Annotated in this window: 124 protein-coding genes, 1 tRNA gene and 1 pseudogene; 7 read left to right on the top strand and 119 right to left on the bottom strand. The window is 33.4% G+C overall.

Annotation, left to right across the window (positions count from 1 at the left end; translation table 11 throughout):
- Positions 1–163 precede the first annotated feature (163 nt).
- From tnpA to dprA, 45 genes and pseudogenes are all read right to left on the bottom strand, one after another.
- A pseudogene (gene tnpA / locus BUB48_RS11230) lies at positions 164–517 on the bottom strand (IS200/IS605 family transposase); the annotation flags it as partial.
- Between the two features lie 125 nt (positions 518–642).
- Entirely contained in the window at positions 643–1137 is a 495-nt protein-coding gene (locus BUB48_RS11225) for a hypothetical protein (RefSeq protein WP_073026333.1), read from the bottom strand.
- Positions 1124–1621, bottom strand: coding sequence for a DUF6115 domain-containing protein (locus tag BUB48_RS11220; protein ID WP_073026332.1), 498 nt, complete (start codon positions 1619–1621; stop codon positions 1124–1126). The genes BUB48_RS11225 and BUB48_RS11220 overlap by 14 nt, the downstream gene beginning before the upstream one ends.
- A gap of 11 nt (positions 1622–1632) precedes the next feature.
- The gene (locus tag BUB48_RS11215) at positions 1633–1935 is read right to left on the bottom strand and encodes a hypothetical protein (protein WP_073026331.1); all 303 of its coding nucleotides are present in this window, start codon (positions 1933–1935) and stop codon (positions 1633–1635) included.
- Between the two features lie 12 nt (positions 1936–1947).
- Complete coding sequence (locus BUB48_RS11210; RefSeq protein WP_084524530.1) at positions 1948–3612, bottom strand: FapA family protein; 1665 nt, start codon at positions 3610–3612, stop codon at positions 1948–1950.
- A 42-nt stretch (positions 3613–3654) separates the two neighbouring features.
- Positions 3655–4392 carry a FliA/WhiG family RNA polymerase sigma factor gene (locus tag BUB48_RS11205; RefSeq protein WP_073026330.1) on the bottom strand — a complete coding sequence of 246 codons (738 nt, stop codon included), beginning with the start codon at positions 4390–4392 and terminating at the stop codon, positions 3655–3657.
- 37 nt (positions 4393–4429) lie between these two features.
- Positions 4430–4762 carry a hypothetical protein gene (locus tag BUB48_RS11200; protein ID WP_073026329.1) on the bottom strand — a complete coding sequence of 111 codons (333 nt, stop codon included), beginning with the start codon at positions 4760–4762 and terminating at the stop codon, positions 4430–4432.
- A gap of 14 nt (positions 4763–4776) precedes the next feature.
- Positions 4777–5262: a chemotaxis protein CheD gene (locus BUB48_RS11195; protein WP_073026328.1), complete on the bottom strand. Its 486-nt coding sequence runs from the start codon at positions 5260–5262 to the stop codon at positions 4777–4779.
- A gap of 1 nt (position 5263) precedes the next feature.
- The gene (locus tag BUB48_RS11190) at positions 5264–5878 is read right to left on the bottom strand and encodes a chemotaxis protein CheC (RefSeq protein ID WP_073026327.1); all 615 of its coding nucleotides are present in this window, start codon (positions 5876–5878) and stop codon (positions 5264–5266) included.
- Between the two features lie 23 nt (positions 5879–5901).
- Positions 5902–6336: a chemotaxis protein CheW gene (locus BUB48_RS11185; RefSeq protein WP_073026326.1), complete on the bottom strand. Its 435-nt coding sequence runs from the start codon at positions 6334–6336 to the stop codon at positions 5902–5904.
- Between the two features lie 11 nt (positions 6337–6347).
- Entirely contained in the window at positions 6348–8339 is a 1992-nt protein-coding gene (locus tag BUB48_RS11180; protein WP_073026325.1) for a chemotaxis protein CheA, read from the bottom strand.
- A gap of 45 nt (positions 8340–8384) precedes the next feature.
- Positions 8385–9056, bottom strand: a complete 672-nt coding sequence (locus tag BUB48_RS11175) for a flagellar brake protein (RefSeq protein ID WP_073026324.1) — start codon at positions 9054–9056, stop codon at positions 8385–8387.
- Between the two features lie 4 nt (positions 9057–9060).
- The gene (locus tag BUB48_RS11170) at positions 9061–9996 is read right to left on the bottom strand and encodes a MinD/ParA family protein (RefSeq protein WP_073026323.1); all 936 of its coding nucleotides are present in this window, start codon (positions 9994–9996) and stop codon (positions 9061–9063) included.
- Positions 9977–11182 carry a flagellar biosynthesis protein FlhF gene (gene flhF, locus BUB48_RS11165; RefSeq protein WP_073026322.1) on the bottom strand — a complete coding sequence of 402 codons (1206 nt, stop codon included), beginning with the start codon at positions 11180–11182 and terminating at the stop codon, positions 9977–9979. Before flhF ends, BUB48_RS11170 begins: the two co-directional genes overlap by 20 nt.
- Positions 11182–13212, bottom strand: coding sequence for a flagellar biosynthesis protein FlhA (gene flhA / locus BUB48_RS11160; RefSeq protein ID WP_073026321.1), 2031 nt, complete (start codon positions 13210–13212; stop codon positions 11182–11184). Before flhA ends, flhF begins: the two co-directional genes overlap by 1 nt.
- 12 nt (positions 13213–13224) lie before the next feature.
- Positions 13225–14310 carry a flagellar biosynthesis protein FlhB gene (gene flhB, locus BUB48_RS11155; RefSeq protein WP_084524535.1) on the bottom strand — a complete coding sequence of 362 codons (1086 nt, stop codon included), beginning with the start codon at positions 14308–14310 and terminating at the stop codon, positions 13225–13227.
- 5 nt (positions 14311–14315) lie between these two features.
- The gene (gene fliR, locus BUB48_RS11150) at positions 14316–15098 is read right to left on the bottom strand and encodes a flagellar biosynthetic protein FliR (protein ID WP_073026319.1); all 783 of its coding nucleotides are present in this window, start codon (positions 15096–15098) and stop codon (positions 14316–14318) included.
- A gap of 6 nt (positions 15099–15104) precedes the next feature.
- Entirely contained in the window at positions 15105–15374 is a 270-nt protein-coding gene (gene fliQ / locus BUB48_RS11145) for a flagellar biosynthesis protein FliQ (RefSeq protein ID WP_073026318.1), read from the bottom strand.
- A gap of 21 nt (positions 15375–15395) precedes the next feature.
- Positions 15396–16154, bottom strand: coding sequence for a flagellar type III secretion system pore protein FliP (gene fliP, locus BUB48_RS11140; RefSeq protein ID WP_073026317.1), 759 nt, complete (start codon positions 16152–16154; stop codon positions 15396–15398).
- Positions 16147–16578 (bottom strand): flagellar biosynthetic protein FliO, encoded by a 432-nt coding sequence (locus tag BUB48_RS11135; protein WP_073026316.1) that lies wholly within the window; start codon positions 16576–16578, stop codon positions 16147–16149. Before BUB48_RS11135 ends, fliP begins: the two co-directional genes overlap by 8 nt.
- Positions 16579–16581: 3 nt before the next feature.
- The gene (locus tag BUB48_RS11130; RefSeq protein ID WP_073026315.1) at positions 16582–16944 is read right to left on the bottom strand and encodes a response regulator; all 363 of its coding nucleotides are present in this window, start codon (positions 16942–16944) and stop codon (positions 16582–16584) included.
- A 37-nt stretch (positions 16945–16981) separates the two neighbouring features.
- Positions 16982–18061, bottom strand: coding sequence for a flagellar motor switch phosphatase FliY (fliY, locus tag BUB48_RS11125; protein WP_073026314.1), 1080 nt, complete (start codon positions 18059–18061; stop codon positions 16982–16984).
- Positions 18054–19049 carry a flagellar motor switch protein FliM gene (fliM, locus tag BUB48_RS11120; RefSeq protein ID WP_073026313.1) on the bottom strand — a complete coding sequence of 332 codons (996 nt, stop codon included), beginning with the start codon at positions 19047–19049 and terminating at the stop codon, positions 18054–18056. Before fliM ends, fliY begins: the two co-directional genes overlap by 8 nt.
- 16 nt (positions 19050–19065) lie before the next feature.
- Positions 19066–19491: a flagellar basal body-associated FliL family protein gene (locus BUB48_RS11115; protein ID WP_175548413.1), complete on the bottom strand. Its 426-nt coding sequence runs from the start codon at positions 19489–19491 to the stop codon at positions 19066–19068.
- Positions 19492–19519: 28 nt separating this feature from the next.
- Positions 19520–20239, bottom strand: coding sequence for an OmpA family protein (locus BUB48_RS11110; protein ID WP_073026311.1), 720 nt, complete (start codon positions 20237–20239; stop codon positions 19520–19522).
- Positions 20236–20916 carry a motility protein A gene (locus BUB48_RS11105; protein ID WP_333782596.1) on the bottom strand — a complete coding sequence of 227 codons (681 nt, stop codon included), beginning with the start codon at positions 20914–20916 and terminating at the stop codon, positions 20236–20238. The genes BUB48_RS11110 and BUB48_RS11105 overlap by 4 nt, the downstream gene beginning before the upstream one ends.
- 154 nt (positions 20917–21070) lie before the next feature.
- The gene (locus BUB48_RS11100) at positions 21071–21277 is read right to left on the bottom strand and encodes a flagellar FlbD family protein (RefSeq protein WP_073026309.1); all 207 of its coding nucleotides are present in this window, start codon (positions 21275–21277) and stop codon (positions 21071–21073) included.
- A 55-nt stretch (positions 21278–21332) separates the two neighbouring features.
- The gene (locus BUB48_RS11095; protein ID WP_073026308.1) at positions 21333–22787 is read right to left on the bottom strand and encodes a flagellar hook protein FlgE; all 1455 of its coding nucleotides are present in this window, start codon (positions 22785–22787) and stop codon (positions 21333–21335) included.
- Between the two features lie 79 nt (positions 22788–22866).
- Positions 22867–23262, bottom strand: coding sequence for a TIGR02530 family flagellar biosynthesis protein (locus tag BUB48_RS11090; protein WP_073026307.1), 396 nt, complete (start codon positions 23260–23262; stop codon positions 22867–22869).
- 16 nt (positions 23263–23278) lie between these two features.
- Positions 23279–23887, bottom strand: coding sequence for a flagellar hook assembly protein FlgD (locus BUB48_RS11085; RefSeq protein ID WP_073026306.1), 609 nt, complete (start codon positions 23885–23887; stop codon positions 23279–23281).
- An 11-nt stretch (positions 23888–23898) separates the two neighbouring features.
- Positions 23899–25350, bottom strand: coding sequence for a flagellar hook-length control protein FliK (locus BUB48_RS11080; RefSeq protein WP_073026305.1), 1452 nt, complete (start codon positions 25348–25350; stop codon positions 23899–23901).
- Between the two features lie 29 nt (positions 25351–25379).
- Positions 25380–25997: a MotE family protein gene (locus tag BUB48_RS11075; RefSeq protein ID WP_073026304.1), complete on the bottom strand. Its 618-nt coding sequence runs from the start codon at positions 25995–25997 to the stop codon at positions 25380–25382.
- A 13-nt stretch (positions 25998–26010) separates the two neighbouring features.
- Positions 26011–26451 (bottom strand): flagellar export protein FliJ, encoded by a 441-nt coding sequence (gene fliJ / locus BUB48_RS11070; RefSeq protein ID WP_073026303.1) that lies wholly within the window; start codon positions 26449–26451, stop codon positions 26011–26013.
- 9 nt (positions 26452–26460) lie between these two features.
- Complete coding sequence (gene fliI / locus BUB48_RS11065) at positions 26461–27774, bottom strand: flagellar protein export ATPase FliI (RefSeq protein WP_073026339.1); 1314 nt, start codon at positions 27772–27774, stop codon at positions 26461–26463.
- A 5-nt stretch (positions 27775–27779) separates the two neighbouring features.
- Positions 27780–28538 carry a FliH/SctL family protein gene (locus BUB48_RS11060; protein WP_073026302.1) on the bottom strand — a complete coding sequence of 253 codons (759 nt, stop codon included), beginning with the start codon at positions 28536–28538 and terminating at the stop codon, positions 27780–27782.
- Complete coding sequence (gene fliG / locus BUB48_RS11055; protein ID WP_073026301.1) at positions 28531–29547, bottom strand: flagellar motor switch protein FliG; 1017 nt, start codon at positions 29545–29547, stop codon at positions 28531–28533. The genes BUB48_RS11060 and fliG overlap by 8 nt, the downstream gene beginning before the upstream one ends.
- A gap of 11 nt (positions 29548–29558) precedes the next feature.
- On the bottom strand, positions 29559–31214 hold the full coding sequence (gene fliF, locus BUB48_RS11050) for a flagellar basal-body MS-ring/collar protein FliF (protein ID WP_073026300.1): 1656 nt from the start codon (positions 31212–31214) through the stop codon (positions 29559–29561).
- A 19-nt stretch (positions 31215–31233) separates the two neighbouring features.
- On the bottom strand, positions 31234–31527 hold the full coding sequence (gene fliE, locus BUB48_RS11045) for a flagellar hook-basal body complex protein FliE (protein ID WP_073026299.1): 294 nt from the start codon (positions 31525–31527) through the stop codon (positions 31234–31236).
- A gap of 15 nt (positions 31528–31542) precedes the next feature.
- On the bottom strand, positions 31543–31986 hold the full coding sequence (gene flgC, locus BUB48_RS11040; protein ID WP_073026298.1) for a flagellar basal body rod protein FlgC: 444 nt from the start codon (positions 31984–31986) through the stop codon (positions 31543–31545).
- 5 nt (positions 31987–31991) lie between these two features.
- A complete protein-coding gene (gene flgB / locus BUB48_RS11035; protein WP_073026297.1) occupies positions 31992–32387 on the bottom strand; it encodes a flagellar basal body rod protein FlgB in 396 nt (131 codons plus the stop codon).
- A 290-nt stretch (positions 32388–32677) separates the two neighbouring features.
- Positions 32678–33454, bottom strand: a complete 777-nt coding sequence (codY, locus tag BUB48_RS11030) for a GTP-sensing pleiotropic transcriptional regulator CodY (RefSeq protein WP_073026296.1) — start codon at positions 33452–33454, stop codon at positions 32678–32680.
- A gap of 18 nt (positions 33455–33472) precedes the next feature.
- Positions 33473–34867 (bottom strand): ATP-dependent protease ATPase subunit HslU, encoded by a 1395-nt coding sequence (hslU, locus tag BUB48_RS11025; protein ID WP_073026295.1) that lies wholly within the window; start codon positions 34865–34867, stop codon positions 33473–33475.
- 10 nt (positions 34868–34877) lie between these two features.
- Complete coding sequence (gene hslV, locus BUB48_RS11020; RefSeq protein WP_073026294.1) at positions 34878–35408, bottom strand: ATP-dependent protease subunit HslV; 531 nt, start codon at positions 35406–35408, stop codon at positions 34878–34880.
- A 185-nt stretch (positions 35409–35593) separates the two neighbouring features.
- Positions 35594–37684, bottom strand: a complete 2091-nt coding sequence (gene topA, locus BUB48_RS11015; protein ID WP_073026293.1) for a type I DNA topoisomerase — start codon at positions 37682–37684, stop codon at positions 35594–35596.
- A 79-nt stretch (positions 37685–37763) separates the two neighbouring features.
- Positions 37764–38834 (bottom strand): DNA-processing protein DprA, encoded by a 1071-nt coding sequence (gene dprA, locus BUB48_RS11010; protein WP_073026292.1) that lies wholly within the window; start codon positions 38832–38834, stop codon positions 37764–37766.
- Between the two features lie 182 nt (positions 38835–39016).
- Between dprA and BUB48_RS11005 the strand changes: the two genes are divergently transcribed.
- Positions 39017–40546: a YifB family Mg chelatase-like AAA ATPase gene (locus tag BUB48_RS11005; protein ID WP_073026291.1), complete on the top strand. Its 1530-nt coding sequence runs from the start codon at positions 39017–39019 to the stop codon at positions 40544–40546.
- A gap of 4 nt (positions 40547–40550) precedes the next feature.
- Here the strand turns inward: BUB48_RS11005 and BUB48_RS11000 are convergent, their stop codons facing one another.
- From BUB48_RS11000 to BUB48_RS10860, 29 genes are all read right to left on the bottom strand, one after another.
- Complete coding sequence (locus tag BUB48_RS11000) at positions 40551–41117, bottom strand: tRNA (mnm(5)s(2)U34)-methyltransferase (RefSeq protein ID WP_073026290.1); 567 nt, start codon at positions 41115–41117, stop codon at positions 40551–40553.
- 23 nt (positions 41118–41140) lie between these two features.
- On the bottom strand, positions 41141–41518 hold the full coding sequence (locus tag BUB48_RS10995; RefSeq protein ID WP_073026289.1) for a YraN family protein: 378 nt from the start codon (positions 41516–41518) through the stop codon (positions 41141–41143).
- Positions 41511–41798: an EscU/YscU/HrcU family type III secretion system export apparatus switch protein gene (locus BUB48_RS10990; protein ID WP_073026288.1), complete on the bottom strand. Its 288-nt coding sequence runs from the start codon at positions 41796–41798 to the stop codon at positions 41511–41513. Before BUB48_RS10990 ends, BUB48_RS10995 begins: the two co-directional genes overlap by 8 nt.
- Before the next feature lies 1 nt (position 41799).
- Positions 41800–43278 (bottom strand): flagellar hook-length control protein FliK, encoded by a 1479-nt coding sequence (locus tag BUB48_RS10985; RefSeq protein ID WP_073026287.1) that lies wholly within the window; start codon positions 43276–43278, stop codon positions 41800–41802.
- A gap of 11 nt (positions 43279–43289) precedes the next feature.
- Positions 43290–43928, bottom strand: a complete 639-nt coding sequence (locus BUB48_RS10980) for a ribonuclease HII (protein WP_278308958.1) — start codon at positions 43926–43928, stop codon at positions 43290–43292.
- Between the two features lie 7 nt (positions 43929–43935).
- On the bottom strand, positions 43936–44793 hold the full coding sequence (ylqF, locus tag BUB48_RS10975; protein ID WP_073026285.1) for a ribosome biogenesis GTPase YlqF: 858 nt from the start codon (positions 44791–44793) through the stop codon (positions 43936–43938).
- Positions 44794–44912: 119 nt separating this feature from the next.
- Positions 44913–45254, bottom strand: coding sequence for a 50S ribosomal protein L19 (gene rplS / locus BUB48_RS10970; RefSeq protein WP_073026284.1), 342 nt, complete (start codon positions 45252–45254; stop codon positions 44913–44915).
- Positions 45255–45363: 109 nt separating this feature from the next.
- Complete coding sequence (gene trmD, locus BUB48_RS10965; protein ID WP_073026283.1) at positions 45364–46101, bottom strand: tRNA (guanosine(37)-N1)-methyltransferase TrmD; 738 nt, start codon at positions 46099–46101, stop codon at positions 45364–45366.
- Entirely contained in the window at positions 46102–46605 is a 504-nt protein-coding gene (gene rimM / locus BUB48_RS10960; protein ID WP_073026282.1) for a ribosome maturation factor RimM, read from the bottom strand.
- Positions 46606–46655: 50 nt separating this feature from the next.
- Positions 46656–46883 carry a KH domain-containing protein gene (locus tag BUB48_RS10955; protein ID WP_073026281.1) on the bottom strand — a complete coding sequence of 76 codons (228 nt, stop codon included), beginning with the start codon at positions 46881–46883 and terminating at the stop codon, positions 46656–46658.
- Positions 46884–46903: 20 nt separating this feature from the next.
- On the bottom strand, positions 46904–47149 hold the full coding sequence (gene rpsP, locus BUB48_RS10950; RefSeq protein ID WP_073026280.1) for a 30S ribosomal protein S16: 246 nt from the start codon (positions 47147–47149) through the stop codon (positions 46904–46906).
- A 36-nt stretch (positions 47150–47185) separates the two neighbouring features.
- Positions 47186–48526: a signal recognition particle protein gene (gene ffh, locus BUB48_RS10945; protein ID WP_073026279.1), complete on the bottom strand. Its 1341-nt coding sequence runs from the start codon at positions 48524–48526 to the stop codon at positions 47186–47188.
- A gap of 19 nt (positions 48527–48545) precedes the next feature.
- Complete coding sequence (gene ylxM / locus BUB48_RS10940) at positions 48546–48902, bottom strand: YlxM family DNA-binding protein (protein WP_073026278.1); 357 nt, start codon at positions 48900–48902, stop codon at positions 48546–48548.
- Between the two features lie 83 nt (positions 48903–48985).
- A complete protein-coding gene (gene ftsY, locus BUB48_RS10935; protein ID WP_073026277.1) occupies positions 48986–50191 on the bottom strand; it encodes a signal recognition particle-docking protein FtsY in 1206 nt (401 codons plus the stop codon).
- A 20-nt stretch (positions 50192–50211) separates the two neighbouring features.
- On the bottom strand, positions 50212–53775 hold the full coding sequence (smc, locus tag BUB48_RS10930; protein WP_073026276.1) for a chromosome segregation protein SMC: 3564 nt from the start codon (positions 53773–53775) through the stop codon (positions 50212–50214).
- Positions 53776–54074: 299 nt separating this feature from the next.
- The gene (locus BUB48_RS10925) at positions 54075–54335 is read right to left on the bottom strand and encodes a stage V sporulation protein S (protein WP_073026275.1); all 261 of its coding nucleotides are present in this window, start codon (positions 54333–54335) and stop codon (positions 54075–54077) included.
- Between the two features lie 75 nt (positions 54336–54410).
- Positions 54411–55487 (bottom strand): elongator complex protein 3, encoded by a 1077-nt coding sequence (locus BUB48_RS10920; RefSeq protein ID WP_073026274.1) that lies wholly within the window; start codon positions 55485–55487, stop codon positions 54411–54413.
- Complete coding sequence (gene rnc, locus BUB48_RS10915) at positions 55480–56190, bottom strand: ribonuclease III (protein ID WP_073026273.1); 711 nt, start codon at positions 56188–56190, stop codon at positions 55480–55482. Before rnc ends, BUB48_RS10920 begins: the two co-directional genes overlap by 8 nt.
- A 55-nt stretch (positions 56191–56245) precedes the next feature.
- Positions 56246–57487 carry a beta-ketoacyl-ACP synthase II gene (fabF, locus tag BUB48_RS10910; protein WP_073026272.1) on the bottom strand — a complete coding sequence of 414 codons (1242 nt, stop codon included), beginning with the start codon at positions 57485–57487 and terminating at the stop codon, positions 56246–56248.
- A gap of 82 nt (positions 57488–57569) precedes the next feature.
- Positions 57570–57797 carry an acyl carrier protein gene (acpP, locus tag BUB48_RS10905; RefSeq protein WP_073026271.1) on the bottom strand — a complete coding sequence of 76 codons (228 nt, stop codon included), beginning with the start codon at positions 57795–57797 and terminating at the stop codon, positions 57570–57572.
- A gap of 38 nt (positions 57798–57835) precedes the next feature.
- Positions 57836–58579 (bottom strand): 3-oxoacyl-[acyl-carrier-protein] reductase, encoded by a 744-nt coding sequence (gene fabG / locus BUB48_RS10900; protein ID WP_073026270.1) that lies wholly within the window; start codon positions 58577–58579, stop codon positions 57836–57838.
- The gene (fabD, locus tag BUB48_RS10895) at positions 58570–59520 is read right to left on the bottom strand and encodes an ACP S-malonyltransferase (protein WP_073026338.1); all 951 of its coding nucleotides are present in this window, start codon (positions 59518–59520) and stop codon (positions 58570–58572) included. The genes fabG and fabD overlap by 10 nt, the downstream gene beginning before the upstream one ends.
- Positions 59521–59525: 5 nt before the next feature.
- The gene (fabK, locus tag BUB48_RS10890) at positions 59526–60485 is read right to left on the bottom strand and encodes an enoyl-[acyl-carrier-protein] reductase FabK (RefSeq protein ID WP_073026269.1); all 960 of its coding nucleotides are present in this window, start codon (positions 60483–60485) and stop codon (positions 59526–59528) included.
- Positions 60486–60501: 16 nt separating this feature from the next.
- Positions 60502–61503 (bottom strand): beta-ketoacyl-ACP synthase III, encoded by a 1002-nt coding sequence (locus BUB48_RS10885; protein ID WP_207648337.1) that lies wholly within the window; start codon positions 61501–61503, stop codon positions 60502–60504.
- Positions 61487–62497 carry a phosphate acyltransferase PlsX gene (plsX, locus tag BUB48_RS10880; protein ID WP_073026267.1) on the bottom strand — a complete coding sequence of 337 codons (1011 nt, stop codon included), beginning with the start codon at positions 62495–62497 and terminating at the stop codon, positions 61487–61489. The genes BUB48_RS10885 and plsX overlap by 17 nt, the downstream gene beginning before the upstream one ends.
- A 3-nt stretch (positions 62498–62500) precedes the next feature.
- A complete protein-coding gene (gene fapR, locus BUB48_RS10875) occupies positions 62501–63070 on the bottom strand; it encodes a transcription factor FapR (RefSeq protein ID WP_073026266.1) in 570 nt (189 codons plus the stop codon).
- Positions 63071–63201: 131 nt separating this feature from the next.
- The gene (gene rpmF / locus BUB48_RS10870) at positions 63202–63381 is read right to left on the bottom strand and encodes a 50S ribosomal protein L32 (RefSeq protein ID WP_073026265.1); all 180 of its coding nucleotides are present in this window, start codon (positions 63379–63381) and stop codon (positions 63202–63204) included.
- Between the two features lie 16 nt (positions 63382–63397).
- Positions 63398–63901, bottom strand: a complete 504-nt coding sequence (locus BUB48_RS10865; protein ID WP_073026264.1) for a YceD family protein — start codon at positions 63899–63901, stop codon at positions 63398–63400.
- 122 nt (positions 63902–64023) lie between these two features.
- Positions 64024–65223 (bottom strand): acetate/propionate family kinase, encoded by a 1200-nt coding sequence (locus BUB48_RS10860; protein WP_073026263.1) that lies wholly within the window; start codon positions 65221–65223, stop codon positions 64024–64026.
- A gap of 161 nt (positions 65224–65384) precedes the next feature.
- Between BUB48_RS10860 and BUB48_RS10855 the strand changes: the two genes are divergently transcribed.
- Positions 65385–66611 (top strand): nucleotidyltransferase, encoded by a 1227-nt coding sequence (locus BUB48_RS10855; protein ID WP_073026262.1) that lies wholly within the window; start codon positions 65385–65387, stop codon positions 66609–66611.
- Here BUB48_RS10855 and BUB48_RS10850 read toward each other — a convergent pair.
- Complete coding sequence (locus BUB48_RS10850) at positions 66593–67384, bottom strand: patatin-like phospholipase family protein (RefSeq protein ID WP_073026261.1); 792 nt, start codon at positions 67382–67384, stop codon at positions 66593–66595. The two genes, BUB48_RS10855 and BUB48_RS10850, sit on opposite strands and share 19 nt — an antisense overlap.
- A gap of 100 nt (positions 67385–67484) precedes the next feature.
- Here BUB48_RS10850 and ylbJ point away from each other — a divergent pair, with 100 nt between their 5' ends.
- Positions 67485–68669: a sporulation integral membrane protein YlbJ gene (gene ylbJ / locus BUB48_RS10845; RefSeq protein WP_073026260.1), complete on the top strand. Its 1185-nt coding sequence runs from the start codon at positions 67485–67487 to the stop codon at positions 68667–68669.
- Between the two features lie 34 nt (positions 68670–68703).
- Here the strand turns inward: ylbJ and BUB48_RS10840 are convergent, their stop codons facing one another.
- The 6 genes from BUB48_RS10840 to BUB48_RS10815 all read right to left on the bottom strand — a co-directional run bounded on the left by BUB48_RS10840 (position 68704) and on the right by BUB48_RS10815 (position 74650).
- Positions 68704–69240 carry an SPFH domain-containing protein gene (locus BUB48_RS10840; RefSeq protein ID WP_073026259.1) on the bottom strand — a complete coding sequence of 179 codons (537 nt, stop codon included), beginning with the start codon at positions 69238–69240 and terminating at the stop codon, positions 68704–68706.
- 15 nt (positions 69241–69255) lie between these two features.
- Positions 69256–69729 (bottom strand): pantetheine-phosphate adenylyltransferase, encoded by a 474-nt coding sequence (coaD, locus tag BUB48_RS10835; protein ID WP_073026258.1) that lies wholly within the window; start codon positions 69727–69729, stop codon positions 69256–69258.
- 16 nt (positions 69730–69745) lie between these two features.
- Positions 69746–70300, bottom strand: a complete 555-nt coding sequence (gene rsmD, locus BUB48_RS10830) for a 16S rRNA (guanine(966)-N(2))-methyltransferase RsmD (RefSeq protein WP_073026257.1) — start codon at positions 70298–70300, stop codon at positions 69746–69748.
- A gap of 202 nt (positions 70301–70502) precedes the next feature.
- Positions 70503–72569, bottom strand: a complete 2067-nt coding sequence (gene recG, locus BUB48_RS10825) for an ATP-dependent DNA helicase RecG (RefSeq protein WP_073026256.1) — start codon at positions 72567–72569, stop codon at positions 70503–70505.
- Between the two features lie 76 nt (positions 72570–72645).
- A complete protein-coding gene (locus BUB48_RS10820; RefSeq protein ID WP_073026337.1) occupies positions 72646–74244 on the bottom strand; it encodes a DAK2 domain-containing protein in 1599 nt (532 codons plus the stop codon).
- Positions 74245–74299: 55 nt separating this feature from the next.
- Positions 74300–74650, bottom strand: a complete 351-nt coding sequence (locus BUB48_RS10815; RefSeq protein ID WP_073026255.1) for an Asp23/Gls24 family envelope stress response protein — start codon at positions 74648–74650, stop codon at positions 74300–74302.
- A gap of 313 nt (positions 74651–74963) precedes the next feature.
- Between BUB48_RS10815 and rpmB the strand changes: the two genes are divergently transcribed.
- On the top strand, positions 74964–75155 hold the full coding sequence (rpmB, locus tag BUB48_RS10810; protein WP_073026254.1) for a 50S ribosomal protein L28: 192 nt from the start codon (positions 74964–74966) through the stop codon (positions 75153–75155).
- A 107-nt stretch (positions 75156–75262) separates the two neighbouring features.
- Here rpmB and BUB48_RS18115 read toward each other — a convergent pair whose 3' ends face one another.
- The 18 genes from BUB48_RS18115 to dapF all read right to left on the bottom strand — a co-directional run bounded on the left by BUB48_RS18115 (position 75263) and on the right by dapF (position 91845).
- Positions 75263–75412: a hypothetical protein gene (locus BUB48_RS18115; protein ID WP_175548411.1), complete on the bottom strand. Its 150-nt coding sequence runs from the start codon at positions 75410–75412 to the stop codon at positions 75263–75265.
- Between the two features lie 238 nt (positions 75413–75650).
- A complete protein-coding gene (locus BUB48_RS10805; protein ID WP_073026253.1) occupies positions 75651–76283 on the bottom strand; it encodes a thiamine diphosphokinase in 633 nt (210 codons plus the stop codon).
- The gene (rpe, locus tag BUB48_RS10800) at positions 76280–76939 is read right to left on the bottom strand and encodes a ribulose-phosphate 3-epimerase (RefSeq protein ID WP_073026252.1); all 660 of its coding nucleotides are present in this window, start codon (positions 76937–76939) and stop codon (positions 76280–76282) included. Before rpe ends, BUB48_RS10805 begins: the two co-directional genes overlap by 4 nt.
- Before the next feature lies 1 nt (position 76940).
- Positions 76941–77813 (bottom strand): ribosome small subunit-dependent GTPase A, encoded by an 873-nt coding sequence (gene rsgA, locus BUB48_RS10795; protein ID WP_073026251.1) that lies wholly within the window; start codon positions 77811–77813, stop codon positions 76941–76943.
- Positions 77814–77826: 13 nt separating this feature from the next.
- Positions 77827–79719, bottom strand: a complete 1893-nt coding sequence (gene pknB / locus BUB48_RS10790; RefSeq protein WP_073026250.1) for a Stk1 family PASTA domain-containing Ser/Thr kinase — start codon at positions 79717–79719, stop codon at positions 77827–77829.
- Positions 79709–80479 (bottom strand): Stp1/IreP family PP2C-type Ser/Thr phosphatase, encoded by a 771-nt coding sequence (locus BUB48_RS10785; protein ID WP_073026249.1) that lies wholly within the window; start codon positions 80477–80479, stop codon positions 79709–79711. Before BUB48_RS10785 ends, pknB begins: the two co-directional genes overlap by 11 nt.
- Before the next feature lie 106 nt (positions 80480–80585).
- Positions 80586–81632: a 23S rRNA (adenine(2503)-C(2))-methyltransferase RlmN gene (rlmN, locus tag BUB48_RS10780; RefSeq protein ID WP_073026248.1), complete on the bottom strand. Its 1047-nt coding sequence runs from the start codon at positions 81630–81632 to the stop codon at positions 80586–80588.
- A gap of 9 nt (positions 81633–81641) precedes the next feature.
- Positions 81642–82988 carry a 16S rRNA (cytosine(967)-C(5))-methyltransferase RsmB gene (gene rsmB / locus BUB48_RS10775; protein WP_073026247.1) on the bottom strand — a complete coding sequence of 449 codons (1347 nt, stop codon included), beginning with the start codon at positions 82986–82988 and terminating at the stop codon, positions 81642–81644.
- Between the two features lie 38 nt (positions 82989–83026).
- Positions 83027–83719 (bottom strand): zinc metallopeptidase, encoded by a 693-nt coding sequence (locus BUB48_RS10770; RefSeq protein ID WP_073026246.1) that lies wholly within the window; start codon positions 83717–83719, stop codon positions 83027–83029.
- Positions 83720–83731: 12 nt separating this feature from the next.
- Complete coding sequence (fmt, locus tag BUB48_RS10765; RefSeq protein WP_073026245.1) at positions 83732–84664, bottom strand: methionyl-tRNA formyltransferase; 933 nt, start codon at positions 84662–84664, stop codon at positions 83732–83734.
- Between the two features lies 1 nt (position 84665).
- Positions 84666–85127, bottom strand: a complete 462-nt coding sequence (gene def, locus BUB48_RS10760; protein ID WP_073026244.1) for a peptide deformylase — start codon at positions 85125–85127, stop codon at positions 84666–84668.
- A 31-nt stretch (positions 85128–85158) separates the two neighbouring features.
- On the bottom strand, positions 85159–87600 hold the full coding sequence (priA, locus tag BUB48_RS10755) for a primosomal protein N' (protein WP_175548410.1): 2442 nt from the start codon (positions 87598–87600) through the stop codon (positions 85159–85161).
- A 62-nt stretch (positions 87601–87662) separates the two neighbouring features.
- The gene (gene coaBC, locus BUB48_RS10750; RefSeq protein WP_073026243.1) at positions 87663–88859 is read right to left on the bottom strand and encodes a bifunctional phosphopantothenoylcysteine decarboxylase/phosphopantothenate--cysteine ligase CoaBC; all 1197 of its coding nucleotides are present in this window, start codon (positions 88857–88859) and stop codon (positions 87663–87665) included.
- A complete protein-coding gene (gene rpoZ / locus BUB48_RS10745) occupies positions 88846–89076 on the bottom strand; it encodes a DNA-directed RNA polymerase subunit omega (protein ID WP_073026335.1) in 231 nt (76 codons plus the stop codon). The genes coaBC and rpoZ overlap by 14 nt, the downstream gene beginning before the upstream one ends.
- A complete protein-coding gene (gene gmk / locus BUB48_RS10740; protein ID WP_073026242.1) occupies positions 89076–89696 on the bottom strand; it encodes a guanylate kinase in 621 nt (206 codons plus the stop codon). The genes rpoZ and gmk overlap by 1 nt, the downstream gene beginning before the upstream one ends.
- Before the next feature lie 22 nt (positions 89697–89718).
- Positions 89719–89994, bottom strand: a complete 276-nt coding sequence (gene remA, locus BUB48_RS10735) for an extracellular matrix/biofilm regulator RemA (RefSeq protein WP_073026241.1) — start codon at positions 89992–89994, stop codon at positions 89719–89721.
- A gap of 18 nt (positions 89995–90012) precedes the next feature.
- Positions 90013–90888: a YicC/YloC family endoribonuclease gene (locus BUB48_RS10730; protein WP_073026240.1), complete on the bottom strand. Its 876-nt coding sequence runs from the start codon at positions 90886–90888 to the stop codon at positions 90013–90015.
- A 129-nt stretch (positions 90889–91017) separates the two neighbouring features.
- Positions 91018–91845, bottom strand: a complete 828-nt coding sequence (gene dapF / locus BUB48_RS10725) for a diaminopimelate epimerase (RefSeq protein ID WP_073026239.1) — start codon at positions 91843–91845, stop codon at positions 91018–91020.
- 238 nt (positions 91846–92083) lie between these two features.
- Between dapF and BUB48_RS10720 the strand changes: the two genes are divergently transcribed.
- Complete coding sequence (locus BUB48_RS10720) at positions 92084–93859, top strand: Rqc2 family fibronectin-binding protein (protein WP_073026238.1); 1776 nt, start codon at positions 92084–92086, stop codon at positions 93857–93859.
- Between the two features lie 21 nt (positions 93860–93880).
- On the opposite strand, the gene BUB48_RS10715 is transcribed toward BUB48_RS10720, so the two are convergent.
- The 12 genes from BUB48_RS10715 to BUB48_RS10660 form a co-directional block, all read right to left on the bottom strand.
- On the bottom strand, positions 93881–95218 hold the full coding sequence (locus tag BUB48_RS10715; protein ID WP_073026237.1) for a sodium-dependent transporter: 1338 nt from the start codon (positions 95216–95218) through the stop codon (positions 93881–93883).
- 632 nt (positions 95219–95850) lie between these two features.
- Positions 95851–96384 carry a bifunctional pyr operon transcriptional regulator/uracil phosphoribosyltransferase PyrR gene (pyrR, locus tag BUB48_RS10710; RefSeq protein ID WP_073026236.1) on the bottom strand — a complete coding sequence of 178 codons (534 nt, stop codon included), beginning with the start codon at positions 96382–96384 and terminating at the stop codon, positions 95851–95853.
- 137 nt (positions 96385–96521) lie between these two features.
- Positions 96522–97439 carry an RluA family pseudouridine synthase gene (locus BUB48_RS10705; protein ID WP_073026235.1) on the bottom strand — a complete coding sequence of 306 codons (918 nt, stop codon included), beginning with the start codon at positions 97437–97439 and terminating at the stop codon, positions 96522–96524.
- A 10-nt stretch (positions 97440–97449) separates the two neighbouring features.
- Positions 97450–97902 carry a signal peptidase II gene (gene lspA / locus BUB48_RS10700; protein ID WP_278308957.1) on the bottom strand — a complete coding sequence of 151 codons (453 nt, stop codon included), beginning with the start codon at positions 97900–97902 and terminating at the stop codon, positions 97450–97452.
- Positions 97903–97956: 54 nt separating this feature from the next.
- A complete protein-coding gene (locus BUB48_RS10695) occupies positions 97957–98565 on the bottom strand; it encodes a TraR/DksA C4-type zinc finger protein (RefSeq protein WP_073026233.1) in 609 nt (202 codons plus the stop codon).
- Positions 98566–98576: 11 nt separating this feature from the next.
- Positions 98577–98840 carry a DUF5665 domain-containing protein gene (locus tag BUB48_RS10690; protein ID WP_073026232.1) on the bottom strand — a complete coding sequence of 88 codons (264 nt, stop codon included), beginning with the start codon at positions 98838–98840 and terminating at the stop codon, positions 98577–98579.
- A gap of 191 nt (positions 98841–99031) precedes the next feature.
- Positions 99032–99481, bottom strand: coding sequence for a DivIVA domain-containing protein (locus tag BUB48_RS10685; RefSeq protein ID WP_073026231.1), 450 nt, complete (start codon positions 99479–99481; stop codon positions 99032–99034).
- 19 nt (positions 99482–99500) lie between these two features.
- On the bottom strand, positions 99501–100262 hold the full coding sequence (locus BUB48_RS10680; RefSeq protein ID WP_073026230.1) for a YlmH family RNA-binding protein: 762 nt from the start codon (positions 100260–100262) through the stop codon (positions 99501–99503).
- Between the two features lie 3 nt (positions 100263–100265).
- Positions 100266–100547 (bottom strand): YggT family protein, encoded by a 282-nt coding sequence (locus BUB48_RS19140; RefSeq protein WP_073026229.1) that lies wholly within the window; start codon positions 100545–100547, stop codon positions 100266–100268.
- A gap of 13 nt (positions 100548–100560) precedes the next feature.
- Positions 100561–101010, bottom strand: a complete 450-nt coding sequence (locus BUB48_RS10670) for a cell division protein SepF (RefSeq protein ID WP_073026228.1) — start codon at positions 101008–101010, stop codon at positions 100561–100563.
- Positions 101011–101025: 15 nt separating this feature from the next.
- The gene (locus BUB48_RS10665) at positions 101026–101727 is read right to left on the bottom strand and encodes a YggS family pyridoxal phosphate-dependent enzyme (RefSeq protein ID WP_084524515.1); all 702 of its coding nucleotides are present in this window, start codon (positions 101725–101727) and stop codon (positions 101026–101028) included.
- A gap of 19 nt (positions 101728–101746) precedes the next feature.
- Positions 101747–102994 carry an HlyD family efflux transporter periplasmic adaptor subunit gene (locus BUB48_RS10660; RefSeq protein ID WP_073026226.1) on the bottom strand — a complete coding sequence of 416 codons (1248 nt, stop codon included), beginning with the start codon at positions 102992–102994 and terminating at the stop codon, positions 101747–101749.
- 210 nt (positions 102995–103204) lie between these two features.
- On the opposite strand from BUB48_RS10660, the gene BUB48_RS10655 reads away from it, so the two are divergent.
- Positions 103205–103281: transfer RNA gene (locus tag BUB48_RS10655), tRNA-Pro, on the top strand.
- 116 nt (positions 103282–103397) lie between these two features.
- Here BUB48_RS10655 and BUB48_RS10650 read toward each other — a convergent pair.
- The 8 genes from BUB48_RS10650 to BUB48_RS18560 form a co-directional block, all read right to left on the bottom strand.
- Positions 103398–105635, bottom strand: coding sequence for a hypothetical protein (locus tag BUB48_RS10650; protein WP_073026225.1), 2238 nt, complete (start codon positions 105633–105635; stop codon positions 103398–103400).
- Positions 105632–105862 carry a hypothetical protein gene (locus BUB48_RS10645; protein WP_073026224.1) on the bottom strand — a complete coding sequence of 77 codons (231 nt, stop codon included), beginning with the start codon at positions 105860–105862 and terminating at the stop codon, positions 105632–105634. The genes BUB48_RS10650 and BUB48_RS10645 overlap by 4 nt, the downstream gene beginning before the upstream one ends.
- Positions 105863–106162: 300 nt before the next feature.
- A complete protein-coding gene (locus tag BUB48_RS10640; protein ID WP_073026223.1) occupies positions 106163–106357 on the bottom strand; it encodes a hypothetical protein in 195 nt (64 codons plus the stop codon).
- Complete coding sequence (locus tag BUB48_RS10635) at positions 106342–107238, bottom strand: ParM/StbA family protein (protein WP_073026222.1); 897 nt, start codon at positions 107236–107238, stop codon at positions 106342–106344. The genes BUB48_RS10640 and BUB48_RS10635 overlap by 16 nt, the downstream gene beginning before the upstream one ends.
- A 151-nt stretch (positions 107239–107389) precedes the next feature.
- The gene (locus BUB48_RS10630; RefSeq protein ID WP_073026221.1) at positions 107390–107590 is read right to left on the bottom strand and encodes a helix-turn-helix transcriptional regulator; all 201 of its coding nucleotides are present in this window, start codon (positions 107588–107590) and stop codon (positions 107390–107392) included.
- A gap of 298 nt (positions 107591–107888) precedes the next feature.
- Entirely contained in the window at positions 107889–109301 is a 1413-nt protein-coding gene (gene ltrA, locus BUB48_RS10625; RefSeq protein WP_073026220.1) for a group II intron reverse transcriptase/maturase, read from the bottom strand.
- A gap of 425 nt (positions 109302–109726) precedes the next feature.
- A complete protein-coding gene (locus BUB48_RS10620) occupies positions 109727–110032 on the bottom strand; it encodes a hypothetical protein (RefSeq protein WP_073026219.1) in 306 nt (101 codons plus the stop codon).
- Positions 110029–110604, bottom strand: a complete 576-nt coding sequence (locus BUB48_RS18560; protein ID WP_242944201.1) for a hypothetical protein — start codon at positions 110602–110604, stop codon at positions 110029–110031. Before BUB48_RS18560 ends, BUB48_RS10620 begins: the two co-directional genes overlap by 4 nt.
- Positions 110605–111232: 628 nt before the next feature.
- Here BUB48_RS18560 and BUB48_RS10610 point away from each other — a divergent pair.
- Entirely contained in the window at positions 111233–111505 is a 273-nt protein-coding gene (locus BUB48_RS10610) for a transposase (protein ID WP_073026218.1), read from the top strand.
- The last annotated feature ends 41 nt before the right edge of the window (positions 111506–111546 follow it).

Raw genomic sequence — 111546 nt, 5'->3', positions numbered from 1 at the left:
CCATATGGCAACTTAAATCATAACTACCCGTAAAACGGGTAGTTTGCTCTGAGGCTATAACCTCTGTTACCGGCCAGCGCCTAAAGACGCTGGCTTTCATTTCGTTCAATCCACTACGCCCTTGTCGCTTTTGCCGCCCCTTAAGGGACGACCGTATTACTTTCTACCCCTTAAAGGGGTCTTCATATTCTTTTACACTTAATTTGTCTACCATTATGTCATGCTTTTCTTGTTCTTGTATGTATTTCTTTATGGTTGCTTCATTTAACCCTACAGTACTTACATAGTAACCCTCTGCTTAAAAGTACCTATTTCCAAACTTATATTTTAAGTTTGCATGTTTATCAAATATCATTAGTGCACTCTTTCCTTTAAGATACTCCATAAAACTCGATACACTTATTTTTGGAGGTATACTTACTAACATGTGTACATGATTTGGCATAAGATGTCCTTCTATAATTTCTACTCCTTTATAACTACATAGCTGCTTTAAGATATCTCGTATACTTTCTCTGTTCTGTCGCGCACCCGCATAGCGGGTAGTTTATTGTTTCGCATGGCTCATTTCTCTCTCGAGAAACTCGCTTCATGCTCAACAGGCTAAAGCCCATAAACAAAAAAAGTTGCTTTGCAACTTTTTTATCTTTTATTCCTCGGCGTAGTTATTATATTTATAATATCATCAATACTTGTACCCTTTTTTATTATAAAAACTCCCGTCTGGATATTTCTTTGCTTATCTCTTTTTCTAATTCTGTTTATGAACACGTCCTTATCTGAAATCAGACCACTGTTTAATAATACTTCTGCTGTGTCATATGAGTTATAGCCCTTTAATATTTCAAAACTAATTTCTTCATCACTAATTTCTTCATCTTCTTTTTTACTGTTTTCATCTTCTTCATTGCTTTTCATATTTCCTTCTATTTCTTCTTTTGTCTTTATATCTTCATTTATTCTATCTTTATCAATCAGATCTTCAGGTTTCAATATAATAAATCCTCTCTTAGATGCCTCTGCTCTAATAAAATCATCATCTATGGCTTTTTGGTTCATGTTTATGTTGACTATGGAGGAAAAAACAAGCCCTATACCTATACCTAATATTATTCCCTTTATATCATATACCTTCATTGCTTTTTATCCCTCTATTTAAAGACAATATTAGGGCAACTTCGCCTTTGCCCATTTGAAGCTTTTTCGCAATTTCTTCTATAGACATTTTACTATTGTACATACTTAATATACTTTCTACTTTTGCATCTCTATTTTCGTCATTTATTTCTACGCTTTCCTGTTCAATCTCTTCTTCAACCATAATATTTTTTCCTTCTTTTCTCTTCATATCCACATAATTGTCAATATCATTTGCTAGTTTTACATTTACTCCATTTCTAATGTGATTTTCTATTTCATTCACTACTGTTTCAGATGTAAATATCAATTCGCTAATCATTTCATTTGCTTCATCTATGGCTTTTCTTATATCTTGTTCTTTAGAACACAAATCATAATAAATATTTTCTCCTTTTATTTTATCTGCAATAATTAAAAACAAGGATACAATTATCATCCCAATACCAACAATTGTAAATAAATAATTAATATAAATCATCATCTTTAACACCACTATATTTTAATATCAATTTTTCCACCTTTGTAATATTCCTTTTCTTTATTATCTTTATCTTTTTTCTTCTGAGATTTTTCTTGATTTTTTCCTCTGTTGTTTTTCCCGTCTTTGTTTATATTAACTTTATATGCCTTATCATTTTTATTGATACGTTTTAAGTCTTCTTTCCTCTTTATAGAATCCTGAATAATATTTATCTGCTGATTATTTTTGTAAACTTCATTTTCAGCATTTTTGATTTTTTGAACCTCGGGAACTTTAGGAAAAAGAACCTGTAAATCCACTGATCTTATTGGCATAACAATACCACCTTATGGCTCATAGGAGCCTATTTTTATTTCAGCTGCGCTTCTATAAAAGGTAACATATTGCACTTGGTCTCTTATATACATTGAATTGCTGCCAATCGTTATCTTAGTACCTGGATACACAATGTTTTCAACCTTAATTTTTCCATTAGAAATTTCTTCTATATAAGATTCAATATCTTTTATTTCTTTTTCTAAACTATCAAGAGTTTTTTGAGATTGTAACTTCAGAATAATGGATTTATTGAGTGCTTCTTTCTTTTCGTCACTTAATTCTCCTCTTTGATTAAGTTTTGATAATAAATCAACTACTTGAGTAACCTTTATCAGATTTTTGTAGCTTCTATCTTTTTCTTCTTTTAATTCTTCATATTTTTTTCGAACACCTGGATTTATTCCTACCTCTAACTCTGTTACGGTTGCCATAGGTGATCCTATAATCTTTGCTTTGATCTCATCAGAAGCTTTTACTTGGCCTCCAACTATTAAACCTTTTTTCCCTTGAACTTCAAGTTTTTTACCACAATACACTGTACTATGCATTATAGCATCGGTTTTAATACTACCTTTAGCATGTACTTTACTATTCTCGATAAACTTGGCAATAAGATCCCCTTCACATACTAATTCCCCTCTATTCATTCCCTGTATGCCTCTATGGAGAATTATATTTCCTTTTGTCTTTATTACAGCGCCTTCAACCACTCCATACACTTCAACATCATCGTCAGCATCTATGGAAAAACCAGTCAGCACATTACCTTTTACAACGACTTTCCCTACAAATTTTATATTACCTGTGGAATTATCTACATTTCCTTCCACAGTGTAAACTGGCAAAACACTAATCTTATTATCTATTAACTTTACTTCACCATTAATCATGGAAACAAGCTGCAATCCATCTTCACTAACAGCTACGTTCTTACCTCTTGGTATACTGATTTGCTTTCCGTCCCTTGCTTTAATCTCATTACCAAATACATCTTCACCGTTTATCCCTTTCGTTGCAGGAACTATAGTTGCTAAAATGTCACCTTCAGATACATTCCTTATTAGAGATAATTCCTTATAATCAACCTTTCCATCCTCTGATATATGAATCTTTTTATCTTTTGAAATATCAAAATTATAAATAATTTTAGCATCTTCACCGTCTATAGCTGGCTTCCCTTTAGCAACCAATATGCGGTTGTTGTATCTTTTTTCAACAACGAGTTTATCAATTTCTTCATTAATTATGCCATTCTTAACATTCTTCACTTCTAAAGCTTTATAAATATCATCCTTATCTATCTCTTTACCTCCAACAGGTGGATACACTAATAAATATGCTTCCATTCCATTGTTTGAAATTGAAACTTCATACTCACAATCAATCTTCTTTTGCATTATATCTTTATTACTGTCTGCAATATCAAAATTGGATTGGCTTAATTGAGCAGCTTCTAAGTCTTTCTCTATACTACCAATAATTCTCTCTATGTCTTCTATGGCAGGGCTGTATTTATAAGTGGCTTTTATCTTATATTGCTTACCAAATATGTTTTTTTTCTCTTCCAATATCTCAACATCAATGTTATCTCTGCTTGTTTTAAAATGTGCTTCTGCTTCTAATATAAGCTTTTCCAATTCTCTGCCTTGTAAAATCAATGTATTGGCAGCCACAGTATCAACTCCTTAATACTTATTATTAAAAGGCATCAATCATCAAAATAACAATGCCAACTTTGCTTTAAGCTTCAATATTGCTTTTGTATGCAGCTGCGACACTCGGGATTCTGATATTGCAAGTATTGATCCTATTTCTTTATATGTAAGCTCTTCAAAGTAATATAATGTTATTATTTTCTTCTCTTTTTCAGGTAAAGCTTTTATAGCTTCAGCTAATCCCTTTCTAAACTCTTCTATCTCAATTCTACTTGTTGGATTCACATTGCTTTCATTAATAAAATCGACAGTTATTTCTCTATGTTGATCTAAATATTCATCCAGTGACACAACACTGTAAGTAGATAGGCTTTGGATTCTTTTTTGAAGTTCTGATTCGGTTATACCCAATTTTTCTGCTACATCCTTGTCTTTAGCATTACTTCCCTTTTCCATCTCCACTTCAATGTAAGCTTTTTCTAATTCTTTCGCTTTTTGTCTTACAGACCGAGGTATCCAATCAATTTCCCTTAAATAATCGATTATTGCTCCCCTTATTCTCAAGTGCGCATATGTCTCAAACTTTACACCTCGGTTAAACTCATATTTATCAATAGCATCTATAAGTCCGAATATACCATAGCTAACTAGGTCATCATATTCAACTGTATTGTTATAGCTTACATAGAGACGACCAGCAATATATTTCACAAGATGTACATAATAGAGTATCAGTTCTTCTCTTAGTTTAGGGTCTTTATTTCTCGTATACTTTTCCCAAAGGTCATTTATGTTCATTTTATACCTCCATAAGGAAGCTTGTTAACTGTTATTATTAAGTTTGCTTTTTCTTATATAAGTCCGCTGGGTTTATTTCATGAAACTCTTCTTCTTCTGTTAAACTTTGTAATTCTTCATCTGTAATAGGCGGAATATATGCCTCAAATGTAGAAGATTGCTTTTCTTCTTCTTTACTTTTTTTTCTGTTTATATAGCTTGCTCTTAATATGTCGCTAATTAAAACACCGCAGACTGTAAGCCCAATTATTAAGAAAATACTCTTTATCATAAGAACCTTAATACTGGTCCCAAAACACAAACCGAAAGTTATATTTATTGTTAAACCTAATATTATTAATACATATGGTAGAATAACAATCAAACTCATAATTTTAACCCCTACTATATACACTTTGTACCATATCCTATTGTTTTGACTAATAACATACCAGTTTCGGAAGAAAATTCAATGGTTCTTCCGTAATTACCACCAGTATCTTCTGACAATAAAGGAATATTAAAAAGCTTCAAGGTTTCTTTTACTGCTTGTACATTTCTTGCTCCAATTCTCATAATATCACTTGAGTCGTTGAAATTAAACATTTGAGCACCACCTGCAACTTTGCTGATTATTTTTGACTTTTTTGCTCCCATCTTTATCATATCATCTAGGAGCTTAGAAATTCCTGTATCGGCAAACTTTGCTGCATTACCATTATTTTTTATTTGGTGGCTATAGGGCAACATTATATGAACCATACCTGAAATCTTGCTCTCTTTATCATACAAACACACACCTACACAAGATCCTAATCCAAGTGTAACAAGAATATTGGGTGGATACACACAATTCATATCTGCCATTCCAACTTTTATAATATCTGCCATGTTACATAACTCCTAAACACTTGAGTAAAATTTCAAATGACTTATCATCTGGTATAAGAAAGAAATTTCCTTTTACATGATTCATACCTTCAATAAAGTCTGTTTCAATTAATAATACATGATCTCCAACTTGTCCGTAAAGAATTACAGGTACACTCATAATAGCTCCTGCCATATCTATAGCTAGTGAAGGTACTGATACTGTCAATTTGAGACCAGTTAAAGTCGATATGGATGATAGATAAGAACCTGCAAGTATATTACCAACTTCTTTCAAAGCAGACAGTTCTATTTCATCGAGCTCCATTCTAGTCTCATTCTTTCCCATAAGCCAGTTAATAAGCGTTCGAGAGGATTTGGTATCTATCAAAAACATAATACTGCCACTGATATCGCCATTAACATTAAAATATATGCCTGCTACTAATGTTTCAGGTCCTCCTGCAAGGTCCGCTACATCCTTAAACTCAACTATATTTACCTTTGGAACATCCATGTTTATACGTTTTGAAACCATTTTAGACAGTGCTGTAATAGCATTACCTGCGCCAATATTTCCAATTTCTTTTAGTACATCAATCTGATTGCTGTTAAGATCATTAACGTTAATTGCCATTTACTCACCTCCAAAATAATATCCTAGGCAGTGAGCATTTTTTCAATATCTAACAATGTAATTACTTTATCATCCAATTTCCCTATTCCATAAATGTTACTTTGCTCACTATTTCCAAGTGATTCTGGGGGTGCTTCAATCATATCGCTTTTTATATCCATAACTTTCGAAGCTGAGTCAACAATAAGACCCACCTCTATATCGTCTACGTATACAATAATAATTCTAGTATTGTCATCATTCTCTTTTTTTTCTAAATTAAACTTTTCTCGCAAATCAATTATTGGTACTATCTCACCTCTAAGGTTTATGACTCCTTTTATATAAGGAGCTGTTTTAGGAACCCTTGTAATATTGGTCATTTTCTCAATAGTTTTTACTCTGAGAATATCAATACCATACTCTTCGCCATTTAGCTCAAAAACAACAAATTGATTATTATTATCTGCAAATTTCATAAGGTGACCTCCTAAATCATGGAATTTGTATCTACAATAAGGGCTACTTGTCCATCTCCTAATATGGTGGCACCTGCAATATTCTTAATGCCGGCTAGATATTTTCCTAATGACTTTATTACTATTTCCTGTTGCCCTATTAGACTTTCTACTATAAATCCTGAGAACTTATCACCTTTTTTTACCACAACTACAGTCAGTTCATTTTCATCTTCATTATAATCTTTAACATCCAATTTTTCTGCCAACCTCAATATGGGAAGTACTGAATTTCTATATAGAATTACTTCCTGTCCCTGGATATCCCTTATTTTATCTTTTTCAATAGAAATAATCTCTTTAATTGAATTTAGAGGTATTGCATATTTTTCACTTCCCACTGTTACCAATAGAGCCTGAATTATAGCTAAAGTTAATGGTAATCTTATTATAAACTTACTCCCTTTTCCTTTATAAGATTCAACTTCTACAGTTCCACCTAAAGATTCAATTTTTGTCTTAACTACGTCTAATCCAACACCTCTTCCAGATATATCAGATATTACATCCGCAGTGCTGAATCCTGGATGGAATATAAGTTCAGTAGCATCCTTATCACTCAAACCATCTGCTTCTGATTGAGTAATAAGTTTGTTATCAAGAGCTTTCTTCTTTATTTTGTCTATATTTATACCCTTGCCATCATCTTCAACCTCAATAACAACGCTATTTCCATCTTGATAAGCTCTTAAATATATATTACCAGCTGTATCCTTATTGCTATTTTCTCTTTCCGATTTGCTTTCAATACCATGATCAATGGCATTCCTTATTAAATGTATAAGAGGATCTCCAATTTCATCAATTACAGTTCTGTCTAATTCTGTTTCTTCTCCACTTATGATTAGATTTACTTCTTTATTTAATTCTCTCGACAAATCTCTTACCATTCGTGGGAATCTATTAAACACTCTTTCTATAGGTACCATTCTAACTTTCATCACTGCATCGTGTAGGTTAGTCGTTATTCTTTCAAGATACTCAACTGCCTCAGACATATTTTGATCTCTTGAATCCGAATCAATACCTTCCAATCTAGTCTTAATTATGATTAGCTCACTTACTAAATTCATAAGATTATCTAGTCTGTTAATATCAACTCTTACTGTTTTTCCTACTTTATTCTTCTTTGCATGAGATTCTTCTGATTCATCATGATCTTCACTAACTTCTACAGTAGCAGCAACTTCCGTTTTTGAAGTGTTCTGTACTGTTGCTATCTCTTTATACTGTTCAATCTTTATATCTTGGATTTCTGATATATTCTTCAAATCCTTTTCAATCTTCTCTTTATCTTCATTAGTTATAAGAGCAATTTTAAAACTTCTATCGAATTTTTCATCTTCAATATCTTCTATAGCAGGTAAAGATTTAAATATCTCTGCATACTTTTCAAGAGTCTTAAAGACAACAAAAGCTCTTGCTGATTTTAACATACAACCTTCAGACAATATCACTTCAATTTTGTATACTTTCATACCTTGAGCCAATGCTTGTGTTATAACATTTTCATCATACTGATTAAACTTGAAATCATCCATATTTTTATCGTTGCTTTGTGGCTGATCTGATTCATTAATACTATTACTCATTAAATTTAATAGCTTCTTTTTTAAAGGCTCGATGCTTTTTTCATTCTCTTTTCCTGTTTCTGATATATAATTAACAGAATCTTCCAAAAAATCCAAACATTCAAATAATACATCCAGTATACCTGAGCTAATGCTTAATGTTCCTTTTCTTACAGCATCAAGTATATTTTCCATGTTATGAGTCAAGTTCATCATAGAATCAAAACCCATTGTACCTGCCATACCTTTTAAAGTATGGGCAGACCGAAAGATTTCATTCAAAATATCATTATCATCTGGGTTGCTTTCAAGTTCTAAAAGGTTTTGGTTCAAATGTTGCAGGTGATCTTGCGCCTCTTCAATAAAAATCTCTAAATATTGATTGATATCCATTATTACACCTCCAAATATAGTAAGGCTTACCCTTAAGCATTCTAACTACAGCATCTCTTTTTTTAACAATTTTCTTTGCTCATTATATATAAACTTAGCCAGTTGATTTCTATCTTTTTTACTTACATCAAAAAACTCTATTCCATATTCATATAGTCCTGATTTTTCAGGGTTATACATCCTTCGAACTATTTTCCCTTTGATTCTTATAACTTTCCCATCTTCTAAATCCATGATTATTTCTAAGAAGTCTCCATCTTCAAATTTTTCTTTTGTGCAAACCATCATTCCACCTTCGCTTATATCAAGCAAAAAACCATTTTTATACTCTATGAATTTATCCTCAGAATCATTTGTAATATTAATCACTCTTATTTTAATAGGTTTAGTAATTTTTAGTCTGTAATAATCTCTTCTTTGTATTCTTACTGGTTCGGATATTACTTTTAGTCTCATAATAGGAATGTTTTCATACTTTTTCTCTATGACCATAGCCTGAAACTCATAAATGGCTTCCTTTTTACCTATTATCAGGATTAACTTTTCTCCATTTATAAAATAAATAGTTTTACTTTTATGCATTGGAAAAGATATCTCTATCAATCCATTCTCCAAAACTTCCGTTACTTGACTCGCATATGTGTCAGAGTCTGACTTGTCCATTACTTTTACATTTACTTTATCTCCCACTTTGAAGAGCTTGCTTAATGACTCCATACTATTAATCACTCTCCTTATACCTAAAAAGCCATTTTAATCTATTAACAAATAACCTTATTCCATAGTCAGACTCTGTTTTATTGTTTTCGATTCGTGCTATGGATTTAGCAATCGAAGAAATATCTTGTGCAGCAGCGGATTTATCAAAAGCAATTACAAATGGTTGCTGCATCATCACAGCTTTTGATATATTTGCATCATTGCATACATACCCTAGCCTATTTATTGAAATTCCTAAAAACTTCAAGCAAACTTGATAAAGCTTATCAAGAGCATTGTTTGCTTCTACAAGGTTATTAGCTTTATTCAGTATAAGGTTAATTTTTTTTGAGCTATCTTTCTGAGCAATGACTTTAATCAAAGCATAAGCATCTGTAATTGCAGTAGGTTCCGGTGTCGTAACAACAATTACTTCTTTTGCAGCATAAACAAAACTCAACACCTGATCATTTATTCCTGCGCCAGTATCTATAAATATTATATCAGCTTCTTCATCCAATTTCCCTAATTCAATAAGTAAATGCCCCAACTGCTCTCTATTTATCTTAATTAGTTCCTGAAGACCAGAGCCTCCAGATATAAACTTAACACCGTTTGGTCCATTCTCTAATATTTCATTAATACTTTTTTTATGATTAATTACATCAGAAAGGTTGTATTTTGGTATCATTCCAAAAACTATATCAACATTTGATAAACCTAAATCTGCATCAATGATAACAACTCTTAATCCTAATTGAGCCATTTTAATTGCTAAATTTATTGTAATGTTTGTCTTACCAACTCCACCCTTGCCGCTGGTAACAGTTATTACTCTAGCATTTTTTCTATTGGGTTTATTTTCTTCTGACAAAACAAACTCTTCATTTCTATTATTATCATCATTGCTATTAAGTCTATTAACAATAGCTCTTAATTTAACTGCTTGATCCTTCATAAATCTTATCACCCAACAGCGAATTAATAATTTGTCTTTTGTTTGCTATTTCAATATCATCAGGTACACTTTGCCCATATGTTATATATGATAACGGTTTTTTTGCAATATAGGATGTGTTCAATAATATTCCGTGGGTTGATGTTTCATCCAGTTTTGTAAACAATAATCTATAATCTTCTACAAAATCATAACTTTTTAATATCTCACGACAGTCATTCATTTTAGTTCCAGCACTCATTACAAGGTATACCTCAATTTCCATATCTACATCCAAAAGGTGTTTTAACTCTGCTAGCTGATATTTATCCTTATGGCTCCTGCCAGCGGTATCAACCATGATTATATCTTTTTCTTTAAAATTATCTACAGCTTCCTTAAATTCTTGAGGTGAATATATAACTGATAAAGGTATACCCATTATATCGCTGTAGGTTTTCAGCTGCTCAACTGCAGCAATCCTATATGTGTCTGATGTAATAAACGCAACTTTTTTATGCATATCTAATGAATACAGTGCTGCCAACTTTGCCATAGTAGTTGTCTTTCCTACACCAGTAGGCCCAATAAAAACTAATATTTTTTTATGCATATCATCTTCATTTTGAATATCTACAGAAATGTAATCTGAAAGTAAGTTATATAAAAAGTCTCTAATATAATCTTCGTTATTTTGCACATCTAAAGTTAATTTTTCAAATTTATCGATAATGCTTTCTATTATCTCCTCATCCACTTCCTTGCTTCTCAACCTATTTATATACTCTTGGCAAATTTCAGATAAGTTTTTTTCATTAGCTTTAATCACTTTATAAACCTTATTCAACATTGTTTTTATTTCATTAAACTCATTTTCAATAGGTTTTTGCTCTGACTTATTCTTAACTTCATTTAACTTATTAATAAACACTTCATTACTTGGTTCTTTTTTACTTACTTCCTTTTCATTTTTTATTAACATCTGAAAATTGCTTTTATTATCTAGAATGCTTTTGCTACTTGGAATGTTTCCATTATTATCATCCACTGCAGCCACTACCTCAATTAATGGTTTTGAAAAAAGCCCCTTTAATCCTTTTTTTCTAATTTTTCGTGTATTGATAATAACTGCGTCTCTTCCTAATTCTTCCCTTACTTTTTGATAAGCATCCTGCACATTATCTCCTATATATCGTTTTACTTTCATTATATGTTCACCATCCCAATAGACTGAACTTCAACTGAAGGATCAATCTCATTATAGGATAATACAACTATCCCGGGCGACACTCCCTCTGCAATTCTCCTAAAATACATTCTTACAGACGGAGAAGTAAGAATCAATGGTTGCTCTCCCATGGACATAAACTTCTGTATTTCCTTCATTAAGTTTCTAGCAATAACTTGTGTTATATTAGGATCAATTGATATATATGAACCATAATCCGTTTGCTGGACTGAATCCATTATGGTTTGCTCCAGCTCCTGCCCAAGAGTTATTACCTTAGCTTTTTTGCCATTAATAAATCTTTTTGTAATTGATCTGCTTAAAGCTTGTCTTACATATTCAGTCAAAATATCTGGATCTTTAGTTAACACTCCATAATCAGCAAGAGTTTCCATTATAGTTACCATATCTCTTATAGATACATTCTCCTTCAGCAGATTAGTCAAAACTTTATGTATCTCACCTAGGCTTAAAATCTTAGGTAATACTTCATCTACCAATGCAGGATATGTTTCTTTCAAGTTATCAATAAGTTTCTGCACTTCCTGTCTTCCAAGAAGTTCTGCCGCATGAGCTTTGATTACTTCTGTTAAATGAGTAGCTATTATGGATGGTGGATCTACAACTGTATAACCCATCATCTCTGCCTTTTCTCTTTGACTTTCATTAATCCATACGGCAGGTAATCCGAAAGCAGGTTCCACTGTTTTTATGCCTTCTAGATCTCCTTCTGCAGTACCTGGGTTCATAGCTAAATAATTATCGAATACAATTTCTCCACTAGCTACATCTGTGCCTTTTATTTTAATAACATATTCATTAGGCTTTAATTGAATATTATCTCTAAGTCGAATAATTGGTACTACTATACCTAAATCTAAAGCACATTGCCTTCTTATCATAACCAACCTGTCAAGTAAGTCTCCACCTTGATTTACATCTACTAATGGTAAGATACCATATCCAAACTCCAGTTCAATAGGGTCAACTTGAAGTAAAGACATAACATTCTCTGGTTTTCTCATTTCCTCTGCTTCGTTATCCTGATATATTGCTTCCTCTTCCTTCTCTGTTTCCTTAATAGTTCTATCCAGATTGTATCCCATAAAAGCTAATAGTAAGGATAGCATAATATTTGGCAAAGCAGGTAAACCTGTAAAAGCCAATAAGAATAATACCCCGCTTGCAATATAAAGAGCTCTAGGCTGTGAAAACAATTGCCTAGTCATATCATTTCCTAGATTTGATTCAGAGGCTGCTCTTGTCACAATTATACCTGTAGCTGTAGATATTAATAATGCTGGTATCTGGCTGACTAAACCATCTCCAACAGTCAGGTTTGTATAAACTTTGGCCGCTTCTGATAAATCCATTCCTTTTTGCAAAATTCCTATTATAAAACCAGCAGTTATATTTATAATTGTTATTATAATACCTGCGATGGCATCTCCCTTAACAAATTTACTTGCTCCATCCATAGCACCATAAAAATCTGCTTCTCTTTGAATCTTTTTTCTTCTTTCTTTGGCTTCTGCTTCGCTTATAAGTCCTGAGTTCAAATCTGCATCAATAGCCATCTGCTTTCCAGGCATAGCATCCAAAGTAAATCTAGCAGATACTTCAGCAACCCTTTCTGCACCTTTTGTTATTACCATAAATTGAATTACCATAATGATAAGATATATCAAGATACCAACAATGGTATTGCTTCCAATAACAAAGTTACCAAATGCTTCTATAACACTTCCTGCATTCGCATTGCCAAGAATTAATCTTGTTGAAGAAATATTCAAAGATAATCTAAATAAAGTAGTAATTAATAATAATGAAGGAAATATGGAAAATTGCAAAGGTTCTTTAATATACATTGCTATAATCAAAATAATAAGAGATAAAGATATATTTATAGTAAGCAATATATCCATTAAAAAAGTAGGTATTGGAACAATAATCAACAACACAATTGCAATAACCGCTATGGCTACTATTATATCACCAAACTTAAACAAAGCTGTTTCCTCCTACTTATTCTTTAAACTGTATACAAAAGCTAATATTTCAGCTACTGCCTGATACATTTCAACAGGTATTTGCTGACCAATATCTGTAGTTTTAAACAATGCTTGGGCTAATGGCTTGTTTTCTATAACAGGCACATTAGATTCCTTGGCTTTTTCTTTTATCCTATAAGCTATTAAGTCCTTGCCTTTTGCTGTTACAACAGGCGCATCAGAAATATTTGAATCGTACTTGATTGCCACTGCATAATGAGTTGGGTTTGTAATTATTACATCTGCTTTAGGTACTTCAGCCATCATCCTTCTTAATGATAATTGTCTTTGCTTTTCTTTTATTTTTGATTTTACTTGAGGATTTCCCTCTGTTTGCTTATACTCTTCTTTTATTTCCTGTTTTGTCATTTTAAGGTTTTTTTCAAACTCCCATAATTGATAACCATAATCAAAAACAGATAGAACTAACAACATAATAGATGACCTTAAACCAATAGTTATAATAGCATTACCTATAAAAGCCATCGAAGTATTTAGCTCCATATTCATAAAATTTGCTATCATCATATAATTATCTCTTAAAAAATCGTATATAAAGTAGCCAATCAGCAACATCTTAATTGAAGCTTTTAGTAGTTCAATCAATGAATTTTTTGAAAATAATCTTTTTAAACCTTGTATAGGATTCAGTTTATTAAAATTAGGCATCAAAGGTTTTGTCGAAAATAAGAAGCCCACCTGTAAATAATTAGCTACTACTGATGCCAATAATGCAACCGCCATAATAGGCAAAACTATTAAGAAAAAAGACCATATACATTGCATAAACATATTTCTCAAGTTACTTGACTGATAAAGACTGTCTACATCAGTAAATACAGTTAAAAATCTGCTAATTATATTAGTAAGACGGTCATATATATACCCTGACAAAATCTTTATGCACCAAAACATAAGGAGTAATAATACAGCAGATACAACTTCCCTGCTCTTTGCTACCTGACCCTTTTCTCTTGCTTCTTTCCTTCTCTTCGGGGTAGCCTTTTCTGTTTTTTCTTCTGAAAAAAGGGTAAGGCAAATAACTAAATCATCCAAATCAATCATCCTTCGACCATGCTCTGTAAAATAATGCTTATATATGCAAACAAATTATCAAATAAATAATCTAGTGTGTTTGAAAGACCTGGCATTATAATCATTAAAACTAATAAACCCAAAGCTATTCTCAGTGGCATTCCTACCATAAACACATTCATTTGAGGAACCATTCTTGCTAATATACCTAAAGCTACCTCAGAAATCAAAACAGCAGCTGTTATTGGAAAAGCTATTTTAACAGCCATATAAAAAGTTTCAGAAAAAATACCAATAAGGTTATTAATCAGTTCTTTTGTAAAAAACAGACTATTTATGGGTACAATATTATAGCTTTTCGTAAGGGCCAAAAACAATATATGATGTCCATCCATCATCAAAAATAATAAAATTGACAATATATACAAGAAGTTTCCTAAAAGTGGTACTTGAATATTGCTTTGTGGATCTAAAACATTTATCATACTAAATCCAATCTGGGTATCTATTAATTGCCCTGCTATAAACAGTGCTGAAAATACCATATTGCTTACATATCCTATGATAATACCCACAAATAGTTCTTTAAAAATTATTAAAGTGAAATCTACTAAATTTGAATACTCTATAACAACATCACCCAGTAAAGGAGCTAAAATGAAAGTTGTGAACAACGCCAGTCCAATTTTTAAATATGAAGGTGTGTTTTGCCTTCCAAATACTGGGCTTAAAACAAACAGCGAAGTCATTCTTATAAATACCAAAAGATATAAAATAAATCTATTTATTAATACATCTGTTATGCTCATATTCTCTTACCTTATATATGTGTATAAATTTTCAAATAGATTTATTGTAAACTCAGCTATCATATTCCCCATCCATGGTCCAAAAATTATTAAAGTAAGAAAAATAGTTATTAGTTTTGGTATGAATGAAAGGGTGGCTTCTTGTATTTGTGTGGTAGCTTGTATAATGCTTACAATTAAACCGACTAATAACCCTAGACCCAAAATAGGCGCAGAAATCATTACTGTTATACTAATGGCTCTTTGGGCTACATCCATTACTACACTTTGATCCATAAAAACACCTCATTATTGCAATTAAAAGCCTAATATCAAAGATCTAACTATCAAATTCCATCCATCTACCATAACAAACAATAATATCTTGAAAGGCATAGAAATCATAACTGGTGGTAACATCATCATGCCCATCGACATTAGTGTACTAGCGACAACCATGTCTATTATTAGAAAAGGTATATAGAGAAAGAATCCTATTTGAAAGGCTGTCTTCAGTTCGCTAATTATAAAAGCTGGAATCAGTGCCTTAGTTGGTATGTCGTCTAAATTTACAGAGCTATCAAGTTGTCCAAGTTTTAAAAACAATGCTATATCTTTCTCTCTTGTATGTTTAAACATGAAGTTTCTTATAGGTTTCATTGCATTCTCTATAGCCTCTTCTTGACTTATTTGCTCTTCCATATATGGTTTGATTGCTGTATCATTAATTTCTGTAAATACTGGCGACATAATATAAAATGTTAGAAATAAAGCAAGTCCAATCAAAACTTGATTTGAAGGCATTTGCTGAGTTCCTAATGCATTTCTTGTAAAGGATAACACAATAACTATTCTTGTAAAAGAGGTAAGCATGATAAGCAAGGAAGGTGCTAAAGATAAAATCGTAAGTAAAAATAATATTTGCAAACTTAACGCAACTTCCTGTGGCGACTCTGCAGCCTTTACATTTAAATCTATATTAGGTATAGGTAAAGTCGGTTCAGCATATACTCTGCTTCCAATCAAGAATGCCACAATTACAAAAAACAGTATGTTTTTAAAAATTCTTTTACTCATTTTTTTTGATCCCTTTGATAATTTTTTTGAGCTTTTCAATGTTATGTTTTATACCATTTGTGCTATGATGCAAATCCATATTGCTATAGGTATTAATTAAATAACTATCAAAGTCATTAAATCCATCGCTATTCATTAGTTGATCTTTCATTTTTTCATCTGTAAGTTTATCTATCAGATATATGCCTTTTAGACTGTCTGATATTAAATAAAACTCATCACATACTTTAATAATATGCAAACGTCTATCATTTCCAAATGAAAGGGTTTCAATGAGTTTCATATGCTTATTCTTTCCAGTTACTCTTCTACCAATAAACTTTGAAAAATAATAACTGAAAGCCAACACAATGAGAAATATGATTATGATGTAAATTAGTTTTAATAAACTCATGAAACCGTTTGATTCATATAATCCATTCATTTCCTAACTCAATACTTTCTTTACAGCCTCTATTATTCTCTCTGCCTGGAATGGTTTTACGATAAAATCCTTTGCACCAGCTTGTATTGCTTCTATTACCATTGCTTGTTGCCCCATAGCAGAGCACATAATAATTTTAGCTGAAGGATTAATCTTTTTTATTTCCTTAACGGCTTGTATACCATCTACCTCTGGCATGGTTATATCCATAATAACAAGATCAGGATTCAACTCCATATATTTATCAATAGCCTTTGCTCCATTTTCAGCTTCGCCAGCAATTGTAAAGCCGTTTTTCACCAAAACATCTTTTATCATCATTCTCATAAATGCAGCATCATCTACAATTAAAATTCCGTTTGCCATTTTCAATCCTCCTAGTTAATGCTTTTTATTATTTGATTTATACTTTTTTCAATCTTTTACTTGGACTAACAATATCAGTTATTCTAACTCCAAAACTCTCATCAATAACAACTACTTCACCTTTAGCAATAAATTTACCATTTACTATTACATCAACTGGTTCACCGGCTAATCTATCCAATTCAACGACAGTACCCGGTCCAAACTCCAGTATATCTTTTATAAGTCTTTTTGTTCTCCCTAATTCTACTGTTATCTCAAGAGGAACATCCATTATCAAATCAATATTTTCTTTGTTTCCACTGCTACCATCTAAATCAAATTCTTCAAACTGAACGGGTTGAACTTGAACATAATTGGTATCTACTTTTCTAGTATCGGTATGGCTACTTTGCTGTTCAACACTTTTATCTACTATTCGACTTTTATCCGGATTTTCCTTCCTTGCGGTATCTATTTCTTCACTATTTGAAGCAGAATTAAATAGCTCTCTAACCATTTTTTTAGCAAACTCAATAGGTATAAGTTGCATTATTTCGCTGTCAAGAATACCTTCAACCTCCATCTTAAAGGCAACTCGAACAATTGAATCATTGAAATTATATTTGATCGGACTAGACTCTCTAAACTTCATTAAAAACGCTTTTGGAGGTGATATATTTATACTTTTGTTAAAAATACTAGACAAAGATGTTGACGATGATCCTATCATTTGATTCATAGCCTCTCCAATAGCACTTAAATCCAGATCATTAATCTCCCCATGAATATTATGTCCGTCGCCACCCATCATAAGATCCGTAATTGCTTTTACATCTTCCTCTTTTAATATTAATAAATTTGAACCTTCAAATCCTTCTGTATACTTAACCTCTACTGCAACATAAGGTAGAGGGTATTGTCTTACTAAATCATCCCAAGTCATTACGCTTACCCTAGGAGTTGTTATTGTTACTTTATTATTCAATAATGCAAATAAAGTAGTGGCTGAAGTGCCCATGCTTATATTTCCTATTTCTCCTATGGCATCAATTTCTTCCGGTGTTAGAGTAACATCGTTTTCATTGCTTCCTTTCAATAGAGCATCTATTTCTTCCTGTGTAAGCATATCACTCATCTGCCTCATCTCCTCTCTTTTCAATCCTTGTAATTTTAACGGCAACCTTGTTCTTTTTTATTCCTGGATAACAGTAAAATTTCAGTTTACTTCCTACGAATACTTCCAACTCCTCATTTGCTGACTTATCCAATGTAATTACATCACCTTTTTGAAGATTAAGTATGTCTTTTACATTCAAAACAGATTTGCCAAGAACTACGCTTAATGGCAAGTAAGTCTTCTCTATTCTCTTCTCTAGGTTACGGATCTCATTTGATGAAACATCCTTAGTGAGACCTGAGAACCAAAACTTTGTGCTCAATTTTGGTATGATGGGTTCAATTACTATATGAGGTATACATATATGCATGGATCCCTCAACATTTCCTATCTTTACATTTAATGTCACAAGAGCAATAGTCTCATTTGGTGACATTATCTGTGCAAACTGAGTATTCGTTTCAATCTTTGAAAGTTTGGGTTTTAAATCAGCTACATTTTTCCATGGATCCTTATATAAGTTCAATATTTGGTTTAATATCTTTTCAATAATGGTTAATTCTATCTCTGTAAAAATTCTATTTTCTTCATATGCTTGCCCTGCCCCACCCAATATCTTCTCTATCATAGTAAAGCTGATACTAGGAGTAATTTCCATCAATATGGATCCACTTAGGGGAGAAAAATCGATTACTCCAAGGGTAGAAGGATTCGGCATTGAGTTACTAAATTCATAATAAGTAAGTTGGTCTACAGAAACAACTTCTATTTGAACAAAAGATAACAAGTAACCAGATAAATATGTTTGCAATACTCTAGAGAAATTTTCATGTATCATCTGTAGAGTCCTTAATTGATCTTTCGCAAACTTATTTGGTATTTTAAAATCATATGCTCTTACTTTTTTTTCTTCTTTTTCTTCCCGAATTTCTTTTACATCTAACTCTCCAGCATTTAATGCATTTAACAATGCATCTATCTCAACTTGCGACAATACTTCGGTCAATAGCTTACACCTCCTGCTACTGCATTATAAATTCGTCAAAATACACATTAAGTATTTTATCGCTATTCAACAATTTTCTAACAACACTTAAAATTTCTTTTTGGAGATTCGATTGACCTTCTGCTCCTTTTAAGTCTTCTTCGGTTTTACTTCTAAGTAGCAAATTTATCTCATGTCGTAATTCAGGATTTCTTGCACTGATAATTTCTTGTACTTTTGAATTTGCAAGCTCTAGCTGTACAGTTACTTTAAGTATCTTATTGCTGTCTTTTACATTACTTACAAAAGATTGATCGAAAGAATACATGGTAATATTTTTATTCACTTTTATAGATTCATCATTTTCACTATTGCTCTGTGCAGTTATCAAAGCAACTCCTAATGCAATAACAACAATTAATAATACAACAACAATAATAAGTAAAATATTATTCTTCTTCAACTTCAACCCTCCATCTATATTGGTTAGGTTACTTACCATTTGATTCACTATTGATAATCAAAATATCTACCCTTCTATTATTTTGCCTTCCTTCTGGTGTGCTGTTTGTATCTATTGGATGATACTCCCCATAGCCAACGGCAGATAATCTCCAAGGTTCAACATTCTTTACTTCAACTAAATATCTTAAAACATTAACAGCTCTTGCAGTGGAAAGCTCCCAATTTGAAGGATATCTGTAGGTATGAATAGGTACATTATCTGTATGTCCCTCAATTCTAATGTTTTTACCACTTTCCTTTATTACATCTGAAATCTTTTCTATTATATACTTTGCCTCATCCTTTATTTCTGCCTTACCGGAATCGAATAATGTTGCATCAAGCATCCTTATTAATAAACCTCTTTCGTTAAGTACTAACGTAACATTATTTTCTAAATCATTTTCTTTAATAAAATTGTCGACTTGTTGATATATTCTACTAAACTCTTCAGTTTCTTGATTGTTTAAACTGCCTGGAAAAGTTGCTTCAATGGGCGTCATATCTACAACTATACCTGAATCTAAAACACCTAAAGAACCTTGTAATGATTGTATTATTGATTCAAATTTCTGTGCATCTATAGTTGCAAATGAAAACAACAATACGAAAAAACAGAGCAATAATGTCATCATATCTGCATATGTATTCATCCAAGGTGCTGTTCCACCACCACCCGAATCCACTTTCCTTTTTCTTCTGCTCATAGACTGCTTTCCACCCCTCTATCTCCCTCAGCATACGCATTCTTTTCTCTTGATACTCTCTCCCTTAATTGAGGTGATAAGAAAGCTTTAAGTTTTTCTTCTATTATTCTAGGATTTTCACCTGCTTGTATAGATAATATACCTTCAAGCATTACTTCTTTCATCAAAATTTCTTCTGAACTGCGAATTTTCAACTTGTTTACTACTGGAATACAAAAAACATTTGCTAAAAATGATCCATAAAATGTGGTGATTATAGCAACAGCCATGTTCGGTCCAACAGTTGATGGGTCATCTAAACCTGCCAACATATTAATCAAACCTATTAAAGTTCCTATCATACCGAATGCCGGACTCATTGCACTCATATATTCATATACACTACGATTACTTGCATGTCTTTCCTCAATAAACGATAATTCTGTTTCCATAATATTTCTAACCAATTCAGGATCTGTACCATCAACAATTAGATTTATACCTCTTTGAAGAAAATCATCTTTCAAACTGTTTGCTGCTTCTTCTAATGCTAATAAACCCTCTTTGCGTGCAATATTAGCTAAATCTATTATTGATTTAATTAAGCTCTCCGGAACTAATGGCTTATATACAAACACATATTTTAAAGCTTTGATACCTTCAAGTAAACCTTTAAAGGGAAAAGCCATTATAGTCATTGCTATTGTCCCACCAAAAGTACACACAATCGAAGGAAAATGTATATAACCTCCTAAATCACCACTTAATATAATTGACCAGACCATAACAATGAGGCCGCTTAAAAGTCCTACAATAGATGCTATGTCCAATTACCTGCACCTCTTTTCACGCTTAATCTTTTTTTAAATACTCTTCAATACAGAAAACTTTTCTCTTGTGTTCCACAATTCTATTCACAATCTCTTCAACAGTTTCTGAAACAACATACTTCTTACCGTCTCTTAAAGTTATGACTGTATCAGGTGTTTCCTCTATGGTTTCTATTAGATCAGAATTAATATAATATTCTTTTCCATTAAACCTTGTAACCTTAATCATCTAATCACATCCTTTTTTGTTAGTCCCTGGGCTCTGCCCAGGGACTATTACTTCATTATCTCTTCATATTAACTAATTCCTGAAGCATTTCATCGGATGCTGTAATAATTCTTGAGTTAGCTTGGAAACCTCTTTGTGTAGTTATCATTTCTGTAAACTCGGTTCCTAGATCAACATTAGACATCTCCAAATTACCTGGATTTAAAGCTCCTGCTCCACCACTGCCAGGAACACCAATTACAGGCTCTCCTGAGTTTGGAGTAACCTGATACATGTTTTCTGATGTCTTCTCCAATCCTGCAGGATTCTTAAATGTTGCCAACGCTATTTGGCCTATAACTCTGCTTTGACCATTGGTAAATATTGCACTAATCTCGCCTGATGATCCAATGCTAAATGTATCTAGATAACCCTGTGGATAACCATTTTTTGTTATTGTAGTACTTGAATCGTTTGCAAACTGAGTTAAACCTTCGAAGTTTACTTCGACATTCATATCATCAAACAACTGATTGCCAGTATTGATTGGATCTTTTCCTGAAATCACCAATGTAAGTTTGCTTATCTTATCTGCATCATTAGTAACTAAATTACCATTTGAGTCAAACTTTATTGGTATAATGACATCAGCAATTGAAGCTGGATTTGCTACAGCTGTTCCTGAAGCGTTAAAATAGCTCTTATCATCTAGATTCTGTATTATTACACCCCATTCATTGTCTGCTCCAACCTCATCACCATCCTTAATTCCCCTAACAAAAGTAAACTTCAATGTATGCTTACCGCCAAGGCTATCATAAAATACTGTTGTTGTTTCTCTAAATTGAACACCACCTGAAAACTGCAGATTCTTATCAGCATCAAAACTTATGAAATCTGCAGGTATTGCTGCAACTGTTTTTGTAGGGTCTGTAGGATCAGGTTTGGTAGCAGGTACTCTTGTCATATCTTTATTCAAATTTCCTGATACTGAAGCAGTATCTGTAGCCATAGCAGGGAAGGATTTTGTTTTTGATATTACTATGCCTTCCAAAACACCTTTAAGTACTGTAGATCCATCAGGAGCAGGATTCCTTTCTTCATCTTCCATATAACCAAGGACTCTGTAGCCATTTGGAGCAACCAAATTACCATTCTCGTCCAATGTAAAGTTTCCTGCTCTGGTATAGGTTCTACTCAGAAAATCACTGCTATTGGAAAGTATAAAGAATCCATCACCATTAATAGCCAAATCAGTATTATTGTCAGTTCTTTGAGTAGCACCTTTAACATGGAAAGTATCTATTGATGCTAGTGAGATACCTAGACCTACTTGCTGAGGATTTGTACCTCCTCTGCCTAATTGAGGAGAACTTGCACCTTTTATGGTTTGGTTAAACACCTCCTGAAAAGTCGCTCTTTGACTTTTGAATCCTACAGTATTAACATTTGAAATATTGTTTCCTATTATATCCATTTTTAACTGATGGGCTTTAAGCCCTGATACACCTGTAAACATAGATCTCATCATTTTTCAATCGACCTCCTCTTGCTTTAATGTCCCTTCATCTGTCGTTCAGAAGGGTTAAGCCTCCTACAAAAGGTCCGGCTTATATAATTATTGCTCCATCAATATTGGTAAAAATATTATCCTTCAAAGACTCTTCTGTAGCTGCAGTTATAATTGTTTTGCTCTTGACATTAGCAATCAATGCGGTTCCACCTAAAATTATCAATGTATCCTTTACACCTTTTTTAGCAGCTTTCTCTACAGCTTTATCAATGCTTTCAATATCTTTTTGAGTTAGTTTCACATTTCTTGAAATCAACCTTTCCTGAGCATGCTTCGAAAACTTAATACTCCCTTGCTGTTGAATCTTATCATTTAAAATGTTCTCAAAATTAACGTTTTGCCTGACTAAAGGCTTGTCCTGAGCAATTACCTTATTGCCGCTGCCAACAGGTATTATATTTCTGTTTATATTAATCTTAAAGTCATCCATCATATCACCTCAACGGCTTTCATTTAACTTCATAAATTTCATCAAGGGAAAGCTGATAATCACCAACGACCAATTTTATACTACCATTTACGCTCTTAATCGATTCAACTGTTCCAGCTATTTCTACACCATTTTTCTTACCTTTTACTTCTTTTCCAAGCATGCTGTAGGCCATACTGAATCTGATGTTTTGTAACAACATCGAACTCTGATCTGCAGAGCTTATCAATTCTGTAACCTCTTTTACAGACTCATATGGTACTTCCTTTGAATCTACTACCACATAAACTTCATCACCTTTTACTCTGGCACTTTCAACAATTCCTACAACTTCGTTCAATTGACCTGTTTCAGTGGTTATTATAGCACTTATCATTTTCCCTACCAATCCGTAGGCTGAATTGATCTTTGCGATTTTGTTCGTGTTCTGAGCCTGCTCCAAACTTGAGAATTGAGCCATTTGAGATATAAACTCCTTGTCATCCATTGGCTCCAAAGGGTTTTGATATCTCAACTGAGTTACCAATAAATTTAGAAAAGCATCCTTTCCCAACGTATCACTATATTCTTTAGTTTTATTACTGCTCGTTGTATATGTTGTATTTGATACGCTGTTCACATTACTCATAATTTCACCTCCTATACTCTTATATCAAGTAAACCTTCATTAATGTAATAAGGATTTTCATAATTAGAAATATTCTCGTCTAATTCTGTAACTATGTCTTCAACATATGAAGTCCTCTTGCTATTGCTCTTCCAAGCACTGAAATTATCATTTTCTTTTTGCCATTTTTCTTGGTTTCCAACAGAAACACTTATATTTTGAATATTAATCCCTTTTTGAGTTAAAGATTCTTTAAGATCTACAAAGCTTGATTCAATTGCTTCTTTAACTCTTTGATTCTCTGCTATAAACTTTGCAGTCATTTCTCCGTTTTCCATAATTAATTTTACGGTAACTTTTCCTAATGACTCAGGTTTTAATCTGATTCTTAATTCTGTAAACTCATCAGTATCAAGCAATTGACTGCTTTCAACAATCTGTTTAAAAATCTCCTCATTATTAATAAATTGTGGTCTATCTATTAGAGGATTTCTGTCGACAGCTTTGAGATTATCTTGGATGTCAAAAGCCTTTTCACCTATTGCTGCATAATTGATAGCAATGTCATCAACATCATTGCTTATCTTATGCTGTATCTCTGGATATTCAGAATCATGATTTTTCATTTGAATCTCATTGTCGATTTTAGCTACTATTTCTGCCTCTTCAACAGATTCTGCACCAATATCAGTAGATTTGCCCTCTACTTCTTCATGATTCTCCTGAATTTGAGCTGTTTGCATTTCTGATACCGGCTTAATAACCCTATTAAACGAAGAATGCTCCAAAAGGTTTAAACCATTAAGTACAGTGTCTTTTATTTGATTTAATTGAGTAGAATTGCTATCTATATTTACATGCTCTTCAGCTTCATTGGAAATAGCAACCTCATTAATAATCAAAGACTTTATATCATTTATTATTTCATTAAAATCATCCATGTCTTCAATCTTAATATCCTTCGTAATAGCATTGATGTTTTCAATCAAAACAGACTTATCTAAAGTGCTATAATCGATTTGATTAAGCTCACTTTGCAATATATCTTTTACTTTTTCCATATCATTGATTTCCAGATTTAGCATTCCAGATAGCATTAAAAGTATGTTTCCTACTATGTCTATTTCTTTAACCATATCATCATCTTTTGAAGATTCCTGCTCAAACTCATCTTCTTTAATGTCTTTTGCTTCCTTTCTCGCACTAACTTCTTTTGTTTCTTTTACATCCTTTTCTTCTTTAACTGTATTTATAGATTTTTGATCAGCTTCTTTGTTTATATATTTATCTTTTTTATTACTATCATCTACTCTGGAAGCTTCTGCCTTTTTTGAAGTTTGCTCATTTCCTTTTTGCTGAATTGCCTTCTGCATAATTTGCTTATAATCAACGCCAGTGTTATCGCTATTAAAGCTTAATTTTGCATTGGCTTTAACATCCATAGTCTTGCCGTTTAACATACTGTTAAAATCTATCATAATCATAATTATCACCTCCTTTCTAAGTTATTACATCAATTACTGCCTTCTACAGCAGCAATATCTTCTAGAATTTGAGCTGCTTGCACTGGATCCATAAGCACTAGGATTGAACTGCTTTTATCTTTACTCATGTTTCTTAGAATTTGAACAACTGTATCTTTGCTTTCCATATTAGATAAAATTCGCATTGCCTTTGCTGCATCCATCTTCTCTAAGTATTCTACTTGTTCCATGACACTATCAAGTTTTGTATTTAATCTATCTAATCTCTCATCCAATTGAGCCTCTTTTTCCTTCAAGGACTCTTCTTTAGCAGCTAGAGTTTTCTCTTTTTCTTCAATTTCCTTTTCCTTTTCATTTAACTGCTCTTCTTTTATTTTTAGAGCATTTTTTTCCTGCTCTATCTTTTCCAATTCTATTTGCTGGGGTGTTTTCTCTTCTTCAACTGGCCCTATTATATTGCCTACAACAGGCCAAGTTGACATATACTTGAGTAGTGCTGGTTTAGCACCTCCTATATTGAATACCAAAATACATCCTGCCGCAATTATTGCCGTTAAAGCTAGTATCATCAATATAAGGAAGAAGTTTTGCAGCTTTACATGTATCTTTCCTGTTTTAACATTCTTTTTCTTTTCAACTTGCTGCATGTTCTTACCCCCATCACATTCTGCTTTCCTTGAAGGAAACTATTTCTTCGATATTCTTTTCGTTTTTGCGCTGCTCATCAACTTGAAATTCATTATAGTAGATCTCTTTTAACCTTTCCATTGTCTTTCTGTTTTGCATTGCTTTAACAAGTTCTTGCCTGTTCTTCTTTACTTCTTCTTCTGCCTTGATAACGGCATTAGTTTTGTGCTTAATTCCTTCTCTATAAAATATCTGTTCTTCATAAATATCTCTCAATTCTCCAATAGTTGTTCCATTGCTTGCCAACTTATATAACTCATTATTGCAATTTTTCAATGAATTATATAAATCATTTAACTCATCCTTCTCTCTCAAGTATTTCTTCATGCTTAAACTAAATAGGTTCTTTTTTTGATCCTCCAAGCTTTGTCTATACTCAAGGACTTTTTGAAATTTAAATTTATATGTAGCCAAAATAATCACCTAACTTAATATATTTTCCATGATGCGTATAGTATCGTCAAAACTTACTTTTTCTTTTGTAGATTGAGTTAGGAATTGATTTATGCTATCTATTTTTTCTATGGCAAAATCAATTTTTTTATTGCTTCCTTTCTGATATGCCCCTATATTTATTAAGTCTTCCGAATCTTTATATATAGATAGTAATTTCTTAATTTCATTTGCTAACTCTTTGTGATGATCTGATACAATATTAGGCATAAGTCTGCTAATGCTTGCAAGAACATCAATGGAAGGATAATGGTTTCTGTTAGCAAGAAGTCTTGATAAAACTATATGTCCATCTAAAATTCCACGAACAGCATCTGTAATAGGCTCATTCATATCATCACCATCAACAAGTACTGTATAAAATGCTGTAATAGAGCCTTTATCAGATGTACCTGTTCTTTCAAGAAGCTTAGGCAACACAGAAAATACAGATGGTGTAAACCCTCTTGATACAGGAGGTTCACCGATAGATAATCCTATTTCTCTTTGAGCCATAGCAAAACGAGTAAGGGAATCCATCATAAGCAAAACATCTTTTCCCTGGTCTCTAAAATACTCTGCTATAGTTGTTGCCACATAGGCTGATTTTAATCTAATTAGAGGAGGTTGATCTGAAGTAGCTACAACAAGAACTGATCTGCTTAGTCCTTCATCCTGTAAATCATTTTTTATAAACTCATTTACTTCTCTTCCTCTTTCACCAATCAAACATATTACATTAATATCAGCCGTTGTATTTCTTGCTATCATTCCAAGCAAAGTGCTTTTACCTACACCACTTCCGGCGAATATTCCAACTCTCTGCCCTTTTCCTATAGTCAACATGCCATCAATAGCTTTAACACCTAATGATAATGGAGTATCAATTATCTTTCTAAGCAGCGGATCCGGTGGTTCGTTATATATTGAGTATAAACTATTACTTTCTATTGGTCCTTTACCATCTATAGGTTGTCCTAATCCATCAAGTACCCTACCCAATAGGTCATTGCTCACATTTATATGCATGCTTTTTCCTGTTGCTACTACTTGACTTCCTGGCCCTATTCCATCCAGCGATCCCAATGGCATCAAACTTACGGTATTTCCTTTAAAACCTACAACTTCCGCTAAGATAGGGTTTTTATTCTTGATGTTTACTATGCTGCACAATTCATTTAAGTTAACAGCAGGTCCAACGGATTCAATGGTTAAGCCTACAACTTGCGATACCCTACCACTATATCTAACAAAATCTTTCGTTTCAACAATCTTCTTATACTTGGATAAATTAAGTTTTGTCAAAGCTATCACTCATTTCTCAATGCAAAGTAAAAGGCTTTTTGCAGTTGCTCTATTTGCAGTTCAATGCTTGAGTTGACTTCACCTGATGGTGTATCTACAATACAATCACCTTTTTTTAGAAACTTATCTTCTATTATTTCCAATTCGGATATTCCTTCAACTAATGATTCTATAATATCCTTATTTACTAGTACATTGGGATAATCTTCACTGCTAACCCTTATAGTAACCTTATTTCTATAGGTACACTTTTCTAATGCAATTTTTATCTGAGATATTATGGTATTCTTATTTTGTTGTATCTCATCTCCAATAATCTTCTTAACCAAATTTAATACTAGCTCTACTATTTCTTCTTCAGCTTCTTTGAATATAGCTTCTTTTCTTTTATTGAGATAGATTACAATATCAGCTGCTTCCTTAATAATGTCACTGGTCTTCCTTCTTGCATCTTCCAAACCCTGTTTAAAACCTTGTTCATACGCTTTTTGCATTTCATTTTGCTTAAGATTCTCTATCTCAACTAACTTTTCATCAGCTATTCTTTTCGCTTCATCATTTGCTTCTTCAATTATTTTCGAATACATTTCATGTGCTTCTTTTATAATCCTGTCATACTCTTTATTAGCATCAACATTTTCCATATCTTCTACATTTTTATCATCACTAACATTTACTACATCTAAATTAATACTCTCTATTTTATTGACCAGAGGTTTAGGAGTTCCAACATTTACTTTATGAGATTTATATACTCTATACAATTATCTCATCGCCTCCACCTCTAGCTATTACAATTTCTCCTGCATCTTCAAGTTTTCTAATTACATTGACAATCTTCTGCTGTGCTTCTTCTACATCTCTTAGTCTTACAGGGCCCATATATTCCATATCTTCTTTAATCATTTCAGCTAGTCGCTTAGACATATTGGAGAATACAGCCTTTGCAACCTCTTCACTGGAACTCTTAAGAGCAAGAGCCCAATCTCCATTCTCAACCTCTCTGATAACTCTCTGTATGGAACGATTGTCAAGGGTAATAATATCTTCAAAGACAAACATCCTCTTTTTGATCTGTTCTGCTAACTCAATATCCTGTAATTCAAGAGTTTCCATAATGTTCTTTTCAGTACCTCTATCTACGGAGTTCAATATATCTACAACCGCTTGAATACCTCCTGCAGATGTGTAATCCTGACTGATCATAGAAGAAAGCTTTCTCTCTAAAACTCTTTCTATCTCTTTAATTACTTCCGGCGATGTTCTATCCATCATCGCAATCCTTCTTGTCACATCAGCCTGTTTATCCGGAGATAATGCAGACAATATTGCCGAAGCTTGCTGAGGCTTTAGATATGAAAGAATGAGCGCTATGGTTTGGGGATGCTCGCCTTGAATGAAATTCAATAATTGAGAAGGATCTGCTTTTCTAACAAAATCAAACGGTCTCACCTGTAAAGATGCAGTCAACTTATTTATTACATCCAAAGCTTTCTGATTTCCTAAAGCTCTCTCCAGAACCTCTTTTGCATATGATATTCCACCCTCTGATATATACTCTTGTGCTAAGCAAATCTGGTAAAATTCTTCAAGAACTTGTTCTTTTTCTTCTGGAGCGACAGTCCTCATATTTGCAATCTCAAGAGTTAGCTGCTCAATATCTTCTTCTTTTAAATGCTTAAATATTAGAGCAGATTTCTCAGGACCAATTGCTATGAGCAAAATAGCCGCTTTCTGCAAACCGGTAAATTGACCCTTGCTTGTCCTGCCCATATCATCACTCTTTATTCCTCATTTAGCCATGTCTTCAATAGCTGCGCTGCTTGCTCTGGTTTCTGGGACACAAATTTCTCTACTTTTTTCTTAACTTCATTATCAATATCAGTTAGTTCTGAAACTTCATCTATCTTACTTAACGCCATTTCAACATCATCTTCATCTTTTTCTTCATATTTCTTGTTTCTTCTATAAATATAAATCATTGCTCCTGCAAGTACTAATGCAGCTAATGCGTAAGGTATAAAATCTTTAGGTTCTAATGTGTTATCTTTATTTGTTTCACTTTCAACCAAATCTCTTATTGAAGTATCAAAATCCATAGCCATGACATGAATGCTATCTGGATCTTCTACTCCAAAACCTTTTACTGCTTTTAAAGCTAATTCTGTTATATTTTTAATCTCTTCATCATCAATATCTAACGAAGGATCATTTTTATCCTTTAATTCTTTTTCGATTTGTGTCAAAGACATTTTTTTGTAGTATTCTTTATTACCATTCTGTTCATTAGATAACTTTAATCTTAGGGCCTCTCTTTTAATTTTGGCATTATTATCAATTAATATAGATAATGACAAATTTTCAATATATCCTTTTTCCTTAACAATTTGGTTTTGAAATTCATTTATCTCGTAATTTACTATTCTGCTGGATTCATTATAACTTGATTCTGATTCGTCAGTTTGCACATAAGTAGGTATTTCAGTATTGCTATCAGTTCCTGGCACACCGCCTGAACCATCACCAGTCCATTGCTTACTTGATTCTTCTTTACTCCTTATAAGTCCAGCATTATCATCACTATTATCTGGCGATTTAAATTCTTTTGATGTTTCTACTTTTTCATCAAAGTTCAGCTTCACTGTAGCCATAACATTGACATTACCAACACCATAGACTGATTCTAAAAACTTTCTAACACTGTTTTGTATATTAATCCTTGTAGCTTCTTGCATCTCCATCTGCGTACTAACCTGAGTGCTGAAAGTCGTTCCTTCAGTCTTCAAAGATCTGCCATTTTCATCTATAATTGTTATATTTTCTTCTTTTAAGCCTTTCACGCTCTTAGATATGTACTGAGCAATTCCATTAACTTGGGCTTCATCCAGACCAGGATATCCGGCTTTAGTTTTTATAATTACACTGGCACTGGCTTCCTGTCTATTACTTTCCAAAACAAACACATTATCATCAGGAATAAACAGGTTTACTTGTGCCCATTCAACACCATCTAAAGACTTTATCCCATTGGCTATTGTGTTTTGCATGTATAATATTTGCTTCAGCTTTTTATCTTGAGAAGTATCGTTGAAAGATGATTTAAGCATTTCAGGAAAAACAAAATCATTTTTGGGTAGACCTTCCATCGCAAGATTTATCCTTGCTTCATCCACTTTATCTTTAGGTACTAATATAGTAGTACCATCAACTTTAACAGGGATTTTCATTTCCTGTAACTTATTTTTTATTTCACCTGCATCCTTGGCATCAAGATTTGGATACAAAACCTGATACCTTGGCATAGCTGAAATTATGCCTATGCTTACTATAAGCAACACAGATATTGTAGATATTATTGCAATTCTTATTTTTTGTCCTTTTTCAAGTCCCTGCCAAAACTCATTCAGGTTATCCTTCACTTTCTTGATTGCCTCACCCATTTAATCAGTCACCTCACAATTAAATGGACATGCGCATAATCTCGTTATATGCATCTAGAATCTTGTTTCTTATCTGTAGTGTAAACTGAAATGCTAATTCCGCTTTTTGTGATGCTATGACAACCTGATGAACATTATCTATATTTCCAGTTACCAATTTATTATTTAAACTTTGGGACTCTAATTGTAATTGATTAACTTTTTCAATGCTATTCTTCAGCATATCACTAAAAGATAATCTATTTTTGCTATCAGTACTTCCAAAATTCTCAAGAAGCTTTAGACTACTTGTATTAGTAAAATCTATTCTCAAAGTTCTTTCCTCCCGCTATATTCTTCCTATTTCTAGAGCCTTCATGATCATGCTTTTAGTAGAATTGATCGAAGTAACATTTGCTTCATATGCTCTAGTGGCAGATATCATATTAACCATTTCTACCATAATATCCACATTAGGCATTTTTACATATCCGTTTTCATCCGCATCAGGATGACCTGGATTATATACTAATTTAAACTCAGATTTATCTTCCACAATTTGGCTGACTTTAACACCAGATTTTTTTATACTGTTTTGAGCATTCGATAAATAATAGCTAAAAGGCTGATTCACACTGGCTTCTTTAAACACAACCATTTTCCTTCTATAGGGCATCCCATCAGATGTTCTTGTAGTATTTGCATTAGCAATGTTTTGAGATATAATATCCATTCTAAGTCTCTCAGCTGTTAATCCTGAAGCACTAATATTTATGGAATCAAATAAAGCCACAAAAACTACCTCCCTTCATTAATCGCTTTTTTAATAATACTAAGTTGTCCTATTAATTGATTTGCCAATATATTATACTGAATTGAATTTTTAGCTAACTCAGCATTCTCTTCATCAACATCCACATTATTACCGTCTGCTCTCATGGATGTACTATAATCTCTTGTAACTTTGATATCTTTTGACATAGTACGATCTTTTCCTATAGGAAGAAAGTTAGGGCTTTTATGTATAGATCCTGTATTAAACTTGTTAACTGATGCTTCAAAGTATACTCTAAACTTTTTATAACCCGGAGTTTCTGCATTAGCTATATTGTTTGATATAGCTTCGTTTTTAACCCAACAGGCATCAAGAGCTCTTTCCAGTAAGCCCGTTTGATCACTGATCCTGTTTATCATAAGACACCATTCCCTTCTATTTGCTAAAATAGTTAATTCGACAAAGAACATGGTTTTCCTTTTTAAAACAACTTATAATTACACAAAAATATTAATTTCTTTGTATTAAAGCATATAATGATAAAATACATTAAAATCTACTAAAATTCAACTTATTCTTAATTATAAATATTTTATTTTATATAGTAAATGGTAGCAAAGTTCTATTTATATACAAAATGTTGTAATTATAGTTTTTTTTCGCAAAAAAATAAGAGAGTTTTACACTCTCTTATTTTTGCTAATTTACATTATCCAAGCTTTTTAAGCTCATCAATTAACTTATCATTTAATATTTTTATATGGGTTCCTTTCATTCCTAAAGATCTGGATTCAATAACACCTGCACTTTCAAATTTCCTTAAGGCATTCACTATTACCGACCTTGTTATTCCTACTTTATCAGCAATTTTGCTTGCTACAAGCAATCCTTCATTTCCGCCTAGTTCTTTAAATATATGCTCTACAGCCTCTAATTCAGAATAGGATAATGTACCTATTGCCATCTGCACTACTGCTTTTTTTCTTGCTTCCTCCTCTATTTCTTCTTGTTTAGAACGAAGCATCTCCATGCCCACAACTGTTGCCGAATATTCCAACAACACCAAGTCTTCTTCGATAAATTCATCATCAAACTTCCCTAGCATAATAGTACCTAATCTTTCACCACTACCATAAACAGGCACTATAGTAGAATATTTAAAGTCCATATTGCATGTTTTGCTGTTATCAACTACACAAAGATTATCCTTTTTTTCGATATTTGCTTGTGTTTCTGTGATACCTAATAACGTATTATTATATTCTTCTGGAAATCTCTCTTCCACTAGTATCTCATCATTAATTATACTGCACTCCATTGATCTGCAAAGACCATAACCTAAAACTCTGCCTTTTCTGCTTATAATATACACATTGGCATTCAAAACCTCACTGATGATATTGCAAAGCTCTTTAAAAGATACAGGTTGAGGTCCTGTCATTTGTAATACCTTGTTTACTTTCCTAACTTTCTCTAACAATGTCATTCAAAAATTCCTCCTATTTTATATTATATATCTGCTTGTATCTTTCTCCTTGATATTATTTGATAGGGTTTTTCTAACATAGTCTTTTGTAATGATAAATTGCTTTTCTTCCATATCGGGTGCATTAAAAGATAATTCCTCAAACAACTTCTCCATAACAGTGTATAGCCTTCTTGCTCCAATATCCTCTGTTTGCTCATTCATAACAGCTGCTATTTCTGCTATTTCATTAATAGCTTCTTCATCAAAATCTATTTCAAGCCCTTCAGTTGATAACAAAGCCTTGTATTGCTTTATCAAAGCATTATTGGGTTTTGTCAATATTTCTTTAAAGTTCTCCTTTGTAAGGCTTGTTAATTCTACTCTGACTGGAAAACGGCCTTGTAATTCTGGAATCAAGTCAGATACTTTTGAAACATGAAAGGCACCAGCTGCTATAAAAAGCATATGGTCAGTTTTTACAGGTCCATATTTAGTCATAACTGTACTTCCTTCAACAATTGGCAGTATATCTCTTTGTACTCCTTCTCTTGAGACATCAGGACCTCCGGAGTAGTCCTTCCCTGCAATTTTATCTATTTCATCAATAAATATGATACCTTTTTCTTCAGCTCTAACTATGGCTTCATCAATTACCGCATCCATGTCAATGAGTTTCTGAGCTTCTTGTTGTGTAAGTATCTTAATCGCATCTTTTATTGTCACTTTCTTTTTTTTAACCTTTTTGGGAAAAATATTCCCAAGCATGTCTTGAATATTTATACTCATTTGCTCAATGCCTGCACCGGTGAACATATCTATTGTAGAAGACGAACTATCTTCTACTTCTATTTCAACTATTTGGTTATCTAATTCCCCTTTTTTTATCTTTTCTTTAATATAAAATCTGTTCATTACTATTTTTTCATCATCTTTATCGTCATCCTGGATTTGACTATCTTTGTATTGATAGTTAAAAAGAGCCTCAAATGGATTACTGTCCTTTCGGTTCTTTATTGGCGATGGTACCAATATTTTTCCAAGATAATCTATAGCAGCTTCATAGGCTTTTTCATTTACTTCTTGGGTTTTTTCTGCTTTTACAATACGAATAGATGCTTCAACTATATCTCTTATCATGGACTCTACATCTCGTCCAACATAGCCAACCTCAGTAAACTTCGTTGCCTCTACTTTCACAAAAGGTGCATTTACAAGCTTCGCAAGTCTTCTTGCAATTTCTGTTTTTCCAACACCAGTAGGACCTATCATTAAAATATTTTTAGGAGTGATTTCATTTTTTAACTCATCTGGCAATTGATTTCTCCTATATCTGTTTCTCAATGCTACTGCCACTGATTTCTTTGCACTTTCTTGCCCAATGATATATTTATCTAACTCTTCTACAATCTGCTTTGGAGTCAACTCAATCATAAATAACCTCCTAGATCACTTCTACAATTATGTTACTATTGGTATATACACATATAGATGCAGCTATCTCAAGAGATTTTTTAGCTATTTCTTCTGCACTAAGATCTGTATTGTAGTACAAAGCCTTGGCTGCAGCAAGTGCATAATTTCCACCTGATCCTATTGCTATAAAACCTTCATCGGGTTCTATTACTTCCCCTCCGCCAGAAATAACAAGAAGGGTTTCTTTATCAGCTGCTATCAACATGGCTTCCAAATTTCTCAATACCTTATCTTTTCTCCATTCTCTGGCCAGCTCTACAGCAGATCTCTTTAAGTTCCCACCGTATTGCTCCAGTTTCTCTTCAAATTTTTCCGATAAAGCAAAGGCATCCGACACAGAACCTGCAAAGCCAACTAATACTCTTCCATTAAACAATCTTCGTATCTTTCTTGCAGTAGCTTTAATAATTGTGTTCTGTCCCATGGTAACCTGTCCGTCACCTGCTATTGCACATTGTCCATTTTTTAAGACCCCAACTATAGTTGTCCCATTAAACATAATACTCCTCCAGTTGATACTTATGATAATTTTTCGAATTTTCTAATAAGTCTAAATCTTCATCACAGTAAATAGTAACACAATAGTAATTATTTATCAATATTTTTTATATACTTTTATTAGCTTCTTCTTAATGGCATGCTGTTCTTATCATTTAAAATTTTAACTAACATGTTAATATTGGACTACTTATTATTTGCTTGTTTCTCATAATCACAGTTTTCATTTAAGCATTTTAAAAGCATCTGCCTATTATTTGATTTTTTTGCTAAATGACTTCCACATTTAGGACATATCTCATTTGTAGGTTCATCCCAAGTGGTAAAATCACAATTTGGATAATTGCTACATCCGTAAAATTTCCTTCCTCTCTTTGATTTTCTTGCAATCAATTGTCCATTGCTACATTTAGGACATTTTACACCCGTATTTTCTACAATGGGTTTTGTATTTTTGCATTCTGGAAAACCAGGACATGCAAGAAACTTACCATATTTACCCATCTTGTATACTAAGTTCCTTCCACAAAATTCACATACTTCTTCGCTTACTTCATCTGGTATATCAATTTTGCCAATCCTTTCCTCCGCTATTTTCAAAGTTTCTTGAAATGGCATATAAAACCTTTTTATAACATCAATCCATTTTTCTTCGCCATCTGCGATCTTATCTAAATCTCTTTCCATATTAGCTGTAAACTCCACATTAATAATATCTTTGAAATTTTCTATTAAAAGCTTTGTTACTGCCTCCCCCAATTCTGTTGTTTTAAGATATTTCTTTTCTTTAATTACATATCCTCTTGCAAGTATGGTAGATATTATAGGAGCATAAGTGCTTGGTCTCCCAATTCCTTTTTCTTCTAAAGCTTTTACCAACGTTGCTTCTGTATATCTCGGTGGAGGTTCCGTAAAATGTTGCTTAGGCTCTAGTTTCTTAAGCTTCAATACTTGCCCTTCATGTACCTCAGGTAAAATAACATCCTTATCTTCTTCCTTTTCATCTTTTCCTTCAGTATATACTAACATGAACCCTTGAAACTTAACAGCGCTTCCAGTAGCTTTAAATAAATAATTTCCTGCAGTAATATCTATTGTTACAATATCATACACAGCGGATTCCATCTGGCTTGCAATAAATCTTGTCCATATTAGATCGTATAGTTTGTATTGATCTTTATCTAATGAATCCTTTATTAAATTTGGCTCTCTAAAGGCAGATGTTGGTCTAATTCCTTCGTGAGCATCCTGTATTTTTTTCCCTGATTTCACTTGATTATTGTTTTTTCTATAGTATATATCTCCATATCTTTCAATTATAAACTTTTTTGCATCTGCTTTCGCCTCTTCAGAAAGCCTTGTTGAATCTGTTCTAATATAACTTACCAGACCTACTGTACCTTCACCCTTTATATCTACTCCTTCATATAGCTGCTGAGCTATCATCATTGTTTTTTTGGTAGAAAATCCAAGTTTTCTATAGGCTTCCTGCTGTAAAGTACTTGTTGTAAACGGCAGAGGCGCATTCCTTTTCTTTTCTCCCTTTTTTATTTTTGAAACCTTATATTCTTCTCCTTCTAACTTCTTCAATAGCTCTTCCATTTCATCTTGAGAATTTATCTCTATTTTATTCTTGTTATCACCATAGAACTTCGCCTCTATAGTTTTTTTTGAATTGTTATCAAAAAGTCTGGCGCTTAAATCCCAGTATTCCTTGGATTCAAAAGCTCTAATCTCTTCTTCTCTATCATAAATAAGCTTTACTGCCACAGATTGAACTCTACCTGCACTCAGACCCTTTTTTACCTTTTTCCACAACAGTGGACTTATCTTATAACCTACTAACCTATCTAATACCCTTCTTGCTTGCTGGGCATCTACTAAGTCCATATTAATATTTCTCGGATTCTTTATTGCATTTTTTACTGCAGTTTTTGTGATTTCATTAAATTCAATTCTGCAACTATCTGTCGGATCTATACCTAATACTTTTGACAAGTGCCATGAAATAGCTTCACCTTCTCTATCTGGGTCTGTTGCTAGATAAATTCTATCGCAACCCTTTGCTTCCTTCTTCAATTTATCCAAAGTTTGTCCTTTTCCCCTAATAGTTATATACTTTGGTTGAAAATCATTTTCTATATCTATACCAAGTTGACTTTTAGGCAAGTCTCTTATATGTCCCATGGTTGCTTCCACTTTATAACCAGAACTCAAAAACTTTTTTATAGTTTTAACTTTTGCTGGTGACTCAACAATAATTAATGTAGTTTTCAAAGCCTTTCACTCCAATTAAAAAAAATCAATATGATTATAGCAGAACTAAATTATATAATCAAAGCTTACATAATATATATTAGTTTTTATAATATAAATTGTCTATTTCTTTTATTATTCCCATGATTTCTAATTGAAGAATTTTTGATAACACATCGGATATATTAAGCTTTGTATATTCTATAATCTCATCAATGCTTTTTCCTGAACATTCAAGGCATTTTAAGATTAACTTGTGTTCACTATCCAAACGTTCTACTCTGTCAATAATTTTATTATGACTATACCCATACTCCTCCAGTATGTCATTAGTGCATGTTACTATTTTTGCTCCATCTTTGATTAATTCATTCGTACCCCTGCTGTTTGGAACACCAATATTTCCTGGCACTGCAAACACATCTCTACCCTGTTCCAGTGCAAAATCAGCAGTTATTAAGGATCCGCTTTTTTCGTTTGCCTCAACAACTACCACACCTTTTGCCAATCCGCTAATAATTCTATTCCTAGCCGGAAAATTTTGTGGCAACGCTTCTATTCCTAAAGGATATTCAGATATTATTGCACCTTGCTTAGCTATTTCTTTTGCAAGATTATATCCGCTTTTTGGATACACAAAATTTAATCCACATGCAAATACCGCTATAGTCCTACCTCCTGCCTTCAAAGCACCCCTATGAGCAGCTGAATCAACACCCAATGCCATACCACTTACCACCGTAATGCCTGCTTCAGCTAATTCAATTCCTAACTTTTCAGCTGTTTTTAAACCATAATCAGAAGCTTTTCTCGAACCGACCACTGCTATAGCATTTTCATCTTCATCTTTAATATTACCTCTTACATATATTACAGGAGGTGGATCATATATATTTTTTAAGTTTTTTGGATATTCGTCTTCGTCTATAGTATAGACTTTTATGTCATTTTCTTTCACTTTTTTCATATATCTATCAATTTTATCAATATCTCGTTTTGTAATAATTATATCAACAATTTTCTCGTTTAATATACCTGATTCCAATAACTCATTCTTACTACTTTCAAAAACTCTTTTAGCACTTCCAAAGTATTCTATTAAAGAAATATATTTTCTAGAACCTATTTGAGGTAATCCAGACAGCCATATACTATATTTCTTATCTTCCATTTTGACCTCCATACATTATTTTTTTACAAGAAAATTATACCTCACATTGTAATTTTTTCAAATATCCAATAACCTAACCTGAGTTAAGTGTAAATTTATAACATCATTTGATTGATATAGAAGGTAAATTAACTTATTTATGGAATATATTATATAAACTATGAATATATTGGAGGTATTTGATGATTTATAAGGTTAATTCTTGTTCTATTTATGGAGTAAACGGTTATATTGTAGAAGTTGAGGTTGATTTGTCAAATGGCCTTCCAGGTTTTGATATTGTTGGTTTACCTGATGCAACAATAAAAGAATCTAAAGAAAGAGTAAAAGCAGCAATAAAAAATTCTGAGCTCCAATTTCCTCATAAAAGAATAACCATCAATCTCGCTCCGGCAGATATAAGAAAAGAAGGTTCTGTATTCGATCTCGCAATAGCAGCTGGTTTACTTGTATCTTCAATGTACTTCCCTGAAGAAACATTGAAAAATACAGTATTTCTAGGTGAGCTTTCATTGGATGGTACAGTAAAAGGGATCAGAGGCATTTTACCTATGTGTATGGAAGCAAAAAAACAGGGATTTTCAAGGATAATCACTTCCACTGAAAATGCTCAAGAGGCCTCTTTGGTAAAAGGCCTAGATATTATTGGCATAAGCAATCTAAAAGAAATGGTAGAATTTCTAAGTGGCTCTTTAAATATTGAACCAACAGTATTTTCTTCAGATAAACTCTTAATCCAAAACACAGATGACTGGGATTTTAAAGATGTTAAAGGGCAGTATACGGTTAAACGAGCTTTGGAAATAGCAGCTGCAGGATCACATAATATTCTGATGATCGGACCTCCAGGCTCTGGAAAGACAATGCTCGCAAGACGCTTACCATCAATTTTGCCTGATATGACTTTTGAGGAAAGTCTTGAAGTCACAAAGATATATAGCGTGGCTGGATTGTTAAAAGAAGGTGAGAATCTCATTGTTAGAAGACCCTTCCGTTCCCCACATCACACAATGTCAGCAGCATCTCTAATAGGTGGAGGAAGGATTCCTAAGCCCGGGGAAGTATCTTTAGCCCATTTTGGCGTCTTATTTCTTGATGAAATGCCAGAATTTCCAAAACATGTTCTCGAAGTGCTGAGACAACCTTTGGAGGATGAATATGTGACCATATCTAGAGTAAACGGAACTATAACATATCCTTCAAAGTTTATGCTGATTGCATCCATAAATCCATGTCCATGCGGTTATTTTGGTGATGAAAGCAATAAATGCACCTGTAGTGTAAATCAAATAAAAAATTATATAGGAAAGATTTCAGGTCCGCTAATGGATCGCATTGATCTTCATATTGAGGTTAAACCTGTTAAATTTAATGATTTAAGCAGCGATAGCAGAAGCGAAAGTTCTTCATCCATCAAAGAAAGAGTCAACAAAGCTAGGGATATACAATTAAAAAGATATTCCAATGAAGGAATTTATTTTAACTCTCAATTAAAACCTAAACATATGAGCAAATACTGTAAAATTGGTCAAAAAGAAAAAGCTCTGCTTCAAAGCGCCTTTGAAAAGTATAACATGAGCGCAAGAGCTTATAATAGAATACTTAAAGTTGCAAGAACCATAGCAGATCTGGATAATTCTGATACTATAAAATCCAATCATATAGCAGAGGCTATACAACATAGAACGTTAGATAAAAAATATATGTTATAATCATCTATAAACCCACTTTTTCTATGCATATGGCTATGGGTGGACAGTTTATTTGATTAACAAAGTCGTGAACTAAAACTATGGCCTTTTTATAGTCTATTGACTTTACATATTCCATTACGGCTTCTTTTTCCTCAAAACCACTATCTCCTCCATAGTAAACTGCCATCATAATTATCCCTCCAGGATTCAGCAGAGCCAAAGACTTTTCTATAGCTCTTATTGTGCTGGAGGGTTTTGTTCCTATTGAATGATCTCCTCCAGGAAGGTACCCTAGATTAAACATAACCGCCTTAACACCATAAGGTACATATTTGTCCATATTCTCATGGCTATCTTTTATTAAAATTACTCTCTTATCCAAATTTTTGACTGTAAGCCTTTTTCTGGTATTTTCAATTGCCTTATCCTGAATATCAAATGCATACACTTTTCCTTCATCCCCAACAAGGTCTGCAAGAAAAGCTGTATCATTGCCATTCCCGGCTGTGGCATCCACAACTATGTCTCCTTGTACAACTATTTGCTTAACTGTCTTATGAGATATATCAAGGGCATTTTTCAAAAACATAGCACAACTCCTCTTACAATTTTTCAATAACCATATTTACCAGAATACTCAAATGCATTCTTAATCAAATTAATATCTATTATTCTTTCATTATCTGTTATAACTTCAACAACATCAAAGCGGCTCATCCAATCAAAGAGATTCTTGTCACATATATATGACAATGCAGTTTGAACAATTTTTCTTTGCTTATAATAATTAACTGCTTCTCCAGGTTGGCCAAAATTATCTGAACTCCTTGTTTTTACTTCGATGAATGCAATAGTATCATTATCTGCTGCAATAATATCTATTTCCCCCAATTTACACTTATAATTTCTTTCTATAATACGATATCCCTTATTCTCCAAGTATTCTGCTGCTGCCTTTTCTCCTTTCTCACCCAGAATCCTGTTATCCATGCTTATCTCCCTTTACCTTGTCTATATATGATATAAATGCCAAAACTTCAGCAACTACCACATATAATTCCGGTGGTATTTCACTCCCTAGTTGAAAATTAAGCAAGCTATCAACCAAATCACTGTTCTGAAAAACAGGAACCTTATTTTCTATAGCAGCTTTTATTATATTCTCTGCTATCAAGCCTCTTCCTGAGGCAACAATTTTCGGAGCCACATCTTTTTCACTATTATAGGATAAAGCGGCTGCCTTTTTTACCTTATTATCATTCTTGCTCATGTTATATCCTCACATCTATACTGTTATAGCTATTTATCATATTAGGATTTTCAATCTCATGAATGGATGATGGATTAATTACTTTATCTTTCTTAACAAATGAATTGACACTGACAAGATAACCCTTAGCGTCTAATGATTCTATAAGTTTTAGACTATAAGTCCTTATGGTATCAGCTGTTGTTTTATCTTCCGATTTAAAGCATATGTTTACATTTTTATCTCTTACTTCAATTATGCTTTCAATATATCCAAGGTTTGGCATATATAAGCATATGACTATGGTTGCATTTGATGGATTTATTTTTTTGCTCCCTTTACCTCGTTCAAATACAAAAATCTCAACATCAGTCTTTTTTTCGTTTATCATCATGGGAATACATAGATAGTTAATATTGTCATTTATTGAATTTATAAAACTGATAAGATCTCTTACATCGATCATTGTTTGTTTAAGTTCCCAGTTCATATCATTACTTTCATCTATAATAGACTCCAATTGCATCATGGTTTTCAATAGCTCATTATTTTTATCAATGTTTTTAGCAACATATAAATCTTCAGGTTCTATGTAAAATTCGTTTAACCTGGATATAATAGATTGGATCCTAGGGTCCGTATAATCTTTGATGCTTTCTATTATCTTTTCTACATACCTACTGAATATTGAACTTTTCTCATTTATTTGACTATGTATTAAAAGATTTTTAGGTGTTACTTCAATTTTTTTTGATAATAGAAATATAATCGCTTCCAAATCAGCTTTTTTAATAACATTAACTGTAGTTAGTGATTGATTTAAAAGTTGCTTCAAACTTTCTGCCATACCTTCATCAACTTTATTTTCACTTATCAATTTTCTAGTAAAAAAATCTACTACAACATTATGATTTTTATCGCCTATGATTTCATCTTCAATGCCATTTTCTCTGATCACATGCTTCATCTCTGACAAAGAGACTAATTTCGCTAATTGATGTAAAGGCGTATTTAAAGGGCCTTTTTCACAAAAAGCAAGTTTAAGAATGCTCTCCATATAATTAACATCGAAAAGCTCGCAGGTTTTCAGCAGATAATTAATATAATCTACCACATCTTTAGTTACTGGTTGCTTATATCTTATTAACTCCCTCAGAATATCTAAATTCTGCTGTGATATGCTAAGTCCAAGGTTTTGAAGTCCAGTCTCCATAGTATTTTCATTTTGTAATTGCTTATGTTCCATTGGCTTTAAAATCTTTGCATATATAGTAGTATCTTTCATACTAGTTATTAATAACTCAATTACAGAATCCTTATCAACAACTATACTAGGATCTATTGTTGCCTCTATAGTCTGCTGGGAAGAAATTTTAATCACTATTTTTCCGTCCTTTATATCAGCTACTCTTCCCTTTAAAACATCTCCGGCTTTCAGGCTTCGTATAGAATAATCTCCCTGCATATCATTTGTCTTAATATCTGTTGACACAATACGCATAATATCACCAACTATATGTTCTTTGTAAAACTTCTTCTATGTATAGGAAGTAATCCTAAACTTTTTATGGCTTCTATATGTTGTTTTGTACCATAACCTTTATGCTTTCCAAAACCATATTCTGGATACTTCTTGTCATATTCTTTAAGAATCCTATCTCTAGTTACCTTAGCTATTATTGAAGCCGCTGCTATGGATACACTCAGACTATCTCCTTTTATAATAGAAATTTGAGGTATTGTTATATTGATTAATTTTTCTGCATCTATCAAAAGACAATCAGGTTTTACACTTAGCTTGTTAACTGCTATTTCCATAGCCATAAATGTAGCCTGCTTTATGTTTAATTCATCTATTATTCTCTCATCTACTATGCCAATTCCTACAGATACAGCTTTGTTAAAAATCTCATCATATAGGTATTCTCTTCTCGCTTCTGACAGCTTTTTAGAATCATTTATGCCTGGTATTATTACATTAGGATCCAATATCACCGCAGCAGCAACAACCGGCCCCGCCAGTGGACCTCTACCTGCTTCATCTATACCTGCTATATATCGATAACCATTTTGAAGACACTTAGCTTCATATATCATCATCTGCTTTAATCTGCTTTTTTCTTTCTCGTCATACTTTATTCTTACAGCCATTGCCACACTAGAGGATATCTTCCGGTTTTTCCAAAGTAATTTGACCAATCCTGCCACTTCTAAAATCATCCAATATCAGTGAAGCAGTTCTGTTTATGTCAACCTCATCACCAGAAAGAATACAGCCTCTTTTCCTCCCTATTTTATTCATTATACATTCTACATCTGAATCAGATTCAAGTTCAACATTATATCTTTTATATAATTTATCGGGGAAATCAGTAATAGCCTTTAATATAAATTTTCTAGCCAAATCTTCTATGTCCAGTATTTCATCTTTTATTGCCCCTGTGAAGGCAAGATTTAGTCCTACAGTTTCATCATCAAATTTAGGCCATAATATACCTGGGGTATCCAACAATTCAAAATCTTCATTGACTTTAATCCATTGTTTTGATTTTGTTACTCCCGGTCTATCACCTGTTTGCGCAATGCTTCTATTAGCAAGTTTATTAATAAGTGTAGATTTTCCTACATTAGGTATACCTATTACTAAGGCTCTAATGGTCTTGTGTTTTAATCCCTTACTTCTAAGTCTGTCTAAGTCTTCTTTCATTAATCTTTTGCTTTCTTTAAGTATATCCCTCAATCCAGTACCTTTTGCAGCGTTCGCCATTATTGGTGTGATACCTTTCTTTTCAAAGTACTCCTTCCATTCATTATTTAACTGAGGATCAGCAATATCACTTTTATTCAAAACCACTATTCTCTTTTTATTTCCTACAATTTCATCCACATCCGGATTTCTGCTACTGATAGGTATTCTTGCATCTAACAGTTCAATAGCAATATCCACCAGTTTTAACTCTTCTAATATCTTCCGTTTTGCTTTGGCCATGTGACCAGGATACCATTGTATATTCACGATTCTCACTCTCCAAAAGTATTATATTTTCTGCACAAATATAAAGGACTGATATAAATATCAGCCCCCATTTCCTATCTTTATAAAGGAATAATTTATTATTCCTTTATATAACGTTCCTATAATACTTCCTTAATTTTAGCAGCCTTACCTGTTCTTTCTCTCATATAATTAAGCTTAGCTCTTCTTACTTTACCTTTTCTTACAACTTCAATTCTATCAATTCTAGGCGAATGAAGCGGGAAAGTTCTTTCAACGCCTACTCCGTAAGCAACTCTTCTTACGGTGAAGGTCTCTGTCAATCCACCACCTTGTCTCTTAAGTACAAAACCTTCAAAAGCTTGTAGTCTTTCGCGAGAACCTTCAACAACTTTAACATACACTCTAACAGTGTCACCTACATTAAAGTCCGGAATATCCTTTTTCATCTGTTCGCTTTCAATCATTTTAATCAGATCCATGTTGTCCCTCCTTCCCTCATAGACGTTCATATCTTTTAGATAGCGGAACGCCCGTCATAACATTAAAATTATACCATATGAACATGTTGTATGCAACAAAAATGCAAATTTATTTTTCCTCTTGAATTATTTTACTGAGAATATCCTCTTCTTCTTTTGTTAGCACAGCATTTTTTATAAGATCGGGTCTTTTTGTATATGTCTCTCTTAAGGACTGATATTTTCTCCATTTTTCTATGTTTTCATGATGCCCAGATAATAATATTTCCGGAACCCTCATACCTCTAAACTCAACGGGTCTCGTGTACTGGGGGTACTCCAGCAATCCATTTCCAAAGGTCTCAATATTATAAGAATCCTCTTCTTTTAAAACTCCAGGCAATAATCTAGCAGTAGCATCTACAACCGCCATTGCTGCTATTTCTCCACCTGTGAGCACATAATCTCCTATTGAGATTTCTTCATCCACCAGTCCATCTACCACTCTTTGGTCGATTCCTTCGTAATGTCCGCATATAATAATGATGTTATTATATTGTAGCAATTCCTTGGCTTTGTTTTGAGTAAATGTCTGCCCTTTGGGACTCATTAAAATAACATGAGGTTTATCATTAAGACCTTCACTTATTTTCTCAACTGCTGAGAATATAGGTTGGCATTGCATGACCATACCAAGTCCACCACCATAGGGGTAGTCATCCACCCTTCTATGCTTATCTTGGGAATAGTCTCTCAAATTATGAAAATTTAATTCAACTATACCTTTCTTCCTTGCTCTGCCTATTATACTGACCCCTAGAACAGCTTCAAACATTTCAGGGAAGAGTGTGATAATATCAAATCTCATCTATATCAAACCTTCCGGCAATTCCACAATGATTTCTTGAGCTTCCAAATCTACTTTTTTGAATATGCTTTTTAAACCTGGTATTAATATTTCTCTTTCTTCGGATTTTACAACAAATACATCATTGCTTCCAGTTTGAAACACATCCTTTACTTTGCCCAAGATTTCACCAGATTTTGTCATTACTGTAAGCCCTATTAAGTCGCATATTAAATATGCATCCTTTGGAAGCTTTACAGCATCTTTCCTGTGAACCTTAATATATTTATTTCTCAGTTTCTCAGCAGAGTTAATATCATTTATGGTTTTAAACTTGATAATAACCATATTTTTCATATACTTAACATTGGTTACATCAAGAGGCATCAATTCATCATTTTCTTCAACATATACACGATCCACTTTGTCAAATCTCTTTATATCATCGGTAAGAGGATAAACCTTAACTTCTCCTCTTATGCCGTGAGTATTGACTATTTGACCGATGCTAATATATTCTAACATAAACTCACCTGCAGTATACCATAATATGGAGGTTAAATTAAGCCTCCATATTACAGTATTTCTACTATCACTTTCTTATCAGTTTTAGCAGCAGCTGATTTTACAACAGTTCTTATGGCTTTTGCTATCCTGCCTTGTTTTCCAATTACTTTTCCCATATCTTCGGGAGCAACAGTTAACTCAATAATGATTGATTTGTCTCCTTCAATCTCTTTAACCTTAACTTCTTCAGGTTTATCAACCAGAGCTTTTGCAATGACTTCAATCAATTCCTTCAAACTCAACACTCCCAATAGACTTATTCTATTATTCCTGCCTTCTTCAATAATGATTTAACTGTATCTGAAGGCTGTGCTCCAGTAGCTAACCATTTTTTTGCCTTTTCAGCATCAATCTTAATTTCTGACGGTTCTGTTATAGGATTATAATAACCAATCTCCTCAATAAACTTACCATCTCTTGGGGATCTTGAATCAGCAACTACAACTCTGTAGAAAGGTGCTTTCTTAGCTCCCATTCTTCTTAGTCTAATTTTAACTGCCATATTTTCACCTCCTTCTAAAATTATGCAAACTTAAACTTATCTAAAGAAAGGTAATTTCTTTTTACCCTTCTTAATACCTTTTTCCATATCGGCAAATTGCTTCATCATTTTTCGTGTTTGCTCAAAGTTCTTTATAACTCTGTTAACATCTTGAATAGTTGTTCCGCTTCCCATGGCTATTCTCTTCCTTCTGCTGCCATTTATTATAGAAGGATCAAGCCTTTCTTTTTTGGTCATAGAATTGATTATGGCTTCGACCTTGATTAATTCCTTATCATCTATTTCCATACCTTTCAATTTACTTGCATTCATGCCAGGGATCATATCGACTATTTGGCTTAAAGGACCCATATTCTTCATTTGCTGCAATTGATCCAGAAAGTCCTCAAAAGTGAATTGCTGGGTTCTAATCTTCTTTTCAAGCTCTCTTGCCTTTTTCTCATCTATGCTTGCTTGGGCTTTTTCTATAAGGCTTAGTACATCACCCATTCCCAATATTCTGGAAGCCATTCTATCAGGATAAAAAGGTTCAAGATCTGTCATTTTTTCGCCCATACCTGCAAATTTTATTGGTTTTCCTGTTACAGCTTTTATCGATAAAGCAGATCCGCCTCTAGTATCTCCATCCAGTTTTGTAAGTATTATACCGTCCAATCCAAGCTTTTCATTGAAACTTTCAGCTACATTCACAGCATCCTGGCCTGTCATAGAATCAACAACCAGCATTATTTCGGTAGGCTTTATGTTTTCTTTGATCTCTATAAGCTCATCCATCAGTTCTTCATTTATATGAAGTCTTCCAGCTGTATCAATTATCAACACATCATTGCCAGATTTAACTGCATGCTCAACTGCAGCTTTACAAATATCAACAGGCTTTGCCTTATCTCCAATGGTGAAGAAATCAACTTCCACCTGATTTGCCACAACATTTAGCTGCTTAATTGCTGCAGGTCTATAAATATCGCATGCAACAAGCAATGGATTTTTCCCTTGCTTTTTCAGATTCAATGCCAGCTTTCCACAAGTGGTTGTCTTACCAGCACCCTGCAATCCTACCATCATGATTATAGTTGGAGGCTTTGGTGAAAAAACTATTTTACTTTGTGTGCTTCCCATGAGTTGGGTAAGCTCATCATTTACTATCTTAATAACCTGTTGTCCAGGAGTCAGACTTTCCATTACCTCATGGCCTACTGCTCTTTCGGTTACTTTTGCAATAAAGTCCTTTACAACCTTGAAGTTAACGTCAGCTTCCAACAAAGCCATTTTAACTTCTCTCATCGCCTCTTTAACATCTTTTTCACTCAATTTACCGCTGCCTCTAAGTTTCTTCAATGTCTCCTGCAGCTTGTTAGCTAAACCTTCAAAAGCCATTTAATCTCCTCCCGGATACTTATTCGAGCTTCTCTATATAATTTTTGATACTTTTAATCATTTCTTTTATCTCGTTCACATCTATACCATCTACATTTAATATCTCATCCAGCATACTTTTTATCTCAGATAGTATAGATTTATGCTGAAGAAACTTATCCACCAATCCCAACCTGGATTCATATTCAATTAATGTAGCTTCTGCCCTTTTCAGAGTATCATATACTCCTTGCCTGCTTATTCCAATTTGCTCAGAAATCTCGCTCAAGGATAAATCATCTGTATAATACATCTCCATTATATCTCTTTGCTTATCAGTTAATAATTGTCCATAAAAATCAAATAACAGTGTTTTCTTTACTATATCTTCTATCATGGCATACACTCCAAAATACCTATGTAAAGGTTATAACCTTTACATAGGTATTTTAAATCAAATAACAAACCTTGTCAATGAAATTATTCTGCAAACAGCGCATTTACAAAATCTTCTGCATTAAATTCCTGCAAATCATCAATTTTCTCTCCAACACCCACAAGTCTCACAGGTATATTGAGTTCTGACTTAATTGCTATAACAATACCTCCTTTAGCAGTACCATCCAGTTTTGTCAATACTATCCCTGTAATATCAGCCGCTTCTCTAAATACCTTTGCCTGTGTTATAGCATTTTGACCAGTAGTGGCATCTAATACCAGATATACTTCCCTGTGCGCTTCTGGATATTCTCTATCGATAATTCTGAATATCTTCTTCAACTCTTCCATGAGATTCTTTTTGTTGTGCAGTCTTCCTGCTGTATCACATAATATAACATCTGTCTTCCTTGACTTACCAGCATTTATTGCATCATAGATTATAGCTGCCGGATCTGAACCCTCCTGGTGTTTTATAATATCTACACCAACTCTGTTGCTCCATACCTCAAGCTGTTCTATTGCAGCGGCTCTGAAAGTATCAGCGGCAGCAATAAGCACTTTCTTTCCTGCTTTTTTGTATCTGTTAGCTATCTTGCCAACAGAAGTGGTTTTGCCTACTCCGTTAACTCCCATAACCACAATAATCATTGGATATTCATCTTTTTGAGGCTCAACATTTTCAGTCATAAGCTTCAAAATTTCATCTTTGAGCAATTTTATAACATCTTTAGGATCACTAACCTTCTCTTCCTTTACTCTTTTTCTCACTCCATCCAAAAGCCTCATTGTGGTTTCAACTCCCACATCTGAGGTTATTAATATTTCTTCTAACTCTTCAAATAAGTCTTCATCAATGGATTTGAAGCTATTTACCACCGAATTCAACTTTTCAGTAATATTCTTTCTGGTTTTGAATAATCCGTCTTTAAGCTTTTTTAAGAAGGATCCTTTAGTTTCTACTTCATTCTCTTCGACTTCATTATTGATACCGGGCTCCTCTTCTTTTTCTTGTTCTATATCTTTTACTATTTCTTTTTCAATTTCTATTGATTCTTTTATTTCATTGCTTTCTTGTATTTCTTGGTCTTCCTGATCCATCTCTTCAATAATAAGCTTTTCTATTTCCTCATCACTTAAAAATTCTTCCTCTTCCATATCCTCCAAATTCTTCATATTTTCTTCCTCTGGCTTTTCTATTTTAGCATCCTTATTTTTTTTAAATAAATTCTTAAAAAAATTTCCCATCACTAATCCTCCTACATTATTTAACTTACTTTATCCTCAAGTTTAACCGACAGAAGCTTTGACGTTCCTGTCTCATCCATTGTCACTCCATAAAGACAATCTGCTGCTACCATACTGCCCTTTCTATGAGTTATTATTATAAACTGGGTTGAAAACTCCTTTAGAAACATTGCATATCTATCAACATTAGCATCATCCAATGCCGAATCAATTTCATCAAGAATACAAAAAGGAGCCGGTTTCATCTTTAATATGGCAAATAAAAGTGCTATTGCAGTTAGCGCTCTTTCACCGCCTGATAACAACGATAAACTCTGAAGCTTTTTGCTTGGGGGTTTTGCAATAATGTCAATATCTGAATTTAGTACATCCTCTTCATCTGCTAGTACTACCTGAGCCTTTCCCCCACCAAAAAGTTTAACAAAGACTTCATTAAAGTTAGTATTGATTTTATTAAACTCCTCAATAAACTGTTTTTTCATATATTTTGTTATATCATCTATTACCTTTATTAAAGATTCTTTAGCCTTAATTAAATCATCCAACTGTTTTTGCAAGAACTCATATCTTTGATTTAACTTTTCGTACTCTTCCACTGCATTTACATTTATAGTTCCTAATGCTCTAATTTCTTCCTTCAACTCCTCACACTGTTTTGAAGCTTTGCTTATGTTGAAATCATCTATCCTAAGTTCCAATGCTTTTCTATAACTTAGTTCATAAGTATCCAGAAGTTTATATTCCAGGTTTTCAATATCTAATTCTATTTTAACTTTTGCCATATCCGTTTTATGCAGATTGTTTTGTATATTGCCTAAATCAAGTTGTAATGATTTTATTTTTTCTTCTAACTCCTCCAAAACCTTTGACTTCCTATCTCTTGATTCTTCAAGAGCCTCAAGTTCGTTTTGCTTTTCAACTTGTTTTTCTGTTATATCCTCTATGTTCTTTTTATTTTCTGCTTTCTTCCTTTCTATTTCAATAAGTTCATTTTTACACTGTTCTTTTTCTTCGATAATATTTTTAATCCTTGATTCTATTTCTTGAAGACTTTGCTTATTTCTTTCTATGTTTTGCTTTATAGATATGATTTTTTGCTTTGTCTCTGCCATTTCAACTTTTAATGTAGTTATATGATTGTAGAAATCAATACTTTGCTCCTTTTTCACCTTCAAATCATCTTGCATCGTTAATATAACTTTCTCAATATCAGTTACTTCATCTTTAATCTGGACTAATTCTTTTTCTAAATCATCAATTTTCCCTATTGCCTCATCTCTTTGAGCGCTTAACTCTTGTAATTCCTTATTGTTTAATAATATTTTGCTTTTTATGATATCCAAATCATTATTTAAAATAATAAGCCTGTTTTTCTTGTTGTTGATTTCAATTTCTAGATTGTGAAGACTGTCAGTGCAATGGCCTATATGGTTTTCCAATACATCAAGTTCATCCTTTTGAATCTCAATATCTTTGCCTAGCCTATCCAATCCCTTTAAAATACTGGAATAATCACCCTTAAGCTCTGCGATTTGACTTTTTCTTGTTATTATATTAGAGCCAATGGATCCTAAGCTGCCTCCTGTAATAGCTCCTCCCGGGCTTATCAATTCCCCTTCCAATGTTACAATTCTATAAGAGTAGTTGGTAGATTTCGCTAGTTTAACTGCTGTATCCATATTATCTACCACTAAAATTCTACCTAGGAGATGATATATTATATCTTTATATTCCTTTTCATATCTGACCATATCAGCTGCAATTCCTATTACTCCCGGCATATCTAGATATTTTCTTTCACTACTATTAAGAGTTTTTCCTTTGATTGAACTTATGGGAAGAAATGTAGCTCTACCAAGCCTGTTTTTCTTCAAAAACTCTATAATGATTTTTGCATCTTCTTCATTATTGGTAATTATGTTTTGCACAGATGAACCTAATGCAACTTCAATAGCTATTGCATATTCAGCATCTACTGATATTACCTCACCTACCGCACCGCGAAACCCTGGTAAATTGTTTTTCTCATTCTGATATTTCATCAATATTGTCTTTACTGTTTTGTTATAACCCCCATAGTCCCTTTCCATCTCTTCTAAAAGCCTCAGTCTTGAAATAACATTATCTTTCTTGGATCTTTCCTCAACAAGTTGCTCCTGAAGCTCTTCCAACAATTTCATAACACTTTCCCTTTTGCTTGTTAACTCTTCCTTTTCATCAATGATCTCTCTTATATTTTTTTGAATTCCCTCTAACTCTAAGTTTGTCTTCTCCAACATTGATATCTTTTCTTCATATTGTCCCGAAAGTAATGCATTATCTATATTTAACTGATTAATTCTGCTTTCTGAATTGGTTTTTATAGTAATCAAACTATTGATACTGTTTTTCTTATCATAAGACTTATTCAGCAGATTTATGTGTTTATCTTTGATTTCCTCAATCTTGTTTTCCAAGTCATCAATTGATGAAAATTTACTTTTATACTCCTGTTCTTTTAATATTATATCTTCCAATAATGCATTAACCTGATTTTCATAGGACATCAGCAGCTTATTATCATTATCTATATCAGAATCCAACTGCTCCTTTTGCATCTTTAGATTTGATTCTTCTTTATCAAGTTTATCCATAGTAGCATTGACATAGGATTCCTTCTCTTGAAGGAGCCTTCCCTCACCATCAAGTTTTTCTTTCTGATTAATAAGGCTATGCATTTCTTCACTTATTGCTTGAATTTTCAACTCAAGTTCCTTGGTTAAAACTTTTATTTTTTCTTTATCCTCATTATGCTTTTCAATTTCTGACTCTTTCTCAGCCTGAAGCTTATTCAGTTCCCCAAGCTTGTCCACTATATCATTGAGTTTTTCCTTGCTTTTCTCAATATTATTAATTATCAGGTTTACTTCTATAGCCTTCAATTCTTCTGATAACTTCAAATATTTCTTAGCCATTTCAGCTTGATGGCCCAAAGGTGTTAATTGATTATTTATTTCATTGATTATATCTTCTAATCTTTCAATATTATTCTCTGTATGCTCCAACTTTTTTTCCGATTCAGCTTTTCTGTGCTTATATTTTGTTATACCGGCTGCTTCTTCAAATATGATTCTTCTACCGTCTGATTTGTTGTTCAAAATATCATCTATTCTGCCTTGACCAATAATGGAATAACCTTCTTTCCCAATGCCTGTATCCATAAGCATTTCTACAATATCTTTCAATCTACATTGGGTTTTATTTATATAATATTCACTCTCGCCTGAACGATACATTCTCCTGGTTATGCTAATTTCATTGAAGTCCACATCTATAGTTCTATCATAATTATCCAATACGAGAGTTACTTCTGCAAAGCCTGAAGCCTTTTTTTTATCACTTCCTGCGAATATTACATCTTCCATCTTGTTACCTCTTAAGGCTTTTACACTTTGCTCTCCTATTACCCATCGGATGGCATCTGTTATATTGCTTTTACCACTGCCATTAGGTCCAACAATAGCATTGATGCCTTTAGTAAAATTAATGTTTGTTTTATCAGAAAAGGATTTAAAACCCATAATCTCTAACTCTTTTAAATACATATAAACACTCCTATTATATGTAAAGTTCAGTTACTCAATATTCATACATGAAAATCCATAAATTTAAGCAAAAATTTTATCATAATCCAATTTGATTTCCTACATTTGAGAATTTTATAGAAACCTTTTTTATTCTATCATATGTTTAAATAGTTGAAAAGCAAAAGCCTGTTGCTTTGTCACAACAGGCTTTTGCCTTAATATTCAATATTAAACCATTATCAAAGAGAAAATTACATTAGTGTTGATTATTTGTCATAAGTTAAAAGTCATGCTTCTTTGTTATTAGATGTCTGTTTTTATCTTGGCTCTATTATAAATTTTATGGCTGTCCTATCTTCTCCGTCAATTTGTATCTCAGAAAAGGCAGGTATTACAACAAGATCAATACCATTAGGTGCTACAAAGCCTCTGGTAATTGCAATTGCCTTAACTGCTTGGTTTACAGCTCCTGCGCCTACAGCCTGAACCTCTGCTGTAGCTCTCTCTCTTAATACTGCCGCCAAAGCTCCTGCAACAGATTTAGGTTGTGATTGAGCTGATACTTTTAGTACTTCCATATAATTCAATACCCCCTATATAACATTAAAAATATTGCGATTGATTATATATTCTATATTTGGTTTATAATTCCTTCAAAAACTTATTTTATGATAATAAGTATTTTTAGACAATTTTATTGATTTTTCGCCACAAACCACTGCTATAGAACCTACATCAAGGGAGGTATCTTCTTTGAATATAATAGATTGATCTGTATATAGTTTTTTTATAAACTCATAATTTGATCTTTTTTGCCCTAATACAGATGAAAAATCCCTTGGATTAGATAATACTTTTATAGTATTAAACTTGCTTAACTCAACTGTCTCCAATATATAAATTATCATGCTCTTAAATATTTCAGATTCAACTAACTGTCTCATTGAAGGATGGTAAGGACCTGCTACTACGCTATCACCTATTCTAAGGTCATCTGTAGGCTGAAGTCCAACCCTAATAACTCTAATTCCTGATTTTTCCAATTCGATCAGCATATTTTTTGATATATGGACTGCATCATCTATAGATAAAGGCTTATATAGTCCTGCTGAATACATTTCTTCCAAATATGTGTCCTTAATAACCAAAACAGGATATATTCTGGCAATATGAGGTTTCAACTCTGAAATTTTTTTTGCAGTCTCCATTGCTTTGTTTTCATCGTCTCCAGGCAAGCCTACCATCAACTGTGCACCTACAATAAATCCTTCATCTTTAAGTAAAGATATTGCATTTATCACATCTTCAGGGCTGTGTCCTCTTCTTGCTATGCCCAAAACATCCTTATCCATGGATTGAATTCCCAGTTCAACTATGCTTGCCCCATATTTTTTTAGATTATTCACGATATCTTTACTTATATAGTCCGGCCTTGTGGAAAGCCTTATGGTATCAATTTTACCATCCTTTAGGTACTTGTTTGCAAGAGCCAAAAACTTATTCTGATCATCCCACGGTATTCCGGTAAAGCTTCCACCGAAAAAAGCTATTTCAACTGTCGCATTCATTGAGTCTATTGTTTTCAGATGCTTTTCTACAATTTCTTCTGCCTCTTCAATACTAATATTTCCTGATTGACCGGTTATTTTTCTTTGATTACAGAAAATGCAATCATGAGGGCATCCTTGATGAGGAATAAAAATTGGAATAATATAATGTTTTTTACTCATGGATTAAACCAATAGAAGCAATCGCATTTCTGGCAGCGGATTGCTGTGCATCCTTTTTGCTTTTTCCCGTGCCTTCTCCGATGAGCTTGTCATTTAAAAATACTGCCATCTGGAATTCCTTAGAATGGTCCGGTCCTCTTTCTGAAAGCAATTTATACTCAATTATCCCCATGTTGTGTTTCTGAACGTACTCTTGCAAAAAGGATTTATAATCATTATACATCCTGTTTTTTATTGATGATTCTATATTTTCTTTCATAACAGTTAATACAAATTTTTCTGCCTTTTCCATACCTCCATCCAAATATATTGCTGCAATCAAGGCCTCCACTGCATCTGCCAGTATGGATACTCTTTTTCGTCCACCGGTGTTTTCCTCTCCCTTGCTAAGGTAAATATAATCCCCAATCTTTAGTCTTTTTGCAATATCATAAAGAGACTTCTCGCATACTATATTGGCTCTTATCCTAGTCATTTGCCCCTCAGAAATATCTTTTAACCTACTAAAGAGATGAAAGCTTATTATCATTGATAGTATGGAATCTCCTAGAAACTCCAATCTCTCATTATAGGGTTGATGATCCTCTTGTCCACGAGCATAAGAACTATGAGTCAGAGCAGTGTTCAAAAGCTGTTTATCCAAAAATTTATAGTTTATAATCTCTTCAAATTCATGAAGGGATTTCAATCGTACATCATCCATAATACCTTTATCCCTTTCAAAATTAATATCAGATTGCACGACTATAGTATAACATTTACATATATTTTTTCAATATTATTGATGCATTATGCCCTCCAAAACCAAAGGAGTTTGACATAGCGTAGTTTACTGCTACTTTTCTGGCAAAATTAGGCACATAATCAAGATCACAGTTTTCATCCTTTACTTCATAGTTTATGGTTGGAGGTACTATTCCTTCCCTTATGGCCATAATACATGCTATAGCCTCTACTCCTCCTGCTGCTCCTAGCAAATGACCTGTCATAGACTTTGTAGAACTTATCATAACATTATAGGCATAATCACCCATTAGTTTTTTTATTGCCATTGTTTCATATTTATCATTTAACTCTGTTGAAGTACCATGAGCATTGATATAATCAATCTCTCCCGGTTCTATACCCGCATCTTCAACAGCTTTTTTCATGGCTTTATATGCACCTTCTCCTTCCGGAGCAGGTGCTGTTATATGATAAGCATCAGCTGTAGTTCCATATCCCACTACTTCTCCATATATTCTAGCTCCTCTTCTTATTGCATGTTCGAGATCTTCTAGTATAAGTATGCCAGCACCTTCCCCCATGATAAATCCATCTCTTTCTTTATCAAAAGGTCTTGAAGCTTTCTTAGGTTCTTCATTTCTTTGTGATAAAGCTTTCATTGAACAGAATCCTGCAATAGCTAGAGGAGTAATAGAAGCCTCTGCACCTCCTGTGATCATTATATCTGCATCATTTCTTTTTATTATATTGTATGCCTCTCCAATTGCATTAGTTGCTGAAGCGCATGCCGTAACGATAGTCATGTTTGGTCCTTTTGCATTAAAAGTCATTGATATATATCCAGCAGCAATATTAGATATCATCATTGGTATAAAAAATGGGCTGACTCTACCTGGTCCCTTATCTTTCATAACATTATACTGATTTTCTAAGGTTTCCAATCCGCCTATTCCAGAGCCAATACATACTCCAAATCTATCCTGATCCAAGGCACCAACATTCAAAGAAGCATCTTCAACAGCCATTTTTGAAGCTGCAACTGCAAACTGGGTATATCTATCCATTCTTTTTACTTCTTTTTTATCAATGAAATCTAGAGGATCAAAGTTCCTTACCTCCGCAGCTATTTTTACATCCAGTCCTTCAGTATCAAATTTAGTTATTTTGTCTACACCAGATTGTCCTTCCTTTAAACCTGTAAAAAAGGCATTTTTTCCTATGCCAATGGGAGAGATAATCCCTAATCCTGTAATAACAACCCTCTTCTTATTCATTGTATTCCTCTCCTTAAAAATTATTATATTGTAAAAAAGAAGTCCCTATTAACGGGACTTCTTTATCATAATTATTCTTTTTTTATTGATTATTCTTTATGTAGTCAACTACATCGCCTACAGTTACAAGTTTTTCTGCTTCCTCATCAGGTATTTCTATATCAAATTCTTCTTCAAGAGCCATTAACAATTCCACTATATCCAGTGAATCTGCCCCTAAATCTTCAATGAAGGAAGACTCCATAGTAATATCATCAGTATCTATGCCGAGTTGCTCAGCAATCTTTTCCTGCACTTTCTCAAAAATCATAAGTCTCACCTCCCTTCAGAGATTATACTATGATAATATTACATAACCATTCCACCGTCAATATTTAATACTTGGCCTGTAATATAATCCGAATAGTCAGACGCTAAAAATAATGCTGCATTTGCTACGTCCTCAGGTTTTCCTGGCCTTTTCAGTGGTATGGTATTGGTAAATTGCTCTCTTATCTTATCTGAAAGTACAGCAGTCATGTCTGTTTCAATAAAACCTGGAGCTATAGCATTTACGTTAATTCCTCTTGAGCCTAGCTCTTTTGCAACTGATTTGGTAAAACCTATTATACCTGCTTTTGCTGCAGCATAATTGGATTGTCCCGCATTTCCTATTATGCCTACAACAGAAGCTATATTGATTATTTTTCCTTTTCTTTGTTTTACCATGACTTTACTTACAGCTTTAGTAAAATTGAAGGTTCCTTTCATATTTATGTTCATAACTTTATCAAAGTCTTCTTCAGTCATTCTTAAAAGAAGATTATCCTTTGTTATTCCTGCGTTATTTACTAATATATCTATGCTTCCATATTCATTTAATACTCTCTCTATTAAATTTTCTACTTCTAGATAGTCAGATACATCTGCTTTGATAACTTCTGCCTTTACACCATATTTAATGGCTTCATTGACAACCTCTTGCGCGGCAATATGACTGCTTGAGTAGTTTATTGCCACATTGGCACCAGCCTTTGCAAAGCTAAGAGCAATAGCTCTTCCTATACCTCTTGAGGCCCCTGTTATAATTGCAGTTTTACCCTTTAATTGCATTCTAACCTCTCCCTGATACATTCTATTGTGTTATTCAAAGACTCTAGGTCTTCAACATTATATACAGATACATTCTTATCGATCTTCTTAACAAAGGCTGATAGGGATTTGCCAGGACCTACTTCTATAAAAGTATCTACGCCTTGCTCTATCATGTTCCTAACGCTGTCTTCCCATAATACGGAAGAACTAACCTGTTCTACAAGCAATTTCTTTATTTCATATTTATCCTTGATTATCTGGGCATTCACATTTGATATAACAGGAATATCCATATCATTGAATCTGATCTTATCCAATTCTTCAGACAATTTTTCTCCTGCACTTTTTAACAAGCTTGAGTGAAAGGGAGCACTTACAGGTAGTATCTTAACTTTCTTTGCTCCTCTCTCTTTCAAAAGACTACATGCTATTTCAACAGCTCTTGTATGCCCAGATATAACTACCTGCCTAGGACAATTATAATTAGCTGTTTCAACAACACCATAGCCTGATGCCATTCTAAGACAGTCATTGATTTCTGTCCTATCCACTCCCATTACTGCAGCCATAGATCCCACTCCCTCAGGTACAGCTTCTTGCATGAACTTTCCTCTCTTCTTAACAACTGCTACTGCATCCTCAAAGGATATAGCCTTGGAAGCAACAAGCGCCGAATACTCTCCTAAGCTTAAGCCAGCCACCATTGCAGGTTCCACACCTTTTAATTTTAGAATTTCCAATAAAGCTACACTGGTTGTTAAAATTGAAGGTTGTGTATTCTCCGTCTTTTTAAGTTCTTCTTCATCTCCTTCGAAGCATAGTCTTTTCATATCTATTCCTAAAATGTCACTTGCTTTATCAAATATATCCATTGCTTCCTTAAAATTGTTTGCAACTTCTTTACCCATTCCCACATATTGAGCTCCTTGCCCTGGAAAAATACATGCTATCTTAATCAAGTGTTTCACTTCTGATTATCACCTCTGACAATATTATTTAATCCATCAATTGTAGAATCACATTGTGCAATAATAGAATTAATTATTTCTTTTGCTGGTTTTATCTCTTTTATTAAACCGCTTATCTGACCTGCCATTACAGAACCCATATCTGTATCTCCATCCACACAGGCCATCCTTAGCCTGCCTATACCTAGCTTTTCGATATCTTCAACTGTTGCTCCAGATTTTTCAAGCTTCTCAAACTCCCTATACAGCTTATTTTTAATTATCCTCACAGGATGACCAGTGGCTCTGCCTGTTACAACAGTTCCTCTATCGCCTGCTTTGACAATGGCATTCTTATAATTCTCATGAACTGTACATTCTACTGAACATACAAACACCGTACCCAATTGAATCCCTTGAGCCCCTAGACTCAGTGCAGCCAATAGTCCCCTTCCATCACCTATGCCTCCTGCAGCTATAACAGGTATTTTCACAGCATCTACTATCTGAGGTACCAAAACCATAGTAGTTAGTTCTCCAATATGACCACCAGCTTCTGTGCCCTCTGCAATAACTGCATCTGCCCCAACTTGTTCCATTTTCCTTGCAAGAGCCACTGATGGAACTACAGGCAAAACTTTTATACCTCTCTCTTTAAGCTTTGGAATATATTTCCCGGGATTGCCTGCTCCTGTAGTGATAACCGGAACTTCTTCTTCACATACCAAATCCATTATTTCCTCCACAAAAGGTGATAGGAGCATTATATTCACACCATAAGGCTTATCTGTTAAGCTTCTAATCTTTTTTATTTCTTTTCTTATAACTTCAGCTGGAGCATTACCTGATCCAATTATACCAAGCCCTCCTGCATTTGAAACAGCTGCTGCAAGCTCTGCAGTTGCAACCCAGGCCATTCCTCCTTGAATTATTGGGTACTGAATATTTAATAGATCACAAAGTTTTGTTCTTATCATATACACTCCTCCAGTATTAAGCCCATTTCAAAACAACAGCTCCCCAAGTTAAACCTCCTCCAAAACCCACCAGGACAACTATATCTCCTTTATTCAATTTTTTTGCTTTATTTGCTTCATCTAAAGCTACAGCAATAGAAGCTGCCGACATATTCCCATATTTATCTATATTTATAAACACCTTATCCTGAGGAATCTTCAATCTTTTAGTTGCAGATTCAATTATCCGAATGTTCGCTTGGTGTGGTATTAAGTAATCAATATCTTCCTTATTCAGCCCGCACATTTCCAATGCTTTTTCTGCAGCCTCTCCCATTATTTTTATTGCAAACTTGAACACTTCCGAACCATCCATTTTTACAAAATGCAATGAATTTTTTATTGTTTCGCAAGAAGCAGGGAGCCTTGATCCTCCAGCAGGAAGTTTAAGCAGTTCTCCTCCTCTGCCATCAGAACCTGTATATGCAGCCAAAATCCCCATGCTTTCCTCCACTTTTGCTACCACTGCTGCACCTGCACCATCACCAAACAATATACATGTGTTTCTATCACTGTAATCAGTAATTTTTGATAGAGCTTCTGCACCAATTACCAAAATATATTTTGCATTTCCAGCCTTGATAAATTTCTCTGCTATGCTTAATCCATAGATAAATCCTGAACATGCTGCGCTGATATCAAAAGCTGAAGCATTTATTGCGCCGATATTCTTTTGTACAATACATGCAGTGGAAGGAAAAAGCATATCCGGAGTTACTGTAGCCACAATAATCATATCTATGTCTTCTGGAGCAACATTTGCATCTTCTATGGCCTTCAATGCAGCATAAGTAGCCATATCAGAAGCAGCTATACAATCATCCGCTTTTCTTCTTTCTCGTATACCTGTTCTTGATACGATCCATTCATCACTGGTATCAAGCCTTTCTTCAAAATATCCATTGGTCAGTACTATATCAGGTAAATAGCTCCCTGTACCGATAATACCTGCTGCCCTTATTTCACTGTTCAACATCATTCACTCCTGTATCTTTTAAGTCCATTGCTATTCTATCTATACAGCCATTATCATAAAGCAATTTTGCCTGCCTTATAGCATTCTTTATTGCCCTACTGTCTGAACTTCCATGGGCTTTTATCATAATACCGTCAATACCTAAAAAAGGTGCACCACCATATTCTTTATAATCAAATCTCTTTTTAAAACTCTTAAAACTGTCCTTCAATAGCAAAGCACCAAATTTAGATTTGGTTGATTTCATCAGTTCTTCTTTCAACAGACTAAAAATTGTTGAAGCCAACCCTTCTGTATTTTTTAGGACCACATTTCCTGCAAATCCATCACATACCAATACATCACAAGCACCTGAGAATATATCCCTAGCTTCTACATTACCTACAAAGTTTAAGCTGCTGTTTTTTAACAACTCATAACTTTGCTTAGTCAAATCATTACCTTTGCCTTCTTCTGTTCCTACATTGAGCAATCCTACCCTTGGGGACAAAATCCCTTCAACTTTCTCCATATATATGGCTCCCATTATTGCAAACTGTAATAAATTCTTTGGCTTACAATCCATATTGGCACCAGCATCTATTAACATGCATACACCTTTTTCTGTTGGTAACAATGGTGCCAGAGCAGGTCTATCAATACCTTTTATCCTTCCTACTTTAAGAAGCGCCCCTGCTAGAAAGGCACCGGTGTTTCCCGCAGAAAGAAATGCATCGCACTCTCCATCTTTCACCATTTTTAAACCTACAACCATTGATGAATTCTTTTTCTGCTTAATAGCCTGAACAGGTGTATCTTCACCTGTAATTACTTCATCTGCATGTACAATATGTATTTTCCCTTTTGTTGGATTTACTCCATTCAAATATTTTTCAACTTCTTTTTCATTGCCTATCAAAAAAATCTCGATATCATATTCATTAGCTGTGTCAATACACCCTTCAACAACTGCTTTTGGTGCATTGTCACCACCCATGGCATCAATGGCAATCTTCATGTTCTACTCCTCCTTACGATTAAATGATACTAATATGAATTTTCCTCTGAATACCTCAATATTTTTCACTTTTATAAACACCCAAACAAAATATTTATTTCCTCTAGTTCTTACAACTTCGGCCTTTGCAATTAACTTATCCCCTGCAAAAACTGGGTTTTTGTATTTTATATTTGCTACACCTATTAAAGCAACATTAGCATCTATTACAGCAATTGCAAGTGATTCGGCCTGAGCAAAAATATGACTTCCTCTTACAACATTTGTCTTCTCAAAAGCCATGCTCATATCTGTCTCCAACAGAGATATGCCGCTAACTCCAAGATTAAGATCCAGCAATTCTCCAACTATTTCTTTTCCTGTAATTGATTTAACCTTGAGATGGTTATTCTCTGCTACATTCTTTATTCTTTCTCTTAGCTCAGGTATCCCTAATTCCAGACGATCCAACCTAATAGTCTGGATGCTTACATCAAAAAGTTCAGAAAGCTCTTCGTCTGTTAAAAAGGGATCTTCTTGGATTTTGTTCAAAAGAGCCTTCTGCCTTTCCCTTTTTCCCAGTCCCTTTTTCATATGGGTACCTCCTTATACTATCTAAATATAGTACCTGCTACTAATATCAAGTATATATCATAATCCTACTTCAATGCAAGAGTAAATTCAAAAAAAATAATAACAGCGGCATCTTTCCGCTGTTATATAAATTATTCTCCTACTTCTAAAACCGTTCTATTTTTATAATACCCACAGGATTTGCATACTCTATGAGGTAATTTGAGCTCATGGCATTGAGGGCACTCAACAAGTCCTGGCATATCAAGTTTCCAATTTGCTCTTCTTTTATCTCTTCTGGACTTAGAGATTTTTCTTTTAGGTAGACCCAATCTCAGCACCTCCTTATTATTTCTCAAGAAAGCTGCTCAATATCTGCAGCCTAGGATCAACTTCTTCAAACTTACAATTGCAATCATGAATGTTTTTATTCTTACCGCATTTAGGGCATAACCCCTTGCAGTCTGTTTTACATAGTGGTTTCATGGTCATTTGAGAAGCTATTTCATCTATCACTATACTATCCAGGGATATTGTATCTCCCTTGATCAGATACACATCTTCATCTGGCTTTTCAGAGGTTTTTACAAAAACATACTCGGCATCATAATCAGCTTCTTCATAAAACGAACCAAGACATCTGGAACAAGTTCTCAATATCTTTGTTCTAATATTAATACACACTCTGATTTTTCCTTCATAATTTACTGCATAACCTTGAACTTTTACAGGCTCTGTGATGCGTATCTTCTCTCCATAAAATTGAATATCTCTATTCTGAATATCTTCAAAAAAATAAAAATCCTTTTTAAAGCCTTCATTTTTCAAGATATCAGCTATATTTACTTCCATTAAACCACCTCAGCATAATTGACAGATTTTATTATACAAAGCAAAGTATGTTTTGTCAAGAAAAATTACTTTACCAAGCTGTTTAGATAATTTTAATAAATGGCAGGAAAACCTGCCATTTACTATAGTCTTTCAACGAGCTCCTTTGTATCTCTAGCAATCATAAGTTCCTCATTTGTAGGAATCAATAAAACTCTAACCTTTGACCCGTCTTTTGATATATCAACTTCTTTGCCTCTTACATTATTCTTCGCAGGATCTACTTCTACTCCTAAGAATTCAAGACCTTCGCAGATGGAAGCTCTCATGACATCTGAGTTCTCACCTAAACCTGCAGTAAATACTATGGCATCTATTCCCCCCATAGCTGCAGCATAAGCTCCAATATATTTCCTTACTCTATATGCAAATATCTTAAGAGCAAGTTCTGCCCTCTCATTTCCTTTTTCAGCAGCTTCTTCTATATCTCTGAAATCACTGCTTACGCCAGACACACCTAAAACACCTGACTGCTTATTAAGTAGTTTATCAACACCATTCAAATCTAGACCCTCTTTTTCGGCTACGAACTTAACAATGGCTGGATCCAAATCTCCACATCTTGTTCCCATTGCCAAACCTTCAAGAGGTGTAAAGCCCATGCTGGTATCTATTGATTTACCATGTTTCACAGCAGCAACACTAGCTCCGTTTCCAAGGTGACAAGTCACTATCTTCAAATCTTCAATATTTTTGCCTAGCATTGCAGCAGCTCTCTGAGATACATACTTATGAGAAGTTCCATGGAATCCATATCTTCTAACTCCATATTTCTCATATAATTCATAAGGAAGTGCGTATATGTAAGCTTCTTTTGGCATAGTTTGATGGAAAGCAGTATCAAATACTCCTACCATAGGTACTCCAGGCATTAATTGCTGGCATGCCTCTATACCTATAATGTTCGGCGGGTTATGTAAAGGAGCCAAATCAATACATTCTTTCAGTGCATTGATAACCTCTTCAGTAATAACAACTGAACAAGCAAACTTTTCGCCTGCGTGAACTACCCTATGTCCAACAGCATTTATCTCCTTCATGTCTTTTATGACACCATATTTCTCATGCATCAAAGCATCAATTACATTCTTTAATGCCTCTTTATGAGTAGGCATATCCGCTTCAATTACTACTTTATCCCCATTTTTTGGCTGGTGTTTCAATACAGAACCTTCTATTCCTATTCTTTCAACAAGGCCCTTCGCTTCAACTTCTTCATTTTCCATATTTATCAATTGATATTTCAGTGATGAACTACCACAATTGATGACAAATATCTTCATCATAATACCTCCTATTTATAAATATTCAACCATTATTCTTTTCTATATAAAACAATAATATCCTTCTTTTCTATCATAATTATTTTTTATTATAGTTTTTTTATGATAATATATATATGTATTTTTTCATTTTTACATATTTTTATCCCAAGGAGTGCTATATGAAGGTTTTAGGAATAGTTTCTGAATATAATCCATTTCACAATGGTCACAAATATCATCTTGAAATGTCTAAAAAGATATGCGATGCTCAATATTCTGTTGCTGTAATGAGTGGTAACTTCTTACAAAGAGGAACACCGGCTCTTTTTGACAAATGGACTAGAGCAAAAATGGCTGTATTGAATGGAGTAGACCTAGTCATAGAACTGCCAGTAATATACTCATGTCAGGTAGCTGAGATTTTCGCTTTTGGGGCTGTAAAGCTGTTTAACTATCTAGGTATTATAGACTACATAAGTTTTGGCAGCGAAAATGGCAATATAGATGACCTTTACAAAGTGGCATATACCTTATTAGATGAACCTGAATATATAAGAAACCAAATAAAAGATATGATGTCTAAAGGCATGACATATTCAAAAGCTTTAGGTCAAGTCTACAACAAGTATTACGAAAATATCCTTCAATATCCAAACAATGTATTGGGTATTGAGTATATTAAGTCCATAATATACCTTAACAGCTCAATTAAGCCTATAACAATAAAACGAGTTATGAACAATTACAACGATACAGATTTCACAGGCACCATATCGAGCGCAACAGCTATAAGAGAAGCTTTTAGGTCTAGTGAAAAAATGAATAGTATCAGGATGGCAACTCCAGATGTTACTTGGGATATAATGATGAATAACATTGAGAAAGGAAAAGGCCCTGTATTCTGGGAAAATTTTTCTGACACTCTTTTATATGAAATCAGAAGATCCAGTCATCATGATATTGAAAGATTACCGGAGATAAGAGAAGGACTCGAATATAGATTAAAAAAAGCCGGCAATATCTCTTCGTCTTTTGAAGAACTCATAACCAATATAAAAACCAAACGATATACAAGAACATCCTTGCAAAGAACCTTGTGTCATTTGCTTTTGGGCATTTATAAAGAAGATGTAAAAAAAGCTGTTATCCCACAATGCCCTATGTATATCAGAGTTTTAGCCTTAAATAGCAACGGAAGATATTTGCTTAAGGAAATAAAAAAAAATACTGACTTGCCTATAATAAATAAAGCTGCTGCTTTCAACCCTGATTCCTCTTATTTGAAAAGAGTCTTCGACTTAGATGTAATGGCAACTGATATATACAATCTGGGATACAGATACAATAGTTACAAAACAGCCGGTGAAGATTTCAGAACTTCTCCCTTTTATGCAGATTTGTTATAATATTCTTTTATTGCTTTATTTATCTTCGTCATTGCTTCCAATGCAGCTTTTTTGCCTTCTTCTACACAAAGCTCAACATTTGTAAAATCTAGGGGGTTAACATTTTTAATTACTGGGCTAATTACAATATAATCATCTGTCAGTTTATTCTCAAGGATTGTATTTTCCATGGTCTCTATGCTTTGCATAATAATATCGAATATGTTCTTAGGCTTGAAAATGCTTTGGTCCTTGCATACATCTACTGCAATTATTATATCTGCACCCATATCCTTTACAATGTTAGCTGGCACTCTTTCCACTACCCCACCATCTACCAATACCATGTCATCAATTTCCACTGGACAAAATATTCCTGGAATAGATGTGCTAGCTCTTATAGCTTTCCACAATGGGCCTTTGTCGAACACATACCTTTTAGAGTATGTCAGATCTGTTGCAACAATTCTAATAGGAATGTCTGCATCCTCTATATTCATATTTCTAGTAAGTATTCTAAATAGCTCTTCAGCCTTCTTTCCTGTCAAAATACCTTTTTTTGATACAGCAGGATCCATCCAAAGATCTGCTTTCATGTTTTTTGCCAATTTTATCATAATGTCCAAATCAATTCCGCATGCATATAAAGCTCCTATTATAGCCCCAATACTGCTTCCTGCAATGCAACAGGGTTTAATATTATTTTCTTCCAGAATCTTTAACACTCCCATATGAGCTAGTCCTTTTGAGGCTCCAGAACCTAACGCCAAACCAATTTTTGGCTCTTTTAACATAAGCTATTCACCTCCTTAATGATTTTTAAAAATAACTAGTATAGTTGAGTATCCAATTAATATAATATACTAACTTATATTTTGTTCAGGTGATGCTTTTATGAGAAAAAACTTCTCAGTGTATATCAATGCCCTAATTTTTATTTTTATAATTACCAGTATAATAACATATCCTCAAGAAACATTTAAGTCTTCATTAGAAGGCCTTAACTTATGGTTCAATGTAGTATGCCCTGCACTCCTTCCTTTTTTTATATGCACAGAAATTCTGATCGGATTAGGAGTGGTTAGTTTTATCGGCAGCATATTCAGACCTCTAATGAGTATTATATTCAACATCCCGGGAGAAGGTGCTTTTGCATTTGCAATGAGCATAGCTTCAGGTTATCCCGTTGGAGCCAAAATCGTTGCCAGCCTTAGAAGCAATAACCAGTGTACAAAGGTTGAAGCTCAAAGAATGATAAGCCTTTGCAGTACATCTGGACCTTTGTTTATAATTGGAGCTGTATCAGTAGGAATGTTAAAAAAACCGGAAATTGCATCTTTACTATTGTTATCCCACTATCTATCAGCAATCAGCTGCGGCTTCATTATGAAATTTTATAAAAAAGGAGAGAAATCAAGAAGTAGCACATCCATTACCAATCCTTTTAGAGAAATGATAAGACATAGAGAAAAGGATAACAGAAACATAGGTCAACTAATGGGAGATTCGGTAAAAAACGGGGTAAGTCTGGTTTTATTGGTCGGAGGTTACATAGTTATATTTTCAGTTATATCAAGGATAATAAAACTTACTGGATTATCAGCAACTATAGCTAATATCATAAATCTTCTACCTTTTATAAACATAAGAAACAGTGAAAATATTTCAATGATAATCACTGGGATTCTTGAAGTTACAAACGGTATAAATGCCTGCGCTTCATTGTATTTACCTGATATAGTGAAAGCTTCAATTGTAAGCTTTTTTATTGGGTTTGGGGGTATATCTATAAATGCGCAGGTATCCGGTGTAATTCAAAATACGGATATAAACTTCTTTATATACTTTCTTATGAAAATACTTCAAGGTACTTTTGCTGCACTATATACAGTACTTTTAAGCAAAATAGCCAATCTTCCTGCATTTAGTACTTATCCAATTTATCCAAGTTATCCTTCGCTGTCCTGGTATAGTACAATTATATTATCTTTTAAATTTCTATCCACATACTTATTTACTCTGTTTCTATTATCACTTATTATATATATTTTTTTATCATTGAAACCTCAAAAAAAATAAGCTGATATACAGCTTATTTTTAACTCTGCTGCCATCAGCTTTTATAATTTTTTAATTCTTCTCTGTTAGCGTTAATAGTAGCCAGAACCTTTTCTACCTTTGCCGATAATTCTACAAGTATATCATCAGCATAAGCTTTTGCTCCTAATCTTATTTTTTTTGCATCCTGCTGTGCAGCACTTATTATTTCCTTTGCCTGTTCATTTGCTCTCTTTGTAATTTCGCTTTCATCTATCATGCTCTTTATTCTTCTGTCAGCTTCTTGTCTTAAAATCTCAGATTCTTTTTCAGCTTCAGCCAGTATCCGTTGTCTTTCTTCTTTGATCTTTTGAAGCCTTTCATCGCATTCTTTTCTTATATTCTCTGCCTCTTTTTTAGCTTCAATTAATATTTTCTGCCTTTCTTCTTTGATCCATTGAGCTTGCTTCATTTCATCAGGAAGTTTGATTCTTATATCTTTAATTATATCCAGCAATTCTTCCTTGTTTACAACGACTTTAGAAGACAAAGGTAAATTTGATGCCTTTTCAATTATATCCTCTAAGGCATCTAACAAAAGCAAAACCTCCATTACATAACCCCCTGCTTATACTTTTTTATACAATTCCCTTTCTACTACCTCCGGTATCAAGCCTTTCACACATCCTCCAAATTTAGCTACTTCTTTCACTAAACTAGAACTTAAGTAGGAATACTTATTGCTTGTCATCATAAAAATCGTCTCTATTTCAGGGTTTAATTTTCTATTCATCAAAGCCATTTGAAACTCATATTCAAAATCGGATACAGCTCTTAAACCTTTTATTATAGTGTTAGCATTGTTTTTCTTTGCAAACTCAATTAATAAACCATCAAATGAAGCTATTTCAACATTTTTGATATTTTTACAACTTTCTTTCAGAAACTCCAATCTCTTTTCTACAGAAAAAAGCGGTGATTTATTACTATTGATAAGCACTGCTACTATAAGCTTATCAAATAACTTTGAAGCTCTCTCAATTATATCCAAATGTCCATTAGTAACCGGGTCAAAGCTTCCAGGATAAACTCCAATTTTCATTTTTTATCTCCCCATTCTAATTTTTGATACAATATAGCGATAGACTATTATTGCCATATTTTTTCTCTTTGAATTTTACCAAAACACCTGTTGTTTCAGGCATTATATCCTTGGAATCATGTTCAATAATGATTATCCCGTCCTCTGCCAGCAGTTTTCTCTCTAAAATTTTACCAGCTGCCTCCAAGGCTATGCCCATTTTATAGGGAGGATCTATAAAAATGATATCAAATTCTCTTCCTTGATTTGATAACCTTTCAATAGCTACAGAATAATCACTATGTATAACTTTTGTTTCATTTATAATATTGATTTTTTCTAGATTCTTCTTCAAAACTTTAATGCTATCAATACTTGCATCCACAAACACTACATCCCTTGCACCTCTGCTGTAAGCTTCTATACCCACGCCTCCGCTTCCTGCAAACAAATCTAAAAACCTGGAATCTATGACCTTATTTCCTAGAATGCTGAACAAAGCTTCTCTAACTTTGTCTGAAGTAGGTCTTATATTATCTGTATTTATACTCTCCAGTTTTCTTCCTTTTAAATCTCCTGCTATAATTCTCAATAGATATCCTCCTAAACATAATAACAACAATAATATTTTACCACAAAACCTATTTTTAGACAAAATATGATTTATTTAAGTGAATAAAAAACACTTAATTGCAAAATCTATAATTAGGGATATTAGTAATACACTATATTTCCCCATAGAGCTCTTCCTTCAATTTCTCCTCTCCCTATACTGGTGATTTATCACCAGTATTTTAATTTAATGCTATTTCTTCTGTTATTTTTGCGTATTCATCATCCAAATATTTCTCCAACTTATGGTAATCGCATTCTTTTATTTTATTTTGTCTATATAAATAGACGATGGCTTCTTTGGAGGTTTTAATAATTTCATGATCCTTTGATAAATCCACAAGCTTAAACTCTGGCAAACCATGCTGCTTTGTCCCTAATATTTCACCACTTCCTCTTGTCTCTAAATCCTTTTTTGCAATTAAAAAACCATCGTTAGTTTTTGTCATAAACTTAAGTCTATCTCTTACACTTTGACTATCAGAGTCAGATATAAGCACACAATAGGACTGATGACTTCCTCTTCCTACTCTTCCTCTCAACTGGTGAAGTTGAGCTAGTCCAAACCTTTCAGCATTCTCAATCAACATTATTGTGGCATTAGGCACATTGATTCCAACCTCAATAACCGTTGTTGATACAATTATATGGATTTCCCCATTTTTAAAGCTCTCCATGATCTTATCTTTATCTTCATTTTTCATCTTTCCATAAATAAGGCCGATGTTATAATCTTTAAAATAGCTTTTTTTTATGTTATCGCAATATTCTTTTGCAGAATTGATTTCCAACTTATCAGATTCTTCAACTAACGGACATACAATATATGCCTGTCGTCCTTCATCAATGTGTTTTTTTACAAAATTATAAAGTCTTTCTCTTTTATCAGATCCGATGAAATAAGTTTCAACTTTTTTCCTGTTTGGTGGAAGCTCATCTATAACCGATATATCCAAATCTCCATAAAGAACAAGTGATAATGTTCTGGGTATAGGAGTTGCACTCATAACCAACACATCAGGATTGACTCCTTTAGATTTTAATACTGCCCTTTGCCTTACTCCAAATCTATGCTGTTCATCGGTAATGACTAATCCTAAATTATTAAATTCTACACCATCACTCAATAATGCGTGAGTGCCAATAACGATATTAATCTTTCCATTATTGATGTTTTCCAGTACTTCTTTTTTCTGAGAAGTCTTCATGCTTCCTGTCAATAAAGCAACATTAATATCCTCCAGACCAAGCTCTATATATCCCTTTATTGTTTCAAAATGTTGAGCCGCTAATATTTCTGTTGGTGCCATCATGACACCTTGATAACCGCTCTTAACACAATTAAGCAATGCCAAAAATGCTATAACTGTTTTGCCTGATCCTACATCGCCCTGAATCAATCGATTCATAACCTTTGGTTTACTCATATCCGTTAGAACTTCTTCCAAAACCCTTTGCTGCGCACCTGTTAGTTTATATGGAAGCTTTGAAACAAAAGCCTTTACTTCCTCTGTGGCTCTAAATTCTATTCCTGTATCCTGATCAGTAGAAATACCCCTAAGCCTAATTATATAGGATTGTAAAAAAAAGACCTCCTGGAACTTTAATCTCCTCAAGGCAAGCTGCAAATTCTTTTGAGTATCTGGAAAATGAATGTTCCTCAATGAAAAATTAATTTCTGCTATCTTGAATTTAGTTCTGAAATCAGAAGGAAAAACCTCTTCAATTGTGTTATCGATATACTCTAAAGCATAATAAACTGCTTTTCTCATTTCTTTTTGGCTTAAACCTTCAGTCAATCCATACTCAGGTACAATTCGAAATGCATTTATATTATTTGATGATATCTTTTCATACTCAGGACATTCCATAGAAATATAATTATTAATTAAACTTGTCTTTCCAGAAAAAATGATGGTATCGCCAGGCTTAAATAAAGCTTTAGCATATTTATTATTATAGAAAATAATGACAAGAGAGCCTGTCCCATCACTCACCACATATTTAGTTATAAGGAGACCTTTTTTGCTTCTGGATTCTGTTGCTTTTGCCTGTATGGTTCCTTTAATGTTATAAAATTCATCAGGCATCAGATCTCTAATATTCGTTATGATGCTTTTATCCTTATATCGTTTTGGGAAATAATAAACTAAGTCACCTATGGTTCTTATGCCAAGCTTTAACAGTAATTTTGCTTTAAAGCTACCTATTCCCTTTAAAACCTGAACATTTTCATCTAATTTGTTCATTTTGATACCCCATCATAGATTCATTTCACATAAAATGCGTAAATTCTATTAAATTTACGCATTTTGTTGATATATTTTATTCAACAGATAAAATATAATAATACAATGGTTGTCCTCCATAATGCATTTCTATATCACATTCCTCATAGCGTCCTCGAATATCTTCTTCCAGCTTCAAAGCCTCTTCTTCACTTACATCGTTGCCATAATATACAGTTATCAAAGAAGCATCTTCATCTATCATGGCATCCATTACCTTATATATTACATCTTTCATATCTTCCCCAACAGCATTTATCTTTCCATCTGTAATACCTAGATAGTTTCCTTCTTCAATATCAACCCCATCAAAATTGGAATTCCTTACTGCATAAGTTATAAGGCCAGTCTTCACTTCACTTATAGCCTTATTAATCTTCTTTTCATTTTCTTCAATTGATTTCTCAACATCTAGTGCCATTAAAGCGCTTATTCCCTGAGGTATAGATTTGGTAGGTATAACAGTTATATTCTTATTCGATATAGATTTTGCTTGGTTTGCTGCCAAAACTATATTACTATTATTAGGTAGTATTATTATATTTTCCGCATTTATTCTATCAACACTTTTTAATATGTCTTCTGTGCTTGGGTTCATGGTCTGTCCGCCTTCAATTATTTCATCAGCTCCCAAATCCTTAAAAATTCTAGATATTCCCGAACCCATAGCTACAGCAACTACTCCATAATTCTTTAGTTCCTCATTGGTTTTTCTTTCTTCCTCATTCAGTAAGAGTTCTTGATGCTGCTCTCTCATATTATCGATTTTAATTTTAGATAAATAACCAAATCGCAAAGCTTCTTCAATAACAGTTCCTGGGTTGTTTGTGTGGATATGAACCTTTATTAGATTTTCATCCCCTACAACTACTATCGAATCTCCAATATCTATTACTTTCTTTTTAAACTCTTCAGGATTTAAATCTTTACCTTTAATAAAAAATTCAGTGCAATAACCAAAGACTATGTCATCATCATAAACAGGTTTAGCAGTTTCAACTTCAACCTCTACTACAGGAACCTCTGCTAACTGTATTACTTCTTTTGTCACAAGATAATGATGCATGCCTTTAAGAATAAATATAAGACCTTTTCCTCCTGCATCTACAACTCCTGCCTGTTTTAAGATAGGAAGCATTTCAGGAGTTTTGTTTAATGTTTCATTGGCTTTTTCAATAATCTTGCCCAGTAATTCTGCTGTGTTCGGAGTGCTCTTTGCTATCTTTAGACCAAACTCTGCTCCCTCTCTTATTACAGTAAGTATAGTTCCTTCAGTTGGCTTCATTACAGCCTTATATGCTGTATTGCAGCCTTCCATTATTGCATTGGCTAAAGCCACCGAATCAATTTCCTTCACATTCTTTAATCCTTTTGCAAATCCCCTAAATATCTGAGACAGTATTACTCCTGAATTACCTCTGGCTCCCATAAGGGAGCCGTTTGCTGCTGAATCTGCCACCAAACTTACTTCTAGATCTTCACATTTATTTATTTCTTTTACTGCTGAGTTCATAGTCAATGACATATTAGTGCCTGTATCACCATCAGGTACTGGAAATACATTTAGTGAATTTACTATATTTTTATTATTCTCAAGGTTGTTAGCACCTGAAATTATCATATTTTTCAGATGCATACCTTGTATTACTTCTCTATGTATGTCTGACAAAGTTTGAACCTCCTTAATAGAGCTATACTCTAACTCCTTGTACATTAATATTTACCTTTTTTACTTTTAATCCTGTTAAGTTTTCTAATGTATACTTTACTTTACTAATAATATTGTCTGCAACAACAGATATTTTTGTACCAAACTCAACGATAATATATAAATCTATTATTATTTCCTCACCATCAGAAGACACTTTTACTCCTTTGCTGAGGTTATCTTTTTTCAATAACTCAACTATACCATCTTTAGCACTTTTTGACGCCATACCTACTATGCCATAGCATTCAGTGGTAGCTAATCCGGCTAAGGAAGCTAAAACATCATCAGATATATTAATTTCTCCAAAATCTGTTCTCATTTTACCTGGCATTATTATATCGCCTCCTGCTTTTTAAATATATTTTATAATAATGTAAGTGATTGTGCAAGCAATTACAGTAACTCCCTATTTCAAAGGGATTAAGATACTCCTTCTTCATAATTCTTAATCAATTTGGTATTTAATATCAGAGAAATCTTTTATCCATTACATTATATAATTATTTCCTATAACAAATAATATTAATTAATATCAGTTGGTTTTTTAAGTAAATATTTTTTTGTATTATTGCCTTTATTATAGTATATGTGTTAAAATAATAATGTTTTATGTGAAAGTAATCTACCGAAGGAGGTGTGCATATATGGCTAGACATTGTGAAGTGTGCGGTAAAGGTATGATTTCAGGCAATCAAGTAAGTCATTCAAACAGACACAGCAGGAGAGTTTGGCTTCCTAACATCAGAACTGTAAGAGCTATAGTTAACGGTACTCCTAAGAGAATCCATGTTTGTACCAGATGCTTAAGATCTGGAAAAGTTCAAAGAGCTATATAGTATTTAAAACATTTATATTAAAATGAAATGAATTTACTGAGCAACACCCCTTTGGTGGAGTATTAGCTCAGTAAAGAGCAGAGGAAAGGTTTCAATGGAGACCTTTCTTAATTTTTATATAGATATATTCCAACATAGATTAAAGCAATGGCTGACAGCAATATCCAACCCATAAGAGGCATAGTTACCGCTAATAAAATACCTAATCCAATAGAAAAAACCAATAACCCAGCAACTTTTTTCTTCTTATAGCTCATACTATACCTCCTATCTACTTAAATATTGAAATGTAAACAAGATAGCATATTGAAGCAATAAAAAAAATTACTATGATATACCAAGCCCACAAAGGCATCATCCTTACCAAAATAATAACTGCCAATAATATGCACATGATTCCAGCGAATTTTCTATAGGAATACCCCATATAAACTCCTCCAAATAAAAATACCTCTATACTAATATATAATACTCGTATAGAGATATTTATGTTACTCAATCTCGCGATTTTATTACTAATAAATAACCGCTTTTTATACTTATATGTACTTTTTTTTCTTTAAATTCATTGCTTGTTCCATATGGGTCACCAAATTCCATTACAGCATCATTCAATTCATATTTAGCACCATTAATGCATATACCTTCAACTCTTGGAGTAAAAGGTATTACAGAAAAATATTCTCCTGGTTTTCCCGATATAGTAATTTCCCTATCTATCAAAAATATTTCATTCTGCTTATCAGCAATGTACATTTTTACTCCTCGATCGATACCAATTTTAAGCAATGATATGTTTGCCAAAGTATGATCCAATCTATTGCCTGTAGCACCTAAGATCACAATTTCATCCGAAAAATCCAGAGCTTTCAAAATGCAAATATGGCTATCAGTTTTATCTTTTTCTATTGGATGTTTTTCAACTTTTATTCCTTTATTTTTATAGTACTCTAGATATTCACTGCTTGATGAATCAAAATCACCTATAATAATATCCGGATCTATTCCCATTGCATAGGTATGTCTGGTACCGCCATCTGCACATATAACATAATCCGCAGATTGTATTACCTTAGTTGAGTAGCTATAATCAGTTATTTCACCATTGCAGATTATTACAGTCTTCATTTATCTTCATCTGCTTTCTTCATAAGCCTGATAGTCTCTTTCACATTTTCAGATCTAAATATGGCAGACCCTGACACAATGACTTCTGCCCCACAATCACATACTTTTTTAATATTGCTCAACCCAATTCCTCCATCTACCTGAATTGGTATACTTTTATTTTTTTTCAACAAATACTCTTTTAACAAGGATATTTTTTCATAGATTGCCGGTATAAACTCTTGTCCACCAAATCCAGGATTTACAGACATAATAAGTATCATATCTATATCATCCAATAAATGTTCTATAACATTAATAGGTGTAGCTGGATTTAATGCTAAACTAGCTTTTATTCCTTCACTCTTTATCATCTGCAAAAGTCTATGCAAATGTCTTGAAGCTTCTGCATGTACGCTTATAATATCTGCCCCTGCATCAGCAAAATCCTTGATATATGATTCTGGTTTTTCTATCATCAGATGGACATCAAAAATCAAACCAGATACTTTTCTCAAGCTTTTGACTACAGGAGCTCCTATAGTTATATTAGGTACAAAGTGACCATCCATAACGTCAATGTGAAGCATATCAGCACCTGCATCTTCAACAGCTTTTATGTCTGAAACCAAATTTGCAAAATTGGCAGATAATATGGATGGGGCTATTTTAATCAATTTAATACCTCCTATTTTTCATCAAATCACATAACATCTGTATATAATGTTCATATCGCATAGGATTTATATTGCCTTTTTCCAAAGCTTTTTTTACTCCACATTCCGGTTCCTTATAATGCATGCAAGAGGGGTATCTACAGTTCACATGCTTTTGAAACTCGGGAAACAAATATTGCAATTCTTCTTCCTTAATGTCTACCAGATCAAAAGAAGTAAAGCCCGGTGTATCAACTACCATTCCTCCAGAAATCAGCTTTATAAGCTCTGCATGCCGTGTTGTATGTGTGCCTCTTTCAGTTTTACGACTCAGATCACCTGTTTTCAAAGACAACCCCGGGCTAATGGAATTAAGAAGTGAAGATTTTCCTGCTCCTGATGGTCCAGCAAATACTGAAACTTTTCCTTTTAATTTATTCTTCAGTTCATCTATGCCTATATTTTTTAATGAACTGGTGCAAATATAATCATAAGGCACACTGGAAAGCATATCAATAATAGGTTGTACTTCATTGTTTTCATCTAAATCGATTTTATTTAGGCAAACCACCACATTTACCCCTACATATTCACTATAAACCAAGAACTTTTCTAGTAAACCTATATTAATATCAGGCCTTTTAATGGCAAATACAATTATTACCTGGTCAATATTAGCCACCAATGGTCTTTGCAATTGATTTCTTCTTTCATGTATATTGAGAATATAGCCTTGTTTTGAGCTGTCATTTATCTCTATATCAACTATATCTCCAACAAGAGGTATAATTTTGTCCTTTCTGAATCTTCCTCTTGCTCTGCACTCATATACATGCTCGCCTGTATCTACATAATAGAAGCCACCAATGCCTTTAATAATAGTGCCTGATATCATACATCATCCTCCGCTAAAATTTATAAACTGTGCTATCATGGAAACTGTTATTTATATATACTTCAAACAATACTTCACCGGTACCGTTTACTTCTATCTTCAAAGGACTATCTGCAGGTGTATGAGTATTCTCATAAATCAAGGAACTCTTGTCACCTTCTATCTTGAATATAGTGACTTTCATGCTGTCCAGGTTTTTAGGCAAATCTACATTTAGATATGTCTTTTTCGCAGGTTCTTCTTTTGGTCCTTTGCTTATAACAAAATCAACTACACTTTTTTTGCTGACTTCAGTGCCTGGCTTAGGAGTTTGATTTATTACTTTCCCCTTAGGAACAGTATCATTATAGTCTTCAGTTATATTACCTAAAATTAAATCTAGAACTATAAGCTGTTTTTTTACTTCTTCAATATCCGTTCCAGTAAAATCAGTCATAAAGAACTTTTCCGGTCCTCCACTGATTACATAATCAACTTTAGTACCTTCATCAACGCTTAATCCTGCTGCAATACTTTGTCTTATTACAACACCACTGGGATATTGACTGTATTCCTGTGAGACCTCCCCTTCCTCAAGTCCAACGCTTTCTAATATTATATCAACTTCATCATAATTCTTACCTACAATAGAAGGAACCTCCACCTTTTTTGGACCTTTACTTACAATAACCCTAACTGGATTTGTAACCTTATTTTGAGTATCAGGTTTGGGATCCTGCATAACAATATAACCTTCAGGCACATCTTTGTTAAATACTCTTTCTTCAGCAACATCCATCACAAGTCCCAAAGCTTCTAACTCTCTTCGAGCATCTTCTTCGCTTTTACCAATTATATTAGGTACTTTTACAACCTTAACATTGAAAAGATTGTTAATAAACATATACCCTCCAAAGATCAATATGGCTAAAAACAATCCCGACAATATAGCAATTATAGTAATTTTTTTATTGGTAGTGGATTTTTTTGGTTTCTCTTTTTTCTTCTTTTCTGCCTCTAATTTTTCCTTAACATCTATATATTTTATCGGTTCGATTACCTTTGTGTTCTCATCCAAGACCTTATTCTTTTTTACAAAATCTCCATTAGGCATTATCAGGGATTGCTTTAGATCATCGATTATTTCAGAAACGCTGTTATACCTTTGACTAACATCTTTTTCCATAGCCTTCATTATTATATCTTCTAAGCTTTTGGGAATTTTGCTATTTATTGACCTTGGCCTTTCAGGTTCTTCCTGTATATGCTTCAAAGCAACGGATATAGGAGTTTCTCCTTCAAAAGGAATCCTTCCTGTTACCAGCTCATACATTACTACACCTAGAGAATAAATATCCGACTTTTCATCAGTATATCCTCCTCGAGCTTGCTCCGGAGAAAAATAGTGTACAGATCCGATAATATTTCCTGTATTCGTAATGGTTGATGATGAAACAGCTCTGGCAATACCAAAATCTGTAACTTTTACAGTACCATCTTCTCTAATCATAATATTATGAGATTTAATATCTCTGTGAACAATATGATTTGTATGTGCATGCTCCAAAGCTGAAGCTATTTGCAAAGAAATGTTAGTAGCATATTCAATCCCTAAAGCTCCTTTTGACTTAATCAGCTCTTTTAATGTTTGGCCTTTTATATATTCCATAACTATGTAATATATATCATCTTCCATTCCAACATCATAAATGCTGACAATGTTAGGATGAGACAAGCTTGCTGCAGCTTGTGACTCTCTTTTGAACTTTTTTATAAACTCTTCATCTCCTGTAAACTCAGATCTAAGTATCTTAACTGCTACATATCTATTAAGCAAACGACATTTGGCTTTATATACAAGTGCCATGCCTCCGCCGCCAATTTTCTCCAGTATTTCATATCTTCCCCCGAGCACTTTACCTATCAATATTGTCACCCCCTAACTCCACTTCAATTACCACTACTGTTATATTGTCGAGGCCTCCGTTGATATTTGCTCTTTTTATAAGTTCGTTGCAAACTGTCTTATACTCCTTTACACTTATTATAGTTTCCAATATTTCATCATCAGAAAGCATGTTAGACAGACCATCTGTGCATATTAAAATAAAGTCTCCATTACTTACAGTAATATCCTTAATATCTACTTCTAAATCCCTTGATGTTCCTAATGCTCTTGTTATTAAATTCTTTTGGGGATGGTGACTTGCTTCCTCAGGCTTAATGGTCCCATTCTTTATTAATTCAGCAACATATGAGTGATCTTCCGTTACCTTTGATATCTTATCATTCTTTATTAAATACATTCTGCTGTCTCCCACATGTCCTATAATCAAACTGTTACCAATAATCAAAGCTAATGTTAGAGTCGTGCCCATGCCTGAACACGCAATATTCTCTTTTGAAAGGTTATATACAGATTCATTAGCATATAAAAACGCATCTCTTACCAGATTTTTATAGTCTTCTGTTTTATAATGGCTACAATCTTGCAAAGCTTTTTCCATAAAGTTTCTTACTTCAGATACAGCCATTTTGCTTGCTATTTCCCCTGCATTATGTCCACCCATTCCATCTGCTACTATACATAAATAAGGTTTACCATATTCATAGTTTTCTTGGCAATAGAAAAAATCCTCATTAACCTTTCTCACTAATCCAATATGAGAAACTCCATACGACCTCATTTAAACACCTCTATTTCTAACCTAAATAGGTTTTAGGCATAAACATACTTAAAAATTTTTATTTCGACATATTAATAAAAACTCCTTTATTCTATAGATTATATCACTAAATTTTATCATTTTCTTCAATAAAATGATTTTTTCTTAATTGTCCACATGCACCTTGAATATCAGAGCCCAACTCTCTTCTCAAAGTTACTTGAATACCGCTTTCTTCAATTATTTTCTTAAACTCTTCAATGCTGCAATGTTCTGACCTCTCATATACTTTACCTTCTACTGGATTTATAGGAATTAGATTGACGTGGCAAAGTTTACCTTTTAATAATTTTACTAGAGCTTTCGCGTCATCCTTTCTGTCGTTTATATCTCTGATTAAAGCGTATTCAAAAGTAATCCTTCTATTAGTTTTGTTAATATAATAATCACATGCTTTCATCAATTCTTCAATGTTATATTTTCTGTTTATTGGCATCAGACTGCTTCTTACTTCATCAATAGCACTGTGTAATGATATTGCCAAATTACACTGTAGATTTTCATCTGTAAAGCTATAAATCTTGGGTACTATACCTGATGTAGATATTGTAATATGTCTCATTCCTATATTCATGCCTTCCTTATGATTTATGATTCTAAGAAATTTCATCAATTCATCATAATTATCAAAAGGTTCTCCTATACCCATTACTACGATATTGGATATCTTTACTCCATTTTCTCTCTCAGTGGCCATTACTTCTTCAATTATTTCACCGGAGCTTAGAGATCTAACCAAACCGCCTTCCGTTGAAGCACAGAAACTGCAATTCATCCTACAGCCTACTTGACTTGATATACATATGGAATAACCATGCTTGTATTTCATCAAAACACATTCGACAGCACTTTTATCATGCAAGCCTAGCAGCAATTTTATAGTCCCATCCTTTGATTGTTGCTTTTCAATCAATAATGATCTGCCAATATAGTAATTCTCCTTTAAAAACTCAATAATTTTCTTAGGCAGATTTTTCATATTTTCAAAGCTTTCCACATCTTTGTATATCCATTTAAAAATTTGAGTTGCTCTAAACTTTGGAAATCCATTTTGAACAACTATTTCTTCCAATTCTTCCATGGTTAAATCCTTAATATTTTTCTTTTCCATCATCCCACTCCATCATCTTTTCTTAATTCTGGCAATAAAAAAGCCGTCAGTATTATGAACATTGGGATATAGCTCCAAGAATCCTTCTTCCGCATTGGGAGCATACAGATTCTGGGGAATCAAGCTTTTTATGTTGTCCAGATAAAAATCACTATTACTAGCCAAAAAATTCCTCACAATATCCATGTTTTCTTTTTTATTTAGAGTGCATGTGCTATATAATAGCACTCCTCCCTTTTTCAGATATTTTGAAGCATTTTCCAATATTCTATACTGTAACTTAGGCAATTCATGTAAATCAGCAGGCTTTTTCTTCCACCTTATATCCGTTTTTCGCCTTAACAGGCCAAGTCCGCTGCAAGGTGCATCTACCAATACACCGTCTGCCTTACATAAGTAACTTTCATCAATATCTTTAGCATCAAACAATTGGGTTTCAATAATATTGATACCTAGCCTATTGCTATTTTTATTTATTAGTTCCAGTTTATGTTCATGTATGTCCCTACAAACAATAAATCCTTCATTATTCATTAATTCTGCCATATGAGCTGCTTTCCCTCCAGGTGCACTGCATACATCAATTATCCTCCAACCTGGCTTAGGATTCATAATCTTGCCCACAAGCATGGAACTCTCATCTTGAACAGAAAAATAACCTTTTTTAAATATTTCAAGATTCTCAATAGAAGATGTACCTCTAATATTTATAGCCTCTTCGTTATATAATCCTTCCCTGTATGTAATACCTGATGCTTTAAGATGTTGCAACAGTTCTTCTTTTGTTGTCTTCAATCTGTTTAATCTTATAATAAAAGGCGGCACTTGGTTATTTCCTATCATAAGCTCCTCTGCAAATTCTACTCCATAATCCCTTAACCAGATTTCTACCAACCATTTAGGATGAGAATATCTTACAGACAAGAATTGACTCAAATCACTTTTATCAGGATATCCAATTTTTTCTTTGCTTCTTACAACACTTCTAAGCAATCCATTGACAAACTTAGAGGAGCCAAAGCTGCTATATTTTTTGGCCAGTTCAACACTTTCGTTGCAGACAGCTGAATCAGGAATCTTATCAAGAAACATAATCTGATATATTCCACATCTTAAAATATTTTTTATACTTGAATCCATTTTTTCTAGTTTTATATTTGAAAACTTCTTTATAATCCAATCTATATATATCAAGTTTCTGAGAGTTCCGTTAACTATTTCAGTAACTAAAGCTTTATCTAGCTTTTCCAGGTTCGAATTATTCAGCCTTTTCCTTATCTCAATATTGGAATAGGCATCCTTCGTAATAATATTATTAAGAATCAAATAAGCTTCTTCTCTTGCCCAGTTTTTATCCATATATTCTACTCCTCGTTAAAAAACTGATAGCAAAGCTATCAGTCTTGTCTTCTTCCTCTGATTAATAAAAGTCTAAGCAACTGCAATATTGCAGTTACAGTGGCTGCCACATATGTAAGAGCAGCTGCTGATAAAACTTTTTTTGCACCATAAACTTCGTCTCTTGCAACCAAACCATAATCTTCTAATGCAATTATTGCTCTTCTGCTGGCATTATATTCAACTGGAAGTGTAATAATTTGAAATAATACTACGGCGCTAAAGAAATAAATCCCTAATGTAAACAATTGCATCATATTCAATACTAAACCAATAAATATTAAAAACCAAGCTGCTTGTGAACCAAATGAAGCAATTGGAGCTATTGTATTTCTTATGGTTAAAGGTGTATAATCTTCACTATGTTGAATGGCATGGCCACATTCATGAGCAGCAACTCCTGCAGAAGCCAGTGAAGTTCCATTATAAACATCACGAGATAAGCGAAGTACTTTGCTTCGCGGATCATAATGATCCGTCAACTGGCCTCCCACCATCTCTATCCTAACACTGTTAAGTCCATTTGCATCTAAAATCCTTCTGGCTACTTCGTAACCAGTATATCCGTAACTGTTTCTCACTCTCAAAAATTTATTGAATGTAGAAGTTATTTTTGTCTGAGCATAAAATGCAAAGATCATACCTGGTATAAGCAAGATGTATGTCGGATCGTATCCATATCCATAGTACATGATTACCCCTCCTCAACCTAAAATGGTATTCTTTTCTATAGAATGGCCTCTTAAATAAGCCCCAACATCCATTCTCTTTTGATTTTCAAACTGGATCTCTCTAATACATAAAAATCCTTTTCCACAGCTGATAACTATGTTATCTTTATTGACCTCAGTAATTATCCCATATTCTTTATTCTCATTTTCTTCATCTATAATATCTGCCTTAAAGATCTTGAACATTTTTCCATTGTAATAAGAAAAAGCCCCAGGCCATGGATATGTGCCTCTAATTAAATTTTTAATTCGTTTTGAACTCCAAGACCAATCAATTTTTCCCGTGTCCTTTTTCAACATGGGAGCATAAGTTGCTTCGTCGTTGTTCTGCTTTACTCTTATTATATTACCATTACTTATATTTTCCAGCGTTTCAATCAACACTTCTGCACCCATTATGGAAAGTTTGTCGTGAAGTTCTTGAGCATTCATATCATCATCTATGCCTATTTCCCTTTTTAAAATCATATCACCGGTATCTAACCCAACATCCATATACATTGTTGTTACACCTGTCACTTTATCTCCATTTATGATGCTCCAATTAATAGGTGCAGCTCCCCTCAACTTAGGAAGCAATGACGCATGAACATTTATACATCCCAAAGAAGGTATGTCCAATATCTCCTTGGACAATATCTGCCCAAAGGCCACCACAACTATAGCATCTGGTTTTAGTTCCCTAAGCGTTTCTACAAAATCAGGCGTCTTTATTTTCTCAGGCTGATAAACCTGAAGACCCATTTCCAATGCCGCAGTCTTCACAGGAGGATAAACCAACTTATTTCCTCTTCCTTTTGGCCTGTCAGGTTGAACTACTACTCCACATACTTCATGACCATTATTTTGCAGTGCTCTTAAACAAGGTACTGCAAAATCTGGCGTACCCATAAACACTATCCTCATATTAATCTCTTCCTTGTTCATTAATACTTATAGCTTTATCTATAAATAGTATTCCATTTAAATGGTCTATTTCATGACACAAAGCAACAGCTAATAAATCTTCCCCTGTTATTTCGAAGGTTTCTCCCTTTCTGTTGAGAGCTCTAACTATTACTTTCTTAGGCCTTTTCACTATTCCGGATTTTCCAGGGATGCTCAAACACCCTTCTTCTCTCTGCTGTTCACCGCTTTCATAAACAATAACAGGGTTTATCAACTCAATTAAACCTTCTCCAATATCTATTACAACAACCCTTCTCAGAATTCCTACCTGAGGAGCAGCCAATCCCACTCCGTCTGCAGCTCTCATGGTCTCCGCCATATCATCCAACAATGTTAAGATTCTATCATCAATTTTTTCTACCTTCTTTGAAACTTTTCTTAATATTTCATCTGAATCCTTTCTTATAGCTCTAATAGCCATCATATTCCTCCTATCATATACCTTAACATTACTATAGCATATTTAATGGATTGATATCCATACTTATACCTATTTCATTAAAATTTAGTAAATTTAAATTATAGAAGTTTTTCATTATCTCCAATAATTTACCTTCTTCATCTGCCTTTAATACCAATTGCCATCTATGCCTGTTGTTTATCTTCGATAACGGTGCTGGAGAAGGCCCCCATATTTCTATATCATTTCTATCACAAGTTAAATCCTTTATTAAGCAACCTATATCTTTGGCAGCCTTTATAACCTTATCTTCCTTATATCCACTTATGATAACATGACATAGATGAGAAAATGGAGGGTAATTCATCTCCTTTCTTAATTTAATTTCATCCTCATAGAATCCCACATAATCATGTTTTTTTGCATGCAATAAACTGTAATGGTCTGGAGAATAAGTCTGTACGATAACTTTTCCAGCCTTATCTCCTCTTCCTGCTCTACCGGAAGATTGAGTCACCATCTGAAAAGTCCTTTCAGCGGATCTGAAATCCGGCAAATTCAAGTAAGTATCAGAGGTTATTATGCCTACCAATGTTACATCCGGAAAATCATGACCTTTTCCGATCATTTGAGTACCAATAAGTACATTAGCCTCCTTGTTTCTGAACTTTTCCAATATTATCTTATATGAATTTTTCTTAGTTGTGGTATCTGCATCCATCCTCAATATGTCAGATCGTCTAAAAGTTTTTATAAATTCCTGTTCCACTCTTTGTGTTCCTATACCAAAGTATTTTATATACTTACTTTTACAACTTGGACATTCCGTAGGGTTTACTCTGGAATAACCACAATAATGACATGATAAGAAATTACCTTTAGCATGGTAAGTCAATGATATATTGCAATTAGGACATTTAGCAACATAACCACAACTCCTGCAGGAAACAAATGTAGAATAACCTCTTCTGTTAAGAAATAGTATCAGTTGATCATTATTTAATAATGCATTATTGATCTCCTGAAAAAGTCTATTGCTGAAAATACTCTTATTTCCTGCCTTCAACTCTTCTCTCATATCTACAATTTCTATATCAGGCAAGCTTCTATTGTTAACCCTGTTATTAATTGAAACCAATCTCATATTATCAAGATGGTTTACAGCTTTATAATAACTTTCTATAGAAGGGGTGGCAGAACCTAGCAATAAGTTTGATCCTTCAATTTCACATCTCTTCATCGCTACTTCTCTTGTATCATATTTAGGTCTGGTCTCTGATTTATAGGTACTTTCATGCTCTTCATCTATTATTATTATTCCCAAGTTTTTAAAAGGTGCAAATATGGCAGACCTTGCACCAATAGCTACCTTTGCCTTTCCTTCGGCTATTCTTCTCCATTCATCATATTTTTCACCATTGGAGAGACCACTATGCAATACTGCAACTGTATTGCCAAATCTGCTTATAAAACGCCTAATCATCTGAGGTGTCAAAGATATTTCGGGAACAAGCACGATTCCTTCTTTTCCCTTTCGCAACTCTTCTTCAATCAACTGAAGATAAATTTCTGTCTTTCCGCTTCCTGTAACTCCATGGAGAAGAACATATTTACCTGCAGAAAAATGACTATTTATTTCCCTTATAGCCCTTTGCTGTTCATCCGTCAATATTTTTTTACTTTCGGGAGATACTTCTTCTTGTTTTAGTCTATAGGCCTCCCTTTCTTCTACTCTTATGTAACCTTTCTTTAGCAAACTGTTGATCGTATCTTGACTAATATCATATTCCTTTTTCAACATTGAAAGACTTATTCCCGGATTGTTTAATACCACATCCATTAACACACTTTGCTTTTTTGCAGCAGAGGATATTTGTATACTTTCTATATTGCTCGGATAAACAAATTTTTCATATTTTATACTTTCCTGCTTTTTTATAAATTGCTTTTTCTTTAATATATTAAGCTTTACAAGTTTCCTTAGTGCATTGTCCAACTGATTATCATTAAAGTTATCACGCAATTCTTCCTTAAGGGCACTACCTCCATTATCCTCTATGAACTCTACAATCTCTAGAAGCACTTCAGGACATCCTTCTTTCAACAGCTCCATTGAGTTATTGTAATTGCTCAGCTCATAAACATAGGTATTTTTGATTCGTATATTCGCAGGAAGAACACTATGGATGGCTTCAATGTAATAACATAAATATTTTTCACGAATCCAAGCAATCAACTCTATCATTCTTGTAGATAAAAATTTTTCATTGCTAGTCAAGCTTATTATGGATTTTAGTTTGCTCATATCAAAATCTATGCTATCTTTTATTCCCACCACATAACCTTCCACTTTTTTATTTGATATGCCGAAGGGCACTATTACTCTGTGTCCTACATCTATTTCCAAATCATCTGGTACCAGATAGCTATATATCCTATCTGTCTCTTTACATTTATTATCAACTATGACTTGAGCAATTCTTAAACTTTTCAAATACCTCACTTCCCTTCGACATCCAATGGTTTAAATTTGACTCATGAGCAAAATAAAGCGCACTAGGTACGCTTTATTTCAATTATTCTATCTAATATTTCATCTGCCAATTGAAGCTTTGTCATCTTAGGCAGTTCTTCTACAACTCCGTTTTTATGGATTATCTTGACCACATTGGTATCAGAAGCAAAACCCGCTCCTTCAGTAAATAAATCATTTGCTACAATAAAATCAAGATTCTTTTTTGTTACTTTCTCCTTGGCATTTTCAATAAGATTCTGTGTCTCCATTGCAAATCCAACTAACACCTTGTCGCCTTTTATTTTTCCGAGTTCATATAATATATCCGGATTCTTCACAAGCTCAATTGTAAGGCTTTCCCCGCTCTTTTTTATTTTATGGTCATGAACCGTTGCAGGTGCATAATCTGCAACGGCAGCACTTTTAATTATTATCTGTGCCTCATCAAAATGTTCCATTATTTTGCTTTGCATATCCTTTGCTGAGCTGACAGGAATCATAATTACTCCATCAGGAGCCTTCAATGCTGTAGGACCTGATATAAGATAGACCTTAGCCCCTCTTTCAGCAGCCTTTTCAGCAACGGCATAGCCCATTTTACCGGTAGAATGGTTTGATATGAATCTAACCGGATCAATGGCTTCTCTCGTAGGACCTGCAGTAACAATTACTGTTTTACCTTCAAAATCTCTTTTTTTATCAAGTAGCCTGTTTATATAATCTACTATGTCCTCAGGCTCAGCCATCTTGCCTTTACCAATATCTCCACATGCCAGCCTGCCCTCTCCTGGTTCTATAAACTTATATCCTAACTCTTTCAATTTCTCTATATTTGATTGTACTATGTTATTTGCATACATGTTGCAGTTCATAGCAGGTGCAAAAACAACAGGAGCCTTTGTAGCCATAATCGTAGTTGTCAACATATCATCAGCTATCCCATTGGCTATTTTCCCAATTATGTTAGCAGTAGCAGGAGCAATAATAACCAAATCAGCCTTTTTGGCAAGAGATACATGCTGTATCTCCCAATATTTAGGCTCCTTAAACATGTCAACAATAACCTGATTTGATGATAAAGCCTGAAATGTAAGGGGGTTAATAAAATTAACAGCATTCTTCGTCATAATGACATCCACATTGGCTTCCGCCTTCACCAGACGACTTACTAAGTCACAAGACTTATAAGCAGCTATTCCCCCCGTAACACCTAATAATATGTTTTTATTCTTTAACATTTATTTCACCTGTTTGCTTGTTGCTCTTTCCACTGACACACTCCAGTTTCCCTTCAGCTATTTCATACATAGCAACTGTTACGGGTTTGGTTGAATTGGTTTCTACCAAGCTTGGCTGGCCATCAACCAACTGTCTGGCTCTTTTGGCTACTGCAACAACAAGCGTATATTTGCTATCTATCTTTTCGAGCATTTTGCTTACTGTCGGATCTATCATCATAATAATTCCTCCTTGAACTCTGACAAATCAATATGATATCTATTTAATTTGCACTTTTCTGCTGTAATTATACAATATATTTTTTCTACAGCACTGTACAAATCATCATTTACAACTATATAATTGTAATATTCTGCCTGTTTGATTTCTTCATAGGCACATTTCATTCTTTTCTCAATATCTTTCTGTGCCTCAGTTCCTCTTTTCATAATTCTGTTTTTCAATTCTTTATATGAGGGAGGCATAATAAAAATAAAAATACCCTCTTTATAATTCTCCCTTACTTGTTTAGCACCTTGGATGTCTATCTCCAATATGACATCTTTTCCTTCACTTAATCTATCAATTACATATTTCTTAGGTGTTCCGTAGTAGTTATCATAAACCTGTGCATACTCTAAAAATTCTCCTTGCTGTACCATTGACTCAAAAGTTTCTTTACTGATGAAATGATAATTTACCCCATTGACTTCATTGTATCTTGGTTTTCTCGTAGTGGCTGAAATAGAAATCTCTAAATTTTCTATATTTCTCTTAATCAATTCCTTGCATATTGTCCCTTTACCTACCGCTGAAGGTCCTGATATCACAATAAGCAAGCCTTTTTTATCTATCATTATCCTCACCTTATTATTATACTTATTCTTGAACTTCTTCCTCTTCTACTTCATCCACCTTGCCAACTAACCTGTGCGCTACTGTTTCCGGCTGTACAGCCGATAATATTATATGATCGCTATCTGTTATGATAACTGCTCTCGTTCTCCTTCCATAGGTAGCATCTATCAACATCCCTCTATCTCTGGCTTCCTGAATTATTCTTTTTATTGGTGCTGATTCAGGACTAACAATTGCTACTAACCTATTTGCTGATACAATGTTGCCAAATCCAATATTGATAAGTTTAATACTCATTACAAATCCTCCTAATGATCATTCTATATTTTGAATTTGCTCCCTGATTTTTTCTATTTGTGTTTTTAAATTAACTACATTATTAATTATATCTATATCTGTAGCTTTTGAGCCTATTGTATTCGCTTCTCTGTTCATTTCCTGCACTATAAAGTCCAGCTTTCTTCCTATTGCAGATTGCGATTCCAGTGTTTTCTCAAATTCGACAATATGGCTTCTAAGCCTTACTATTTCTTCATCAATGCTGCTCTTATCAGCTATTATTGCAATCTCGGTCATCAATCTGTTCTCATCTAAAGCTATGTTTTGAGTTAATTCCATAATTCTTTCCCGAAGTTTATACAAATATTCGCCAGCCAGATTATCCGCCTTGGCCTCTATGTTGTCAACAATTTCTCTTATATCCTTTAACTTTAACTTTATGTCTTCATCTAATCTTTGCCCTTCTCTTTCCTTCATATTGTTTAAAGCGTTAAAGGCTTTCTCCAAAGCTACTCTTAAAATGTTCCAAATCTCTTCTTCCTCTTTCTCAATTTTATCAACCTTAAAAATATCTGAAAATCTGGTCAATAAAGTAAGACTTATATCTTCATTTATATTAAACTCATCTTTTATAGTTTTCAGACAGTTAATATAAGACTTTGTCAGATTTGTATCAATTTTTATATCAACATCCTGTCCAAAAGAATCATACTTAATATAAATATCAACTTTTCCTCTGTTTATTTGAGAAGACGCAAACTCTCTAACTTTATCCTCCAAAGCCAACAACGATTTAGGCAACCTAATGGAAAAATCACTATATCTATGATTAACCGATCTTACATCCACAGTGAAACTATAATTATCTTCGCTATATTCACCTCTGCCAAAACCCGTCATGCTCTTAGCCATTATATCATTCCTTTCGGATAAGTATTTGTGATATCTTTAATTTTCTTTTGTTTTCTTCAGTTCTCTATAATTTTATATAATTTTGTTAAAAAAAACAATAGAAGATGCCAAAGATTTCATCATAAAACTCTAATTTATGTTGCCTTGAAAAACTTCCGTAGCTCCACCTTCCATAAATATGCAACTTTTCCCATCCCATTGTATAATGAGATCGCCTCCTCTTAAATGTACCAATACCCTATTGTCAAGAAGGCCATTTATTATACCTGCAGCAACACTGGCACAAGATCCCGTGCCACAAGCAAGAGTATAACCTGCTCCTCTTTCCCAGGTTCTTAAAATTATCTCGTTTCTACTCAATATTTTTACAAAGTTAACATTAGTTTTTTTGGGGAAAAATGAGCTGTTCTCTATTAGCTTCCCTTCTCTTATTATATCTTCATCAACCAATTGGTCTTTAAATATTACCGTATGGGGTACACCCATTAGCATGGCTGTTATGTAATATTCTAGATTATCAATTTCTATTTTAGAATTTTTCACCATTTCACATTCAATACTACATGGTATAGCTTTTGGGTCAAGTATTAGTTTTCCCATATTAACTCTAATACTTGTAACAACTCCATTTTTTACTTCAATCTCAGAAACAATTACCCCAGCCAGAGTTTCTATGTTAATTATGTTTTTTCTCACAATCCCCTTCTCGTAAACATATTTAGCAAAGCATCTTATTGCATTACCACACATTTCAGCCTGGCTTCCGTCAGAATTGTATATGAACATCTTTATATCTTGTTCTTCACTATTTTCTACTAAAAGAATACCATCTGCTCCTATCCCGAAGTTTCTATGGCAAATGTTTCTAACATCGTCTGCACTTAAATGTATTTTATTATCCCTGTTGTCAAAAATAATAAAATCATTGCCAAGACCATGATATTTATAAAAAATCATACTACCTTTTCCTCCTGTCAAGCTCTTATTGTGTATTATAGCATACAGAATTTATATAACATATATTTGCTTAGAATAATATAATGGAAAACTCAATTTATGAACTTGATAATTTTATATAATACATAAATTTGCCCAATTTTATGCTTTACATTATAATAAAATTTATCTATTTAATTTATTTTGTTATAATCTTAATTAGCTTTATATAATCTATGAGTTTTATGGAGGTATAAATATGCCCTTTGACGGTATAACAGTGAATTCTTTGATTTGGGAACTGAATAACACTATATTAGACGGAAAAGTAGAAAAAATATATCAACCTGAAAAGGATGAAATAAATATAAACATCCGAAACAATAAAACAAATCACAAACTGGTAATTTCAGCCAGTTCCATGTATCCAAAAATGCATCTATCAGAGATATCAAAAACCAATCCTGTTGTTGCTCCTGCATTTTGCATGCTGTTAAGAAAACACCTTACAAGCAGCAGGATTATAAGCATAAAACAACCTAGCCTAGAAAGAATCATTGAAATAACATTTAATTGCATGGATGAAATGGGTTACAGTATTGAGAAATCTTTAATTATTGAAATAATGGGACGTAACAGCAATATTATATTTGTTGACAGCAATAGCAGGACAATAATTGACAGCATTAAAAGAGTAGGTAACGATATGAGCAGCGTAAGAACTATACTACCGGGTTTTAAATACGTATATCCTCCATCATCAGACAAGAAAGATCCCCTTACAATCAATGATGAATACTTCATATCAGCAATAAAATCCGAATCCGGAAGCATTAAAGCACATAAATATCTGGTTAAAACCTTCTATGGTATAAGCCCCATCATAGCACAGGAAATATGTTTAAGAGCCGGTATTGACTCAGACAATGACATCAAAGAATTAAGTATTGATGAAATCAAAAAGCTTTTTTCCCATTTTCATTCCTTAATGGAAGAAGTAAAAAACGGTAAATTTTCACCAAACATAGTTAAAGAAAACTCAAAGAATATTGACTTTTCCCCTGTAGAACTAAGCATCTATGATTGTTATAAAAAAATTAAATGTGACAGTATAAGCAAAGTAATTGAAGAGTTTTATTATCAAAAAGATCTTCAGGATAGAATTAAGCAAAAAACCAGTGATCTAAGCAAAATAGTAAAAACAAAGCTTGAAAGAAATGAAAAAAAGCTATCCATATTGGAAAATGAACTTTCGGAAGCAGAAAATTCTGAGTACTACAGGCTATGCGGAGATATTATAATGGCAAATCTTTATAGACTTGAGAAAGGTCAAGATAAAGCAATTCTGCCAAATTTCTATGATGAAAACTACGCAGATATTGAGATAAAATTAGATCCCAGGCTTTCACCAAGTGATAACGCTCAAAAGTATTATAAGCAATATAACAAATCAAAAGCAGCTCAGAGTTTTATAAAAGAACAAATTAATCAAGTTTTAGATGAAATTGTTTACCTTGAAAGCATACAAGACAGCTTGAGTAAAAACCTTGATGAACATGAAATCAACGAAATAAGACAGGAATTGATACAGGAAGGTTATATAAAAAGCAATAAAGAAAACATGAAGAACTTAAAGAACTCCAATAGGCCTTCAAAACCCATGCATTATGTATCAAGTTCAGGATTTGATATATATGTAGGCAAAAACAATACACAAAATGATTATTTAACACTGAAATTTGCCTCTTCAGATGATATTTGGCTTCATACCAAAGACATACCTGGTTCTCATGTTATATTGAAGACTGATGGAAAACAACCTGATGATGATACTTTAAAAGAAGCTGCCAGCTTAGCAGCTTATTACAGCAAAGGCAGGCTTTCTTCCAACGTGGCCGTAGATTATACCTTTAAGAAAAATGTAAAAAAACCCTCTGGTGCAAAACCTGGAAAAGTCATATACGAAAAACATAAAACAATCTATATAACTCCTGATGAAAATATGGTGAACAATATTAAGAAAAGCGGTCAATAAAGACCGCTTTTCTTAATCCGCTTAGAACTTGATTATTCCTAAAGTGTTCAAGAAAACAATGAACACTGCTATTGGAGCAATTACTTTTACCATAAGAGTCCAAAAACCTCTTGACTTGAATGGGAATTTACCGTTTTGTGTAATTTCAGCAATTGCATTGTCTATACCCCATACATAACCTATGAATATGCACATCATCAATCCGCCTAAAGGCAGCAGTATGTTAGAAGTGATAAAGTCAAACAAATCGAAGAAATTCTTTCCGAATATCAAAACATGTGATAATGGACCCATTGATAAGGAGCTCAGTATATTTAGTATAAAAATAATCCCTGTCAATAACCAAGTAGCTTTAGTCCTGCTCCATTTGAATTCATCAATACAGTACGCAGCACAAACTTCAAGAAGGGATATAGATGATGTTACTGCAGCAAATAAAACCAATATGAAGAAACACAATCCAAATATTGTACCAAGAGGCATTTCTGCAAATATTGATGGTAATGTTATAAACATAAGACCAGGCCCTGCTCCAGGTTCGTAGCCAAATGCAAATACTGCCGGCATAATTGCAAAACCTGCCAATAAAGCTACTGCTGTATCCATAAAAGGAACTATAAAAGCATCCTTTGCAAGATTTTCATCTTTGTTGAGGTAGCTTCCATATGTTATCATACAACCCATTCCCAAGCTCAATGAGAAGAAAACTTGGCCTAAAGCTGCAACTATAGTAGAAGGTGTCAATTTAGAAAAATCAGGTGTCAAGTAAAATGCTAAACCTGCTCCTGCTCCAGGAAGAGTCACTGATCTAATAACAACTACAACAAGAAGAACAAACAAAGCAGGCATCATTACCTTACTAAATTTTTCAATACCACCGGAAATTCCTCTCCAAACAATATAACCTGTAAATGCTGCAAATACTAGAGTCCATATTAAAGGTTCAGCAGCTGAACTTATAAAGCTTCCAAAGAATTCTGAAGCATTGCCTTTTACACCACCAAATAAGAACTGTATGATGTATTTAATAACCCATCCACCAACAACATTATAAAAAGATAATATCAAGAATCCAGCTAAAACACCACAGGCTCCAACCCAAGTATATTTCTTATTGAGCTTTTTATAAGCACCTAATGCATTTAACTGTGTAGCTCTCCCTATTGTCATTTCACCTAACATAATGGTGTATCCTACAAAAACAACAATAAGTAAATAAATAAGTACGAATGCTCCTCCACCATTCATGCCAGCTAGATAAGGGAATTTCCACAAGTTACCTAAACCTACTGCAGAGCCAGCAGCTGCCATAATAAATCCAAAGCTTGATGCCCATGTACCTCTGTTCTTTTGCTCCATTGATACAACCTCCTTCTTTTTTATAATTGACCATATCCCCACGAGTTTCTTGAACAATCCTAAATGAAGAGAAGCAAATAAATCTCTCAATTATAGAATTGTTTTGATCTTAGTACAGAGTACCCACTCTTTGTACTTTCAACACAAGTCTTTAAAATACAATATCAATAATAGTTTTATCACCACCTCCTTCAAAATTTATTGTTATATTCTACATACATAATAATTTACCTTCTTCTTTTTTCTAAATTTTTTAAGTTTTCTGAATTAAGTTGATTTACTGCAATATTTTTGTAATTGCTAATTTATTAGAATTTTCAAAATAGATATGTTGTTGAAATTATATAACATTGTTTTACATGTTTCAATAATTGTTAATTAATTAACCCTTTCATCTTAACCTTTAATATTGGCAAGTTTTATCATTTTATTTTGCATATATAAGCAAGCAAAATAAAACCTCATTTGATATTTGCAATCAAAAAATAATTTTAATAATACCTTGCATCTAATTTATATTTTTATATGCTTTGTCTTATTCATTATTTTTACCACAGTATTTCGTAATCCAATGGGCTTTAAATAATGTAGAACTATAATTTCTATGGATTAAAAAAATGAGTAGCTCTTCACTACTCATTTTTTGTAAGTAAAACTATATCTCTTCCGTCAATTTCTTTTAAATTTACAATTACCTTTTCATTTCTGGATGTAGGCAGATTCTTGCCAACATAATCAGCCCTTATAGGAAGTTCTCTATGGCCTCTATCAATCAATACAGCTAACTGTATACAAGCAGGCCTCCCATAATCCATAATAGCATCCATAGCTGCTCTAACTGTCCTTCCAGTGTATAAAACATCATCTACCAGCACAACTTTCTTATCTTTTAGGTTCAATGGAGTAATATCAACTTTAGCCATAGATATATCATTTGCCACATCATCTCTATAGTTGGTAACATCGATTTCCGAATGAGGAATATCTTTACCTTCAATTGACAAAATTTTATCAGCTAATCTTGAAGCCAGTGGAAAACCACGAGTTTTAATACCTAATAAGCAAAGATTCTCTACACCCTTATTCTTTTCCACTATTTCATGGGCTATCCTTGTTAAAGCTCTGTCAATAGCTTTTTCATCCATCAATTCATTTTTTACAATCATCATCTCGCCTCCATGCTAAATAATAAGAAAGTCTACCAAAAGGTAGACATAATCGCATACTAAATGCCCCCTTCCTCGTCTCACAGGACTAGATTAAAGGATATTTTAATAATGTTATCATAGACAAAATGGTTTGTCTATACCCTGCTTCTTAACTTATCTAAAACCTCTTGAAAATACCCTGGCAACGGTGCTGTAAACTCCATATATTCCTTTGTTCTTGGATGCACAAACCCCAAAAGCGCCGCATGAAGCAGCTGTCCATCAAGCTTGAACCTTTGCTTTTTATATCCATATACCGGATCTCCAACTACAGGATGTCCAATATATGCCATATGAACTCTTATCTGGTGCGTTCTTCCTGTCTCCAGCTTGGCTTCTATCAAAGTATTTGATTCAAATAGCTCTATAACCCTGTAATGAGTTATTGCATTCTTGCTGTTTTTATATACAACGGCCATCTTTTTACGATCAGCAGGATCCCTTCCAATAGGTGCATCAACTATGCCTTTTTCCACCTTTAGTCTACCTTCCAACAATGCTATATATTTTCTTTTTATTGAATGCTCTTTAAGTTGCTGAGCCAAATCCATATGGGCTTCATTTGTTTTTGCCACCACAATTATACCCGAAGTATCCTTATCGATCCTATGTACAATACCAGGCCTTATAACTCCATTTATACCTGATAATCCATCACATCTTTTCAAAAGGCCATTTACCAACGTACCGCTATAATTCCCATGAGCAGGGTGAACCACCATACCCTGGGGCTTATTTACCACCAGTAAGTCATCATCTTCATATACAACATCGATATCAATATCTTCCGGTTCTATTTCTAATTCTACCGGATCAGGCAATGTAACATCTAATTTTTGTCCTGTACTTAACTTGTAATTAGCCTTCCTTGCTTTGCCATCAATCTTAACCATATCATCTTCAATAAGCTTTTTAAAATAAGTCCTTGAATAACCTTGGATTTTTTCTGTCAAAAATACATCCACTCTTTTGCCATTATCTGAATCCAATACTTCCAAATTTATAGTTCTCATACTAACCTCACTATAGACTTATGTTCTTATTAAATAGCAATAATCCGCATAGCACTATGGCTCCACATACGATGGCTGAGTCGGCCAAATTAAATACAGGGGGGAAAAATATGAAATGAATATAATCAATAACATAACCTAATCTTATTCTATCTATCAGGTTTCCGATTGCTCCGCCAATTATAAAAGCCAGGCAAACAGTCATGGCTATATGCCTTTTATAAAGTTTAAAAACATAATAGAAAAGTATTAAGCATACTATGAATGTAAGAATAATAAATACCCATCTAAACCCTTTAAATAAACCGAAGGATATTCCGGTATTTTCTACATATGTAATATAAAGAAAGTTCTTTAAAACTTCTATACTTTCATAAGGCATTATTTTTTCTACAACTCTTATCTTGATTATTTGATCAAAAAAGATAACTGCTCCAATAATAATCAGTGAATACAAAAAAATACCCCCCTTTATCCTAGAAAAGATTATATCATATGAAAAGGTAAATTGCGATTACTATTCTAATTGTTTTCTATACTGTTCATTGCTTATGGATTCCACATCCTCCACATAACCCATGCTGTCATCCTTTGAAAATGGGTTATCTGAAGTAACATCATTATACACATTAACATCCTGCCAAGCATCTTCGCCGTCATACATTACGCTATCTTCTAATGAGTTATCCCTAAAGGATCTCCCAAATGGAGGTGTCAAAATTTGCTCTTCTATAGGTCTTCCCTTCTCCTTATCTTCAGCTTTCAGAGGTAAATCCTCTTCACATGATATGCATAGTCTGGCATACGGAATTATATCAAGCCTTTCTTCCGCAATTTCCTTACCACAATTTTCGCATATTCCGTATGTGCCATTTTCAATTTTTCTCAATGCTTCGTTTACCTCTCCTATCACGTACTTATCATTAGTCCTAAAGGAAAAATTCTTTTCTGCTTCAAAAGTCTCTGTACCTAAATCTCCCGGGTGGTTATCATAAGAAGATAATTCACTGGTGTTATCTCTTATGGACTCTCCTAGACCTAAACTATCATCATTAAGTGATTCTTCCCTTTCTCTTCTAATGTCCATCAATTTATTTTTCAAATCCATAATCTTTTCTCTATTCATTGTCCAGCCTCCTACAAATGGTCTTGTACAATCTTTACTATTTCTGCAATAAACCCTCCGATAAAGGGTAGATTCAACATAACCAAAGCCCTCATAAAATATAATGCAAGAGCTCCTAAAACAGTAAAACCAATGGCCATACCAAAACCTCTTGCCAATCCAGCAATGAAATTATTCAAAACCATCCTCCCTGGTTTTGACATCATTTCAACATACTCACCTAATTTCGCTTTTTCTAGGGTAAGAGCTATCTGTTCAACTCTTTCTTCTTTCATTTTTATTCCTCCCAAAATATTATGCCCAAAAAAAATTTTTTTAGCAATGGGCTGAGATTCCGAAAAGGTTTAATTTTACCAAAAGAAGCTGCAAAAAAAGAAATAACATGGTGCTTCAAACCATATTATCTCTAAAAAACTTACTACCGTTCAAAATCCAATTTAATTTCTTTTGAATGAGAGTACTTTTCCTATATATCTTTAAAATAGGATTCAAGATTACTTAACTCAGACTCTAAAAATGTCTTATACCTAGTTTTAAAAATTTGCAATTGCTTCTTCAGCTCTTCGTATTCTCTGTTAACATCAATAACACTTTGATTTGCATCCTCAATTATTTTCTTTCTGTTTTCCTCCGATTCCCTAATTATCATTTCTGCTTCTTTTCTGGCGTTTGCAATTATATCTTCAGAAGTCTTTTGGGCTATAATCAACGTGCTTTGCAGAGTTTTTTCTATTTCTGCATAACTTTCAAGCCTTTCATTGATAGAGTTTAGTTTATCCTTTAGTTCAATATTTTCTTTATATAGTTTCTCATAATCGCTAACTACCTTATCTATAAACAAATCTACTTCTTCTTCACTATAACCCCTAAATCCCTTTTTAAATTCCTTGTTACGTATGTCCATAGGAGTCATCATACATATAACCTCCCATTCGTCAGATGTACTTTTTGATTGCTACTTTAACCCTATCCTTTTTAGTTGACCCAACCACATTGCTTAACTGTATGCGCCCTTTTCCTCTCCAGGATATTACATCTCCTTCTTTAATATCTTTGGAAGAAGATATCTCCGGCTTCCAGTTCACAAATACCTTAGAGCTTCTAATGGCTTCAACTGCTCTTGTCCTTGATACCCCAAAACCTGCTGCCACAACAGCATCCAATCTTAAAGAGGCAATGGTAGCATATAGAATTTTGCACTCCTTGGAAAGCTCCGGCAAAATATAGCAGTGCTCTATATGAACAGTTGCACTTCCAACCTTATCAATGCTCATTATTAGGTAATCAACAATATCTTTATGTACACAAACATAAGCTTCCTGGTCCTTTTGTATAATATCCCCAACTTTATCCCTTCTTATGCCAGTTCCCAATATTGAACCTAATATATCTCTGTGGCTCACTTTTTTCGGAGATTTCCAGCAAATATGAAGAAAACTAATAGGAAATGCATTTTTATTAAAACCGTCATACTCATTAAAAATACCGCAAATCTTTCTTTCGGCTTCTTCATAGCCGCCATAAAACTCCATTGATATGCCTTTTACATGTTTAAAACTATCAGATATTAATGCTTGCTGCCTTGGATCTAAAAAATCAGTATAACTTTCGGTCATACTCTTATCAGTTTTTTCTATCAGATCCTCCAACCTTCTGATAAGCAGCTCATCAGCATATTTTGATTTAACATCTTCCATATTCTATAAAGCCCATAGAATGTTTATTAGAGAAGTTTCTATCAATTGCAAAACCAAATAGGCAATCAATGGTGAAAAATCAATCATGCCAGTATTTAAGCCAGTTCTATCCATAAGCCTTCTGAAGGGCTCCAAAATGGGTTCTGTAAGCTGATAAATAATATTAACAATACTATTATAAGGGCTTATTCTTAACCAAGATAACATTACATTAATAAAAATTAATACATAAATTACACTAAAAAATTTCTTGACTGACCAGATAAGTATACCTTTCAAAAACATCACTCACAATCATTTATTTTAGCCAATCCATGAACTTTTCAAAATCGAAGCTTTCTCCTTCCATATCACCGATACTTCCTAAAATATCAACATTTGGTGGAGCAGCAACCACAATGCCGTTTGATACCTTTTGAATGTTGCCGTCAATTGCATAAACAGCTCCACTCACAAAATCCACCATTCTTCTTGCAATATCTTTGTCTAAATTTTCAAAGTTTATAACTACAGGTTTTTTATTTTTTAAATTATCACATATATCCTGAACATCTTCATAACTTGTGGGTTCAATAAGTACTAGCTTCATTTGACCACCTGGAGTAGGCATACTTACCACATTGTTCTTCTTAACAGGCTCCAATACGGGTCTTTGTACTACAACTTCTTCCATTTCTTCTTCTTGCTCATCAGCATTTTCACCTATACCCATAAAGTATAATACTTTATTCATTATTTTCCCTGCCATTAGTTAAACCTCCCATTAATTTTTATTATATACTCTTTTTCCAAATATACCTGTACCTACCCTGATCATATTTGAACCTTCTTCTAATGCTATTTTATAATCGTTTGTCATACCCATAGAAAGATACTTCATTTCGACATTTGAATACTGATTGTTTGATAATTCATCAAACTTTTTCCTTAAGGCTCTGAATATAGGTCTGGTTTGTTCCACATATTCATAATTGGGTGCTATAGTCATCAATCCCTGTACTCTAATGTTTTCAAGTTTTGAAGCATATTCTATATGACTGTCCACTGTTTCCATTTCAATTCCAAACTTCGTATCTTCACAGGCTACATTAACTTGTATTAATATATTTGCTATAACTCCTGCCTTTATAGCTCTTCTATTTATCTCATCCATCAACTTCATGCTGTCAACAGAATGAATAAGCTTTACTTTATCTATTATATATTTTACCTTATTTGATTGCAAATGACCAATTAAGTGAATATTGGAAACATCCTTCAATGCCTCATACTTGTCCATTATTTCCTGTACCTTATTTTCTCCAATATCAGTAATGCCTGAACATATAGCCTCCCTTATTCTTTCTTCATCAATTGTCTTAGTCACTGCAATAAGAGTCACTTTATCAGGATCTCTTCCCTGTTTTCGACAAATATCTTTTATATCATTCCTTACGACTTCAATATTCTCACGTATGGAACTCAATTGAATCTATCCTCCTTTATTACAAAACCCTTTGATTTGGTTTGACTTTGCCTGTATCCTTTACAACCTCATCATAGACCTTTATTGTACCGCTGTTTCCGGAAACAGCATTTTCTTTATTTTCAATGTTCTTTATCAAAGCATAGCCATTTTCGGTTGCAATAACTTCAGCTGGAACAAATTTCACAATACCTTCTCTAATAATATAAACGCCTTTTTGGTTATCAATTTCTACTACACTCTCTTCACTAACTAAAAATCCTTCGAATTGATTTGTTATGACTTTAACATCTGCTAAACGCATATTATAATAGTTTTGCATATTATCTGTAGTTTCAAAAGAAACTAAAACCTCACCGTTATCCGGTTCAGATATGTATTTTATTTTAGCTCTTACCGGTACACTCTCATAATTTTTAAAAGCAATTTGCACTTTCTTTCCTTCTTCTAAGCCTTTCAACTGCTTTTCTCCAATTATCATGCATATGTACCAGGAAAAGTTATCTATAATCTTTACACCACTGTGCTTAGCATCCTTATTATTATCATCCTTTAAGGAGTTAATGACACTCTTCACGTCTTGGACACTAAACTTTGCAATATTCTCCGGATTTAAATTTTGCTCCAGCCCATCAATGTTATAGCTCACAATACCTGGGCTGCTGGCATATATTGTATCCATATGTTCATTATATAATTTTTGAAGCTGTTCCTTTTCTGCCTTCAATTGATTCAGGTTTTTTCCCGAAAAACTTTTGTCACCAGAAATTAGAGACTTTTTATTCAGATCAGATGACAGCTGTTCTTTAACTTCTGATATTTTTTCAATATTGCCCTGGTTAGAAAGAACTTTTATATACTCTATCTTTTCATCTATATTCTCCTTTAGTTTCTCACTATCACCTTGAAATAAATTGATTTCACTGCTATTTTCAATCTCTTTAATTCTTCTTTCCAGATCATTTATCTTTAACTGCAAATCATCCTGTTGCTCTTCGCTTTTAACAATATCTGCAAGCTTTTTACCAAAAGATACTCTTTCTCCCTCATTTACTTTGTTTATTACTTGTGCATTCCCTGGAAAACTATAAATATGTTCATTTCTAATCACTATTGCTTTTGCCTCAAAATAGTCTTCCATTTCACCATATTTTATTATTTCAGTATCAATGCTAAGAAAAAAGTATCTATATATATAAAATCCTGTTATTATAAATAAAATAAATGGAAATATCGAAAGCGAAGAAGGTTTCTTATTTTTTTTCATGCCACATACTCCCTCAGGACAATAATTCTGGTTCACATAACCTGTTATTATATTTCTCCATTTGTTTTTTATATCCTGCTAGTAAAAACGAAATATTAAAATTAGTTCTCTATTACTAATCAAAAACAAATTTTAAGTATAAAACCTAATTAAAATGAGGGTTGAAATTTATCCTTATATGTGTTATAGTTTTAAATGTGGTTGGAACATCTGGGTGTGGCGCAGCTTGGTAGCGCGCTTGAATGGGGTTCAAGAGGTCGCAGGTTCAATTCCTGTCACCCAGACCATTAATAAGATAGTAAAATCCAGTAACCGCAATGGTTAGCTGGATTTTTTATTTTATCATTTTAAATTATAAAACCATGCAAAAACACATCAAATTTAACACGTAACTAACAAGTAACTAACACTTTATTGGACCTGGCAACTTAGTAATAAACTTTGCATATTGGTTGCCATAGTTAATAATATTAAGACTATGGAAAGGTTTAAGATTAAGACCTTCCTGAATAGAGAACGGTTGTAATTCTTCTTCTAGTGCTTTCAGATTTTCTTTTTCTGTCCCGGCCAATAACATATACGAACAACCGGCGGATCTAATAGCATCATGAAGCTGCCTAAACTGCTTCAAATAATGAATTGTAAAATAAAAGTCTACTCCAAATTTTCGAGCTTCCGTAATTATATTACTTACTAAAGCTGCTGCTGTTGGTACTTGATGTATTTCATCAGTAATGACATGACAGACTCTATTATGATTTTTGCGTTGTAAAGCAGCTAGCCATATCCTTGACATATAATATGTTACTAAAGTATCTTTTATTGATTTATTTGTAAATGTAGATTCAGGTATTTGAATTAAAATAGTCCTCCCTTCATCCATCCATTTTGCAAAATTCTGTTCATAATTCACTTGTGCTTTTAGCATCTTTTTTAAGTATATATCTCTGTTTAATGCTGAAATTCTATTAACTATTCCGATTATAAGATGTTCTCTGGTACCAACTATCTTTCCATCTGAATCTCTTTCATGTAAATCTTGAAGATCATAGAATACTTCATCATCTTCAGTAAAACATCCTGAGTATTTTGCAAGTCTTATATATTCATTTCTCACTTGCCAATTCTTTAAACATTTAAAAACATCATCTAAGGTTTTATCTGGATGAATAAATACTACCATTGATGCAGCATTTAAGTATCTTAGCATAGGTGCTGTTAATGGACCTGTTTCTGCATCTGTTACAGAATTTATCAAATACTCACTCTGTCTTGATAGTATATTTGCAACCTTAAGCCGTTCCCATGGATCTTTTCCCGGTTGCATCTCTGGATATGCAAGTGCTGATAATTTTATGTGGTCTGCAAGGTTTATTTTTATTGCATCTACATATTTGCTTATTGATTCAGACAAATCACAATCCTTTATAAAATCAAAAACTATTACCCCATCATCTTTACGATTTGCATCTATACTAAATTTTTTAGTGTATTCACTTTTGCCGGAACCCATTGGACCTATAACGACTTTAGGCAGTGATAAAATATTTTTATGATCTGGCCAGTAGGTTGTCTTGTTTAATCCTTTATATTTAGCTACTCCTATAATTATATTTCCGTGCTGTAACTCATTAGGAATTTCAATCTCTCTAGTATCTATATTTTCTAAATTGTAAATCTCCTGATAAGCTTTTGTTGGTAATTGTATAATCTGACCAAGTTCTGCAGCACTCAATATATTTTTATTAATGTCAAATTTAATTTGCCTTTTTTGAATATATCTCAAATACTTATTAGTATTTTTTATCCTTTTTTCAATTAGTTTATTATCTTCGTCAAGCCCTTTGAAGGCTATTATAAGACTTCTTATTATACTTTCCTGCCTAATAGAATCTTTGGAATCTGAAACAATTCTAATCTGTGTATTAAATCCGTTCCACTTGCTTTTTCCTAATGTGTTATTTGATAATCCATTTCTTAATATTTGCTCATATTCGATGCTATTTATATCTTCAAATTCCATTTCTTCATCAGTAAGAAAAAATGAAACTGTTGATAACGCTGCTTCAATTGTCTTAATTCCACCTTTGATGATACCCTCTTTTATGTTTCTCTTATTCAGTTCAATTCTTCTCGGTACATAGCCGTTATTAAAGTCTTTTATAGCTGCTTCGCATGATCTGAACCAATCGTATGATTCCGGCTCAAAAACTACTTGTATTAGTACCTTATCATCATCTTTTAATAGTTTCATTGTTTCAAGGATTGCTGGCAAAGGAGTTAATCCTCTCTTATCTACTTTTAGACTCATAAAATAGTGATGCTTCATGTTAAGTTCAATGATAACAGGATTCTTGAATTGAACGGCTTTAGTTTTTTCTTTTGTTGTTATCTTTGGCCATGTTAAATTGATTTCTGTTTGTATTGCTGACTTGATTTCATCCGGGAAGAATAAGTAGAATTGTGCTCCTGAAGTACTTAACTCTATTTCATATGCAATTTGATATTGAGGTTGTATTTCTATATAATCTTTTGTGATTCGTAGCCTCTTCATTGGAGATCTAAAGAAATGAATATTATTTATTAATGTATCAGTATTTTTATTGTCAATATTTATATCTGGGATGAGCTGTAGTCTCACGGTATCATCACCTTACCTACATCTTTTAATATAATCATGAGTCCTGGTAAGAATTGCATCAATAGATATCCAACAACAGCCCACTTAATAACTTCCATACCTCTTCGTTTTTGACCTATCATTATAGTGAGGACCCCAAGGGATATTACCATAAAAGCCAACGGATAACTTACAGCTTGCAAAAGTTGTATTATTGGGTTGAATGCATTTACTATCCTATCGAACATTATAATCTCCCCTTTATTATTATTCGATATAATCCTTTTAGAATGAAATATATAGAACCTGTGAAAGTTAACATAAACAACACTTTTAATGCCAATTTTATCCTCCTTTGATTAAATATCTTTATAATCGCTGGTAAAACTATAGTTGAGGTGATAATTATGTTGGAAATTGGTGCAGGTTTAGTATTACTGGGAGTATCTATGTTGTTATCAAAATTAATTATTTTATAGAAACATGCATTTTTTATATATCTGTCGCATATGCTTTAGCAAAAGCGTTTGCTAAAGCAATTAGCCCCACTATATGCCATCAAGAATATCAAGTATTCCACTATGTTCAACCTCGGAATTTTCCGGGGTTTTAATTTTTTGTTCCTTATTCTGCAAGTAGAACTTCAAAGCATCTTTAATGAAGTTAGATTTATCACCTTGACTATTCACCAACTCATATAAGTCCCTTTCCCGTTCCTTAAATGAAACTAATATCTTTGCCATAATGCTTCCCCCACTTTCTTGAAACCTATTGCATTTGCAAACTGTGCATTGGGTACCAATACTGTTCTTGGTATTTTTCGCTCAATTATATCTTTGAAAAGATATGCTCCACCACCAGCTATAATGTGCTTACTGGTCTTAATTGGATATTTTAGATACAACTCTCTATATATGGCCTCAATATGATCTGCGATAATTGCCTTTATAAACGATAGATCCTGTTTTTCTCCATATATCTGTAGACCTTTTCGCAATATAGTTTCTCCATCTTCAACCTTCAGAGCTAACTCATATCGTGAGTTTATGAGATTGATTATTTTTGAATACAATGTCAATGTGCCTTCCATAATAGTTGAGTATCGAGTGAGTTTCCACTTTTTATTAATCTGTTCAAATAAGGCAAAGTCCACAGATCTCCCGCCTATATCAGTTATAACCACTGTATTATAATCTTCATACTCCCTGCGGTCTATCATGTAAAATACACCTGCAGCCTGTGGAAATACCTCAGCTTTTGTTATTGACAGGATGCGCTTTTGTCGGTTATATTCCAGCTCGACTCTCCTATTACTCAGTAGCATTTCTTTAAGCTGTCCCCTCTGAGTCTTGTATAACCCTATAGGCAAACCTGTTACTACTTGGTATTCCTGATGTTCTCCAGACTGTGCCAAGGCTGTGAGGATACATACCCTAGTAAGCTCCTTATTTACCTTGTTAAGCTCTACCTCTATGTTTCCTTCACCCACCAAATATGATTTACCATCAATTTTTACTTCTGTGCTCTCACCTATCATATAACTTTCTGTACTTATTTTTGATGGGAATATACTTCCTTCGCTTGTCTTTGTATGGCTGTATCCTTGGTCCACGCCAATGATCATATATACTTTTACCTCCTTTTATATAGATTTATATACTGCTTTTCTGCTACTTCGGTAGTATTTGTATATACTTATTAGGAAATTTATATATTTATGCGTGTCCAGTTACAAATTGTAAAAATTTTTCTAATCAAAGACATAAAAATAGCACCTATTCCAGGTGCCATATATCTTCTACTTTCTTATTAAGCTTTTTTGCTACTTCAAGAGCCTTTGGTAATGTTGGGGTACTACCCTTTTCCCATTTCAGGTATGTATGCACTTCTACCCCTAACATATTTGCAAATTCTGTCTTAGAGTCCATTTTGTATTCTAATAGCCTAATATTCCGCAGCTCACATTTTACCCCCATCCTACCACCTCATCATTAGTATAATATGGAATTTATTCTATATTTGCTCTAAAAAACCTTTTAAATTACCTGTTTTTTTACAAAATTAATCTAGACGCATATATTGACTTATAGAAAGATTTTTCACTTTGGTAATGTTTATATATTCCCATGCTTGTTATGTCTTAAATATGAGGAAAATATGGGGCCAATTTTTTCATATGTTTTCAAAAATCGAGTAGGAGGTAGGTGATTATTTCACCTACCGACCTCTCACACCACCGTACGTACCGTTCGGTATACGGCGGTTCAATAAGATTTAATGTACTAGCTTATACCTTTTATAGATACTTGTATATCCTATCTTTTCAAGATATACATTCGTTAGAGATGTACTTAGAATTGGACTATTGGAAATCCTCCAATAGCTTTTCCTGGTATTGGCGTATTGCCATGCTTTCTCTTCCGAAGCTCCAAGCTTTTTAAGATTGTAATACTTGGTCTTTATCTTCTTCCACTGTTTCCAAAAGCACATCCTTATTCTTCGCCTTATCCACTCGTCCAGTGATTTCACTAATCTAACCATGTCTGCTATTCCAAAATAGTTTATCCAGCCTATTATGAGTTGACGAAGTTTCAATAGCCTGTAATCCATACTCCATCCATTATTTCTTTTAGTAATTTCCTTTATTTTAGCTTTGAACTTAGCAACAGATTTTTCATGTACTTTTATTCCTGTTTTTTCATTCAGTTGGTAGAATGTGAATCCTAGAAATTTTCTTTTCCATGGCCTGTCTACTGCACTTTTCTCTTTGTTTACTTTGAGCTTGAGTTTATCTTCTAAGTATTTTGTTATGCTCTTCATAACTCTTTCTCCAGCTTTTCTGCTTCTGACGTATATATTACAGTCATCCGCATATCGACAGAACTTATGTCCCCTTCTCTCAAGCTCCTTGTCTAGTTCATTGAGCATGATATTTCCAAGTAATGGACTGATTGGACTTCCTTGCGGACATCCTTCCTCTGTTTCCATCACTATTCCATTTATCATTACTCCGCTTTGTAGAAATAGCCTTATTAGTTTCAGTACCCTTTTATCCTTGATTTCTCTCGCTACCAGTGCCATAAGTTTATCGTGGTTTACTGTATCGAAATATTTAGCCAGGTCTATGTCTACTACCCATTTGTATCCTTGTTCTATATATTCTTTGGATTTTAGTATGGCTTGCTTTGCATCCCTTTTTGGTCTAAAGCCATAACTACTGTCCGAGAATATATTTTCAAATATGGGTATTAGTATTTGTGCAGTAGCTTGTTGTATCATTCTATCAATTGCTGTAGGTATTCCAAGTAATCTCTTTCCTCCATCAGGTTTTGGTATTTCTACCCTCCTGACAGGGCTTGGACGGTATGTCCCTTCCAATATGCTTGCTTTTAGGGATTCACCATTTTGCTTAAGGTATGGCAGAAGTTCATCCACCTTCATTCCGTCAACTCCATGGCTTCCCTTATTGGACACAACTTTCTTGTATGCTAGGTTCAAGTTGTTTCTGTCCAATATCTTTTCAAGTAAGTTATTGGCGTATTGCTTTCCATCGTCTTCTCCATTCTCAAATGCCGAGGAAATGCTATGCGCTCCCATATTATCTCGGAGTTCCACTCCTACATCATATGTCCAGCCTTCCTTATATGAAGTTTTCTGCAGTCTTCGTATTTCCTTCGAATTTTTCAAATTTCCAAGACCTCCTATTGTTCAGTCCTTCCCAAGGCATTCATGACTACCTTGGTACTATGACTTCTGCTGACTTCTCATGATAAATCTTGTTTCAACCGTGATTCAAATTTCATTTCTTCACGTCCATGAGGCCTCCCCAGGTAAGAGCACAAGCTTTCCCTCCATATATCTGCTACATTTACTTTGCCTGTTTCGGATAGCTATTGGGCTTTGTTTTGTCATGCAAACTCACCCACAGACTTAAGCCTTATATGTAGTTCGTGTTCCTCAGACCGGAGTTTTGCCGCCGACTTCCTTCAGATTCCACCTCACGGTGGACACCCTTGTCTTAAGCTAACGGTTGGCGCTATCAACCCCCGTATCGGACTTTCACCGACTAGCTTGCGCCCATGCTGGGCGCACATAAAAAAGGGTAGCCGAAGCTACCCTTTTATCTGATCTCTAATATTATGAAATTCTGTAACTCTTTTAACACATTTATCAAAAAAGCATACTAATAAAACATATAATAAAATTATCACATATGTAGGCACTCCAATTTCAATATTTGGATAAAAGATCTTTATGATATATAAAGCTGTACTTGGTACACATATGCAAATAGCAAAAAATAATAAACCTAATCCAAATAGAAGATTTATTTTCCCTTCTCGTCTTCCTTCAGCCTTCATAATATGTTTAACTCCATTTTTTATTAATGACCAGAAATTTTCATCATTTTTCTTCATTTTATCATTCCTTTGTTAAGCATTATGGAATAAATTGAAGTAGCAGCCCATCCAATTCCCATCATCAATGTAAATACATATATAATAGGGTGAGTTATATAAAAACCTGTTCTATAGTAAATAATCATAGCAAAAAGAGAGCCTATAATAAAAACTAGTGAGTACAATAAAAACGATATTTGCTTTTCCATAAGTTCACGCATTTTAATACTATTCATACTCACTACCTCCATCTCTCTTTTAATTATATCATATGAAGAATGTAATGTATCATTTCCTAATTTATTATAATATAAATCCGCATTGGTGGTGCTATTTAAATTTTGATTGAAATAAATGTATCCACTAGTACATGATTTCTCTTTTGCCTTCTGTTCGTGAAACTTAATACTATCCTTATTATTGTTATTACTTGTATTTTCCTCAACTTTTATTAATTTTATTTGAGCTTTATAGCCTTTAGGCACATTTACTTCAATCGTAGTATAATCATCATCTGCATAATAATCCGTAATTTCATTATTTATGTATTTATATTTTTTATTTTTTGAGATAGGTGAAACATTATTCATATAAGTCACCCACTACTAGATCATTATATAATTTTGACTGTTTTAAACTAATTTCTATAGCGGATCTTATTATTGATTTCAATGAACTACATTTAATATTACCTTCTTTATATAAATCTATATCAAGAATAATTTCATTTCTATTGCAGTGTTTTACAGTCTTTCCATCTGTAACTTCTATTAATTGGGTATTGCTTGGTCTTATTGCTACATTAACCTTAAAATCGTCGATAATAGATGAAAATACTATCGTACAATTAGATACATCTTTTCCATAATATAATTCCTCATTTTCAAAGCTTCTAAAGAAACTCCTTTTTTATCATGTCACTTGCAATTTGAAGCGTGTCAACTTCAACGCCCCAAAAAGCTCTAATACCAACTCTGCTCATTTCATCTATATCCAAAATATTATTAACTGTTTCTGCAAACTTAGTAGAATTATTTTTAAAAAATTCTGGTGAAGTTGGTTCATCAATATCAAAACTATATCTCGAATCCTCAATTAAAGAAATAATACGCTCTTCTGGATTAGATAAGTTAAACGCATTAGCATTAGTGTTAGTATAGTTTTGTAGACACAGAAATTCGAACGATTTAAAATAAGAAGTGAAAGGAAGTGTCTACAATGGGAAGAGGTCAAAAACATTACACCAAAGAATTTAAAGATACTATAGTAGAGCTATATAATTCAGGAAAGCCGCTAGCAGATTTAGCTCGTGAATATGGCATACCAAAATCAACAATGGTGACATGGTTAAACAAAGCCAAACCAGTAGTAATTGATAAAGATAAAACCGTGACAACAGCCGACTATCAAGTCATGTTAAAGAAGATAGCAAGGCTAGAAGAGGAAAATGAAATACTAAAAAAAGCCATGGCCATATTCGCGAAAAAGTAGATTCTATATTTAAATTCATAGATGATAACAAGGACAAGCAT

Origin of the sequence: Lutispora thermophila DSM 19022, from assembly GCF_900142105.1 — a bacterium.
GTDB classification, from domain to species: domain Bacteria; phylum Bacillota; class Clostridia; order Lutisporales; family Lutisporaceae; genus Lutispora; species Lutispora thermophila.
Note: the sequence above shows the minus strand (reverse complement) of the source record. Positions and strands in the feature narration are given on the sequence as shown.

What these genes read in the sequence shown, in the direction of transcription:
- BUB48_RS11205 (WP_073026330.1), bottom strand. Translation starts at nt 4,392, where the DNA reads ATGAACATAAATGACCTTTGGGAAAAGTATACGAGAAATAAAGACCCT.
- BUB48_RS10885 (WP_207648337.1), bottom strand. Translation starts at nt 61,503, where the DNA reads ATGATGTTGAACAGTGAAATAAGGGCAGCAGGTATTATCGGTACAGGG.
- BUB48_RS10785 (WP_073026249.1), bottom strand. Translation starts at nt 80,479, where the DNA reads ATGAGGTCGTATGGAGTTTCTCATATTGGATTAGTGAGAAAGGTTAAT.
- BUB48_RS10855 (WP_073026262.1), top strand. Translation starts at nt 65,385, where the DNA reads ATGAAGGTTTTAGGAATAGTTTCTGAATATAATCCATTTCACAATGGT.
- BUB48_RS10985 (WP_073026287.1), bottom strand. Translation starts at nt 43,278, where the DNA reads ATGCGTATTGTGTCAACAGATATTAAGACAAATGATATGCAGGGAGAT.
- fliG (WP_073026301.1), bottom strand. Translation starts at nt 29,547, where the DNA reads ATGGGCAGGACAAGCAAGGGTCAATTTACCGGTTTGCAGAAAGCGGCT.
- BUB48_RS11100 (WP_073026309.1), bottom strand. Translation starts at nt 21,277, where the DNA reads ATGATTAAGGTTACAAGGTTTAATGGAAAAGAATATTATATTAATTCT.
- BUB48_RS10695 (WP_073026233.1), bottom strand. Translation starts at nt 98,565, where the DNA reads ATGAATAGAGAAAAGATTATGGATTTGAAAAATAAATTGATGGACATT.
- coaD (WP_073026258.1), bottom strand. Translation starts at nt 69,729, where the DNA reads ATGAAAATTGGAGTTTATCCTGGAAGCTTTGACCCGGTTACTAATGGA.
- BUB48_RS10720 (WP_073026238.1), top strand. Translation starts at nt 92,084, where the DNA reads ATGCCCTTTGACGGTATAACAGTGAATTCTTTGATTTGGGAACTGAAT.
- BUB48_RS10850 (WP_073026261.1), bottom strand. Translation starts at nt 67,384, where the DNA reads ATGTTAAAAGAGCCAAAAATTGGTTTGGCGTTAGGTTCTGGAGCCTCA.
- BUB48_RS18115 (WP_175548411.1), bottom strand. Translation starts at nt 75,412, where the DNA reads ATGAGCTATAAGAAGAAAAAAGTTGCTGGGTTATTGGTTTTTTCTATT.
- fabG (WP_073026270.1), bottom strand. Translation starts at nt 58,579, where the DNA reads ATGCAATTAAAGGGTAAAACTGCAATTATAACAGGGGCCTCAAGAGGT.
- codY (WP_073026296.1), bottom strand. Translation starts at nt 33,454, where the DNA reads ATGACATTGTTAGAGAAAGTTAGGAAAGTAAACAAGGTATTACAAATG.
- BUB48_RS11135 (WP_073026316.1), bottom strand. Translation starts at nt 16,578, where the DNA reads ATGAATGGATTATATGAATCAAACGGTTTCATGAGTTTATTAAAACTA.
- BUB48_RS11130 (WP_073026315.1), bottom strand. Translation starts at nt 16,944, where the DNA reads ATGGCAAACGGAATTTTAATTGTAGATGATGCTGCATTTATGAGAATG.
- rimM (WP_073026282.1), bottom strand. Translation starts at nt 46,605, where the DNA reads ATGTTAGAATATATTAGCATCGGTCAAATAGTCAATACTCACGGCATA.
- rnc (WP_073026273.1), bottom strand. Translation starts at nt 56,190, where the DNA reads ATGGATGATGTACGATTGAAATCCCTTCATGAATTTGAAGAGATTATA.
- BUB48_RS11085 (WP_073026306.1), bottom strand. Translation starts at nt 23,887, where the DNA reads ATGAGTAATGTGAACAGCGTATCAAATACAACATATACAACGAGCAGT.
- BUB48_RS11180 (WP_073026325.1), bottom strand. Translation starts at nt 8,339, where the DNA reads ATGGATATCAATCAATATTTAGAGATTTTTATTGAAGAGGCGCAAGAT.
- recG (WP_073026256.1), bottom strand. Translation starts at nt 72,569, where the DNA reads ATGAACAAATTAGATGAAAATGTTCAGGTTTTAAAGGGAATAGGTAGC.
- coaBC (WP_073026243.1), bottom strand. Translation starts at nt 88,859, where the DNA reads ATGTTAAAGAATAAAAACATATTATTAGGTGTTACGGGGGGAATAGCT.
- BUB48_RS10770 (WP_073026246.1), bottom strand. Translation starts at nt 83,719, where the DNA reads ATGTACTATGGATATGGATACGATCCGACATACATCTTGCTTATACCA.
- fapR (WP_073026266.1), bottom strand. Translation starts at nt 63,070, where the DNA reads ATGAAAAAGGGACTGGGAAAAAGGGAAAGGCAGAAGGCTCTTTTGAAC.
- rpmB (WP_073026254.1), top strand. Translation starts at nt 74,964, where the DNA reads ATGGCTAGACATTGTGAAGTGTGCGGTAAAGGTATGATTTCAGGCAAT.
- BUB48_RS10920 (WP_073026274.1), bottom strand. Translation starts at nt 55,487, where the DNA reads ATGAGTAAAAAACATTATATTATTCCAATTTTTATTCCTCATCAAGGA.
- fliY (WP_073026314.1), bottom strand. Translation starts at nt 18,061, where the DNA reads ATGAGTGATATGCTTACACAGGAAGAAATAGATGCTCTATTGAAAGGA.
- dprA (WP_073026292.1), bottom strand. Translation starts at nt 38,834, where the DNA reads ATGGAAGATAAGAAATATAGTATATGGCTGTCTGGATTACCTCAAATA.
- dapF (WP_073026239.1), bottom strand. Translation starts at nt 91,845, where the DNA reads ATGATTTTTTATAAATATCATGGTCTTGGCAATGATTTTATTATTTTT.
- ylxM (WP_073026278.1), bottom strand. Translation starts at nt 48,902, where the DNA reads ATGATAGAAGATATAGTAAAGAAAACACTGTTATTTGATTTTTATGGA.
- BUB48_RS10680 (WP_073026230.1), bottom strand. Translation starts at nt 100,262, where the DNA reads ATGGAAGATGTTAAATCAAAATATGCTGATGAGCTGCTTATCAGAAGG.
- BUB48_RS10635 (WP_073026222.1), bottom strand. Translation starts at nt 107,238, where the DNA reads ATGATCATTGGCGTGGACCAAGGATACAGCCATACAAAGACAAGCGAA.
- acpP (WP_073026271.1), bottom strand. Translation starts at nt 57,797, where the DNA reads ATGATTTTTGAGAAAGTGCAGGAAAAGATTGCTGAGCAACTCGGCATA.
- BUB48_RS10610 (WP_073026218.1), top strand. Translation starts at nt 111,233, where the DNA reads ATGGGAAGAGGTCAAAAACATTACACCAAAGAATTTAAAGATACTATA.
- remA (WP_073026241.1), bottom strand. Translation starts at nt 89,994, where the DNA reads ATGAGTATTAAACTTATCAATATTGGATTTGGCAACATTGTATCAGCA.
- def (WP_073026244.1), bottom strand. Translation starts at nt 85,127, where the DNA reads ATGGCTATTAGAGCTATAAGAAAGGATTCAGATGAAATATTAAGAAAA.
- fliF (WP_073026300.1), bottom strand. Translation starts at nt 31,214, where the DNA reads ATGGGTGAGGCAATCAAGAAAGTGAAGGATAACCTGAATGAGTTTTGG.
- BUB48_RS11090 (WP_073026307.1), bottom strand. Translation starts at nt 23,262, where the DNA reads ATGATGGATGACTTTAAGATTAATATAAACAGAAATATAATACCTGTT.
- BUB48_RS10980 (WP_278308958.1), bottom strand. Translation starts at nt 43,928, where the DNA reads ATGGCTGTAAGAATAAAGTATGACGAGAAAGAAAAAAGCAGATTAAAG.
- BUB48_RS11220 (WP_073026332.1), bottom strand. Translation starts at nt 1,621, where the DNA reads ATGATGATTTATATTAATTATTTATTTACAATTGTTGGTATTGGGATG.
- rplS (WP_073026284.1), bottom strand. Translation starts at nt 45,254, where the DNA reads ATGGATCTGATTAAAATGATTGAAAGCGAACAGATGAAAAAGGATATT.
- smc (WP_073026276.1), bottom strand. Translation starts at nt 53,775, where the DNA reads ATGTATTTAAAAGAGTTAGAGATTATGGGTTTTAAATCCTTTTCTGAT.
- rsgA (WP_073026251.1), bottom strand. Translation starts at nt 77,813, where the DNA reads ATGATATCAGGCACTATTATTAAAGGCATTGGTGGCTTCTATTATGTA.
- BUB48_RS11200 (WP_073026329.1), bottom strand. Translation starts at nt 4,762, where the DNA reads ATGAGTTTGATTGTTATTCTACCATATGTATTAATAATATTAGGTTTA.
- BUB48_RS11105 (WP_333782596.1), bottom strand. Translation starts at nt 20,916, where the DNA reads ATGACTATAATGGCTTTTCCCTTTAAAGGTTTACTTGAAGGTATCAAA.
- BUB48_RS10690 (WP_073026232.1), bottom strand. Translation starts at nt 98,840, where the DNA reads ATGAAAGAAGAAAGAGTTGAACAGATAGCTCTTACCCTAGAAAAAGCG.
- BUB48_RS19140 (WP_073026229.1), bottom strand. Translation starts at nt 100,547, where the DNA reads ATGTTTTTGAAAGGTATACTTATCTGGTCAGTCAAGAAATTTTTTAGT.
- trmD (WP_073026283.1), bottom strand. Translation starts at nt 46,101, where the DNA reads ATGAGATTTGATATTATCACACTCTTCCCTGAAATGTTTGAAGCTGTT.
- BUB48_RS11215 (WP_073026331.1), bottom strand. Translation starts at nt 1,935, where the DNA reads ATGCCAATAAGATCAGTGGATTTACAGGTTCTTTTTCCTAAAGTTCCC.
- rpsP (WP_073026280.1), bottom strand. Translation starts at nt 47,149, where the DNA reads ATGGCAGTTAAAATTAGACTAAGAAGAATGGGAGCTAAGAAAGCACCT.
- hslV (WP_073026294.1), bottom strand. Translation starts at nt 35,408, where the DNA reads ATGTTTAATGGGACAACTATAGTTGGGGTCTTAAAAAATGGACAATGT.
- BUB48_RS10995 (WP_073026289.1), bottom strand. Translation starts at nt 41,518, where the DNA reads ATGGATAACAGGATTCTGGGTGAGAAAGGAGAAAAGGCAGCAGCAGAA.
- ftsY (WP_073026277.1), bottom strand. Translation starts at nt 50,191, where the DNA reads ATGGGAAATTTTTTTAAGAATTTATTTAAAAAAAATAAGGATGCTAAA.
- BUB48_RS11225 (WP_073026333.1), bottom strand. Translation starts at nt 1,137, where the DNA reads ATGAAGGTATATGATATAAAGGGAATAATATTAGGTATAGGTATAGGG.
- flhF (WP_073026322.1), bottom strand. Translation starts at nt 11,182, where the DNA reads ATGAAAGTAAAACGATATATAGGAGATAATGTGCAGGATGCTTATCAA.
- BUB48_RS10730 (WP_073026240.1), bottom strand. Translation starts at nt 90,888, where the DNA reads ATGGCTAAGAGCATGACGGGTTTTGGCAGAGGTGAATATAGCGAAGAT.
- BUB48_RS10705 (WP_073026235.1), bottom strand. Translation starts at nt 97,439, where the DNA reads ATGAGAACTATAAATTTGGAAGTATTGGATTCAGATAATGGCAAAAGA.
- BUB48_RS11075 (WP_073026304.1), bottom strand. Translation starts at nt 25,997, where the DNA reads ATGCAGCAAGTTGAAAAGAAAAAGAATGTTAAAACAGGAAAGATACAT.
- flgB (WP_073026297.1), bottom strand. Translation starts at nt 32,387, where the DNA reads ATGATAAACAGGATCAGTGATCAAACGGGCTTACTGGAAAGAGCTCTT.
- ffh (WP_073026279.1), bottom strand. Translation starts at nt 48,526, where the DNA reads ATGGCTTTTGAAGGTTTAGCTAACAAGCTGCAGGAGACATTGAAGAAA.
- BUB48_RS11110 (WP_073026311.1), bottom strand. Translation starts at nt 20,239, where the DNA reads ATGAGCAGAAGAAAAAGGAAAGTGGATTCGGGTGGTGGTGGAACAGCA.
- fabK (WP_073026269.1), bottom strand. Translation starts at nt 60,485, where the DNA reads ATGATAAGAACAAAACTTTGTGATCTATTAAATATTCAGTACCCAATA.
- BUB48_RS10620 (WP_073026219.1), bottom strand. Translation starts at nt 110,032, where the DNA reads ATGAAGAAAAATGATGAAAATTTCTGGTCATTAATAAAAAATGGAGTT.
- BUB48_RS10840 (WP_073026259.1), bottom strand. Translation starts at nt 69,240, where the DNA reads ATGGAGGTTTTGCTTTTGTTAGATGCCTTAGAGGATATAATTGAAAAG.
- hslU (WP_073026295.1), bottom strand. Translation starts at nt 34,867, where the DNA reads ATGATTGAGTTGACTCCAAAGCAGATTGTAGAAGAGTTAGATAAATAT.
- pyrR (WP_073026236.1), bottom strand. Translation starts at nt 96,384, where the DNA reads ATGATTGTAAAAAATGAATTGATGGATGAAAAAGCTATTGACAGAGCT.
- BUB48_RS10660 (WP_073026226.1), bottom strand. Translation starts at nt 102,994, where the DNA reads ATGAAAAAAAATAAGAAACCTTCTTCGCTTTCGATATTTCCATTTATT.
- BUB48_RS10640 (WP_073026223.1), bottom strand. Translation starts at nt 106,357, where the DNA reads ATGGCAAAGATATTAGTTTCATTTAAGGAACGGGAAAGGGACTTATAT.
- BUB48_RS10820 (WP_073026337.1), bottom strand. Translation starts at nt 74,244, where the DNA reads ATGCATCTGAAAAATATGATAATTTCAGGTGCTAACAACCTTGAGAAT.
- plsX (WP_073026267.1), bottom strand. Translation starts at nt 62,497, where the DNA reads ATGAAGATTGCCATTGATGCCATGGGTGGTGACAATGCACCAAAAGCA.
- BUB48_RS10645 (WP_073026224.1), bottom strand. Translation starts at nt 105,862, where the DNA reads ATGTTCGATAGGATAGTAAATGCATTCAACCCAATAATACAACTTTTG.
- BUB48_RS10925 (WP_073026275.1), bottom strand. Translation starts at nt 54,335, where the DNA reads ATGGAAGTACTAAAAGTATCAGCTCAATCACAACCTAAATCTGTTGCA.
- BUB48_RS18560 (WP_242944201.1), bottom strand. Translation starts at nt 110,604, where the DNA reads ATGAATAATGTTTCACCTATCTCAAAAAATAAAAAATATAAATACATA.
- rpoZ (WP_073026335.1), bottom strand. Translation starts at nt 89,076, where the DNA reads ATGATAGATCCGACAGTAAGCAAAATGCTCGAAAAGATAGATAGCAAA.
- BUB48_RS10715 (WP_073026237.1), bottom strand. Translation starts at nt 95,218, where the DNA reads ATGGAGCAAAAGAACAGAGGTACATGGGCATCAAGCTTTGGATTTATT.
- BUB48_RS10815 (WP_073026255.1), bottom strand. Translation starts at nt 74,650, where the DNA reads ATGCCAGGTAAAATGAGAACAGATTTTGGAGAAATTAATATATCTGAT.
- BUB48_RS11195 (WP_073026328.1), bottom strand. Translation starts at nt 5,262, where the DNA reads ATGGCAGATATTATAAAAGTTGGAATGGCAGATATGAATTGTGTGTAT.
- BUB48_RS10860 (WP_073026263.1), bottom strand. Translation starts at nt 65,223, where the DNA reads ATGAAGATATTTGTCATCAATTGTGGTAGTTCATCACTGAAATATCAA.
- rsmB (WP_073026247.1), bottom strand. Translation starts at nt 82,988, where the DNA reads ATGGATAAAAACTGGGCAAGAGAAGAAGCTTATTTGATTCTTAATAAT.
- BUB48_RS10990 (WP_073026288.1), bottom strand. Translation starts at nt 41,798, where the DNA reads ATGAGCAAGAATGATAATAAGGTAAAAAAGGCAGCCGCTTTATCCTAT.
- fliR (WP_073026319.1), bottom strand. Translation starts at nt 15,098, where the DNA reads ATGAGCATAACAGATGTATTAATAAATAGATTTATTTTATATCTTTTG.
- rlmN (WP_073026248.1), bottom strand. Translation starts at nt 81,632, where the DNA reads ATGATGGAAAAGAAAAATATTAAGGATTTAACCATGGAAGAATTGGAA.
- ylbJ (WP_073026260.1), top strand. Translation starts at nt 67,485, where the DNA reads ATGAGAAAAAACTTCTCAGTGTATATCAATGCCCTAATTTTTATTTTT.
- BUB48_RS10630 (WP_073026221.1), bottom strand. Translation starts at nt 107,590, where the DNA reads ATGGGGGTAAAATGTGAGCTGCGGAATATTAGGCTATTAGAATACAAA.
- BUB48_RS11185 (WP_073026326.1), bottom strand. Translation starts at nt 6,336, where the DNA reads ATGAAATTTGCAGATAATAATAATCAATTTGTTGTTTTTGAGCTAAAT.
- BUB48_RS11175 (WP_073026324.1), bottom strand. Translation starts at nt 9,056, where the DNA reads ATGGAGTCATTAAGCAAGCTCTTCAAAGTGGGAGATAAAGTAAATGTA.
- BUB48_RS11190 (WP_073026327.1), bottom strand. Translation starts at nt 5,878, where the DNA reads ATGGCAATTAACGTTAATGATCTTAACAGCAATCAGATTGATGTACTA.
- BUB48_RS11005 (WP_073026291.1), top strand. Translation starts at nt 39,017, where the DNA reads ATGATTTATAAGGTTAATTCTTGTTCTATTTATGGAGTAAACGGTTAT.
- gmk (WP_073026242.1), bottom strand. Translation starts at nt 89,696, where the DNA reads ATGATAGATAAAAAAGGCTTGCTTATTGTGATATCAGGACCTTCAGCG.
- BUB48_RS10865 (WP_073026264.1), bottom strand. Translation starts at nt 63,901, where the DNA reads ATGGAAGTAAATATAGCTGATATCTTGAAAAATGAAGGCTTTAAAAAG.
- BUB48_RS11170 (WP_073026323.1), bottom strand. Translation starts at nt 9,996, where the DNA reads ATGAAGGATCAAGCAGTTAAATTAAGAGCTATTGTTAATAGACTTAAT.
- fliP (WP_073026317.1), bottom strand. Translation starts at nt 16,154, where the DNA reads ATGAGTAAAAGAATTTTTAAAAACATACTGTTTTTTGTAATTGTGGCA.
- BUB48_RS10805 (WP_073026253.1), bottom strand. Translation starts at nt 76,283, where the DNA reads ATGAAGACTGTAATAATCTGCAATGGTGAAATAACTGATTATAGCTAC.
- fabF (WP_073026272.1), bottom strand. Translation starts at nt 57,487, where the DNA reads ATGAATAAGAAGAGGGTTGTTATTACAGGATTAGGGATTATCTCTCCC.
- BUB48_RS10685 (WP_073026231.1), bottom strand. Translation starts at nt 99,481, where the DNA reads ATGATGACTCCTATGGACATACGTAACAAGGAATTTAAAAAGGGATTT.
- BUB48_RS11000 (WP_073026290.1), bottom strand. Translation starts at nt 41,117, where the DNA reads ATGTTTTTGAAAAATGCCCTTGATATATCTCATAAGACAGTTAAGCAA.
- fliQ (WP_073026318.1), bottom strand. Translation starts at nt 15,374, where the DNA reads ATGGATCAAAGTGTAGTAATGGATGTAGCCCAAAGAGCCATTAGTATA.
- BUB48_RS11080 (WP_073026305.1), bottom strand. Translation starts at nt 25,350, where the DNA reads ATGATTATGATAGATTTTAACAGTATGTTAAACGGCAAGACTATGGAT.
- BUB48_RS11095 (WP_073026308.1), bottom strand. Translation starts at nt 22,787, where the DNA reads ATGATGAGATCTATGTTTACAGGTGTATCAGGGCTTAAAGCCCATCAG.
- fmt (WP_073026245.1), bottom strand. Translation starts at nt 84,664, where the DNA reads ATGAGGATAGTGTTTATGGGTACGCCAGATTTTGCAGTACCTTGTTTA.
- BUB48_RS10670 (WP_073026228.1), bottom strand. Translation starts at nt 101,010, where the DNA reads ATGGCAGGGAAAATAATGAATAAAGTATTATACTTTATGGGTATAGGT.